Raw genomic sequence first — 112,333 nt, forward strand, 5'->3', positions numbered from 1 at the left:
GCCGCCCGGGTAGGGCCGCTCGGCGAACGTCGCGGCGATCTCGGCGGAGATCGCGACGCCGCCCAGCGGGACGTAGCCCGAGTTCACGCCCTTCGCGAAGGTCATCAGGTCGGGCACGACGCCGTAGAGGTCCGCCGCGAACCACGTACCGGTCCGCCCGAAGCCGGCCATGACCTCGTCGAGCACGAAGACGATCCCGTACTTGTCGCAGATCTCGCGGACCCCGGCCAGGTAACCGACGGGCGGCATCATGATGCCCGCCGTGCCCGGGATCGTCTCCAGGATGATCGCGGCGACGGTCCCCGGACCCTCGAAGGCGATCGTCGTCTCCAGGTGCTCCAGCGCCCGCGCGCACTCCTGCTCCTCGGTCTCGGCGTAGAAGCGCGAGCGGTAGAGGAAGGGCGCCCAGAAGTGCACGACACCTGCCGCGCCGCTGTCCGAGGCCCAGCGGCGCGGGTCGCCGGTGAGGTTGATCGCCTGCTGGGTGCCGCCGTGGTACGAGCGGTACGCCGACAGCACCTTCGGCCGCCCGGTGTGCAGCCGCGCCATGCGCACGGCGTGCTCCACGGCGTCCGCGCCGCCGTTGGTGAAGAAGATCTTGTCCAGGTCGCCGGGCGTCCGCTCGGCGATCAGCCGTGCCGCCTCCGAGCGCGCCTCGACGGCGAACGCGGGCGCGAAGGTCGTCATCCTCGCCGCCTGCTCCTGGATCGCGGCGACGACCTTCGGATGCTGGTAGCCGATGTTGGTGTAGACGAGTCCGCTGGCGAGGTCGAGGTAGCGCTTGCCTTCGTAGTCCCAGAAGTACGACCCCTCGGCGCCGGCGACGGCGAGCGGGTCGATGAGCTCCTGTGCGGACCAGGAGTGGAAGACGTGCGCGCGGTCCGCGGCCTTCACGGCGGCGCCGGCCTGGGGGTTGGGCTGAGGGGTCATGCGGCCGAGGGTAGATGTCCGCGATGCGGAAACGGAATCGGCGTCCTGTCTGCGGTCGGAGGCTTTCCACGACAGGTTGTCGACGCGGCGTCCACCGCGGACGACCCGCCTGTTACGGAACCGTAGAACCGGACCGGCTCACCGCGCGGCTGCCCCGCACTATCCTCGATCTGTTGCTCACGTGGGTTCACGTGCGGGGGAAGGCGGCGCGACATGGACAGGCTCGGGGGCGGGGACCCGATGGAGGTCCCCCCAGGCGTTCAGCACTGGGGGAGAATCGGCGATTACCGACTGCTGGGGCGGCTCGGGGCGGGCGGTATGGGCCACGTCTACCTGGCCCGCTCGAACCGCGGACGCACGGTCGCCGTCAAGCTGGTGCGCGAGGAGCTGGCCGCGCAGGAGGAGTTCCGGGAGCGGTTCCGGCAGGAGGTCGAGTCCGCGCGCCGGGTCGGCGGGTACTGGACGGCGCCCGTCGACCTGGACGGCGTGCCCGAGAGCATCGCCGACCTCGTACGCGACTGCCTGAAGAAGGACCCCGCCGCACGCCCCGCACTCGCCGAGGTCTTGGAGCGCACGGGCGCGCAGGACACGGTCGCGGACGGCCGCTCCCACGACCCCTGGCTGCCCAGCGCGCTGGTGGCGCAGCTGGGCCGGCACGCGGTGCGGCTGCTGGACACGGAGAACCCGGAGAACCCGGAGAACCCGGAGAACCCGGAGAACCCGGAGAACCCGGAGAACCGGGAGAACCGGGAGGCGGCAGGTGCGGTCGGGGCCGCCGCGGTGACCGCGCCGGAGCCGGACGCGCCGTCCCCGTCCCCGTCCTCGACCCCGTCCGCCTCCCCGTCGCCGTATCGGGAACCGGCCGCGGCGACGCCGGACGGTCCGCCGCCACCGCGCGAGCCGGGCAGCGGTGGCGCCCCGCTGGACCACCTCCCCACTCTGGTCGCGGGCCAAGGCCCGCCGACGCCCCCGCCCGCCTACGGCCAGCCCCAGGCCCAGCCCCAGCCTCAGCACCAGGCCCAGCCCCAGGCCCAGGCCCAGGCCCAGCCTCAGCCCCAGGCCCAGGCCCAGGCCCAGCCTCAGCCCCAGGCCCAGCCCCAGGCCCAGGCCCAGCCTCAGCACCAGGCCCAGCCCCAGGCCCAGCCCCAGCCCCCCGCCCACGGTTACGCCGCGGCCTACGGCGCGCCGCCCGGGTACCTCCCGTACGGCGGCGGTCTCGGCTCGACCCCGCCCTACGGGCCCCCGCCGTACGGCCCGCCGCAGGCTCCGCCCCGAAGAGGCCGCTCCACCGCCCTGCTGATCGTGGTCGCCCTGGTCGTCGCGCTGGGCGCCGGAGGCTCGGTCTACGCCCTGATGAGCGGGGACGACGGCGACAACCGGGCGGGCGACGACCCCACGAAGACCGCGACGGCCGGCGTACCCCGGGACCCGGCCCCCAGCACGGACGGCTCGGCTCCGACGCCCGAGGCGGGTCGGCCGACCACGTCCACGTCGTCGACGCCCCAGGACGGCGCGATCCCGACGGCGTACCTGGGCACGTGGGCCACGACCATCGACAACGCCTCGGGCGTCCACACGAGGCGGCTGACCATCCAGCAGGGCGACGTGGGCGACACGGTCCTGTCACTCGTCGCGGACGGCCCCGCTGGCAACGGCACCTACCACTGCGTCTTCGAGGCCGACCTCAGTGACGCCCCGGGCTCCGACGCCCCTCTGAACCTCGGTCCCTCCACGGTGACGGTGGGTCCCGCCGCCACCTGCACCCCCGGCGAACCCACCCAGGTCGCCCTCCTGCCGAACGGCACCCTGGAACGCACCACCACGAGCACCGGCGAAACGCTGACGTACCGACGCCAGTAGCGCGGCGGCGAAACGCCGGAGCAGTCACCGCGGCTCCGGCGGCCGCTGCCGAGGCATGTTCGGCCGAGCCCCGTTCGCCGGTGCCGAGAACCGGCCGGACACTCCCGGCGCACCCGCTTCGGACCGCGCCCCGCCCGCGGACACCGCCTGCAATCCCAGCGGCGCCGACCCGGTCCGGAAATCCACCATCCAGTCCGCCGTCTCCGTCCGCACCAGCTCCGTCACGTCCTCCGAGAACCGCCGCAGCACCAGCAGACAGCGCTCGGCCGCCTCGCTCGCCGTGCCGTCCGCCGGCCCCAGCACCTCCCGCACGCTCTCCGACGCCCAGTCGAACTGGAGCACCTGCAGCCGCCGCTGCACGGCCTGCGCCGTGGCAACGTCCCGCATCCACCCGGACGTGACCCCGAAGTACCGGTCCCCGGCCACGCACGCCACCCCGAACAGCAGCGCCAGGTACCCCCAGGGAGCGACTCCGCCCACCACCCCGGACATGTCCAGCAGCGGCAGCGCCGCCCCGGCGATCGCCCCCACCGCGGCCCCGCCCCGCAGCATCATGGCGCCCCGTCGCTTCCACATCCGGTCCGTCAGGTACCAGGCCGCCGTGTCCAGGGCGCCCCGCTCCACCCACCGGTACAGCTCGTCCAGGCGCTCCGCGGGCAGCGCCCAGTCCCCGAGCGGAAACGCCCGCCCGGTGAGGTCGCCCGGTCGCGGCCCGGCCGTCCCCTCACCGCCCCGCCCGTCGTGCGGCGGCCCCTCGGGCTGCATCTCCGGCTGACCCACCCGGCACTCCCTACTGCTCGCCGTCCGTGAAGACCTGAAGACCTCATGCGCCGGCACCCTTCCTACCGCCCAATGGGTGGCGGAGCCTGGGGTTCCGCCGCTTTTCCGCCCGGAAGGAGGTGTTGATCAGGTATAGGGCCCCCTCGGCATCACTCGAAAGAGTGCTGGAGCGAGGGCCGCGCGGACCACGTAGGCTCGTGCCGAACGGCAAAAACCCGCGGTGACCCCGCGGCGACAGCGGCGACAGGAGCTGAACGTGATCCCCGGTGGTGGCCAGCCCAACATGCAGCAGCTGCTTCAGCAGGCCCAGAAGATGCAGCAGGACCTCGCCCAGGCCCAGGAGGAACTGGCGAGGACCGAGGTCGACGGGCAGGCGGGCGGGGGCCTGGTGAAGGCCACCGTCACCGGCTCCGGCGAGCTGCGCGGCCTCGTGATCGACCCGAAGGCGGTGGACCCGGAGGACACCGAGACCCTCGCCGACCTGGTCGTGGCCGCGGTCCAGGCGGCCAACGAGAACGCGCAGGCCCTCCAGGAGCAGAAGCTCGGCCCGCTCGCCCAGGGCATGGGCGGCGGCAGCGGCATCCCCGGCCTGCCTTTCTGAGTTCGCCTTTCTCAGACCGGCCGAAGCCCTCTACCGTACGTAGTGCAGGACCCCAAGGAAGGACGGCAGTCCGTTGTACGAAGGCGTGGTCCAGGACCTCATCGACGAACTCGGGCGGCTGCCCGGCGTCGGTCCCAAGAGCGCGCAGCGGATCGCCTTCCACATCCTCCAGGCGGAACCGACCGACGTACGGCGGCTCGCCCAGGCCCTCATGGAAGTGAAGGCCAAAGTCCGCTTCTGCGCGACCTGCGGGAACGTCGCGCAGGAGGAGCAGTGCAACATCTGCCGCGACACCCGGCGCGACCCCTCCGTCATCTGCGTGGTGGAGGAACCGAAGGATGTCGTGGCCATCGAGCGCACCCGCGAGTTCCGGGGGCGCTACCACGTGCTCGGCGGCGCGATCAGCCCGATCGACGGGGTCGGCCCCGACGACCTCCGCATCCGTGAACTGCTCGCCCGCCTCGCGGACGGCACCGTCACGGAACTGATCCTGGCCACGGACCCGAATCTGGAGGGCGAGGCCACGGCCACGTACCTCGCCCGCATGATCAAGCCCATGGGCCTCAAGGTCACCCGCCTGGCCAGCGGCCTCCCGGTGGGCGGCGACCTGGAATACGCGGACGAGGTGACCCTCGGCCGCGCCTTCGAGGGGAGACGACTCCTAGATGTCTGACGCCACGCTGCACGCGACCAACCAGAACCCCGACGACTTCGCCGTCCAGATCGCCGATCAGATCGAGAGCTTCCTGGTCGCCGTCACCGAGGTGGCGAAGGGCGACGAGCCGGACTCCGCCGTCCCCTTCCTGCTCCTGGAGGTGTCCCAGCTCATGCTGGCCGGCGGCCGCCTGGGCGCCCACGAGGACATCGTCCCCGACGACCGCTACGAGCCCGACCCGGGCCCGGAACTCGACGTGGACGAACTCCGCGAGAACCTCGCCCGCCTCCTCGACCCGATCGACGTCTACTCCGAGGTCTTCGACCCCTACGAACCGCGCAAGGCCCCGGTCCCGGCCCGCATCTCCGACGACCTCACCGACGTCATCACCGACCTCCGCCACGGCATGGTCCACTACAAGGCCGGCCGCACCACGGAGGCCCTGTGGTGGTGGCAGTTCTCCTACTTCTCCAACTGGGGTTCCACGGCCTCGGCGACCCTGCGGGCGCTGCAGTCCGTGGTGGCGCACGTGCGGCTGAACCAGCCCCTGGAGGAGCTGGACGGCCTCGACACCGACCAGGGCCTCGGCGACGACACCCTGGAGACGGAGGCCGGCCGGGTCATGGTGGAGGAGATCGCGGGCCCGCTGGGCCTGCGTCCGGTCACGTGACGTGGGCCGCTTCAGCGGGCTGGGGGCGGGCGCTGTGCTGAAAAGCGTGAGCAGATGGACGTCGAGTGTCATTTCAGTGCTCGGATGAGCGCCGTAAGGACAGTGGGAGGCGGAGTGTTCACGCTTTTGAGGTGGAGGGGCCTCGGCAGCGACCCAGCCGGTACTCATGCGGCATCGCGTCCGAGCGCCGCGCGCAGGGCCTCGGCCATCCGTCCGTAGCGGCCCCGCTCTTCCTCGCCCCGCCACGCATGGCGCTCCCCGTCACGCATGGCGCTCCCCGTCACGCATGGCGCTCCGCGCAGGGCCATCTTCGTGGCCTCAGCGCCCCGGCCGAGCAGCAGCAGCACCGGTATCGACGCGACCGAAACAGGCGGCCCATTCGAGAGCCGTCCGTTGCTTCATGGCCCGGTCCTCGATGTCCGCCCCACGGTCGAGCAGCAGGGCGACAGTCGCGGTGTGGTTTCCGCTCGCCGCCACGACGAGTGGCGTGTACGGGATCCGGTCCTGCGCCGCCATGGACACCCCGGCGTCGAGCAGCTCCGCGACGGCGTCCCCGCTCCCGAACATCGCCGCGCTGGCGAGGGGGGTCAGGTCGTGGTACGGCCCGGCGTGCGCCGTCGTGTCCGCGCCGGCCCCGAGCAGCACCCGGACGACGTCGGCGCGGTTCTCCCGCGCCGCCAGGTCCAGCGCCGTCCGCGCGTCTTCACCGAGAGCGTCCACCGCCACGCCGGCGCCCAGCAGCCGGGCCACCGTCGCCACGTCCCCGTCCTTCGCGGCCCGTGTCAGTTCCCACGAACCCTCCATCGGCGCATCATTGCAGGGTGTCCCGCAGCCGGGCGGGGCAGACGTACGGCGCGGTCACCGTCGGCACGCTGTACCAGCGCAGCGGCCAGGTGTTCCCCTCCAGCGCGGGGGTTCCGATGTAGGTGACGGTGCGGGTGCCGCCGCCGTGCCGTTGTACACCGAGCGGCCAGTCGTGCGCGGCGACCTCCCCGGGGGCCAGCAGGAAGTACACCCACCGCCCACCGCCCGCCTCGCACACGATGGGCCCCGCGTCGTCGCCCGACGCCTCGACGAGCCACTCGGCGACCAGCTCCCCACGGATGCCGTCGATCCGTACGGCATCGAAGTGGACGCCTGCGAGGTGCAGTTGGTGGCCGGTGGCCGGGACCAACGCCGGGCGGTGAATCGTGTTCGTCATGGTCACACGCTGGCGCCTGCGGGGCTACGCTCGGTAGCGACTGACGTGATACACGCCGGGGTGTATCCATCGGAGGTGCGTGCTGTGTCCCAGTCGCCTGTCATGTGGCGCTTCAGTGGCAACCAGATGAAACGCTGGCGCACCAAGGCCAACATCAGCCGTGAGCAGCCGGCGGCCGCTTCGAACTACTCCCCGGACACCATCAAGGCGATGGAACAGGGAGCGCGCATGCCGACGCCCGAGTCCTCGACGTGGCAGACGAGTTGTGCCGCGCGGAGGGGTCGCTGAGCGCGGCGAAGGACTACTTGAGCCGGGAGAAGTTCCCGGCAAGGGCTCAGGAGTTCATGGAGCGGGAGAGGGAGGCGATCAGCCTCTGGTGGTACGAGGACACTCTGGTCCCGGGCTTGTTGCAGACGGAGAAGTACGCGCGCACCCTGATTGAGCACCGCAACCCACCGCTGGACGAGGAGACCATCGAGGAGCGGATCGCGGCTCGCATGGAGCGGCAGGCGATCCTGACGGAGCGCAGGCCGCCGGTCGGCTTGAGTTTCGTCCGTCCTGTACGAAGCGGTGCTGCGAAGCCCACTGGTGGACGACGAGCAACTGAACCGTCTCCTGGAGGCCTCGATGCTTCGGAACGTCGCGTTGCAGGTACTCACATTCGAGCGAGCCATTCCGGCCGGACTCCTGGGGTCCACAGTGCTACTGGAAACACGGGCGTACGAACGGTTCGCCTTCTCTGAAGGGCCCATCGCCAGCGAGCTGTCGGCCAATCCGGGGGTTGTCAACCGTGTGTCGGAGCGGCTTAGCATGATGCGCACCGAGGCTCTCAGCCCAGTTGAGTCGGCCCGCTTCATCAATGACATGGTGAATCAGCCGTGAGTGACCAGTTGAAGTGGGTCAAGTCCAGCTATAGCGACGACGAAGGCGGCGCCTGCGTAGAAGTCGCCCTCGCCCCCACCACCCACATCCGCGACTCCAAGACGGCGCCCGCCGGCCCCGAACTCCGCGTCTCCGCCCCGGCCTGGTCGGCGTTCATCGCCGCAGTTCAGCCCGGAGCTTGAGCCCCGGGACCCGAGCTCTTCCCTTGGTTTTCCGGTCTGGTTGAAATACCCAACCAACCAAGGGTGTACGTGAGTTGACGCGCCATACCCCGTAAGGATGACGATCCGTGATCAGCTTGCGTCGCTGTGTAAAGCCGCTCTAAGTTCGCGGCATATGACCGGCAAATGAGTCGGCCCCGGCGGTGCGCCAACACCAATCCGGGACCTCACCGACGCATCGAAGATCAGAGGTTCGATGGTGGCTTACGCCAACCCTAGTCCCGCCCTGCCCTCCCCGTCCCACCCCATGGCCAATCCGGGCTACGGAAAACGCCCCGCAGGTGACGAAGGCCCGAACGCGGACCCGGACTTCGCACACCTGAACCCGCGTGAGGCGGAGATCGCCGTCTTCGTCGACCACCTCGACGACGGCCACGCGATGGGCCACAAGGTGCTCGCGGCGCAGCACCCCCGCTACGGCCAGCAGGCGACGCGTACGTCTCTCAACCGCCTCGCCGAGGCCGGCCACCTGCGCCGGATCAGGGAACACATCACCGTCGAGGACAACACCATGCGGTGGGTCACGCGGACCTATTGGTCGCGTACGCGCAGGTCGGAAGCCTGGTGGGAGGATTTCGCGCGGGAGCGGGGCGGCCGGATCGTGCCCGGCGACCTCCGGCCCGGCCTGGCCCGCACCGACGAGCCCGAGCTGCCCGAACTGGAGCCCGACCCGCAGTCGGAGTCCACCCCGCAGCCCGAGGCCCGAACCTCGTACCGCACCCTCGCCGGAATCCGCGAGGCGGACCCACGTATGTCCCTGTCCGAGTCCGACTGCCGGTCCCTCGCGTCGCTGGCGGGGGAGTGGCTGTCGCGCGGGGCGACACCCCAGGACATCACCCGCGCGGTGACCGAGGGCCTTCCCGCGACCGTGAACAACCCGGGCGGCCTCGCCCGCAACCGACTGGAGAACAAGATGCCCCCGAAGAAGGCGAAGATCCGCCAGAAGGCCGCCCCGCGCCGCGCCCGCGTGACCCGCGCGGTGATCTGCTGCATGTCCTGCGACGCGGACGAACTGACGACGACGATCAAGGGCGGCATGTGCCCGGACTGCCGCGCCGAGTTCGAGGCGGCCGTGGCCGCCGAGGAGGCCGGGGAACTGGACGCCGGTTACGTGCCGGACACGTTCCTGGCCGACCCCGACGCCCACGCCGTGTACCAGTGGGTGGACGTCCCCCGCCGCGCGGCGGAGGTACGCGCGGCGGGCGGCCTGCGGCCGAGGACGGAGCGGGTGCTGTGAGCGTGCGGGCTGCCGGAGTCCGTGTGGCCGGCGTCCGTCCATGGACCCACCTCTCCGCCCCCGTCGGCACCACCCTCGACACCGAGCCTCTCAAGGAGCCGGCGGAGCGATCCCGGCCCGGGCGACCTCCCGGGCCGGGACTCGCCGCCGGTCAGGAGACCGCCGTGTGGTCCGGGTACGTGTCGAGGACGGTGTCGGCCTTCCGGGCGCCGAAGGGCGCGCGCCAGTTGCCGGTACCCGGGTAGTAGTACGTGTGGTCCGCGCCGTAGGCGTACAGGTCGGCACGGCCGTCGCGATTGGCGTCGCCGATGCCGACGGTGTACCGGTAGGCGTTCCAGCCGCCGCCGATCCGCGTGCGGGGGGCGAAGGTGCCGTCGCCCTTGCCGAGGTAGAGCCAGAGGACGCCGGCCTTGTCGCGGGCGACCAGGTCGCCGGTCGCGGCGCCGCCGATGTCCCCCGTGGCTGTCAGCTCGTTGTAGACGCCCCAGCCGCCGCCGACCCTGGTGCGCTTGCCGAAGGGCGCGCGCCAGTCGCCGGTGCCCTTGTAGAGCCACAGGACGCCGCTCTTGTCGGTGGCCAGGAGGTCGGCCCTGCCGTCGTTGGTGAGGTCGCTGCCGACGGTGATCCTGTCGTAGGTGCCCCAGCCGCCGCCGATCCGGCTGCGGGTGGCGAAGGTTCCGTCGCCCTTGCTCAGGTAGAGCCAGAGGACGCCCGCCTTGTCGCGCGCGACGAGGTCTCCGTGCGCGGCGCCGCCCAGGTTGCCGCCCGCCTCGATCCGGTCGTAGGTGTTCCACCCACCGCCGACGAGCTTGTTCTCCGCCCGGGTCAGGTTCTTGTCGTACGAGTAGAAGTGGGAGTCGGTGCGCCACAGGCGGCCCGACGGGTCCCGGGCCAGGAGATCCGGGCTGCCGTTGTCCGTGTAGTCGTGCGGAGCGGCCTCGCGGACCACCTCGAAGGTGCCGGACGAGGTCACGGTCGGGCCGATGCCGTTGCGCGGGCGGGCGGAGATCTCCCAGGTGTAGTCGCCGTTGGGCGCGCCGGCCGTTGCGTGGTCCACGTCGCCCCTCCACTCGAAGGTGAAGTTCGTCGTCTCGGGCCCGTAGAAGACTCCCTGCGCGGTCTTTCCGGTGCGCTTGTGACGCAGAGTCACCCACAGTTCCGCGTTGTCCCGCGACAGCGCCCAGCGCAGCTTGATCCGGCCGCCGTCGCGGTCGAGGTCGATCACCGCGGGGACGTTGTGGCCGACGAGGGTGAGTGCGGTGGGTTCGCCGGTGCTCGCGACCATGGTGGCGGCCGGGGTGCCGTCGGCGCCGGGGGCGATGCGGAAGAGCCCCTCGCCGTCGGCGACGGTGCCGCCGCGGACGTGGAGGACGCCGTCGGGGGAGGCCGCGGCGGACGTGAGGTGGTCCAGCAGCCTGGTGTCGGCCCCGGTCTTCAGGTTGTGGGCGGTCAGGGGGTGCATGGAACTCTTGTTGGTGGCGGTCAGACCACCGGGGTCGCCGTACACCAGGTGGTCGCCCTGGAGGCCCACCTCGATGTCGCGGGCTATCGCTCCGGCCACCAGTGCGATCCGCCGCGTCTCGCCCGTGGCGCGCGTGCGGACCACGATGCGGGGTCCCTGCGAGCGGTACTCGATCCACGCCACGTATTCCGGTGAGACGGCGATGTCGCCGTTGCCGCGCGACTCGTCCCGCAGGCCGGTCTCCGTCACGGCGCCGGTGGCGAGGTCGATCAGGCCCCAGTACTTCTTGTCGCCGCTGGTGTAGGTGACCAGGCCGTGCGCCGAGGTGCCGGCCGTGACCCGGCGGAGTGTCGCGTCGGCCGGGAGGCCGGTGACCGGGACACGCCCGCCGTCCTTGGTGTGCATGAGCAGGCCGGCGCCCGCCGACGCGCTCCTGTCCGTGATGAACAGGGCCCGGCCCGCAGCGCCGGCGTAGTCGAGTCCGGCGGCCGGCTGGGCGAAGACGTCGAAGACCTTGCGGCCGGTGGCCAGGTCCCGCAGTTCCGCGGTGTCGCGGCGGGGCAGTACGGCCACGAGGTCGCCGTATCCGGTGGCCTGCATGGGCAGACTGTCCACCAGATCGCTCACCGCGCCGTCCGAGGCCCGGACCCAGGCCCGGTCGCCCTTGGTGTTGTTCCAGGTCAGGTAGCCCGAAGCGGTCACCGCCAAGATCTTGTGGCCGACCGGGAAGGCGACCGTGGCCGCGTCGGCCGCCGACACCGGCACCGCCCCCTGCGTCGGCGGGGCGGCCACGGCCGGCCGGGCCACGACGGTGGCGCCGATGGTGGCGGCAAGGACGACGGTGGCGGTGACGGCCAGCCGTCGGCGCGCCGGACGTACGTGAGACAAGGCGGTGATCCTCCCCAGGGCGCGGCGCACCACGCGTCGCGGCGGAAGATCAGACTCACCGTCGTTCACGGAAGTTGTAGGCGAGGTGGCCTTGTGAACGTGTGACTCACGGCACTTTTCCGAGTGACCCGCGCCCTCCTGGGCATGAGCCAGCCTGAGCGAGTACCCGGGTCTCATCATGCGATACCGCAGTGGCGGAATCCGGACGCTCGGTAAAATGAGCCGACCGCAGTACATATACGTACGTGCGGAAAGAGACGGATTGAGCGAGGAGCGCACGTGGGCCTTGTCGTGCAGAAGTACGGAGGCTCCTCCGTAGCCGATGCCGAAGGCATCAAGCGCGTCGCCAAGCGGATCGTGGAAGCGAAGAAGAACGGCAACCAGGTGGTCGCCGTCGTTTCCGCGATGGGCGACACGACGGACGAGCTGATCGATCTCGCCGAGCAGGTGTCCCCGATCCCTGCCGGGCGGGAACTCGACATGCTGCTGACCGCCGGAGAGCGCATCTCCATGGCGCTGCTGGCCATGGCGATCAAAAACCTGGGCCACGAGGCCCAGTCGTTCACCGGCAGCCAGGCCGGAGTCATCACCGACTCGGTCCACAACAAGGCCCGGATCATCGACGTGACGCCGGGTCGCATCAAGACCTCGGTGGACGAGGGCAACGTCGCCATCGTGGCCGGCTTCCAGGGCGTCAGCCAGGACAGCAAGGACATCACCACGCTGGGGCGCGGCGGGTCCGACACCACGGCCGTCGCTCTCGCCGCCGCGCTCGACGCGGACGTCTGTGAGATCTACACCGACGTCGACGGCGTGTTCACCGCCGACCCGCGCGTGGTGAAGAAGGCGAAGAAGATCGACTGGATCTCCTTCGAGGACATGCTGGAGCTCGCGGCCTCCGGTTCCAAGGTGCTCCTCCACCGCTGTGTGGAGTACGCCCGCCGGTACAACATCCCGATCCACGTCCGGTCCAGCTTCAGCGGACTCCAGGGCACGTGGGTCAGCAGCGAGCCGATCAAGCAAGGGGAGAAGCAGGTGGAGCAGGCCCTCATCTCCGGTGTCGCGCACGACACCTCGGAGGCCAAGGTCACGGTCGTCGGTGTGCCGGACAAGCCGGGCGAGGCGGCCGCGATCTTCCGCGCGATCGCCGACGCCCAGGTCAACATCGACATGGTCGTGCAGAACGTGTCCGCCGCCTCCACGGGCCTGACGGACATCTCCTTCACCCTGCCGAAGACCGAGGGCCGCAAGGCCATCGACGCGCTGGAGAAGAGCCGGGCCGGCATCGGCTTCGACTCGCTGCGCTACGACGACCAGATCGGCAAGATCTCCCTGGTCGGCGCCGGCATGAAGAGCAACCCGGGCGTCACCGCCGACTTCTTCACCGCACTGTCCGACGCCGGGGTGAACATCGAGCTGATCTCGACCTCCGAGATCCGTATCTCGGTCGTCACCCGCAAGGACGACGTGAACGAGGCCGTCCGCGCCGTGCACACCGCCTTCGGGCTGGACTCCGACAGCGACGAGGCCGTCGTCTACGGAGGCACCGGGCGCTGATGGCCGACATCGCGGGTGCCGGGCGCACCGGGCGGCCGACCCTGGCCGTCGTCGGAGCGACCGGCGCCGTCGGTGCGGTCATGCTCCAGATCCTGTCCCAGCACGCGGACGTCTGGGGTGAGATCCGCCTGATCGCCTCGCCGCGCTCGGCCGGCCGCAAGCTGACCGTGCGGGGGGAGGAGGTCGAGGTGGTGGCGCTCACCGAGGAGGCCTTCGACGGGGTCGACGTCGCCATGTTCGACGTACCCGACGAGGTCTCCGCCCAGTGGGCGCCGGTCGCCGCCGCCAAGGGCGTGGTGGTGGTCGACAACTCCGGCGCGTTCCGGATGGACCCGGACGTGCCGCTCGTCGTGCCCGAGGTCAATCCGCACACGGTGCGGATGCGGCCGCGCGGGATCGTCGCCAACCCCAACTGCACGACGCTGTCCATGATCGTGGCGCTGGGCGCGCTGCACGCCGAGTCCGGACTGCGCGAGCTGGTCGTCTCCTCGTACCAGGCGGTGAGCGGGGCGGGGCGGGACGGCGTGGAGACGCTGCGCCGGCAGCTGTCCCTGGTGGCCGGGACCGAGCTGGGGACCAACCCGGGTGACGTGCGGCGGGCCGTCGGCGACGACACCGGGCCGTTCCCGGAGCCGGTCGCGCTGAACGTCGTGCCGTGGGCCGGGTCGCTGAAGGACGACGGCTGGTCGTCGGAGGAGATGAAGGTGCGGGACGAGTCCCGCAAGATCCTCGGGCTGCCGCAACTGCCGGTGGCGGTGACGTGTGTACGGGTTCCCGTGGTCACGACGCACTCGCTGACCGTGCACGCCCGTTTCGAGGGCGAGGTCACCGTCGAGGGGGCCCGGGAGATCCTGGCCACCGCGCCCGGCGTCGTCCTCTTCGACAACCCGGCCGCGGGGGAGTTCCCCACCCCCGCCGACGTGGTCGGCACCGACCCGACCTGGGTCGGCCGGGTGCGGCGGGCCCTGGACGACCCGACGGCGCTCGAACTCTTCGTCTGCGGGGACAACCTGCGCAAGGGGGCAGCCCTGAACACGGCGCAGATCGCGGAGCTGGTGGCGGCCGAGTTCGCCTGAACGGGAACAGGCGGACCAAAGCCCTGGCCATTGTGGGGTTTGTTCGTAGAGCTCATGAACGAGATGTGATCCGGAAGTTGGTCCGGACTACTTGTAACCGGCACCTGTGGCATCAGAGGATTTCCTCCCCGCCCTCCGCAACCGTGCGGAGGGCGGGGAGCGTCTTTGCGGTCACCCATTCAGGGCGCGGGGACGCGTGAGTCGGCGTGGGGACGCCGAGGGCGGGCGTGGGGACGCTCGTTCACATGGGACATAGGGGAAGAGCGGGACGATGAGGGCCTATGACGCACCGTCAGCCGGGTGGCTGCCCGTCAGACGCGGGAACGTGACGCCCGGCACGTACAACCCTCATGGGGGTCAGCGTGTCCAACTGGCGTGGCAGAGGTACTCGAATTCACCGCAGGAACGCGCGGCGCGGCTCTGCGCCCGCCCAGCCGGTCCGTCCGTCCCCGTGCGGCCGGTCCGGCCGGTGGCATGCCGGTGATCGCGCCGATGCCCGCAGCGCGGCCGGCCCGCATATCGAACCAGCGCGACGGCGCGGACGAGGACGCGGTGGCGGCGGGTACCACCGTCGACCACCTCACCGAGACCTACCGGGCGCACTACCGGTCGCTGCTCGGCCTCGCCGCCCTCCTTCTCGACGACACCGCCTCCTGCGAGGACGTCGTCCAGGAGGCCTTCATCCGCGTCCACTCGGCGCGCAAACGCGTCCGTGATCCGGAGAAGACCCTGGCGTACCTGCGCCAGACCGTCGTCAATCTCTCGCGTTCGGCGCTGCGCCGCCGCATCCTCGGCCTCAAGCTGCTCTCCAAGCCGATGCCGGACATGGCGAGCGCGGAGGAGGGCGCCTACGACCAGCTGGAGCGCGACTCCCTGATCAAGGCGATGAAGGGACTCCAGCGCCGCCAGCGCGAGGTCCTGGTCCTGCGCTACTTCGCCGACATGACCGAGGCGCAGGTCGCCGAGACGCTCGGCATATCCCTCGGCTCGGTCAAGGCGTACGGTTCGCGCGGCATCGCGGCGCTCAGGGTGGCCATGGAGGCACCGGCATGAGCGACGGCAACGACGCGCGGCGCGACGCCCGCGACGAGCACCTCCCCCGGGAGGGGGACGCGCCGACCGCGCCGACCGCGCCGACCGCGCCGACCGGACCGGCCGGGCCGCTCGGGCAAGAGCAGCCGAAGCACACGCACGCTGGGAACGGAACTGTGAACCACGGCCCCGCCGAACAGGGCCCCGCCGAACAGGGCCCCGACGCCGAGGGGCCCCGCGCCCAGGGACCCGACGGGCTCGACTCCGACGAGCTGGCCCTGCGCAGGATGCTGCACCACGCCGTCCAGGACGTGGAGCCGAGTGACGGCACCCTGGACCAGCTGCGCCGCGCGGTGCCCGCCCGGCGGGCCCGCAAGCGCCAGGCCGCCGTCGGCGTGGCGGCCGCCGCCCTCTTCCTCGGCACGGCGGTCCCGGCCCTCGTGCACGTCTCGGGTGCCACCGGCCCCGGGGCCGACCCGTCCGTCGCGGGCAACTCCTCGCAGGCCCAGGGCGGTGCCTCCCAGGGCGTTGACCCGGCCGGCGGCCAGAGCGGCGTCGCAGGCTCCGCGGGCACGGACGAGGGCAAGGGCAAGGCCGACCCGAAGGAGACGCCCGGCAAGGACGAGGAGAGCGGCGCCGCGACGGGCTCGTCCCCGGGCGCCGGCCCCTCCGCCAGTACCGCCGCCGACCTCCCCGTCTGTACGGCGAAGCAGCTCGGCCCGGCCGTCGCGAGCAGCGCCGCCCCCGACTCCACGGGTGTGGTCTACGGTTCCTTCCGCGTCACCAACGTCTCCTCGGACGGCTGCACCGTCGTCGGCCCCGGCAGCGTGGTCACCACCCCGCAGGGCGCGGCGGACGCCGCGAAGATCGGTACGGCACGGCACGCGGCCGGGGACGCCGCGGCCGGACTGCCCGACCCGTCCCTGGAGACCGCCGCGCTGACGCTGGCGGCCGGCTCCGCGTACGAGGTGCGGTTCGCCTGGGTGCCCTCGGAGACCTGCCCCACCACCGGCGGCACCACGGGGGGCGGCACCGGCGGCCCGTCACCCGATCCCTCACCCACCGAGGAGCCGACCGCCGAGGGCGGTGCCTCCATGAGCGGCGGCGGCGACGCCGGCGCCGCGCCCCAGCTGGCCACCGAGGACGGCCCGGCCGGCGGGAGCGTGACGGTGACGTACACCCCGGAGGGCGGCGCCGGTTCGGCGACGGCCACGGTGTCCGACGCGTGCGCGGGGACGGTGTACTGGACGGGCGTGCTGCCGGATACGGGAATGTGACCTGGCCGGCGGGTGCCCCCTGGGCGCTGCCGTCCGTCCGGTGTCAGACGCCGGACGGGGCGGGGTGCGGCTCCGGCTCGTCCGCCGGGACCAGGCCCAGCTCCGCGTCACGGGCGAGTTCGACCTCGCGGCGCAGCAGCCGGAACCACATGAAGATCACGAATCCCACGAAGGCGAACCACTCGGCGGTGTAGCCGAGGTTCTGGAACGCCTTGAGGTCCAGCCCGGTGTTCTGCGGAGCGCTCACGGGCACGGCGCGCATCCCGGAGTCGCCCTCGTTGAGCGTGACCCACGCGTCGTACACGTCGTACGGCACGAGGTTCAGCAGGGTCGCCGCGCTGATCGCGCCGGTCTGCCCGTCCGGCCATCCGGTGCGGCCGCTGACGCCGTTGGCGCCGACCGACTCGGCGGCCTGGAGCGCTCCGGTGACGGTGACCTCGCCGGCGGGCGGGGCCGGGGCCTTCGCCGGGTCGGGTGCGCCGGGCAGCCAGCCGCGTACGACGGGCAGTGCCTTGCCGGTGTCGGTGCGCAGCAGGGTGAGGACGTAGTAGCCCTCCCGGCCGTCCAGCTCCCGCTCCGGGACGAGCAGCTGGTCGTCGTACCGGCCGCGCACGCTGGTCTGGTCGCCGACCGTCGCCTTGTCCACGGGCAGCAGCTCCGCCAGCGGGCGGGCCGCCTCCCCGCGGGCCGACTCGTCCTGGGTGGTGGCCGTCTCGTGGTCCTGCACCCGGTCCTCGAACCGGCCGAGCTGCCAGGAACCCATGAAGATGCAGAAGGGGATGGCCAGGACGACGAAGACGTTGATCCCCCACCATCGGGGCGTCAGCAGAAACCGGTACACGCCCTCCACGGTACGGTGCGCGCCCCTGCGGCCCGTCCTCGGGGCTGTGGAAAAACACCGCGCGGAGCCGGGCCGGGCGGAGTTGTCCACAGGCTGGGGATCCGATCCGCGCTTTGTCCCCGGGACGGGGCAGTATGGGGCCATGACTGAGAGCAACGGGTCCGTGTCACCGGACCAGCGGCGACGACAGGGCAGCGCGGAGGAAGGCCGGCAGGCCGCGGAGGTGCCCGACTGGGAGAAGCGGTTCCGGGCACCGCGGGTGTCGCTGCCCGACTGGGCCGAGGACGCACCGGACCGCTCCCTGTTCGTGTCGAACGCCACGGGGACGTACGAGCTGTACGCCTGGGACCGGTCGACCGGCGAACAGCGCCAGGTCACCGACCGGCCCAACGGCACGACGGACGGAGTGCTCCCGCCGGACGGCGACTGGATCTGGTGGTTCGACGACAAGGACGGCGACGAGTTCGGCGTCTGGCGCCGCCAGCCCTTCCGGGGCGGCGAGGACGAACTCGCGGTACCGGGTCTCGACCCCTCCTACCCGGCGGGCCTCGCCCTCGGCCGGGACGGGCGTACGGCGGTGATCGGCCGCTCGACCGACGAGGACGGTACGACGATCCACCTCGCGTACGCGGGCGGGCCCCCGGCGGAGATCTACCGGCACCGCGAGTCCGCGGGCGTCGGCGACCTCTCCCACGACGGCACGCTGATCGCCATCGAACACACCGAGCACGGTGACGCCATGCACTCGGCGCTGCGCGTCCTGCGTCCCGACGGCTCGACGGTCGCCGAGCTGGACGACACGGAGGGCGGTGAGGAGGAGCTGGGCCTGGAGGTCCTCGGCTTCGCGCCGGTCGACGGCGACACCCGCCTGCTCATCGGCCACCAGCGCCGGGGCCGCTGGGAGCCCCTGGTGTGGGACGTGGCGACGGGCGAGCAGACGGACCTCGCCCTGGAGCTGCCCGGTGACGTCAGCGCCGAGTGGTACCCGGACGGCAGCGCCCTGCTGATCGTGCACGGTTTCGAGGCCCGCAGTGAGCTGTTCCGCTACGACTTCGCCGAGCGCGAGCTGGTCGAGATCGAGACCCCGGCGGGCACGGTCTCCGGGGCGACGGCCCGCCCGGACGGGAGCGTGGAGTACCTGTGGTCGTCGGCCGCCGAGCCGTCGGCGGTGCGCTCCACCACGGGCCGGGTCGTGCTCGACCCGCCCGGCATGAAGTCGCCGGGCTCGGTCCCGGTGGAGGACGTGTGGGTGGACGGGCCCGGCGGCCGCATCCACGCCCTGGTCCAGAAGCCGGCCGGCACCACCGGCCCGCTCCCGACGGTCTTCGACATCCACGGCGGCCCGACCTGGCACGACAGCGACGCCTTCGCCGCCGGCCCCGCCGCCTGGGTCGACCACGGGTACGCGGTGGTCCGCGTCAACTACCGCGGCTCCACCGGGTACGGCCGTGCCTGGACCGACGCCCTCAAGCACCGGGTCGGTCTCATCGAGCTGGAGGACATCGAGGCGGTACGCGAGTGGGCGGTCACCTCCGGTCTCGCGGACCCCGAGCGGCTGATCCTCACCGGCGGCTCCTGGGGCGGCTACCTCACCCTCCTCGGCATCGGCACCCGGCCCGAGGCGTGGACGCTGGGCATCGCCGCCGTCCCGGTCGCCGACTACGTCACCGCGTACCACGACGAGATGGAGGGACTGAAGGCCCTCGACCGCACCCTCCTCGGCGGCACCCCCGAAGAGGTCCCCGACCGCTTCGAGGCGTCCTCGCCGCTGACCTACGTCGACCAGGTCAAGGCCCCGGTCTACATCTCCGCCGGCGTCAACGACCCGCGCTGCCCGATCCGCCAGGTCGAGAACTACGTCGAGCGCCTGAAGGCGAGGGGCGCGGCCCACGAGGTGTACCGCTACGACGCGGGGCACGGGTCACTGGTCGTGGACGAGCGCATCAAGCAGGTCCGACTGGAACTGGACTTCGCGGAAAGGTACCTGCCGCGTAGCTAGCCGGGTGGTGGCTTGTCGACCGACCGAGTCGGGGTGGTGGTGGGTGGGCCCAAGGCCGGGGGCCCAGGGGGAGCAGAGCCCCTGGCGGGGCTGTAGGGGCGGCGTCCCTATGACCCCGCCCCTTGCCGCGTCCGCCGCCCCAGCAGCTCGGCCAGCCCCCGCCGCGTCGCCGCCAGCACCACCCGGTCCCCGCTCCGCAGGACATACGTGTCGGGCAGCTCCCACACCAACCTGGACTCCCGAGCCGCCTCCCCGTCGGCACCCGCGCCGGCGGGCCGTTCCGCGTCGGAGGTCTCCCCGTCGGGGACCTCCAGGGCCAGCACCCGCCACGCCCCCGCCCGGAACGCCTCGCCGACCGTCTTCCCCTCCAGCTGCGGATGCCCGGCCACCCTCACCGCCGCGAACAGCAGCACCCGCCGTTCGACGGGGATCGCCCCCAGGATCTGGCGGCCCATCATCGCCCCGGCGAACGCGGGCGCGGACAGGTGGGTCACGCTGCGGCTCCGGGTGAGCGCGCCCGGGTGCGCGGCGCGCAGGGTGCGGTACACGGCGGTCGCGAAGTCGTCGTCGTACAGGCGCAGCACCACCCGCAGGCGGGACCGTACGGAGCGGGCGTAGAGCACGGCCTCCAGGTTGGTCGTGTCCACGCTGGTCAGGGCGAGCAGCGAGTGCGCGCGGTGGATCTTGGCGGCCTCCAGGACGCCCTCCTGGGTGACGTCCCCGAGCACCACCGGCACCCGCAGCCGCCGTGCGGTCGCCATGCCGCGCGCCTCGGGGTCGGCCTCGACGCACACCACGGGGATGTCCATCTCCCGCAGCCGCGTCAGCACACGGGTGCCGATCTTGCCGAGACCGAGCAGGACGACGTGCCCGCCGAGCCCGCGCGGCGGCTTCCGTACCGTGGAGGCGTTGCGGAAGGTCCCGAGGGCTTCGAGTACGGCGGCCAGCAGCACCGGCAGCAGCAGCAGACCGACGAAGCCGGACAGCAGTTGCAGCACCTGCCGTCCCGCGTCGTCGTTGTGCGCGGGCTCGTTGATGGCGAACAGGTCGAGCAGCGTCACGTACGTGGCGTGCAGCGGATGGTCCCCGGTGACCACCATCAGCGCCACGGCGAGCGCGACCACGCAGGCCCCGAGGCCCGCCAGCGACCAGCGCAGCCGCCGCGAGAACAGCTCGCCGAACGGGGGCACTCCGGCGCGCCCGGCGGGCAGCGGCGGACCGGCGTAGGACACCTGCTCCAGGGCGACGGTGCCGCGTCCGGTGGCCGCCTCCACCGCCGCCGCGTCGGGCAGCAGTTGCGGCCCCTGGTCCCCGCTCCCCTCCGAACCGTCGGCGCCGGCCGGGTCGTTGCTCGTCGCGGAGAGCAGCGCGAGGGTGCACAGCCCGGGGTCGGCCACCTCGCCGGGGCGCGGCGGCTGCCGTTCCACCGCGCGCAGCAGCAGCCCGTCCGTCTCGACGACCTTGCTGGTGCCGACGAGGGCGGTCGCGGCCAGCGCGGGCGCGGCCGTGTCGGCGTCGGACAGTACGGTCGTGGAGGTACCGGCGCCGTCGAGGCCCGTGTCCCGTGGGTCGCCGCCGGTGACCAACGCGGCGGTCTGGTCGAGGAGGTCCTCGATGTGCCTGCCGAGTCGGCGGTTGTACAGCCGCAGGACCAGGCGCAGCCGGGGGTTGATCCGACGGGCGGTCAGGGCGGCGCGGATGTTGGTCTCGTCGTCGTCGTACACGAGGGCCAGCGCGGCCGCCCGGTCCACGCCCGCCTCCGCCAGCACCGCCTCGGTCGGCTCGGCGGCCTCCAGTTCGCGGCCGGCGCCGTTCGGTTCGCCGCCCGCCGAGTCGCCGCCGGCCGAGCGGTTGACGGCCGCGTTGACCATGCCCAGCAAGGCGGCCGAGGCCGCTCGGGCCCGCCCGACGACCGGCTGACGCACCCGGCGCCCGGAGGGCGGGACGACGAGAGTGACCTGCTCGCGGTAGACACCGCGCAGCTCGGCGGCCAGTCGGTGGGCCAGCCCGTCGTCGCCGCACACCACCATGTGCGCGTACGCGTCACCGCCCGGCGGAACCTGGTTCGGAACGCTCCCCGTTTGAGTCCCCATTTGAATCAGGACAGTACCGGCCGCGGGTGCGGTTCCAAGAGCGCCCGAAGAGAGGGAGGGCGGCATTAAAGGCGCGTAAAGATTGCCGGAACACGGCAGTGACCCGGTTCTCCCTCGCGTGTGAACATTCGTTTCACCGAAGCTCAGCGACGGGCGAGAGGGGGACGGCACGATGGCCTGGTTTCTCGGGCTGGGTATCACGGGGGTCGTGCTGCTCGCCCTGTCGCTGGTCTTCGACGGACTGCTGGAAGGCGCGTTCGGGGGAGCGCTGGACGGCGTCCTGGAGGGGTGGCTGTCGCTGCCGGTCGTCGCCGGGTTCACGGCGATGACCGGCTTCGGTGGCGCCATCGCCCTCGGCACCGGCCTGACCGGCCCCGCGGGCGCCGCCGGGGTCGGCGCGGTCGCCGGGATGGGGGCCGGCTGGCTGACGTACCGCTTCAGCCGTGCGCTGATGCGTGATCAGACCGGCGTCACACCGAGCACGGACGACCTCCTGGGCACGTCCGGCAAGGTCGTCACCGCCATTCCCGCGGACGGCTTCGGCGAGGTCCTGCTCCGGCTCGCGGGGCAGCCGCTGAAGTGCGCGGCGCGCAGCGCCGAGCCGGTGGCGCGGGGCGCCGAGGTCTGGGTCGAGGCGGTGCCGACGGGTACGTCGGTCGTGGTGCGCCCGGTCGAGCGCTGAGCCTTCTACTTTCCGCTTCCCTTCTTCTTTCCGCTTCTCCTTCTGTTCCTTCCTGATTCGGGGTCGTTGCCATGAGTCCTGTCGTTTTCGCGGTCCTGGGAGTCGTCGTACTCCTGGTGCTGCTCGCACTGGTGGTGGTCAGCCGCTACAAGGTGGCCGGGCCGAGCGAGGCGTTCATCGTCACCGGGCGGCGCGGCAAGAGCTCCACCGATCCGGAGACGGGCCGTGTGTTCACCGACAACAGCGGCCAGAAGGTCGTGGTCGGCGGCGGCGTGTTCGTCGTGCCCTTCGTGCAGCAGCGGTTCACGCTGGACCTCTCCTCGCGGCACATCCCGGTCGCCGTGCGCGGCGCGGTGACGCTGCGGGGCGTGAAGGCCAACCTGGAAGGCGTCGCGATCGTCAAGGTCGGCGGCACCGAGGACGCGATCCGCGCCGCCGCGCAGCGGTTCCTGATGCAGCAGGACGGCATCGTCGGCTTCACCCAGGAGGTGCTGTCGGGCGCGCTGCGCGCCATCGTCGGCCGGATGTCCGTGGAGGACGTCATCCGGGACCGGGCCGCGTTCGCCGGGCAGGTCGCCGAGGAGGCGGAGGCGAGCCTGTCCGGGCAGGGCCTGGTGCTGGACGCCTTCCAGATCCAGGACATCACCACGGAGGGTTCCTACCTGGAGGACCTCGGCCGGCCCGAGGCGGCCCGCGCCGCGCAGGAGGCCGACATCGCCGAGGCCGTGGCCCGGCGGGCCGCCGAGCAGGCGCGGCTGAAGGCCGAGGAGGAGATCGCGGTCGCGCAGCGGACCCTCTACCTGAAGCAGGCCGAGATCAAGGCCGAGACCGACCAGGCGTCGGCCCGCGCCAACGCCGCGGGACCCCTCGCGCAGGCCGCCCGGGAGCAGGACATCCTCGCCGAGCAGGAGAAGGTCGCCGAGCGGCAGGCCGCGCTGAAGGACCGCCAGCTCGACACCGAGGTCCGCAAGCCCGCCGACGCCCAGCGGTACGCGGCCGAGCAGGAGTCGGAGGCCCGCCGGGTGGCGCGGGTGAAGCAGGCGGAGGCCGAGCGGTCGGCCGAGATCGCCGCCGCCCAGGCCGAGGCCGAGCGGGCCCGGCTCACCGGTGAGGGCGAGAAGCAGCGGCGTGGCGCGCTGGCCGAGGCGCAGGCCGTCGAGGGCCTCAAGCAGGGTGAGGCCGAGCGTTCCCGGCGGGCGGCGATCGCCGAGGCCGTCCGGCTGGAGGGTGAGGCGGAGGCCGCCGCGATCGGCGCCAAGGGCTCGGCCGAGGCCGAGGCGATGCGGCAGAAGGCCGACGCGTTCGGACAGTACGGCGACGCCGCCGTGCTCCAGATGCTGGTCGAGGTGCTGCCGCAGGTGGTGGCCAAGGCGGCCGAGCCGCTCGCGGCCGTGGACAAGATGACGGTCATCTCGACGGACGGCGCGAGCCGGCTGTCGCGCACCGTGGCCGACAACGTGGCGCAGGGCATGGAACTGCTGGGCTCCACCACGGGCGTCGATCTGCCCGCGCTGCTGAAGAACATCACCGGGCAGGACGCGAAGACGGCGGACCGGCCGGAGCAGCCCAAGGAGCCCGGCCCGCAGCGCAACGGCAAGGTGGAGATCACGGGCTGACGACCGCCCCCACCCTCCGGGGCCGGCCCGCTCAGATCTCCTGGGCGGGCCAGCTCAGCAGCCGGGCCCCGATGACCGCGGTCTGCAGGGTGTAGCGGTGCACCGGGTCGGCGGGGTTGGCCCCGGTCAGCTGGTGGATGCGCTCCAGCCGGTAGGTGAGGGCCCGCACACTGAGGGCGAGGCGCCGGGCGGCTTCGGCCGCGGTGCAGCCGGCGTCGAAGTACACCTCCAGCGTCCGCAGCAGCGGCTCCACACCGCCGCGAGCTGCGCGCAGCGGGCCCAGCACACTCAGCACGAGGTCGGCCATGGCCTGCCGGTCGCGGGTGAGCACCGGGTAGACGAGCAGGTCGGCGGCGCGCAGCACGGGTTCGTCCAGCTCCAGCCGCTCGGCGAGTTCGAGGGTGCTCAGCGCCTCCTCGTAGCTGTGCACCACGCCGCCCGCGCCGGTCTGGGGGCGCCCGATGGCCACCCGGCTGCCGTCCGTGGCCGCGTACGCCTGCTTGGCGAAGAAGGCGAGGACCTCGTCCTGGTCGCCGGGCGCGATGCAGATCAACTGCCCGTTCTTGGTGGTGATCAGGATGCGCCGGTCGCCGAAGCGGGAGATGAGCGCCGTCTCCACGAGCCGGGTGACCGGTGCGGTGTCGTCGTACGCCTCGGGCCCCTCGGCCACCGCGACGGCGTGGGCGTGGGAGAGGACCAGGCCGAACCGCTCGGCCCGTTCGGCGAGCCGCCCCAGGTCGCTGCGCCCGTAGAGCAGGTCGTCGATGAACTCCCGCCGCGCGGCCTCCTCCTGCCGTACGGCGAGACGCTGGGCGCGTTCGTATCCCTCGGCGAAGGCGTCGACGGCCTGGGCGACGGCGGCGAGCACGGTGTCCGTGACGCCCGAGCCGGGGGCCGTCGAACCGCCGGGCCAGGAGGCGCGCGTGGCGTCCAGGTGCAGGCGTACGAGGCTGCGCAGACTGTGCCCCGCCTCCGCGGCCTGCTCACCCAGGCGCCGCCGGTGCTCCAGCTCGTCGCGGGTCAGCCTGCGCCCCGTGCCGGCCGCCCCGGCCAGGATCTCGGCGTACCCGGTCAGATACGTCTCCGACTGGCCCGCCCCCTGGTCCGCCCCCTGGCCCGCCCCCTGGTCCGCCCCGTGATCCGTCCGCTGGTCCGTCCGCTGGTCCGCCTGCCGGCCCGCCTGCTGGTCCGTCACCCCGCGCCTCCCCTGCCGTTCACGCCCGGTGCGCGGTGTCCGGCAACGTGAGGGTAGTCAAGGCTGCCGGAAACCGGCAATGCGGAGGGGCGTGGGTCATGGGCTGCCCCGCCGGGGCCCGGCGTTCGGTCGCCGAGATCACCGGCTGGAGGCCGAGCGGCTGGAGGCCGAGCGGCTGGAGTTCGCCCGTCTGCTCGTCAAGTACGTCGACGCCGTCGCCGACCTGCGGCAGCCCCCCGGGAACGGCTGAGGAGCGAGTTGAGCGTCACGGCCGCTGGTAGGGCTGCTGCTGCGGCTGCCCCTGCGCCTGGCCGCCTGAGCCGCCCCGGCCGCTCACGGCCTGCGTCTGGAGATGCTCCGCCTGCTCCTTCGACACCTGCTGCTCGGCACCGCAGAAGGTGCACTGTGTCAGGTACTTCGTGGAGAACGGGAACAGCGGCACGAAGAACAGCGTGAACTTCGTGACGCGCTTCCTGAGCGTGTGCGCGGAGGGGTTGCCGCACTGGCCGCACACCAGTGTCAGTATCGCGAGCTGGTAGAGGTATCCCTTGGTGCCGAAGATGATCACGGGGCGGTCCTTCCGGGTCGGTGCCCGCGGGCGCGCAGGGCACGCAGATCTTCTCCCAGATTGCCCCCGGGTGGGCCCCGGAAGCCAGCCGTGGCCGACGGCGGCCGGCGTCACCCGCCCGCGTCCGCGCCCTCCGCCTCCCAGCGCAGCAGGTCTCCCGGCTGGCACTCCAGTGCGACGCAGAGCGCGGCGAGCGTCGTGAAGCGCACCGCCTTGGCGCGGCCGTTCTTGAGCACGGCCAGGTTGGCGGGGGTGATCCCGACGCGCTCCGCCAGCTCGCCCACGGACATCTTGCGCTTCGCCAGCATCACGTCGATGTCGACGACGATCGGCATCAGATCACCTCTGCCAGCTCGTCCCGCATGCGCGCCGCCTCGATGTCGCGCGAGACGGCCTGGGCGAGCAGCATCCGCAGGACGAGCACGACCAGCGCCACGCCCAGGACCGCGACGGCGACCCCGCCCAGGATGAGGACGATGCCGGGCGCGACGGCCTCGCCCGGGGCCAGGACGACCCCGAGCGTGAACACCAGGAGGGCGGCCGCGACGAAGGCGCCGATCACGACATGGACGTACCGGAAGGCATCGAGGGAGAACACGGTGCCCCGCCGCACCATCGTCACCAGCCGCCAGACGCAGACCAGCACGACCTCGGCTGCCGCGGCACCCAGGACGACGATCAGGAAGACCGGCGTGCGTACGGACGTCAGGGCGGCGTCGGGATCACCCGAACCGGCCACCAGCAGCCGGACCAGCACGCCCTGGATGAACACCGAACCTGCGAGCAGCATGACGAGCACGCCTCGCAACGCGAGAACCGTCAGCTGTCCCACCACCCCTCCTTCGTTCGACGTCAATCGATCTACGATGGGAATCTATCGAGGAACGATAGATGGGGCAATGTCTGGCGCAGAAGGGTGAGTGTCATCCGTCCGGTTCGGGGGCATCCCGTAAGCACGGAGAGCCAGCGATCGGGAGCGGTCAGTCATGGCGGTGGCGCAGGAACCCGGAATCGCGGAGGCGGCGGAACCCGCCGTCTCGCCGGTCAGTTCCCACAACGAGTGGGACCCGCTGGAGGAGGTCGTCGTCGGCCGGCTGGAAGGCGCGACGATTCCCTCCGCCCACCCGGTAGTGACCTGCAACGTCCCGCCGTGGGCGGCCCGGTTCCAGGGACTGGCCGCCGGCCTCAGGTATCCGCGCGTCCTGGTCGAGCGGGCGCAGCGGGAGCTCGACGGGTTCGTCGCCCTTCTGCAGTCCCTCGGCGTCACGGTCACGCGTCCGGACGCGGTCGACCACCGGCAGCGCTTCAGCACCCCCGACTGGTCGTCACGCGGCTTCTGCAACACCTGCCCGCGCGACTGCCTGCTCGTGATCGGCGACGAGATCATCGAGACCCCGATGGCCTGGCCGTGCCGGTACTTCGAGACGCACTCCTACCGCCCGATCCTCAAGGACTACTTCCGGCGCGGCGCGCGCTGGACGGCCGCGCCGAAGCCCCAGCTCACCGACGAGCTGTTCGAGCCCGACTTCCGCGTCCCCGCGGCGGGTGAGCCGATGCGCCACATCCTCACCGAGTTCGAGCCGGTCTTCGACGCGGCGGACTTCGTGCGCGCGGGACGCGACCTCTTCGTCACCCGCAGCAACGTCACCAACCGCATGGGCATCGAATGGCTGCGCCGCCACCTCGGCCCCGGCTACCGCATCCACGAGATCGAGAGCCGCTGCCGCACGCCCATGCACATCGACACGACGTTCGTCCCCCTCGCGCCCGGCAGGGCACTGGTCAACCCGGAGTACGTCGATGTCGACCGCCTCCCGGACGCGCTGCGCTCCTGGGAGCTCCTGACCGCGCCCGAGCCCGACCCGATCCCCGACCGCATGCTCAAGATCGCCTCGATGTGCGGCAAGTGGCTCAGCATGAACGTCCTCGTCCTCGACGACAGGCGGGTCATCGCGGAACGGCACCACACCGGCATGCTGCGCGCGCTGGAGAGCTGGGGCTTCGAGCCGATCCCGTGCGACCTGCTGCACTACGCGCCGTTCGGCGGCTCGTTCCACTGCGCGACCCTCGATGTGCGGCGCCGCGGCACGCTCGAGTCGTACACCGACTGACGGTCCTGGCGGTCGTCAGCCGGCCGGCCCCTACACGTCTTGTGCGGTCGCTTCTGGGTTCCGTACCGGATGGTGCCGACGGCCCGAGGAGAGCGAAGCTGTAGCCGATCCAGCCCTTCCCGGACACAGTCCGGGGTGGGTCGGCCACGTATGCGCGGCTGCGCCACTTCGCCCTGGTGTGATCGTGACGTTCCCACCTCGCAAGGAGAGCAGATGGCCCGCCCGACCGACCGCGTCGCCTGCCCAGGGCCCCGCGCCGGGAGGAGGAGACCATGCCCGGGTCCGACGACCAGCGGCTCAGTGAGATCGAGTCCCGCCTGCACCGTGACGACCCCCGTTTCTCCCACGCCCTCGACGCCGGCCGCCCATGCCGGCCACGTGAGTACCGCCACCTCCGGGCCTGGCTGCTGCTCGCCGCCGCCCTGGCGGTGCTGGGCTCCGGGGTCGTCCTGGACCACGGGCTGCTCATCGCCTCCGGCCTGGTCCTCGCGGGCATGGCCGGGGAACTCTTCGACCCGCATCGACGCAGGCGCGCGAACCGTCACCCCCCGCCCCGCTTCTGGACCCGCTGACCGCGGGCCGGCCCTGTCCGACTCGGGGCGGGCCCGATGACCCTGCCCGAGCTGTACCTGACCCTGCTGATCGGCGGCACGGTGCTGCTGGCCAGCATCGCCGCCGCCCGCGCCGCCCACCGGGTGGGCCTGCCCAGCCTGTTGCTGTTCCTCGCCGTCGGTGTCGTCGCCGGAGAGGACGGGCTGGGCCTGGAGTTCGACGACGCCCAGCTGGCCCAGGCACTGGGCACCGCCGCCCTGGCCGTCATCCTCGTCGACGGCGGCCTGACCACCCGGTGGAGCGACGTCAGGCGCCTGCTCGCCCCCGCCGGCGTGCTCGCCACCGCGGGCGTGGCCGTATCCGTCGCGATGACCGCGGCGGGCGCGCACTGGCTGCTGGGCATGGAATGGCACCTGGCCCTGCTGCTCGGTGCGATCGTCTCCTCCACCGACGCCGCCGCGGTCTTCGCCGTACTGCGCTCACTACCGCTGCCGCAGAAGGTGACGGGCCTGGTGGAGGCGGAATCCGGCTTCAACGACGCCCCCACCATCATCCTGGTCCTGATCTTCTCCACCACCACCGCGGGCGACCTGCCCGGCCCCGCCCCGGTCGTGGGCAACCTGCTCTACCAGCTCGTGGTCGGCGGCACCCTCGGCGTGCTGATCGGCCGCCTGGGCGCCGCCGCGCTCCGGCACATCGCGCTCCCCGCGACCGGCCTGTACCCGCTCGCCACGGTCGGGTTCGGCATCGTCGCCTTCGCCGCGGCCGGGGCGGTCAACGCCAGCGGCATCATCGCCGCCTACCTGTCCGGCCTGGTCCTCGGCAACGCCGAGCTGCCCCACCGCGCCGCCACCCGCTCCTTCGCCGAAGGCGCCGGCTGGCTGGCCCAGATCGGCCTGTTCGTCATGCTCGGCCTGCTCGTCGACCCCAGCGAACTGCCCTCCGCGATCCTCCCGGCCCTCGCCGTCGGCCTGGTCCTGCTGCTGGCCGCCCGCCCCGTCTCCGTCCTCCTCTGCCTCCTCCCCTTCCGCATCCCCTGGCGCGAGCAGGCGTTCATCTCCTGGGCGGGCCTGCGCGGCGCGGTCCCCATCGTGCTCGCCACGTTCCCCATCGTCGCCGGGGTCGCCGGTGCCCGCGAGGTACTGAACATCGTCTTCGTCCTCGTCGTCCTCTTCACCCTCGTGCAGGGCCCCACCCTGCCCGCCGCCGCCCGCCTCCTGCGGCTGACCCGCTCCGACGCGCTGCGCGAGATCCAGGTCGAGACCGCCCCCCTCGACGTCCTGGACGCCGACCTGCTCACCGTGGCCATTCCGCGGGGCTCCCGCCTGCACGGCGTCGCCGTCTTCGAACTGCGCCTGCCGCCCCCGACCGTCCTCACCCTGATCGTGCGCGACGGCGTCACCGTCGTCCCCGACCGCGACACCGTGTTGCGCGCCGGTGACGAACTCCTGCTCATCACCACCCCGCACACCCGGGAGGTCACGGAACGCCGCCTGCGTGCCATCGGCCGGGGCGGCAGACTCGCCCGCTGGCTCGGCGAACACGGCGCCCCGGAACCGGAACCGGGACCACCGGCACGGACCACGGCACGAGCAGGTCAGTGGTAGGCGTGGACCACGGCGTGGCCCTTGCCGCGGCCGATCATCCACTTGTCGACCGGCGTGGTGATCACGAACGCCACGGCGAAGCCACCGAGGAGCGCCGCCCAGAACAGCCCGTCGGACAGGTGCGCGTCCATCGCTCCCGGCGTCAGCGCGATGATGCCGTTGTCGACCAGTTCCATCACCACGAGGGAGACGGTGTCGGCGGCCAGCGCGACCTTGACCGCGGCCTTCGGCGAAACCCCGGCGCGCACCACCGCGAAGAGGGTGAAGGAGTAGCCGAAGAGGAGGGCAAGGGTGATCGCGAGGACCATCGTCTGCACGTTGCCCCACATCAGGGCGGTGCCGACGACCATGGCGAGGATCTCGCCGATGGCACACCCGGTGAGGCAGTGCAGTGTCGCCTTCATCGCCGTCGCCCAGGTCGTGCCCTTGCTGTGGCCACCTGTGTGGGCGGCGTGGTCGTGCGCGGTACCGGAGTGATGCGTGCTGTGGTCCATGACCTCATCCCCATTCGGCTCGACGTCCCGCCAGGACCTCGGCGGCCCCACATGGAGGGAGGTGGGTCGGAGGTTGGACGGAGTGATGCCGGCGGGCGGGCCGGAGCGGAGCCGGTGCCGTCCGCGCCGGCTCCGCTCCGGGGTGATACCGGTCAGTCCTCGCCGAGCAGCTGATTCATCTGCTCGATCTCCGCGCTCTGCGAGGTGATGATCTCCCCGGCCATCTTCCTGGCCGGACCGTGGGCGCCGTCGGACTGCTCGGTCCTCGCCATCTCGACCGCGCCCTCGTGATGCTTGATCATCATCTCCATGAAGGCGGTGTCGAACGCCTTGCCCGAGGCGTCCTCGAGCCGGCTCATCTCCTCGGCCGTCATCATGCCGCCCATGCCGTGCGAGGAATGATCCATGGCGCCCTCGGCGGGCACCTCCTCGCCCCAGGCAGTCAGCCAGCCGGACAGCGTCTTGATCTCCGGGTCCTGGGCCTTCTTGATGTCCGCGGCGAGCTGCCTCACCTCGGCCGACCGCGCGCGGTCGGGCGCGAGGCCGGCCATCTCGACGGCCTGGCGGTGGTGGGGGATCATCCCCTTCGCGAAGGCGACGTCGGCGGCGTTGTGCTGCCCCTGCGACGCGGACGCGGACGCAGACGCAGACTCCGGCGAGGAAGCGGGCGCGTTGTGGTCGCCGTGTCCGGCCGAGCCGCCGTCGTCGCCACCACAGGCGGCCAGGACGAGTGCTGCCGCACCGGCGGCGGCGACGGCGGCACTACGGCGGACGAGCGAGTGCTTGCGGGTCATGGTCGTGCAACTCCTTCACGCGCGCTGTTCGCGGCGCGCGGTTCAAGCGGATGTGGGCGTGCGAAAGCACGGCACCCGTCAGCGGAGGACCGACTCCGGTCCGGTCTCCGGGGTGCCGTGCGGGCCGCTCTATATCCGCAGGAGTTGCAGCTCGGAAAGGTCGGGGGGCGCCCGGCCGTGCCGGGGCGCCCGCAGCGCCGCCGCGGTGGGCGAGGACGCGGTGGGCACGTCCAGCACGTCGCCGGCCAGTGCCGGCGGCGAGTAGGCGGAGCCGGTCCCGGCGGCGGCGCACGTCGCGTCGGCATGGTCGAGGTGACTCGACCCGCCCTCCTGGTGCGCGCATCCTCCGCCCGCGTGCGGAGCGCTGTCCGCCGAAGCCGCCGCCATCTCGTGGCCGGCGGGCGTCTGCGCCGCCGGCGCCACTTCGGGCAGGCCGTGCATGCCCAGCACTCCGGCCAGTACGGCCATCACCAGCAGCGCGAAGAGCCGCCCTGCCGGGCGGCTGCTCGGTCGGATGCTCCTGGCCACGCGCCCATCGTACGGCGCACCACAAAACAGACGAACGAACTCAGCGCCGGGGCTGCTCTGTGCCGGGGGGAGGTCGCAGGCGCAGCGGCCTTTGAGTACTGCCGCGGCAAGGGCCCGGGACCCGCACTGGCGGCCGGACGGCGGGCTGCGCACCACCGCGGTGCGCCGCGCAGCGTCCGCTCGGTCTCGCCGAGCCTTGTCAGCTCGGTGCCACCGACGGTGACCGAGCCGGACGTGGGACGGTCGAGGCCTGCGGCACACTGCAGCAGGGTGGACTTGCCGGACCCGGACGGGCCCATGACCGCGGTGAACGTCCCTCGGGGAAACGAGAGCGACACCTCGTCGAGAGCCGTCACGGCACTGCCGCCTGTCCCGTAACGCCTGCTGACGGAGGACAACTGGATCACGTCGTTGTTCATGAGCCCCCACTTGTTCGAAGCTGGTTCTCCCGCGGGCTGGACGGGAGGAGTTCGGGAGACGGCGCCGTGGACCATTGTCCGAGCGGTTCGCCCCACCGGCCGGGCGTGGTGTCTGGCATGCGGTTGCACTGGCGGCTCTCCGCGCTCGGTGCGCCGACATCAGCGCCGGATGGCAACAGGCTGCGGTGGCAGGACACCGCAGGCTTCCCAGCAGTCACAGGCCCGGGCCGAAACCCATCCCGTAGCCGACCAGCACGAAGGTCGGCGCCCACACCGCGCTGCTCACGAAGGACCAGGCCAGATAGGACCGCACCGACATTCCCGAGATCCCGCAGAGCGTCGGCACGAGGGTGCGCAGCCCGGCCGTGAACCGCCCCGCGAACACCGCCCGGCCGCCGTGCCGCTGGACGGCGGACAGGGCGCGGGCGGTGAGGTGGGGCCGCAGCATCCGGCGCGGGACGCGATCCAGGAGCCGGGTGTTCCAGCGCACCGGGCGCCGGCCGAGCCGGGGCTGCTGGCCTGGGGACGTACCCGGTTCCGTGAACCGGCGATGTGGCGGGAGCTCGGCTACACGCTGGTGTTCGCGAAGTGACGGGGAGGGTGGGCGGGCGGTTAGTTCTTTCCCCAATTCTTTGAGGAGGGCGGCGGCCCACCGGCACCTCGCGAACGAGGCGCCGGCGGACCCGGCGAACAGCCGCCGACCGAAGCCCCGTCGGCTCAGGAACGGCGGCGAGCGCCCTTGACCTCGCTTATGAACGCGGCCCACGAGCCGTCCCCGAAGGAGACGACGGGCCCACCCGAAACCTTGCTGTCACGAACGGGCACGACGCCCGTGAATCCGTCGGCGGCCTCCACGCAGTTGCCGCCTTCCTGATTGCTGTAACTGCTCTTGCGCCAGGCGACGCCGTTCGGATCGGGAAGGAACGTTCGCTTCACGGTAGTAGCCCTCCATCGCGGACCGGATCATGTCGAGCGACATGACTGTGGGCAGGGCATCCGCCCGGACCCGATCGTAAATCCCCGAGAAGTGTCTGACCTCGGCCGGTTCCTCGACGAGTTGGCCGTAGTGCGCACCTTCCGTGTAGGCCACCTCAGAGCCGTCCGGCAGCGTCAGAACCGTCAGCGAACCGCCCAGTGCGTCGTGCCCGCCCTGCTCGAACGGCAGCACCTGCACCCTGATGTGAGGCTCCGCCGCCACCTTCGCCAGCCGCTCCAACTGCGCCCGCATGACGGCGTCCCCGCCGATCGGCCGCTTGAGCACCGCCTCGTCGAGTGCCACCCACAGCTCCGGCCGCCCGGGGGCCGTGAGCCGCTCCTGCCGCCCCATGCGGGCGGCGACCCGCTCCTCCAACTGCTCTGCGCCGTCCAGCGTCATGCCCAGACTCAGCACGGCCCGCGCGTACCCCTCCGTCTGCAACAGGCCGGGCACCAGATGCGCCGCGTACTCCCGGACGGACACCGCCCGTTCCGAGTGGGCGATGAACGCGCGCGACCAGTCCGGAAACGCCTCCCGGTACACATACGGCCACAGCTCCACCAGCAGTTCCTCCGCGCCGAGAGCCGCGTCCAGCGCCCGCGCCAGCTCCAGCGTCGGCTTCGCTCCGGACGCCCGCTCGATCTGCGTGATCCGCGTGCTGACCACGTGCGTCAACTCGCCGAGTTCGGCCTGGGTCAGGCCCGCTGCCGTCCGGAGTCTGCGCACCCGGTTGCCGAACAGGGCGGCCATCGACGCGCTGGGATCAATTCCGTTGGCCAAGGCATCACTTCCGTTCCTTACGGCTTGAAAGGTAAGGCCGCGCCCCCTGTCGAGCCTATGACGATCGGTCGACTGTTGAGTACGGAACGTGACGACTTGGACCGAAGGGACGGACGCACGGTGCTCACAGAAACCGCCACGCCAGGAGACGAGCCGCAGCGAAGCGCTGAGCGGCACGCGGGACTCGACGGTGGTGAACCCGAACGCCGGCCGTTCACCGCGCAGTTCCCCTCGTCCCCGCGAGGCGCGCAGCTCGCCCGGCGTCACGCCGCCCGGTGGCTGGAAGACCGGGACCATCCACCGACGTCGGACGTGTCCTGCACCGCCGCCCTCGTCGTAGGAGAACTCGCGGCGAACGCCGTACAACACGGTCGAGTCCCCGGCCACGAGTTCGGTCTCCGGCTCACCCTCGACCGTGCCGCGGGCCTGCTACGGATCGAGGTCGACGACGCCGCCTCCGCGAAGCGGTTGCCCGCAGTCGCTCCCTCGTCACATCCCGAGGGCGAGTCCGGCCGAGGACTGCTCCTGGTGGACGTCCTGGCCGTGCGGTGGGGATCACTGCCGCGCCGCCCGGTCGGCAAGACGGTATGGGCCGAGCTGAGCGCAGGAGAGGAAGAGCGCCATGACGGAACACGACGAGTACGGCGACGGTAGCGGCAGGCACTGACGACGAGGGAAGAACCCCAGGAAACGAGTCAGGGACCCGACCCGCACTGCGGATCAGGCCCCTGGCCTGGTACTTCACTGTCGGGGTGGCGGGATTTGAACCCACGACCTCTTCGTCCCGAACGAAGCGCGCTACCAAGCTGCGCCACACCCCGATTGTCGCTGCTCGTCGCGGCGACGTCGTTTACTTTAGCCCACCGGCGGCCGGAGGCGAAATCCGGTTTACCAGCGGCGGCGGAGCGGGTTGGGGCGGATGTGGTCCAGGGCTACGAGGAGGACGCCCAGGGCGTAGAGGGCGAGGCCGAGGAGGAGAGTGTTGCCCAGGACACCCCTGTATCCGTGCTGGTCGACGTCGAGGAAGGGGTAGAGGTAGCGGCCCTGGGTGTCGGGGATGAGGAGCTCGCCGCGGGCCAGGGAGAAGGCCAGGTAGGCCAGGGGGCAGAGGAGCCACGCGGCGGCCTGGCGCAGGTGCAGGCGGCCGGGGGTGGTGAGCAGGAGCCAGTCCAGGGCAGCGGCGACGGGGACGGCCGTGTTCAGGAGGTGGGGCGCGACCGCGTGCCAGCCGGAGCCGGTGCCGTCCGTCACGGCGAAAGGACTGGTCGCGTTGGCCAGGAGCAGGTGGTGGACGAGCCCGGCGGCGACGACGTAGAGCAGGGCCGCGCCCGTGAGGGCCCCCGACAGCGGGCGGCGGGCGGACCAGGCGCGGCGGGCGGAGGCGATCAGGACCAGGACCAGCAGGATGCTGCTCTGCGTGGTGAAGTGGCTCAGGGGCCTGGTGACCGGCCCGGCCGTGAGGAGCTCGATGGTCACTCCCGTCACCGCCAGCAGCGCGGTGACGAGGCGGAAGACGGCGACCAGCGGGCGGCGCACGGGGGTCACGACGGCCGTGGCCGGGACGGGGGAGGGCAGCAGTCTGGGCGGGCCCGGGACCGCGGGGAGGTCCGGGATGTCCCTGGGTATCGGGGCTGTCATGGCCTCACGCTAGGCAGGCCGGACATACCGGGCTATACGGGTGGGCCATGTGGGCTACCCGCAGCCTGCGGGACCTGCGGGACCTGCGGGACCTGCGGGACCTGCGGACCTGGGACCTGGGACCTGCGGCACCTGCGGGACCTGCGGGACCTGGGACCTGCGAGACCTGCGGATCTCCGGGGATACGCGGCCTCCGGACCCCGTATCTCCCGACCCCGTTTCCCCGACCCTGGGCCCCCGACCCCGTTTCCCCGACCCTGGGCACCCGACCCTGGGCCCCCCGGCCCCGAGCCCCCCGGGCCCCGACCCCATGTCCCCCGGCCCACCCGAATGTGAGCCCCGCAGCCCCGCTACTCCCGCCCCACCAGCGTCAGCAGCGTCGCCTCCGGTGGGCAGGCGAAACGTACCGGGGTGTAGCGGTTCGTGCCGCAGCCCGCCGACACGTGGAGGTAGGCCGTACGGCCCTCGGCCGTGTGCGTCGACAGGCCCTTGACGCGCTCCGTGTCCAGGTCGCAGTTGGTGACCAGGGCGCCGTAGAAGGGGATGCACAGCTGGCCGCCGTGGGTGTGTCCGGCGAGGAGGAGGGGGTAGCCGTCCGCCGTGTAGGAGTCCAGGACGCGCAGGTACGGCGCGTGGACCACGCCCATCGAGAAGTCGGCCGTGCCGGAGGGGCCGCCGGCCACCTGCGCGTACCGGTCCCGCTTGATGTGCGGGTCGTCCAGGCCCGTCAGCTCGACGGACACGCCCTCGACCTTGAGCGTGCCGCGCGTGTTCGTGAGGTTCTGCCAGCCGGCGGCGTCGAAGCCGTCGCGGAGGTTCTCCCACGGGTTGTGGACGACGCCCTCGGCGGGCGCGTTTCCGTTCAGGCCGTGGCGGCCCTGGGCCTTCTCGATCAGGTACCGGGCGGGGTTGCGCAGCTTGGGACCGTAGTAGTCGTTGGAGCCGAAGACGTAGGCGCCCGGGAACTCCATCAGGGGGCCCAGGGCGTCCAGGACCTCCGGGACGCCCTCCGGGTCGGACAGGTTGTCGCCGGTGTTGATCACGAAGTCGGGGCGCAGGCCGGCCAGCGAGCGCAGCCAGCGCTGCTTCTTGCGCTGGCCGCCGACCATGTGGATGTCGGAGACCTGCAGCACGCGCAGGGGGCGCATCCCGGAGGGCAGGACGGGGACCGTCACCCGTCGCAGGCGGAACGAGCGGGCCTCGAAGCCCGCCGCGTAGACCAGACCGGCGGCGCCAACCGCCGTGATTCCCAGGGGTACTCCGTATCGCGCGCGCATACGTCCATCGTGTCAGAAGCGGCGGTGGGGGCCGACCGCATGTGGACAAGCCTGCAGGCCACTTCAATCAGCAGGCGCCCTTCCTCCCGCACCTGCGACAATCACTGCCATGACCACGCTCAAGTCGAAGCTGCAGGACGACCTCAACGCCGCGATCAAGGAGCGCGACGAGCTCCGCTCCTCCACGCTCCGGCTGACGCTCGCCGCGATCACCAAGGAGGAGGTCGCGGGGAAGGAGAAGCGGGAGCTCTCCGACGACGAGGTGCAGAAGGTGATCACCCGCGAGGCGAAGAAGCGCCGCGAGGCCGCGGACGCCTTCGCCCAGGGAGGCCGCCCCGAGAGCGCCGAGCGGGAGAAGGCGGAGGGCGAGGTACTCGCCGCCTACCTGCCGAAGCAGATGTCCGACGACGAGCTGAACGCGATCGTCGCGCAGGCCGTCGAGGAGGCGAAGGCGGCCGGTGCCGAGGGGCCGCGGGCCATGGGCGCCGTCATGAAGATCGTGAACCCGAAGGTAGCCGGGCAGGCCGAGGGCGGCCGGGTCGCCGCCGCGGTCAAGAAGCTGCTGGCGGGCTGAGCCGGCCCCACGCGGGCGACCGTACCGAGACGAAGACCGGCGGCCCCTTCCGGTGAGGAAGGGGCCGCCGGTCTTCGTCGTCGCTACGGGCCCTCAGCCGCGCCGGCCGCCGATGCCGTTGCCGCCATTGCCCTGTCCCTGGAAGAGGTTCCCCGGGAAGCCTCCGTCGGTGCCGCCGTTGTCCGTGCCGCCGTTGTCCGTGCCGCCGTCGCCGTTGTCCTCGTCACCGTTGCCGCCGTCGTCCCGGTCGCCGTCGTCGCCCCGGCCCTTGTCCTTCTCCCTGCTGTCCGGGATGTCGACGAGGTTGAACTCGGAGACCGGCTCGCCCTCCAGCGCGCCCGACATCATGTCGCCCCAGATCGGGCCGGGGACCGCGCCGCCGAAGACCTTGCCGTGCGGGACACCGCCGATGGAGATGTCGACCATCTTCCGCTCGTGCTTCGGGTCACCGACCCACACGGCGCCGGCGAGGTCCGGCGTGTAGCCCACGAACCACGCCGCGTAGCGCTCGTCCGTCGTACCGGTCTTACCGGCGCTCGGGCGGCTGTCGAGGCCGGCCTCCCGGCCCGTACCGTCCTCGACGACACCCTTGAGGAGCGTGTTGACGGTGTCGGCCGTGGTCTCGGACATGGCCCGGGAGCAGGTGGACTTCGGGACCTCGAGCGAATTGCTCTTGTTGCCGACCCGCTGGCTGATCGACTCGATGGCGACCGGCGTGCAGTACATGCCGCGCGAGGCGAAGGCCGCGTACGCGCTCGCCATGGTCAGCGGGGAGACCTCGGTGACGCCGAGGGCGATGGACGGCGTCTGCTCCAGCTTGTTGCCGTTGGCGCGCTGGACGCCCATCTTGTCCGCCATCTGCGTCACCGGGCAGATGCCGATGTCGCTGATCATCTGCACGTAGTAGGTGTTGACCGACTTGGCGGTCGCCTCCTTCATGTCGTACGGGCCGACCTCGGTCTCGTTCTCGTTCTCGAGCTCCGCGGGATTGTCCCGGTCGTTGAGCCACCGCTTGCCCTCACAGGCCGCGACCGGGCTCGGGTACTCCATCTCGTACGGCGAGGAGTACGACTTCGTCACCGGCATACCGCCCTCGAGGGCCGCCGCGGCCACGATCGGCTTGAACGTCGAACCGGGCTGGTAGCCCGCGCCGCCGCCCATGGCGTTGTCGACGGAGAGGTTGATCGTCGTCTCGCCCTGCTTGACGTCGATGCCGTACGGACGCGACTGGCCCATACCCACGATCTTGCCGGTGCCGGGCTCCACGATGGTGGCCGCGGTCGCCACGTCGTCGCTCGTGTAGACGTGGTCCTTGATCGACTGCTGTACCGACTTCTGGGCCTGCGGGTCGAGGGTCGTGCGGATCGTCAGACCGCCCTGGTTCCAGATCTTGGCCCGGTCCTCCTTGGTCTTGCCGAAGACCGGGTCGCTCAGGAACACCGCGCGGACGTAGTCGCAGAAGAAGCCCGCGCCCTTGACCGCGGTGATGCAGCCGTTCTTGGGCCGGCTGACCTTCAGCCCGAGCGGCGCATCCTTCGCCTTGTCGGCCTCCGCCTGGGAGATGTCGCCGACCTGCGCCATGCGCGTCAGGACCACGTTGCGCCGCTTGGTGGCCTCCGCCTCGTCGTTGACCGGGTCGTACCGGCTGGGCGACTGGACGATGCCGGCCAGGAGGGCGGACTCCTGGATGTTGAGGTCCTTTGCGGACTTGGAGAAGTAGCGCTGGGCGGCCGCCTCGACGCCGTAGGCCTGCTGGCCGAAGAACGTGATGTTCAGGTAGTTCTCGAGGATCTTCTTCTTGCCCAGCTCCTCCTCGACCTGGATCGCGAGCTTCAGCTCGCGGATCTTGCGGCCGATGGTCTGCTGGGTGGCCTGGGCGACCTTCGTCGGGTCGTCACCGGCCTCCTCCACGAAGACGTTCTTGACGTACTGCTGCGTGAGCGTGGACGCGCCCTCGGCGACCTCGCCGCTGCGCGCGTTCTTGTTGAGCGCGCGCAGTACGCCCTTCAGGTCGACCGCGCCGTGCTCGTAGAAGCGCGAGTCCTCGATCGCGACGATCGCCTTCTGCATGTACGGCGAGATGTCCTTGAGGGCCACCACCGTGCGGTCGCGTGAGTAGACCGTGGCGATGGTGCCGCCCTCGGCGTCGAGGATGGCGGTGCGCTGGCTCAGCGGGGGAGTCTTCAGGTTGGCCGGGAGAGCGTCGAAACTCTCCACCGACCCCTTGGCGGCCAGCCCCAGCGCGCCCACGGCGGGCAACGCGATGCCGGCCAGCACTGCTCCCGCGAGCACACTGACACCGAGGAACTTGGCGGCCTGCTGCGTTGGCGACAGACCACCGCCCGAGCGCTTCTTTGGCATGGAGGCAGCCTACGTTCTCATTCGCCGGACACGCGTATATGCCTTGGCCTAAGCTGCACTCAACGGTCACAGCAGTGAGGCCATGTATCAATACGTCCGGCGACCCCGAATCGTTCCGGATCTGCTCGACCTTTTTCTGAAGGGCCCCGCTGGGGGCGCGTTGGGGTGTACGGGCGCGTGCCACGGCGTGCGGGATGCGTGTCCGAATCCGCCTCGTGTGTCAATTGGTGTCCGTTGTGGCGCAATAGAGATGACCTGAATGCCGGGATCATCGCGAATGTCGCCGGCTCACTCCCCCGGGTGATCTGCCGCTTACCCATAGTCCGTTCGGGCCATTCAAGATTGGGCCCGAAGGGGGTGTTGCGCTGTGCCCACCTTCCGTAACGTCCTCAACTGGCGGCGGTGAATATGCCGCTGCCGCCGTGGGGGAGCCTCGATTCGGGAGAGGACGGCGCCGGTATGGGCTGGGTAACCGACTGGAGTGCGCAGGCTGCCTGCCGCACTACCGATCCGGACGAACTGTTCGTTCAGGGAGCAGCGCAGAACAGGGCCAAGGCGGTGTGCACCGGATGTCCGGTACGCACCGAGTGCCTGGCCGACGCGCTGGACAACCGCGTCGAGTTCGGCGTGTGGGGAGGCATGACGGAGCGGGAACGCCGCGCACTGCTGCGCCGGCGGCCCACCGTGACCTCCTGGCGCCGACTTCTGGAGACGGCGCGGACGGAGTACGAACGAGGGGCCGGCATCGTGTCCCTCGACGACGAGGAGATCTACGAGAACTACGCGGCCGTGGGCTGAGCCGGCCCGGGGACGGTTCCCCGGACCCGGACGTGCCGGGTCGTGGATGTGCCGGACGGATCAGAGGCCCGTCTCGGGCAGTTCGGGCCGGTCCGTCGCGAGACGGACGCCGATCTCCCGCAGCCCCGCGAGGTCGTGCACGTCGCCGGGCAGCGCGGCCACTTCGGTGACCGCCACCTCGGGGTGACGCGCGGTGAAGCGGTCACGCGTGCGCTGCTCGCGGGCGAGCAGATGCATCCGGTCCGCGTGCAGCCTCAGCAGGCCCGCGGTGAGCTGGTCGACGGAGCGCTCCGGTGTGCCGTCCGGCGGTGTGTCGTCCGGCGCGCCGCCCAGTGTGTCGTCCAGCGTGCCGTCCGTTGTGTCGGGAGCCTCCGGAGAGTGCTCGGGAGGGAACTCGGAAGAGGGCTCGGAAGAGTCTGAACTGCCGTACGGGTCGGGAGAGTTACGAACTCCTACTTTCCCGCCGTCCTGATCCACAATGCGGGGATCCTCAAGATTTTCCCCGGCAAGACTTTCCGCGGCGGCGAGCGCCCGCTCGGCCGACAGCCGGTCGGCGCCGCTGCCGTGGACCCGGTTGAGCACCAGGCCGGCGAGCGGCATGTCCTCGGCCGCCAGCCGCTCCACGAAGTACGCGGCCTCGCGCAGTGCGTCCCGCTCCGGGGCCGCGACCACCAGGAACGCCGTCCCCGGCGCCTGGAGCAGCTTGTACGTCGCGTCCGCGCGCGTACGGAAGCCGCCGAACATCGAGTCCATCGCGGCCACGAAGGTCTGCACGTCCTTCAGGAACTGCCCGCCCAGCACCTTCCCCAGGACGCCCGTCATCATCGACATGCCGACGTTCAGGAACTTCATGCCGGCCCGGCCGCCGACCTTCGCCGGGGCCAGCAGGACGCGGATCAGCTTGCCGTCCAGGAAGGAACCGAGACGCTTGGGGGCGTCCAGGAAGTCCAGCGCCGAGCGGGACGGCGGCGTGTCGACGACGATGAGATCCCACTCGTTCCGCGCCCTCAGCTGACCCAGCTTCTCCATCGCCATGTACTCCTGCGTGCCCGCGAAGCCCGCCGAGAGCGACTGGTAGAAGGGGTTGCCCAGGATCGCCGCCGCCCGCTCGGGATCCGCGTGCGCCTCGACGATCTCGTCGAAGGTGCGCTTCATGTCGAGCATCATGGCGTGCAGCTCACCGCCCGCCGAGTCGTCGACGCCCTTCACCCGGCGCGGGGTGTTGTCGAGCGAGTCGATGCCCATGGACTGGGCGAGCCGCCGGGCAGGGTCGATGGTGAGGACGACCACCTTGCGGCCCCGCTCGGCCGCACGCAGCCCCAGGGCCGCCGCGGTGGTCGTCTTGCCGACCCCGCCCGAGCCGCAGCACACCACGATGCGGGTCTTCGGGTCCTCCAGCAGCGGGTCGACGTCGAGCACGCGCGCGGGGGGGAGACGCCGCGCGCCCTCCTGGTGCCGGGCCGGGTCCGGACTCATGCGATCCCCTGCTTCCGCAGCTCGGTGGCCAGCTCGTACAGGCCCGCCAAATCCATGCCCTCGGCGAGCAGCGGGAGTTCGTGCAGCGGCAGGCCCAGCTCGCCGAGGACGCCCCGCTGCTCGGCCTCCAGCGCGTACCGCTCGGCGTACTCCTCGGCCTGCGCCAGCAGCGGATCCACCAGCCGCTCGGCGTGCCCGCCCCGCCGCGCCCCGCCGAGCCCGGCCCCCGACAGGGACCGGGCGAGTGCCGTACGCGGTGTGCTCCGTACGAGTTCCAGGCCGGCCGCGTCCAGCACCTCGGGCCGGACCATGTTGACCATGACCCGCCCCACCGGGAGCCGCGCGGACCGTAGCTCGGCGATGCCGTCCGCGGTCTCCTGGACCGGCATCTCCTCCAGCAGCGTCACCAGGTGCACGGCTGTCTCCCGCGACTTCAGCACCCTCATCACGGCCTGCGCCTGATTGTGTATCGGGCCGACCTTCGCGAGACCGGCCACCTCGTCGTTGACGTTGAGGAACCGCGTGATGCGGCCGGTGGGCGGGGCGTCCATGACGACGTAGTCGTACGCGAACCGTCCGCTCCTGTCCTTGCGCCGTACCGCCTCGCACGCCTTGCCGGTCAGCAGGACGTCCCTGACACCCGGCGCGATGGTGGTCGCGAAGTCGATCGCCCCGAGCTTCTTCAGCGCCCGCCCGGCGCTGCCCAGTTTGTAGAACATCTGGAGGTAGTCCAGAAGCGCCAGTTCGGGGTCGATGGCCAGGGCGTACACCTCCCCGCCCCCGGGAGCGACGGCGATCTTCCGCTCCTCATAAGGCAGCACTTCGGTTTCGAAGAGCTGCGCGATGCCCTGGCGACCCTCGACCTCGACGAGAAGCGCGCGCTTCCCCTCGGTGGCCAGGGCCAGCGCGAGGGCCGCGGCCACCGTGGTCTTGCCGGTTCCGCCCTTGCCGCTGACGACCTGGAGCCTGCTCACGTATTCGAGCGTAACCAGTCCGCGCGCCGAGTACGCCGGAGACTGTGGACAACGTGTGGAGAACGCCTCCCCGGGCGGCCGTCCGAAGGGGCCCGGGGCAACGGCTAGAGTCGGCCACATGACCAAGTGGGAATACGCAACCGTGCCGCTGCTCGTCCATGCCACGAAGCAGATTCTGGACACCTGGGGCGAGGACGGCTGGGAGCTCGTCCAGGTCGTGCCCGGGCCGAACAACCCCGAGCAGCTCGTGGCCTACCTGAAGCGGGAGAAGCAGGCATGAGCGCCGTCGAGGCGAAGCTGGCCGAGCTCGGCCTGACGCTGCCCGAGGTCGTCCCGCCGCTGGCCGCGTACCAGCCGGCCGTGCAGTCCGGCCCGTACGTCTACACCTCGGGCCAGCTGCCCATGGTGGAGGGCAAGCTTCCGGTCACCGGCAAAGTGGGCGCCGAGGTCACGCCGGAGGAGGCCAAGGAGCTGGCGCGCACCTGTGCGCTGAACGCCCTGGCCGCCGTGAAGTCCGTCGCCGGTGACCTCGACCGCATCGCGCGCGTGGTGAAGGTCGTGGGATTCGTCGCGTCCGCGTCCGACTTCACCGGCCAGCCGGCCGTGATCAACGGTGCCAGTGAACTCCTCGGTGAGGTGCTGGGCGACAAGGGCGTCCACGCCCGCAGCGCGGTCGGCGTGGCGGTACTGCCGCTGGACGCGCCGGTGGAGGTCGAGGTCCAGGTGGAGCTCGTCCAGGCGTAGGCAGGGGCGGCGCGAACGCGCGCAGGCGCGGTGCGGGGTGGGCGGGCGTTGCCGGCCCGGCAACAAACCTCGCCCTCGCCGCCTCCGCCCCGGCAGGATCGTCTCCGGTGCCGCGTGCGGGCGGGAGCCGGTCGATGGTTGCCGGCCGCGGTCCGTCCGGGCGCCGGACCGACCGTGTGCCCCAGGAGGAGCCGTGCCGCATCAGCCCGTGCCGCATCAGCCGCCCGTGACCGATCACCCGCCCGTGACCGATCACCCGCCCGTGGCCGATCAGCCGCCCGTGACCGATCGGCAGCCTGTGGCCGATCACCTGCCCGCGACCGATCGGCAGCTCGTGGCCGATCACCTGCCTGTGGCCGATCACCTGCCTGTGGCCGATCACCAGCCCGTGACCGATCACCAGCCCGTGACCGATCACCAGCCCGTGACCCATCACCGACCCGCGACCGACCGGCCCCCCGTGCACCGGCTGGTGCCCTCACCGGCCGGCCGGATCCATCTGGTGGAGCAGGGCAGCGGCCCGCTGGTCCTGCTCGTCCACGGCTTCCCCGAGTCCTGGTACTCCTGGCGCCGCCAGCTCCCCGCGCTGGCCGCCGCGGGCTTCCGCGCCGCCGCGATCGACGTGCGCGGCTACGGACGCTCCTCCAGGCCCGACGCGGTGGCGGCGTACCGGATGCTCGACCTGGTGGCGGACAACGTCGCCGTGGTGGAGGCGCTGGGCGAGCGGTCCGCCGTGATCGTCGGCCACGACTGGGGCGCGACCATCGCCGCGCACTCCGCGCTGCTGCGGCCCGACGTGTTCCGCGCGGTCGGCCTGCTGAGCGTGCCGTACACCCCGCCGGGCGGACCGAAGCCCAGCGAGGTCTTCGCCGGCATGAGTGACCCGGCCGGACCCTTCGCCGGGCAGGAGTTCTACGTCTCCTACTTCCAGGAGCCGGGCCGGGCCGAGGCGGAGATCGAGCCCGACGTACGCGGCTGGCTCGCCGGCTTCTACGCCGCCCTGTCCGCCGACACCATGCCCGCCCCGGAGGCGCCCGACCCGCACTTCGTCGCCCCCGGCGGCAGGCTGCGCGACCGGTTCCCGTCCGGCGGACGGCTGCCGTCCTGGCTGACCGAGGAGGAGCTGGACGTCTACGCCGGGGAGTTCGAGCGCACCGGTCTGACCGGCGCCCTCAACCGGTACCGGAACATGGACCGCGACTGGGCCGACCTCGCCGGCCACCGCGGCGCCCCGATCACCCAGCCGTCCCTGTTCCTCGGCGGCGGCCGGGACGCCTCCACCACCTGGCTGTCCGACGCGATCGAGGCGTATCCCACCACCCTGCCCGGCCTGAGCGCCTCGCACCTCCTCGACGGCTGCGGCCACTGGCTCCAGCAGGAGCGCCCCCAGGAGACGAACCGGCTGCTCACTGAGTGGCTGACCGCCCTGCCCTCCTGACGCCCGGCCGGCCCCGGGAGCCACTCGAACATCACCCCGTCACCGGATAGCCTCCGGCCATGGCGAACGGTCAGGCGAATGATCAGGCGGGCGGTCGGGCAGGCGGTCGGACGAATGGTCAGTGGTACCCGCCGGAGTGGCCGGACCGCATCCGCGCACTGGCGGCCGGCACCCTCACCCCCGTCACCCCGAAGCGCGCGGCCACCGTCATGCTCCTGAAGGACGCCGGTACCGGGCCCGCCGTGCACATGCTGCGGCGCCGGACCTCCATGGCGTTCGCCGGGGGCGCGTACGCCTATCCGGGCGGCGGGGTCGACCCGCGCGACGACGACCGTGACATCGGCTGGGCGGGCCCCACGCGCGCGTGGTGGGCGGACCGGCTCGGCGTCGACGAGGCGGGCGCCCAGGCGATCGTCTGCGCGGCCGTACGGGAGACGTACGAGGAGGCGGGCGTCCTGCTCGCCGGTCCGACCGGCGACTCCGTGGTCGGCGACACGACGGGCGCGGACTGGGAGGCGGACCGGGCCGCCCTGGTCGACCGTGAGCTGTCCTTCGCGGAGTTCCTGGACCGCAGGGGCCTCGTCCTGCGCTCCGACCTGCTGGGCGCCTGGGCCCGCTGGATCACCCCGGAGTTCGAGTCCCGGCGCTACGACACGTGGTTCTTCGTGGCCGCGCTCCCCGAGGGGCAGCGCACCCGCAACGCCTCCACGGAGGCCGACCGCACGGTGTGGATCACCCCGGGCGAGGCGGCGGCCGGGTACGACAAGGGCGAGCTGCTGATGATGCCGCCGACCATCGCGACCCTGCGCGGTCTCGCGGCGTGCGGTACGGCGGCGGAGGCGCTGGCGTCGGCTCCGGGCCGCGACATGACGCCCGTGCTGGCCCGGGCGCGGCTCGTCGGCGGCGAGATCGTGCTCTCCTGGCCGGGGCACGACGAGTTCACCAAGCACGTCCCGAGCACGGACACGGCCGCGCCTTCCGGTCCGGCGCCGGCGACACCTTCCGACCCGACCGGGGGAGCCCTCGAATGACGGACGCAGCAGCACTGCCCGGACAGCCGCGCGGCGGCGTCCTGTCGGGCCCGGCCACCGCGCGCGCGGTGAACGTCCTGGCACCCAACGCCTCCGCGATGACCCTGGACGGCACGAACACCTGGATCCTTGCCGAACCCGACTCCGACTTGGCCGTCGTGGTCGACCCGGGCCCCCTGGACGACGTCCACCTGCGGCATGTCGTCGACACGGCCGGGCGGGCGGGCAAGCGCGTCGCGCTGACGCTCCTGACGCACGGTCACCCGGACCACGCGGAGGGCGCCGCGCGTTTCGCCGAGCTGACGCGGACGAACGTGAGGGCCCTGGACCCGGCGCTGCGGCTGGGTGGCGAGGGGCTGGCCGCCGGTGACGTGATCGAGGTCGGCGGTCTGGAGCTGAGGGTTGTACCGACCCCCGGGCACACGGCCGACTCGCTGTGCTTCCATCTCCCGGCCGACCGGGCGGTCCTGACGGGCGACACGGTCCTGGGCCGGGGTACGACGGTGGTGGCCCACCCCGACGGCCGTCTCGGCGACTACCTGGACTCACTGCGCAGGCTCAGGTCGCTCACGGCCGACGACGGGGTGCAGACGGTGCTTCCGGGCCACGGCCCCGTCCTGGACGACGCACAGGGCGTCGTGGAGTACTACCTCGCCCACCGCGCCCATCGCCTCGCCCAGGTCGAGACGGCCGTGGAGGACGGCTACCGGACGCCGGGCGAGGTCGTCGCCCACGTGTACGCGGACGTCGACCGCTCACTGTGGCCGGCGGCGGAACTGTCGGTGCGGGCGCAGCTGGAGTACCTGGGCGAGCACGGGCTCATCCAGCTGCCCGATTGACGGCTGCCCTGCTGAGGCCTCCGACCGGGGCCTACGCGACCGGGGCCTACTCGACCGGGGCCGTCCGATCGAGCCGTGTCAGCGGGAGCGCTTGGCCAGCCGCTCCACGTCCAGCAGGATCACCGCGCGGGCCTCCAGGCGGAGCCAGCCGCGCTGGGCGAAGTCCGCGAGCGCCTTGTTGACCGTCTCGCGGGACGCGCCGACCAGCTGGGCCAGCTCCTCCTGCGTCAGGTCGTGCACGACGTGGATGCCCTCCTCGGACTGCACGCCGAAGCGGCGGGACAGGTCCAGCAGGGCCCGGGCGACACGGCCGGGGACGTCCGAGAAGACGAGGTCGGACATGGCGTCGTTGGTCTTGCGCAGGCGGCGCGCGACGGCGCGCAGCAGTGCGGTGGCCACCTCGGGGCGGACGTTCAGCCAGGGCTGGAGGTCGCCGTGCCCCAGGGCGAGCAGCTTGACCTCGGTCAAAGCGGTGCCGGTCGCCGTGCGCGGGCCCGGGTCGAACAGCGACAGTTCGCCGATCAGCTCGCTGGGGCCGACGACGGCCAGCATGTTCTCGCGTCCGTCGGGGGACGTGCGGTGAAGCTTGACCTTGCCCTCGGTGACCACATAGAGGCGGTCTCCGGGGTCCCCCTCGTGGAACAGTGTGTCGCCGCGGGCGAGGGTCACCTCACTCATGGAGGCGCGGAGCTCCGCGGATTGCTCGTCGTCGAGCGCCGCGAAGAGCGGGTTGCGCCGCAGAACGTCGTCCACGAGTTCTCTCCTTGTCGACCGGCTCAGAGGATCATGTTCCCCCGGTGTACCAGGGGTCCGTGGTGCCCATTTTGCCGGACAGTCCAAACAGTGTGATCTGTCACAAGGATGCCGCACTGGTGTCCTGGGGTACGCGGCAGGGGTCCAATTGGGCGCCGATCTTCGGGGCCCGGGGCGGATGTCGGTGCCGGGCCGTACGCTGGCCGAGTGTCCAAATCGCCGGTGAGAGCACAGGCCGAGGGGGCTGCGCGGGTGGGTGTACGTCGCGATTCCGCTGTGGGCGAACAGGGCCCCGATGGCGGTAGGAAAACGGCGAAAGCGACAAAGAAGGCGGCCCCTGCCAAGAGGGTGACTGCGCAGGAGGGTGCCGTGAAGAAGAAGGCCGAGAAGAGCATCAGGAAGCAGGCGCCCGCCAAGAAGCCCGCCGTCGCCCCGAAGAAGGCCGCGGCCGCCGTCAAGGGCGTCGCCGCGGCGAAGACCGTCGCCCCGAGTGCGCCGCGCGGCGAGTCGCGCACCGCGCTGGTGCGCCGCGCCCGCCGTATCAACCGCGAACTCGCGGAGGTCTTCCCGTACGCGCACCCGGAGCTGGACTTCGAGAACCCGTTCCAGCTGGTCGTGGCCACGGTGCTGTCCGCCCAGACCACCGACCTGCGCGTCAACCAGACGACGCCCGGCCTCTTCGCCAAGTACCCCACCCCTGAGGACCTGGCCGCCGCCGACCCCGAGGAGGTCGAGGAGATCCTGCGCCCGACCGGCTTCTTCCGGGCCAAGACCAAGTCGGTCATAGGGCTGTCCAAAGCCCTGGTGGAGGACTTCGGCGGCGAGGTCCCCGGGCGCCTCGAAGACCTCGTGAAGCTGCCCGGTGTCGGCCGCAAGACCGCCTTCGTCGTCCTCGGCAACGCGTTCGGGCGGCCCGGCATCACCGTGGACACGCACTTCCAGCGCCTGGTGCGCCGGTGGCAGTGGACCGCCGAGTCCGACCCGGACAAGATCGAGGCCGCCGTCGGCGCGCTCTTCCCCAAGAGCGACTGGACGGACCTCTCCCACCACGTGATCTGGCACGGCCGCCGGATCTGCCACGCCCGCAAACCCGCCTGCGGCGCCTGCCCCATCGCCCCGCTCTGCCCGGCGTACGGCGAGGGCGAGACGGACCCGGAGAAGGCGGAGAAGTTGCTGAAGTACGAGAAGGGCGGCTTCCCCGGTCAGCGTCTGAACCCTCCGCAGGCCTATCTGGACGCGGGCGGGAAACCGGCGCCGCCGCTGGGGGCGGCCGGGTGACGGAACGATCTCGGTGGCCTCGGGCGTTGGAATCGGCAGGACGGGGGTGGCTATGACGCGGGCGAGCGACACACAGGGGCACACCCGGGGCGGGATCCTCAGCAAGGAGGGTCTGCCGGGCTGGCTGGATCCGGTGGTGCGGGCCGTCGAGACGGTACGCCCCGACCAGCTGAGCCGCTTTCTGCCGCCGGAGGACGGAGCCGGGCGCCAGTCCGCCGTCCTGATCCTCTTCGGCGAGGGCGCGGCCGGTGCCGGCCCCGAGCTGCTGCTCATGGAGCGGGCCGGCTCCCTGCGCTCACACCCCGGCCAGCCGGCCTTCCCGGGCGGCGCCCTCGACCCCGACGACGGCGATCCGCAGGGCGACGGGCCGTTGCGGGCCGCCCTGCGCGAGGCCGAGGAGGAGACCGGGCTCGACCCGGCCGGCGTGCAGCTCTTCGGCGTCCTGCCCAAGCTCTACATCCCGGTCAGCGGCTTCGTCGTCTCGCCGGTCCTGGCCTGGTGGCGCGAGCCCACCCCGGTGGGCGTCGTCGATCCGAACGAGACGGCGCGCGTCTTCACCGTCCCCGTGGCGGATCTCACGGACCCCGCGAACAGGGTCACCACGATTCATCCGAGTGGTCACCGAGGCCCGGCATTCCTGGTCGAATCGGCGCTCGTGTGGGGCTTCACCGCGGGCATCATCGACCGGTTGCTGCACTTCGCGGGCTGGGAGCGGCCCTGGGACAGGGAGAAGCAGGTCCCGCTGGACTGGCGGTCATGACAGGGTGACCGGTGTGAGCGTAGGACGACAAGGCGGGGCTTGAATCAGTGAACGTGCTGGACATCCTGTTGCTGCTGGCCGCCGTCTGGTTCGCGATCGTCGGATACCGCCAGGGCTTCGTCGTCGGCATCCTGTCGGTGACCGGTTTCCTCGGCGGCGGTCTCGTCGCCGTCTATCTGCTGCCGGTGCTCTGGGACGCCCTGACGGACAACGCGGAGGTGAGTACGACCGCCGCCGTCGTCGCGGTCGTCGTCGTCATCGTCTGCGCCTCCGTCGGCCAGGCCCTGACCACCCACCTCGGCAACAAGCTGCGCCGGTACATCACCTGGTCCCCGGCCCGCGCCCTGGACGCCACCGGCGGCGCCCTGGTCAACATCGTGGCGATGCTCCTGGTCGCCTGGCTGATCGGCTCCGCCCTCGCGGGCACCACGCTGCCGACGCTCGGCAAGGAGGTCCGCAGCTCCACCGTGCTGCAGGGTGTCTCCAGGGCGCTGCCCGCACGGGCCGACACCTGGTTCGCGGACTTCTCCTCCGTCCTCGCGCAGAACGGCTTCCCGCAGGTCTTCAGCCCGTTCTCCAACGAGCAGATCCCCGAAGTCCAGCCGCCCGACCCGGCGCTGGCGAACAGCCCGGTCGCCACCCGTGCCAAGCGCTCCATCGTCAAGGTCATGGGCACCGCCGCCGACTGCGGCAAGGTCCTGGAGGGCACCGGCTTCGTCTTCGCCGACCGCCGCGTCATGACCAACGCCCATGTCGTGGGCGGCGTCGACGAGCCCACGGTGCAGATAGGCGGCGAGGGCAGGAAGTACGACGCGACGGTCGTCCTCTACGACTGGCGGCGCGACATCGCCGTACTGGACGTGCCGGAACTGAACGCTCCCGCGCTGCGGTTCACCGACGAGGACGCCGCCCGCGACGACGGCGCGATCGTCGCGGGCTTCCCGGAGAACGGGGCGTACGACGTCCGGGCCGCGCGCGTGCGCGGGCGCATCACGGCCAACGGTCCGGACATCTACCACCGCGACACCGTCCGCCGCGACGTCTACTCGCTGTTCGCGACCGTCCGTCAGGGCAACTCCGGGGGACCGCTGCTGACGCCCGGGGGCGAGGTCTACGGCGTGGTCTTCGCCAAGTCCCTGGACGACGCCGAGACCGGCTACGCGCTCACCGTGGACGAGATCCGCGAGGACATCGCCGAGGGCCGCACCGCGAACCAGCAGGTGGACAGCGACAGCTGCGCCCTCTAGGCCGACAGGGCCTGGGAACGGGAACCCGGCGGCGCGAGTCGCGCGGGCGCCGGCCCGGTCAGCTCACGCCGCGTGGATGGCGCAGGCGCACGGAGACCCAGCGGGCCCGGCGGCGCAGGATGCGCGGAATGCCCACCCGTGGGTCCGCCCCCGCCAGTTGCGGGGTGCCTCCTCGTCGGTGGGTGCTGCTCGCGCCGCTCGTGGAGCGGCCGTCGCGTGCTACGTCACTGTAGTCGTGCGTCCAGCCCATACCCGGACGTGTGCCCCCACCCCAAGGTCGATAACCGTTCTCGGTGCCCCCAATTGGCCTATGCGTCGGGCAAGTGGCCGCTCATAGGACAAGCGTTCCGGTTCGGATACCGGGAGCGTTCGTTCGGTCACCGATCGGGTTCGGGATCCTTCAGCCAATTGATCAGTTCGGTGGAGAACGCGACCGGATCCTCTTCGTGCGGGAAGTGCCCGAGACCGTCGAACAGCCGCCAGCGGTAGGGCGCTTCGACGTACTGCCCGGACCCTGCCGCGCTCCGCGTCCGCATCACGGGGTCCAGCGAACCGTGCAGATGCAGGGTCGGCACGCGCACCGGCCGCTTCATACGGCGGTAGAACTGGATGCCGTCCGGACGCGCCAGGGAGCGCACCATCCAGCGGTACGGCTCGACGGAGCAATGGGCCGTGGAGGGGATGCACATGGCCCGGCGGTAGATCTCCACCGCCTCGTCGTCCAAGGGGCGCGGCCCCGACCAGTCGTGGATCAGCCGCCCTACCAGCGCGCCGTCGTCCGCGGTCAGTTGGCGCTCCGGGACCCAGGGGCGCTGGAAGCCCCAGATGTAGGACCCCGCCCGGGTCTGACGGACGTCCCCGAGCATGGCCGAGCGCCAGCGCCGGGGATGCGGCATGGACGAGACCGCGAGCCGCCGTACGAGCTTGGGCCGCATCGCGGCGGCCGTCCAGGCCAGGTAGCCGCCCAGGTCGTGGCCGACCAGCGCGGCGTCCGGCTCGCCGAGCGAGCGGACCACGCCGGTGATGTCGAGGGCGAGGCCGGCGGGGTCGTAACCGCGTGGGGTGCGGTCGCTGCCGCCGACGCCGCGCAGGTCCATGGCGACGGCGCGGAAACCGGCGTCCGCGAGGGCCACCAGTTGGTGCCGCCAGGTCCACCAGAACTGGGGGAAGCCGTGCAGCAGGAGCACCAGCGGCCCGTCACCCAGTTCGGCGATGTGGAAGCGGGCGCCGTTGGCGGCGACGTCCCGGTGGGTCACCTCGTGCCCGCCCGGGACGTCGTGCCGTACGACCGAGGTGGGTTGTTGCGCCGAAGGGGGTTGTCCCGAGGGGGGTTGTCCCGAGGGGGACTGTCCCGAAGGGATGGAGGAGCCCGTCATGAGGACGAGCGTGCCACAGCCTCGATGGTTTCGGGGGACCGGTCCGCGGGCAGTTCCGGCCGCGGGTGCGGCTTGGCGTTCTGCAGGACGCCCGCCGACTGCTTCACGGACGCGGCGACCTTCTGCGGGCCGCGGCCCTTCTTGGCCTTCTTCGCGAAGACGATGCCGATCAGTGCGAGGAGCGCGGCGAGGAGGACGTTCGCCGCGAAGGACAGCAGGAAGCAGACCGCCAGGTTCCAGTCGCTCCAGGTCCGGATGGCGTAGGCCAGCGCGAAGCTCAGCATCGGCAGCGAGAACAGGAGGACCGCACCGGCCAGCGAGAACGCGCCGCCGCTGGTCGCCCCGCGCTTGACGTCCTGCCTCAGCTGCGCCTTGGCCAACGCGATCTCGTCGTGCACGAGCGCCGACAAGTCGGTGGTCGCCGAGGCGAACAGCTGACCGATGCTGCGTTCGGTGCCGACCGGGCTGCCGTCGGGTGCGCTCATCGCGGTCTCCCTCTTCTGCTGGCTCATCTGCGTACGGTTCCGTGGCTGTCGTGTGCTGCCCGCCTGCTGCGGCCCGACCGCGTACGGTCCGTCTCTCGTACCGTCTCGTCAGATCATGCCGGACGGTCGCCCTCATCGCCTGCCCCGCCGGGCACTTCGGCAAGCCCGTGGCGTTCCTGGGTCTTCTCGCGGGCGAGCCGGCGGTGCTCGGCGGCCTTCTTGTCGTGGATGGCGGCCATGCGCAGGTGGTACGCCGGGTCGTCCTCCTCGTAGACGTCCGGGATGCCGCTGAGGTCCTCGTCGCGCTCCTCGGCCTCGGTCATGCGCCGGTACTTGGCGTTGCGCACCTTCAGCAGCACCGTGGCCAGGAGCGCCGCCATCAGGGAGCCGACCAGGACGGCGGCCTTGACCTGGCCGGTCATCGCCGCGTCGTCCTCGAAGGCCAGCTCGCCGATGAGCAGTGAGACGGTGAACCCGATGCCGGCCAGGGTCGACACCGCGAACACGTCGGCCCATTCCAGGTCGTCGCTGAGCGAGGCCTTGGTGAAGCGTGCCGTCAGCCAGGTGCCGCCGAAGATGCCCAGCGTCTTGCCGACCACGAGCCCGAGCACGACACCGAGGGTTTCCGGCTTGGTGAACACGTCGGCGAGCGCGCCGCCCGAGAGCGCGACGCCCGCACTGAACAGCGCGAACAGCGGCACGGCCAGGCCCGCCGACAGGGGCCGCACGAGGTGCTCGATGTGCTCGCCCGGGGAGTGCCGCTCACCTTCGCGGGTGTGGCAGCGCAGCATCAGCCCCATCGCGACGCCGGCGATGGTGGCGTGGATGCCGCTGTTGTACATCAGCCCCCAGATCACCAGGCCGAGCGGGACGTACACGTACCAGCCGCGTACGCCCTTGCGGAGCAGCAGCCAGAAGACGCCGAGACCGACGACCGCGCCGCCGAGCGCGGCGAAGTTGAGCGACTCGGTGAAGAAGACGGCGATGATCAGGATCGCGAACAGGTCGTCGACGACGGCGAGCGTCAGCAGGAAGGCGCGCAGGGCGCTCGGCAGGGACGTGCCGATGACGGCGAGTACGGCGAGCGCGAACGCGATGTCGGTGGCGGTGGGCACGGCCCAGCCGGCCAGGGAGCCGCCGCCCGCGGAGCTGGTGACCGTGTAGACGATCGCGGGTATGGCCATGCCGCACAGCGCCGCCACCACAGGGAGCGCGGCGGCCTTCGGGTCCTTGAGGTCACCGGCGACCAGCTCGCGCTTGAGCTCGATGCCGGCGACGAAGAAGAAGATGGCGAGCAGTCCGTCGGCGGCCCAGTGGGCGACCGACAGGTCCAGGCCGAGGGCCGCGGGGCCGAAGTGGAAGTCGCTGACGCTCTCGTAGCTGTCGCCCAGCGCCGGTATGTTCGCCCACACCAGCGCGGCGACCGCGGCGACGAGCAGCAGCACACCGCCGACCGTCTCGGTGCGCAGCGCTTCCGCGACGTAGTTCCGCTCTGGGAGGGACAGGCGTCCGAAGGCCTTGCGGGGGGTGTGGGGCGCGGTCACAGGGAGAACCTCCGGTTGGTGGGCAGCACGAAACGCTTGCCGACCAGACTTCCCGGCACACCATGAGGATCTTCGAGGGGCCTTCGAGGATCTTGACTTCGAGGATCTTGTTGACTCTCTTACGCTTTCATTACCCTACCTAAACTGCGGCGAGGGTGCCGGGTGATCTCCGTGACGGTGCGTAACGGGGCACTCCATGCGAAAAGGGCACCCGGTGCGGTTCTCGCCGGGTGCCCTCGGAGCGGGCGGTTCAGTCCTCGCTGGACGCCGCCGGGAGCTTCGTCTGGATGAGATCCATGACGGTGGAGTCGGTCAGGGTGGTGACATCCCCGAGCTGCCGGTTCTCCGCCACGTCGCGCAGCAGGCGCCGCATGATCTTGCCGGAGCGGGTCTTGGGCAGCTCGGCCACCGGCAGGATCCGCTTGGGCTTGGCGATCGGGCCGAGGGCGGCGCCGACGTGGTTGCGCAGCTCGCCGACCAGGGTCTCGGTCTCCGCGGCCGTGCCGCGCAGGATCACGAAGGCCACGATGGCCTGCCCGGTCGTTTCGTCCGCCGCGCCGACCACGGCCGCCTCGGCGACCGACGGGTGGGAGACGAGGGCCGACTCGACCTCGGTGGTGGAGATGTTGTGCCCGGAGACGAGCATCACGTCGTCCACGCGGCCCAGCAGCCAGATGTCGCCGTCGTCGTCCTTCTTGGCGCCGTCACCCGCGAAGTACTTGCCTTCGAAGCGCGACCAGTACGTGTCGATGAACCGCTGGTCGTCGCCCCAGATGGTGCGCAGCATCGACGGCCACGGTTCGGTGAGGACCAGGTAGCCGCCACCGCCGTTCGGCACCTCGTTGGCCTCGTCGTCGATGACGGTGGCGGAGATACCGGGCAGCGCGCGCTGGGCGGAGCCCGGCTTGGCCTCCGTGACGCCCGGCAGCGGCGTGATCATCATCGCGCCGGTCTCGGTCTGCCACCAGGTGTCGACGACCGGGGTGGCGTCGGCGCCGATGTTCTTGCGGTACCAGATCCACGCCTCGGGGTTGATCGGCTCGCCGACCGATCCGAGGACGCGCAGGGACGACAGGTCGAACTTCGCGGGGATGTCGTCGCCCCACTTCATGAACGTCCGGATCGCGGTGGGCGCGGTGTAGAGGATGGAGACCTTGTACTTCTGCACGATCTCCCAGAAGCGGCCCTGGTGCGGGGTGTCCGGGGTGCCCTCGTACATGACCTGCGTCGCGCCGTTGGCGAGCGGGCCGTAGACGATGTACGAGTGGCCGGTGACCCAGCCGACGTCGGCGGTGCACCAGTAGACGTCGGTCTCCGGCTTGAGGTCGAAGATCGCCCAGTGCGTGTACGCCGTCTGCGTGAGGTAGCCGCCGGAGGTGTGCAGGATGCCCTTGGGCTTACCCGTCGTACCGGACGTGTACAGGATGAACAGCGGGTGCTCCGCCTCGAACGCCTCCGGCGTGTGCTCGGCGGACTGCCCCTCGACGGTCTCGTGCCACCACTTGTCGCGGGAGTCGTCCCAGGCGACCTCCTGGCCGGTGCGGCGGACGACGAGCACGTGCTCGACGATGCCCGCGCGCTCGACGGCCTCGTCGACGGCCGGCTTGAGCGCGGACGGCTTGCCGCGCCGGTAGCCGCCGTCGGCGGTGATGACGACGCGGGCGTCGGCGTCCTGGATGCGGGTGGCGAGGGCGTCCGCGGAGAAGCCGCCGAAGACCACCGAGTGGGCGGCGCCGATCCGGGCGCAGGCCAGCATCGCGATCGCCGTCTCCGGGATCATCGGCATGTAGACGGCGACCCGGTCGCCCTTCTGCACGCCCAGCTCCAGCAGGGCGTTGGCCGCCTTGGAGACCTCGTCCTTGAGCTGGGCGTAGGTGATGGCGCGGCTGTCGCCGGGCTCGCCCTCGAAGTGGATGGCGACCCGGTCGCCGTTCCCGGCCTCCACGTGCCGGTCCACGCAGTTGTGGGCGACGTTGAGCTTGCCGTCCTTGAACCACTTGGCGAACGGCGGGTTCGACCAGTCCAGGGTCTCGGTCGGCTCCTCGGCCCAGCTCAGCCGGCGGGCCTGCTCGGCCCAGAAGCCGAGCCGGTCGGCCTTGGCCTGTTCGTACGCCTCCGCCGTGACGTTGGCGTTCGCGGCCAGGTCGGCGGGGGGCGCGAACCTGCGCTCTTCCTTGAGCAGGTTGGAGAGGGAGGAATTCTCGCTCACTGTCCCATCTCCTCCCTCAGCAGGTTGGCCAAGGATTCGTTGCTCACGACATCTCCCATTCTCAGGGTTGTCCGTTGTGTCCCAGGCCACAGCTCATCAGACCCGGGGGGCCGGTGACAAGGGTCGACGGGCAATTGGTTTAGACCTGTCTGGCGCTCGTCTGCCTTCGTGGCCAGTGGTCACCCGTACCCACGGACGCCGACGGCGCGGGGTTCAGGGTCTGTAAGACCGCTCACACTCCCCGCGCCTCGGCCCGCCGTGTAGCTCAGGCGGTCAGGTCGGTCTCCAGCACCAGCTCGAACACTCCGGCCCCGGAGTCCTCGGAGAGCAGGTACGCCTGGGCCTCGCCCACGTGGAAGTACATGCCGTGCAGCTCCAGGTCGCCCGCGCCCAGTGCCCGGGACACCGCGTCGTGGGCGCGCAGGTGCTCCAACTGCTGGACCACGTTGGCCAGGCAGAGCTGCTCGGCCGCGTCGGCGGACCGGCGTCCGGCCAGACGGGGCCGGGACGTCTCGTCCTCCGCCATGCGTTCCAGGCTCGGCAGCGCGTGCCGCAGCCACCGCTTGAGCGGGGTCTGCGCGCCCCCGGGCTCGGCGCTGAGCAGCGCCTGCATGGCCCCGCAACCGGAGTGCCCGCACACCGTGATGGACCGCACCTTCAGGATGTCCACCGCGTACTCGATCGCGGCGGCCACCGAGTCGTCGCCGCTCTCCTCGCAGGGCAGCGGCACGAGATTGCCCACGTTGCGCACGACGAAGAGGTCACCGGGGCCGCTGGAGGTGATCATCGATGTGACCACCCGCGAGTCGGCGCAGGTCAGGAACAGCTGAGAGGGCTGCTGCCCCTCGCGAGCCAGCCGGGCCAGCTCACCGCGCACCAGCGGGGCGGTGTTGCGCTGGAACGCGCTGATGCCGCGGGCCAGTTCCCGTCCGCTGGGCCCGTTGGGGCTGTTCGGTCTGTTGGGCGCGTCGAGCCTGCCGGTTGTGCCCTTTCTGCCGGTCTTGCCGCTCGTCCCGGGCGCGTCGGGCCGTCCGGCTGATCCGTTGGCTCCGTTGGCTCCGTTGGGCCCGCTCGGACCGGTCGCCGCGTCGGCGTTCTCTCCGGTGGCGTCCTGCCGGTCCGTGCCGGGCGGGGGCGCCGACTGCGGGGGTGCCGGCCGCTGGGGTTCGCACTGGTGATTGCGCCAGGGCGTCCAGGGGCGGCAGCGGCAGCCGTCCAGGTCGGCCGGTTCGGAGATACGGGTGCCGGGCCGGCGGCCGGTGATGTCGACGGAGCCGCCCTGCGCGGTGTGCGTCCTCTGCCAGTCCTGCAGTGTCTCGTACGCCGCGTGGTCCATGAACGAGCCGTCCAACTCCACTACGGCATGCGCACCCTGGGGGACGTGGTGCAGGACCCGGCTGAGCCTCGGCACCGCGAGGAACGTCAACTGGCCTCGGACATGTACGTGATGGACTCCTTCCGACTCGTCGTGCGTGATCCGGGTGCGGGTCAGGCGGTGCAGGGCGACGCCGACGGCCACGGCGATGCCCAGCGCGACGCCCTCCAGGACACCGAAGAACACCACGCCGCAGGTGGTGACCGCGTAGACCAGAACCTCACGGTGGCGGGTCACCGTGCGGATGTGGTTCAACGAGACCATCTTGAGGCCGACGGCCATGACCAGGGAGGCCAGCGCGGCGAGCGGGATGAGCTCCAGGGCCGGGACCAGCAGCAGTGCGGCGATCACTACGAGAACGCCGTGCAGCATCGTGGAGTTCCGGCTGACGGCGCCCGCGGCCACATTGGCGGAACTGCGCACGGCCACACCGGCGATGGGCAGTCCGCCGAGCGACCCGGAGACGATGTTGGCGGCGCCCTGTCCGAGCAGCTCGCGGTCGAGGTCGGAGCGCTTGACGCGGCCGGTCGGGCCGGGCCGGGCGGCGACCAGCTTGTCCACGGCGACCGCGCCGAGCAGGGACTGCACACTGCACACCAGCGTGGTCGTGAGGACGGCCGCGACGAGTCCCAGCACCGGGCCCTCGGGCAGCGTGGCCAAGGCGTGGCTGCTCCAGGACGGCAGGTCGACCTTGGGCAGGCGGAGCCCGGCGAGGGCCGCGACCACGGTGGCTCCGGCGACGGCGATCAGGGCGGCGGGGAGCTTGCCCAGGAGCCGGCCGGCCCGCCCGGGTACCCGCGGCCAGAGCAGCAGCAGGGACAGGGTCAGCACGCTCACCGCGAGGTCGGCCGGTCTGGGGCTCGCCAGCTGGGCGGGCAGGGCCCGCAGGTTGTCGGGCACGGAACTCTGCGGGGTGCCGCCGAGGACGATGTGCAACTGGGCGACGGCGATGGTGACGCCGATGCCGGCGAGCATGCCGTGCACGATGGCGGGGCTGACGGCGAGCGCGGAACGCGCCACGCGCAGACAGCCGAGACCCAGCTGGGCGAGGCCGGCGAACACGGTGATGGCGCAGGTGGTGCGCCATCCGTAGCGCACGATGAGGTCGGCGGTGACCACGGTGAGTCCGGCGGCCGGGCCGCTGACCTGGAGCGGGCAGCCGCCGAGCCAGCCGACGACGATCCCGCCCACGGCGGCGGCGACGAGGCCGGCCTGGAGGGGGGCGCCGGTGGCGAGGGCGATGCCGAGAGAGAGGGGCAGGGCGATCAGGAAGACGGCGATCGAGGCCGACAGGTCGGCACCCGCGACACGGAAGCGCCGAGGGCCGCCGGGCGGCGGGCTGTGCGGTGGATGGACGTGTTCGGTAGGGGCCGAATCGGCACGGGCGGGGACGCAGGCAGACATGTTTTCCCGTCTCCTCCGGGGCTGCGCGGTCGCGGTCATGGTCGGTCCCCCGCTGGACGGGGGCGGTTCGCGGCCGTGGGTCACGGCGTACAGCGGCGGGATGCCCGAGCGCTCGCTTGTTGCGCTCTGTAAACAGATCGTAATTCAGGGTAAAGAAGAGGCATAGACTTTTCCCGCAAATGGCGTAATAGGCCGCTCAAGCAGGTGAATCAGTCTTTTCTTCGGCTTGTCGTACTAATTCCTTCTCGCATGCGTGCCACCTTGACGGCGCTGACGGCACGTCCCGGCTCAGCACCCGACATCGCCCTCGTCGGCGTTGGCCCGAGAGAAGGAAGAAGGTGGGCGGAACATGGCCGCCACCCAGAGGATCGCCGCGCGCACCGCGATCGCCGCCGCGGTCTGCGCCGCGTCGCTCGCCGGTTGCGCGATCGGCAGCAGTAACGGTTCCGGTGAAGGGACGAACGGTCCGCAGAAGGAGAAGGAGAAGGGGAAAGCGGCACCGGCGCCCAAGAACGCGGTCCGGCTCATCGGCGACGGTTCCACCGCGTACACCGGAGCCCAGCCGCACCTGCCCCGCCCCGAACGCCTCAAGCCAGGCCAGAAGCCCCCGCAGTTCGTGGTGTTCTCCTGGGACGGCGCGGGCGAGGACGGTCAGAAGCTGTTCTCCCACTTCCGTGAAGTGGCCAAGGAGAACAACACGACGATGACGTACTTCCTGAGCGGCGTGTACATGCTGCCGAAGGAGAAGCGGGACCTGTACCGGCCGCCGCAGCACTCCCCGGGCCGCTCCGACATCGGCTTCAACGACGAGCAGGGCATCGCCGACACCGTCAAGCAACTGCGGCTGGCGTGGCTGGAGGGCAACGAGATCGGCACCCACTTCAACGGCCACTTCTGCGGCCCCGGCGGTGGGGTCGGCGAGTGGTCCGTCGAGGAGTGGAAGGACGAGATCGACCAGGCCAAGCAGTTCGTCAAGACCTGGAAGACCAACACCGGGGCGAAGAACGCGGCACCCCTGCCCTTCGACTACGACAAGGAGCTGATCGGCGCACGCACCCCGTGCCTGGAGGGCCAGAAGAACTTCGTGCGGGCCGCCGCTGAGATGGGCTTCCGCTACGACAGCAGCGGCGTGAACAACCAGGTCTGGCCGAAGAAGAAGCAGGAGCTGTGGGACCTGTCGATGCAGCTCGTGCCGTTCCCCGGGCACACCTTCGAGCAGCTCACCATGGACTACAACTTCATGGTCAACCAGTCGGGCACCACCACCCAGGGCGACCCGGCCAAGCACGAGTTCTGGGGCGACCAGATGCGCGACGGCCTGCTCCAGGGCTTCCGGCGGGCCTACGACGGCAACCGCGCACCTCTGATCATCGGCAACCACTTCGAGTCCTGGAACGGCGGCACCTACATGCGTGCCATCGAGGAGGTCATCGAGGGGGTGTGCACCAAGGGCGAGGTGCGCTGCGTCTCCTTCCGGCAGCTCGTGGACTGGCTGGACGCCCAGGACCCGAAGGTCCTGAAGAAGCTGCGCACCCTGGATGTCGGTGAGGCCCCGAAGAAGGGCTGGGCGTCATTCCTCTCGGCCGCCCCCGCGCCGGCGCCGAAGGGCGTGCCCGGCGCGCCGGCCGCCAGGCAGTAGCCGAGACGGCCGGAACGGTCAGGGCGCCGTCACGCCGGGGTGACGACGCCCTCGCCCAGCACGAACCCGGGGTCGACCTGCGCCACCAGGTCGGCCCCGGTGCGTTCGTTGCCCCAGCTGCGGGCGTTCTTCACGTGGAAGTGGACCATCTGGCGCGTGTAGCGCTCCTGGTCCCGCAGCTCGTACGTCGCGTCGGCGGCCGTGTGCAGGTCGCTGAGCGCACGGCGGTTGGCGTCCTCCAGAAGCTCGAACAGAGGCGGCCGGCCCTTCTCCATGGCGCGCACCCAGTCCGAGTGCCCGACGGTCACCAGCAGGTCGTCGCCGACCTGTTCACGGAGGAAGTCGAGGTCGTCCGGCCCCTGCACCTTGTTGCCGACGACCTTCAGGGCGACGCCGAAGTCGCGGGCGTACTCCTTGTACTGGCGGTAGACGGAGACCCCCTTCCGCGTCGGCTCGGCGACGAGGAACGTGATGTCGAAGCGGGTGAACATGCCGGAGGCGAACGAGTCCGAGCCGGCGGTCATGTCGACCACGACGTACTCGTCACGGCCGTCGACCAGGTGGTTCAGGCACAGCTCCACCGCTCCCGTCTTGGAGTGATAGCAGGCGACACCCAGGTCGGCGTCCGTGAAGGGCCCGGTGACCATCAAGCGGACGGTCTCGCCGTCCAGTTCCACCGGCCGGGCGCAGGCGTCGTAGACCGGGTTGTCCTCGCGTACCCGCAGCAGGCGCGATCCCTCGCCGGGCGGGGTGGTTTTGATCATCTTTTCGGCGGAGGCGATGCGCCGGTTGGTGCCGCGCAGGTGGTCCTTGATCAGCGGGAGGTGCTCGCCCATCGCGGGCAGAGCGGCCGCCTCCGCCTCGTCGAGCCCCAGCGCGGCCCCCAGGTGCTGGTTGATGTCGGCGTCGATGGCGACGACGGGTGCCCCGGTGGCGGCGAGATGGCGGACGAACAGGGAGGACAGGGTGGTCTTGCCGCTGCCGCCCTTCCCGACGAAAGCAATTTTCATGTTCACCAAGCGTAGTTGGGTGATAGCCATCGGTGGCACGGGAGGCCGCAGCCACGTGAAGAAGACCACTCGTTCGTGGGGTGTGGCGCGAGGATGCGTAGGGTCGTACTCATGAGTACGACAGGCGCGACCGCCGATCCGCTCGCGGCCCTGGGCGCACTGCCCGGCGTGGCCGAGTCCGTGGAGTCCGTACGCAAGGCCGTGGACCGGGTCTACGGCCACCGGATCATGCGGCGCCGCAGCAACGAGATCACCTCCGAGGCGGCCCTGCGCGCCGCCCGGGGCTCGGCGGCGCTGTCCGGGGCGGACTGGGCCCTGGAGGAGGTGCGCAGGCGGACCGACTTCAGTGGTGACGAGGCGCGTGCGGTGGGTGCGGCCCTGCGGCTGACCGCCGAGGCGGGGCAGTTGCTGTCCATCTGGCGGCAGTCCCCGCTGCGGGTCCTGGCCCGGCTGCACCTGGTGGCGGCCGCGGACAAGGCCGACCAGGTGGGACGGCCCCGCCAGGAGGGTGAGGCGGTCGACGAACCGCTCGTGGAGCTGCCGCTGCCCGGCGCCGAGGAGGCGCACGGCCGTCTGGACGGCCTGGCCGCGCTGGTCATGGCGGGCGGGTCCGCGCCTGCTCTGGTGACGGCGGCCGTAGTGCACGGCGAGCTCCTGGCACTGCGTCCCTTCACGACGCACAACGGCCTGGTCGCGCGCGCGGCCGAGCGCATCGTTCTGATCAACAGCGGTCTGGACCCGAAGTCGGCCTGTCCGGCCGAGGTCGGCCATGCCGAGCTGGGCCGCGCGGCCTACTTGGCGGCGCTCGACGGCTACGTCTCCGGGACCCCGCAGGGCATGGCCGCCTGGATCGCCCACTGCGGCCGGGCGGTCGAACTGGGCGCGCGCGAGTCGACCGCGGTGTGCGAGGCGCTCCAGCGCGGGGCGGCGTAGGAGGACGGCGGGAGAGGCGCCCGAAAGTCACACGCGAGGCGTACGAGAGGCGCTCCGAACGGAGAAATGCGGCGGTACGAGTGCTCGTACCGCCGCTGGCATGACCATCGGGTTACCAGGCGTCCTCGATGTGTTGCCCATCAGGTCGGGAACTTTGCCCGTCACCTGGTGCGGCTGGCCCGTAATCGACGGGTCGACGTCGCGTGGGTGCCCGATGTTCATGCTCGGTCCGTGGGGCCAAATGCGTCCTTGAGGTGATCCTTTCGGATGTCCCTGGTCTCGCGGGCCGTTGATTCCTTTGTACTCCTGCCCCGGAGCAAGCGGAAGTGCCGACCGCACTTCTTTACTTTTGCGCTCATACGCGGGTGAAAGGGCGCATCCGGGTCGGCGGTTCAGGCCGCCGCCGCGGACCGCCGTCGGCTCGCGTACCAGACGAGGCCCGCGGTGGCCGCCGCGGCGCCTATCGCGGCAGCGGCGACGAGCGCCGGACGCGGCGGTACGTAGAAACCGCGGATACGCCGCTTGAGGCGTACCGGACGGTGGAAATCGAGAATCGGCCACTCGCGCGCGAGTGCCTCGCGGCGCAGGGCACGGTCCGGGTTCACCGCGTGCGGATGTCCGACGGACTCCAGCATCGGCAGGTCGGTCGCCGAGTCGCTGTAGGCGTAGCAGCGGGTCAGGTCGTACCCCTCGGACTTGGCCAGCTCCTGGATCGCCTCGGCCTTGGTCGGGCCGTACGCGTAGTACTCCACCTCTCCGGTGAAGCAGCCGTCGTCACCCACGATCATGCGGGTCGCCACCACCCGGTCCGCGCCGAGCAGCTCCCCGATCGGCTCGACGACCTCGGCGCCCGACGTGGAGACGATCACGACGTCGCGGCCGGCGGTGTGGTGCTCCTCGATCAGGGAGGCGGCCTCGTCGTAGATGATCGGGTCGATCAGGTCGTGCAGGGTCTCGGCGACGAGTTCCTTGACCAGCTGGACGTTCCAGCCGCGGCACAGCGCGGAGAGGTACTCGCGCATCCGCTCCATCTGGTCGTGGTCGGCTCCGCCCGCCAGGAAGACGAACTGGGCATATGCGGTACGCAAGACCGCCCTGCGGTTGATCAGCCCGCCTTGGTAGAACGACTTGCTGAACGTGAGTGTGCTCGACTTCGCAATGACCGTCTTGTCCAGGTCAAAGAAGGCGGCTGTGCGGGGCATGGAGTGCGGCAAGGAGTGGTTTTCCACGTCCCCGAGCATAGGCGCAGCCCATTCGGCGTAAGGTGTGGCGCGTGGGTTTGCCTGAGATGGCTCTCGGGTACACCATGGAAGTCACGGATCGTTCGCGACCGTGCTAACCCGGTCCGACTCCTCCCCCCCCGAGTCGGCCGTGGAGACGACCCCCGCTCTCCCCCCCGGCGGGGGTCGTCGCATGTCCGGATGGGTTTTTCCTCTCCCCCCGCCCCCGTTTTCGGGTTGTGGCGGCGCCGACCCGCGATGGTATGTCATGTGCATGATTCACTACGCAGTGTAGTCGCCGGACTGCTCTGCGGGAGTCGTACGCGGGATGGAGTGGCGCACCTTCGAACTCACCGGTTTGAGTGACGCGATATTCACAATCGTTGAGTTGTCCACAGTTTTTGCCCAAGATCCACACGATTTTCCGGATCCCTGCACCGTGATTCCCATGCGTCCGGGCCGCGCCGACTTCCACGGTCGGTTCCGTTTGCCGGATGCGAATGGCCGGGGCCGGCCGACGTTCAAGCCGATGCACAAGTCGGTGGCCGAGTCGGGCGTTCACGTCGGCCGTTCAAGTGGGGACCGATTGCCGGTTCTCCACACGGTTGGGAAACGCGGAGCCGCAAGGGCTGCGCGAGGACACAGAAGTCGGGCGCGACCGCGGGAGCCGCGGCGAAGGGGGACACAAGCCATGACCGGAACCATCACTCATGATCCGCCGCCCGCCGCCGGAGGGCGGCAGAGCGGACCACTGATCGTCACCGAGGACACCGAACTCCTCGACGACCTGCTGCGCCTGTGCGCGGCGGCCGGCGCCACGCCGGAGGTACACCACTCGGTGCCCTCGGCGGCCTCTGCCTCCCGACCGCGGGGCGGCTGGGAAGCCGCACCGCTCGTCCTCGTCGGCGACGACGCCGCGCGACGTGCAGGCGGGGCCGCCGTGCGGAGACGAGGCGTGGTCCTCGTGGGCCGTGACCAGGACGATTCAGGCGTCTGGCAGCGGGCCGTCGAGATCGGCGCCGACCACGTCCTGATGCTGCCCGACGGCGAACAGTGGCTGGTCGACCGCATCGCCGACGTCGCCGAGGGCGTCGGCCGGCCCGCACTCACCGTCGGCGTCATCGGCGGCCGAGGCGGCGCCGGAGCGTCCACGCTGGCCTGCGCACTCGCCGTCAGCTCCGCACGAGAGGGGCTGCGCAGCCTCCTGGTGGACGCCGACCCGCTGGGCGGCGGCCTCGACGTACTCCTCGGCGGGGAGACGGCCGAGGGGCTCAGGTGGCCCGCGTTCGCGGCCTCGCGGGGGCGGGTCGGCGGCGGCGCCCTGGAGGAGTCGCTGCCCGAACTGCACTCGCTGCGGGTGCTCAGCTGGGACCGGGGCGACTGCGTCACGGTGCCTCCCCAGGCCGTACGGGCGGTGCTGGCGGCGGCCAGGCGCCGGGGCGGCACGGTCGTCGTCGACCTGCCGCGCCGGATCGACGACGGCGTCGCCGAGGCCCTCGCCCAGCTCGACGTCGGACTCCTCGTCGTCCCCGCCGAACTGCGGGCCGTCGCGGCGGCAGGCCGGGTGGCCGCCGCGGTCGGCATGGTCCTGCGCGACCTCCGGGTCGCGGTACGCGGGCCGTACGCCTCCGGACTCGACGACCGCGAGGTGGCCCGGCTGCTCGGACTGCCCCTGGCCGGCGAGGTGCCCGTCGAGTCCGGCCTCCTGCGCGCCACCGAGGCCAGGCGCCCCCCGGGCGCGTCCGCACGCGGGCCGCTCGCGCGCTTCTGCAGGGAGTTCTGGGAGCGGGCGCTGGTGGAGACGGGAGGGGACGCATGAGGGCGCTGACGGGGCCTGAGAGGGCGGCTGGTGGCGGGCGGGCCGGCGCGGTGAGGGCTGAGAGGCGGGTAGAGGTGGGTGCGGGGGTGCCTGGCGGGACTCCGGGCGCGGGGTTCACGGGAATGACCCTCGGTGTGCCTGCGGGGATGACCCTCCGGGGGGCTGCCGGTCCGGCCGTTGGCCGGCTGTCGGGGGCGGCTTCCGGGCGGACGTCGACGGCTCCTTCCGGAAGGGGGCCGGGCCCGGCCGCCGGGATGCTCGACGGTGTCCGGCGGTGGCTTGCCGAGAGCGGGGCCGAACCGACGCCCGCGCGGGTGGCACAGGCCCTGCGGGAGCAGGGGCGGGTGCTCGGGGACGCAGAGATCCTCGGTGCCGCCGATCAGCTCAGGTCGGAACTGGTCGGCAGCGGGCCACTGGAACCGCTGCTCGCCGACCCGTCGGTGACCGACGTACTGGTGTCCGCCCCGGACCGGGTCTGGGTGGACCGGGGCGGCGGCCTTGAGCTGACGCCGGTCTCCTTCCCGGACGCCGGTGCGGTACGCCGGCTCGCGCAGCGCCTCGCCACTGTCGCCGGGCGCCGACTGGACGACGCCCGGCCGTGGGTGGACGCCCGGCTGCCCGACGGCACCCGGCTGCACGCGGTACTGCCTCCGGTCGCCGTCGGCTGCACATGCCTGTCGCTACGGGTGGTACGGCCGCGCGCGTTCACCCTCGACGAACTCGCGGCGGCCGGCACCGTGCCGCCCGGCGGTGACCGGGTACTGCGCGCGCTGCTGGGAGCACGGCTGTCCTTCCTCGTCAGCGGCGGCACCGGCAGCGGCAAGACGACGCTGCTGAGCGCGCTGCTCGGGCTCGTCGGACCGGACGAGCGCATCGTGCTCGCCGAGGACTCGGCGGAGCTGCGGCCGGACCATCCGCACGTGGTCCGCCTGGAGACCAGACCCGCCAACCAGGAGGCCGCGGGCCTGGTGACCCTGGAGGACCTGGTGCGGCAGGCGCTGCGCATGCGACCGGACCGGCTGGTCGTCGGCGAGGTGCGCGGGCCCGAAGTGGTCCATCTGCTCGCGGCGTTGAACACCGGCCACGAGGGCGGCTGCGGAACGGTGCACGCCAACGCCGCCGCCGACGTACCGGCCCGGCTGGAGGCGCTCGGTACGGCCGCGGGCCTCGACCGGGCGGCCCTGCACAGCCAGCTCGCGGCGGCCCTTTCGGTGGTCCTGCACTTGGTACGGGACAGGGCCGGACGACGCCGGATCGCCGAGGTGCACGTACTGGAGCGCGACCCGTCGGGGCTGGTGCGGACGGTGCCGGCGCTGCGGTGGGGAGCGGAGGCCTTCGTGGCCGAGCGCGGGTGGGAGCGGCTGCGGGAGCTGCTCCGCGGTGACGGGCTGGACATGCGAGCCGTTGGACGGGAGGCGCACAGGTGACGGGGACGGTTGAGCTGTCGACGGGCGTGGCGCTGGTGTGTCTGGGGGCGGCGGCGTGGCCGGCCGGGAGTGGGTGGCACTCCGGGGTACGGCGTGCACGCCTGGTGCTCGGCGACGGCGTGGCGGCCGGCACCGGGCCGCCCGCACTGCGCCGGTTGACGGACGGGCTGCGGCGTGTCCGTGGCCGGCTGCGGCCCGAGTGGTGGTCGTTCGCGGCGGGGCTGCTGCTGGCGGTGCTGGGCAGTTCGGTGCTGCCGGTCGTCGCGGGGGCGGCCGGGGTGCCGATGCTGCGGCGGGCACGGCTGGCCGGCCGGGCGAGGCGGGCCCGGGAGCACCGGCAGGGCGGGGTGATCGCGCTGTGCGGGGCGCTCGCCGGGGAGGTGCGCGCGGGGCGGCAGCCGGGCGAGGCGCTGCTGTGCGCCGCCCACGACTCCGGAGGGCTCGGTGAAGCGCAGGCCGCGGTGCTGGCGGCGGCCCGGTTCGGCGGGGACGTCCCGGGGGCGCTCGCGGCGGCGGCCCGGCAGCCGGGTGCCGAGGGACTGCGGGGGCTCGCGGCGTGCTGGCGGGTCGCCGTGGACCAGGGCGCCGGGCTGGCGGCCGGGCTCGATCGGCTGGAGGGCGCACTGCGTGCCGAGCGGGACCAGCGCTCCGACCTGCGAGCCCAGCTGGCGGGCGCTCGCGCCACGGCGGTGATGCTCGCCGGCCTGCCGGTCCTGGGCCTCCTGCTCGGCTTCGCCCTTGGGGCCGATCCGCTGCACGTACTGCTGCACACCGGACCCGGGCTGGGTTGTCTGCTGGTCGGCGGGGTTCTGGAGGGCCTGGGCGTGTGGTGGGTGACGCGGATCGTGCGGTCGGCGGGGGCGGAGTCGTGAACGGGGACGTTGTCCACAGGCTGGGGGCAGTGGTGGGGACGGTACTGGTAGCCGGGTGGCTGGCGCGCGCGGTGGGGGCCGCGCGGCGGGAGCGGACGGTACGCAGGCGGCTCACCGCGCTGCTGACCCCGCGACCGGCCCGCACCGTCCCACGAAGCGCCCAGGTGCTGGGCGCCGTGCGCGGATGGCTGCCGCTGGTGGGAACGGTGGGGGCCGGCTGGGCCCTGGTCGGGGGCGGTGCCGGAGTCGTGGTGGGCCTGCTGGGCGCGGCAGCGTTGTGGCGTTGGTGCTCCCGACGGGCGGCCTCCGGTACGGCCGCGGCGGAGACCGTTGCCGCGGAAGCCGCCCGCCAGATGCCGTTGGCGGCCGATCTGCTGGCCGCCTGCATCGCGGCGGGCGCCGGACCGGTGGCCGCGGCCCAGGCGGTGGGCGACGCCCTCGGCGGACCCGTCGGAGACGCGTTGGGGCGCGGCGCCGCCGAGGTCCGGCTGGGCGGCGAACCGGGCGGTTCCTGGCGCGGCCTGGCCGCGCTTCCGGGCGCCGGGCCGCTGGCGCGGCTGCTGGAACGGGCCGACGTGTCCGGCCTGCCCGCGGCCGGCCCGGTCGCCGGGCTCGCCGCCCAGGCCCGTGCCGACTGGGGCCGCGCCACGGCCGCCCGGGCCCGCCGGGCGGCCGTCATGGTCACCGCGCCGGTGGGGCTGTGCTTCCTGCCCGCGTTCATCGCGGTGGGCGTACTGCCGGTGGTGTTCGGGCTCGCGGGCGAGGCGCTGGGAGACGGAGGTGGCGGCTGACGGAACGGAGAGGGCGGGCGGGCGCCGGGCCCGCGAGTGAGTGACCGACGACGGACGAGCAAGTGACAACGGGAACGGACCTTACGGGGGTTGCGATGTATGAGGCGGTACGGGCACGGCTGAGTGCCCTGGTGCGCGGAGCAGTACGGATGGCGCGGCGGGACGCGGGGATGGTCACTTCGGAGTACGCGATGGGGATCGTCGCGGCGGTGGCGTTCGCCGTGGTCCTCTACAAGGTGGTGACGAGCGGCGCGGTCAGCGCGGAGCTGCAGGGAATCGTGAAGCAGGCACTCGATGCGCGGATGTGAGCGGGCAGCGAGGGCGGGAGCCCGCGCAGGCTTCGTCGGCCGCTCCGACAAGGGGTTCGTGACGGCGGAGACGGCCGTGGTGCTGCCGGTGCTGGTGGTGTTCGCGATGGCGCTGGTCTACGGGCTGCTCGTGGTGGCCGCTCAGATCCAGTGCGTGGACGCGGCCCGGACGGGCGCCCGCGCGGCGGCTCGTCAGGATCCGGCCGACGCGGTCGCCGAGGTCACGAAAGGGGCGGCACCGCGCGGGGCACGGGTCACGGTCAGCCGGGAGGCGGGCCAGGTCCGCGTGACCGTGGTGGCCGAACCACCGGCGTTGCACGGGCTGCCCTTCGAGGTCCGGGAGGAGGCCGTGGCTTCGGTGGAGCGGACGGTGGGGGCGGGGCCATGAGGGGCGGTGTCCTGCTCCGGCCGGCGGCCGGCCGGTGCGCGGGCGCGGGCGCGGGCTTGGGGGCTGGCTCGGGCTCCGGTCCCGGTCCCGGCTCGGGCTCGGGCTCCGGCTCCGGCTTGGGCTCCGGCTTGGGCTCGGGCTCTGCCTCCGGTTCCGGCTCGGGCTCCGGTTCTGCCTCGGGCGCTGGGTCCGGCTCGGACACTGGCTCTTGCTGCGGCACCGGTTCCGGCTTCGGAGGCGGATCCGACACAGGGTCCGCAACGGTCTGGAGCGTAGGCGCCGTCGCCGTTCTGTGCCTGGTGTTCGGCATCGTGCTGGCCCTGGGGCAGGCCGTCGTGGCCCGGCATCGCGCGGCCGGCGGCGCCGATCTGGCGGCGCTCGCGGCGGCGGACCACTGGGCACGGGGCGGCACCGCCGCGTGTGCCAGGGCGGACCGGGTCGCGCGAGCCCAGGGGGCGCGGCTGGTGCGGTGCGTCCTCACCGGCCAGGTCTCGGACGTGACGGCGGCGTCGGGCCGAGGGCCGTTCGCGGCGGAGGTCCGGGCGAGAGCGGGTCCGGCGACGGACGTACCGGGGACCGGCGCCCCGCTGGGGGCTGTCCCGAGGGAGGGCATCTCGCTGGGTGGTGACGGCAAGTGGTGACGACTCGGGGAAGGGAGCCCTGGGGATGAGTGTTCCGCTGGGTGGGATCACGGAGACGGGGGTCCTGCTGGGGGTGTCCCGGTGGAGGTCGTCCCGCAGACGGGTGTCCCGCAGGCTGGGGCCCCGCGGCCGGTGTCCTGCCGGCTGGCCTCCCGGCGCCCGGCGTCCCCGCGGCCGGTGTCCTGCCGGCTGGCCTCCCGGCGCCCGGCGTCCCCGCGGCCGGTGTCCCGCCGGCTGGCCTCCCGGCGACCGGCGCCCCGACGAGAGGGCTCACGGCAGACGTTCCGCCTACCCGGCCTCCGTACCGGCCGCCTCCGTACCGGTGGCGGGTCCCACCTCCGAATCTGGGCCCGTCCCCGGATCTGGGCCCGTCCCCCGATCCGGGCCCGCCCCTGGATCTGGGCGCGTCCCTGGATCTGGACCCGTCCCCGGATCCGGGCCCGTCCCCGGACCTGGGCCCGTCCCCGGACCTGGGCCCGTCCCCGCATCCGCCCTCGCTCCCGCGCCTCGGCCAGCCTCCCCCTCCGCAGCGCCCCGCAACAGCACCGTGAGCAGCCGTACGGCCCCCCGCTTGTGCAGTGGCTCGTTGCCGTTGCCGCACTTGGGGGACTGGATGCAGGACGGGCAGCCGGCGTCGCACTCGCAGGAGGCGATGGCCTCCCGGGTGGCGGTGAGCCACTCGCGGGCCGTGTGGAAGGCGCGCTCGGCGAAGCCCGCGCCGCCCGGGTGGCCGTCGTAGACGAAGACCGTCGGGAGGAGCGTGTCGGGGTGCAGGGGGACCGACACGCCGCCGATGTCCCAGCGGTCACAGGTCGCGAACAGGGGCAGCATGCCGATCGAGGCGTGTTCGGCGGCGTGCAGGGCTCCGCCGAGGATCTCCGGGTTGATCCGGGCCGCGTCCAGCTGGTCCTCGGTGACCGTCCACCACACCGCGCGGGTGCGCAGCGTCCGCGGAGGGAGGTCGAGCTTCGTCTCACCCAGGACCTCGCCGGTGATGAGGCGCCGGCGCAGGAAGGAGACCACTTGGTTGGTGACCTCGACGGAGCCGTAGCACAGGCGCCCGTCGCCCCAGGGGACCTCGATGTCGGTCTCCAGGACCGAGATCGCCGTCGTGTCGCGGGCGATCGTCGAGTAGGCGGGTGTGGCCTCCTCGACCAGCGCGACGGAGTCCTCCAGGTCGAGGGAGCGGACGAGATACGTGCGGCCCTGGTGGAGGTGTACGGCGCTTTCGTGGACCGTCGTGTGGGCGGCTCCGGCGTCCACCGTGCCCAGCAGCCGGCCCGTCCCGGCCTCGACGACCTGGACCGGCCGGCCGCCCTCTCCGCGGATGTCGGTCAGGTCGGCGGCCCTCTCCCGGCGCGTCCAGTGCCAGGCCCGCGTCCGGCGGCGCAGCAGCCTGGCCGCCTCCAGCTGGGGAAGCAACTCCTCGCAGGCGGGGCCGAACAACGTCAGGTCGTCGTCGGTCAGGGGCAGCTCGGCCGCCGCCGCGCACAGGTGGGGGGCGAGGACGTACGGGTTGTCGGGGTCGAGGACCGTGGACTCCACGGGCTGGTCGAACAGGGCCTCGGGGTGGTGGACGAGGAAGGTGTCCAGCGGATCGTCGCGGGCCACCAGCACCGCGAGGGCGCCCTGCCCGGACCGCCCCGCCCGGCCCGCCTGCTGCCACAGCGACGCCCGGGTGCCCGGGTAGCCGGCGATCACCACGGCGTCCAGGCCGGAGATGTCGAGGCCGAGTTCGAGGGCGTTCGTCGCCGCGAGGCCGAGGAGCTCACCGGAGTGCAGGGCACGTTCCAGGGCGCGGCGTTCCTCGGGGAGGTAGCCGCCCCGGTACGCCGCCACGCGCCGGGGCAGCGAGCGGTCGACCTCGGCCAGACGTTCCTTGGCGATCACCGAGATCAGCTCGGCGCCACGCCGGGAGCGTACGAAGGTGATCGAGCGCATCCCCTGCACGGTGAGGTCGGTGAGCAGGTCGGCGGCCTCGGCGGTGGCCGTGCGGCGGACCGGCGCACCCTTCTCGCCCTCCAGCTCGGTCAGCGGCGGCTCCCAGAGGGCGAACACCAGTTCACCGCGAGGTGAGGCGTCGTCGGCGACCTCGACCACCGGCAGCCCGGTGAGCCGGCCGGCCGCGACCGAGGGCTCGGCGGAGGTGGCGGAGGCGAGCAGGAACACGGGCGACGCGCCGTAGCGCGCACACAGTCGGCGCAATCTGCGAAGCACCTGGGCGACATGGGAGCCGAAGACCCCCCGGTAGGTGTGGCACTCGTCGATGACGACGTACTTCAGCGACTTCAGGAAGGAGGACCAGCGGGCGTGGGACGGCAGGATGCCCCGGTGCAGCATGTCCGGGTTGGTCAGCACGTAGGTGCCGTACTGGCGGATCCACTCGCGTTCCTCGAACGGCGTGTCGCCGTCGTAGACCGCGGTCCGCACGGATGTGCCCAGAGGGTGTGAAAGTTCCTTCACGGACCGGCACTGGTCGGCGGCCAGCGCCTTGGTCGGAGCCAGGTAGAGGGCGGTGGCGCCACGCCCGTTGGGGGCCTCGGATCCGTCCAGCAGCGTCGACAGCACCGGCACCAGATACGCCAGGGACTTGCCGGACGCGGTGCCCGTGGCGACGACCACCGAGTCGCCGTCCAGGGCGTGCTCCGCCACGCGTGCCTGGTGGGCCCAGGGGTGTTCGATGCCCGCGGCCCGCACCGCCGCGAGGACCTCCGGTCGAATCCGGTCCGGCCAGACGGCATGACGGCCCGCACGCGGGGGCAAGTGCTCCGTATGAGTGATGCGCGCAGCCCGGCTCGGTCCCGCGGCGAGCCGGTCCAGGAGCATGCCCGGTTCCGGCCTGGAGCCGGGCTCCGCCGGGGGTCGATCGGGTCGGTGATTCTTGGCCATCGGCACCGAGTCTGTCACCGGCGTGACGGACAATGGGACCAAGGCGTCGTGCACGCCTGCCGGTAAGTGATTGAATGCCATCGCGGCTGGCGAACCGTCCTGGGGGCTTCAAGCCGAGGTGTCCCGAAGGGCGACCCGCTCGATAGCAAGGTGCTGGAGGATCCGTGGACCTGTCCCTGTCGACCCGTACCGTCGGCGATCGTACGGTCGTCGAGGTCGGTGGCGAAATTGACGTATACACCGCGCCCAAGCTGCGAGAGCAGCTGGTCGAGCTCGTGAACGACGGGAGTTTCCACCTCGTCGTCGACATGGAGGGCGTGGACTTCCTCGACTCCACCGGGCTCGGCGTGCTGGTCGGCGGACTGAAGCGGGTGCGTGCCCATGAGGGCTCGCTGCGCCTGGTCTGCAACCAGGAGCGCATTCTCAAGATCTTCCGTATCACCGGCCTCACCAAGGTGTTCCCCATTCACACCTCGGTCGAGGAAGCGGTGGCGGCCACCGACTGACGACCGGCTCCGGGCTTTGAGCCCGGGGCGGCAAGAGAACAAGGGGGGTCCGGGCTGTCCGCAGCCCGGACCCTCGAAAGCACGCCCGTAGTTCCGAGGGGGATGCATGGCCACCGTTGAACTCCGTTTCAGCGCGCTGCCCGAGCATGTCCGCACCGCCCGTCTGGTGGCGGCGGCGGTGGCACGCAGGGCCGGAGTGGACGAGGCCGTCCTCGACGAGGTCAGGCTCGCCGTCGGCGAGGCCTGCACCCGGGCTGTGGGCCTGCATCAGCACGTCGGCATCACGGCGCCGGTCAAGGTGTCGCTGATCGAGGAGGAGAAGCAGTTCTCCATCGAGGTCGGCGACGAGGCGCCGCACGCGGTACCCGGGGCCGGAAACCCGGGCACCGCCGCCGACGCACTGGAGGCCGAGGAGGACGAGATGGGTCTCGCGGTCATCAGCGGACTCGTCGACGACGTGGAGGTCACGGCCGGCGAGGACGGCGGACTGATCCGCATGACCTGGCCGACCGCGCCGGCGGTGCTGCCGCCGCTCTGACACCCACTTCCGTCACCCGAAGCCACCCGCCTCACCCGTTTCACCCGTTTCACCCGAAGGGCCCTACCTCGTAGGGCCCTTCGTCATGTGCGGAAGCCGAGATCCACCCATACAGTGGTGCCGAGCGGGCGTTAAGTGAATTCATTCACGAGCAGTCGCGCGATCAATCGTGCGAGCAATCGCGCGGGAAAAGGATCACAGTGTTAATGCCGGAAGGGCATTACTGCTTCTGGGTCCCTTGTGGTTGACAGGCCAATTCTTTTTGTCGTGCACTGTTTTGATCAGGTTCCGGTACCTACAATCCCGTCCACATCTTGAGCTCAGCCCAAGCGTCAAGGAGGACGAATGGCGGAGCTTTCCACCCCTCATCAGTTGGGCGATACCTCGACCATCGCAGCCGCTGTGCTGACCGACTCGAACCGCGCTCTGGTCGCGGTCATCGCGGTCGTCGCGCTGGCCGCGCTGGTGCTCGCGGGTGTCCTGGTGCGCCAGGTACTCGCGGCGGGCGAGGGAACCGACAGCATGAAGAAGATCGCGGCGGCCATCCAGGAAGGCGCGAACGCCTATCTGGCCAGGCAGCTTCGAACGCTCGGCGTATTCGCCGGCGTCGTGTTCTTTCTGCTCATGCTGCTGCCCGCGGACGACTGGAATCAACGGGCCGGACGTTCGATCTTCTTCCTGATCGGCGCGGCGTTCTCGGCGGCCACCGGCTACATCGGCATGTGGCTCGCCGTACGCAGCAATGTGCGCGTCGCCGCGGCGGCGCGGGAAGCGACACCGGCCCCCGGCGAACCGGAAAAGGATCTCACCCTCGTCTCGCACAAAGCTACGAAGATCGCATTTCGCACGGGCGGCGTGGTCGGCATGTTCACGGTGGGGCTCGGCCTGCTGGGCGCCTGCTGCGTGGTGCTGGTGTACGCGGCCGACGCGCCGAAGGTGCTGGAGGGCTTCGGCCTCGGTGCCGCGCTGATCGCGATGTTCATGCGAGTCGGCGGCGGCATCTTCACCAAGGCCGCCGACGTCGGCGCCGACCTGGTCGGCAAGGTCGAGAAGGGCATCCCGGAGGACGATCCGCGCAATGCCGCGACCATCGCCGACAACGTGGGCGACAACGTCGGCGACTGCGCGGGCATGGCGGCCGACCTCTTCGAGTCGTACGCCGTGACCCTGGTGGCCGCGCTGATCCTCGGCAAGGTGGCCTTCGGCGACGCGGGGCTGGCGTTCCCGCTGCTGGTCCCGGCGATCGGCGTGGTCACGGCCATGATCGGCATCTTCGCGGTGGCGCCCAGGCGGTCCGACCGCAGCGGCATGAGCGCGATCAACCGGGGCTTCTTCATCTCCGCGGTGATCTCGCTGGTGCTGGTGGCGGTGGCCGTCTTCGTCTACCTGCCCGGGAAGTACTCGGAGCTGGACGGCGTCACCGACGCGGCGATCGCCGGCCGGGACGGCGACCCGCGGATCCTCGCGCTCGTCGCGGTGGCGATCGGCATCGTGCTCGCCGCCCTGATCCAGCAGCTCACCGGCTACTTCACCGAGACCACGCGGCGCCCCGTCAAGGACATCGGCAAGAGCTCGCTCACGGGGCCCGCCACCGTCATCCTCGCCGGTATCTCCCTCGGTCTCGAATCCGCCGTCTACACCGCCCTGTTGATCGGCCTCGGCGTCTACGGGGCCTTCCTGCTCGGCGGTACGTCGATCATGCTGGCGCTGTTCGCGGTGGCGCTGGCCGGCACCGGCCTGCTCACCACGGTCGGTGTGATCGTCGCCATGGACACCTTCGGGCCGGTCTCCGACAACGCGCAGGGCATCGCCGAGATGTCCGGCGACGTGGAGGGCGCCGGCGCCCAGGTGCTCACCGACCTGGACGCGGTCGGCAACACCACCAAGGCCATCACCAAGGGCATCGCCATCGCCACCGCCGTCCTCGCGGCGGCGGCCCTGTTCGGGTCGTACCGCGACGCCATCACCACCGGCGCGGCGGACGTGGGCGAGAAACTCAGCGGCGAGGGAGCGCCGATGAGCCTGATGATGGACATCTCGCAGCCCAACAACCTGGTCGGGCTCATCGCGGGCGCGGCGGTCGTCTTCCTCTTCTCGGGGCTGGCGATCAACGCGGTGTCGCGGTCGGCGGGCGCGGTGGTCTACGAGGTGCGACGGCAGTTCCGGGAGCGTCCCGGAATCATGGACTACACCGAGAAACCGGAGTACGGCAAGGTCGTCGACATCTGCACCAGGGACGCCCTGCGGGAACTCGCCACGCCCGGGCTGCTGGCCGTCATGGCGCCCATCTTCATCGGGTTCACGCTCGGTGTGGGAGCGCTCGGAGCGTTCCTGGCAGGCGCGATCGGCGCGGGCACGCTGATGGCGGTGTTCCTCGCCAACTCCGGTGGTTCCTGGGACAACGCCAAGAAACTCGTCGAGGACGGCCACCACGGCGGCAAGGGCAGCGAGGCGCACGCCGCCACCGTCATCGGGGACACCGTCGGCGACCCGTTCAAGGACACCGCGGGCCCGGCGATCAACCCCCTGCTGAAGGTCATGAACCTGGTGGCGCTGCTCATCGCACCGGCGGTCATCAAGTTCTCCTACGGCGCCGACAAGAGCATCGGCGTACGGGTCGCGGTCGCCGTCCTCGCGTTCGCCGTCATCGCCGCGGCGGTCTACGTGTCCAAGCGGCGCGGAATCGCCATGGGTGACGAGGACGACACCGACCAGGAACCCAAGTCGGCCGATCCGGCGGTGGTTTCGTAGGTCTCAGCCGAGAGCCCCGCCACAGGCGCGGGTCAAGGAGTGGGCGGACGGCGCGTGTTGACGCGTCGCCCGCCCGCGTCGTGCGTGCGTGCGCCCGTCACCGTGAGCCTTATCTCTCTTGGTGCAAATGGCTGCAATACGGTCTTAATGGATGTTCGTCCTGCGAGTGTCCCCCATCCGGCGTGTATGTTCCGGGGCCGAGAGCCATGGAAGGGACCAATCCGGTGAACAAGAAGCTCGCGGCCGCACTGTCCGGCGGTGCGGTACTGGTACTGGCGCTGACGGGATGCAGCAGCAGCGACGACAACGACAAGCTGGACTCCTGGGCCAAGGAGGTCTGCGACGCCGTGCAGCCGCAGGCCAGGAAGATCGAGGCGGCCAACGCGGCGATCCAGAAGGAGACCTCGGACAACAGCACGCCGGCAGAGGTCCAGAAGACCGACGCGAAGGCGTTCCAGGACATGTCCGACGCCTACAAGGCGATGGGCGGCGCCGTCCAGAAGGCCGGGGCTCCGGACGTCGACGAGGGCGAGAAGAAGCAGAAGGACGCGGTCACCGAGCTGAACGGCCTCTCCTCGTCGTACGCCTCTCTGCGCAAGCAGGTGGAGGACCTCGACACCAAGGACCAGGCGAAGTTCGCCGACGGCCTCAAGGACATCGCCACCGAGCTGAACAAGCTCAGCAAGAGCGGCAACGACGCGCTGAAGACCCTGGAGGAGGGCGACGTCGGCCAGGCGATGGCCAAGCAGGAGAGCTGCAAGTCGGCCTCGGTGACGCCGTCGGCCGCGGCCGGCTGACCTCTGCCGCACGGGGGCGGGGCGGGGGACGCGGGGCCACAATGGGGGTGTGAGTAACCCCAGCCTGTCCCCCCTGCCCTCCGCCGACCGCCCCGACGTCACCGCCCGGTTGCGGGACGCCCTGCTCGGGGCCTCCTTCACCGCCGACGGACTGCTGGAGCTGCTCGGCGCCCCCGCCTACGCGGCGCTGTCGCGCAGCGAGACCGTGCCCGCGCTGCGGGCCACCCGTGGCGACACGCCGCTCGAACTGCTCGTACGGCTGTTCCTGCTCCAGCAGCCGGTGCTCCACGCGCGCGTGTCCGGCGTCCTGCCCGTCGACGCCTGCCTGGAGAGCGGGTGGCTCGTCCGCGCGGGCGACGGCGAAGTGGCGGCCACCGTGGACGTACGGCCGTACGGCGGGCCCGGCGGCGGGGACTGGTTCATCGTCTCCGACCTGGGCTGCGCGGTCGGTGGCGCCGGTGGCATCGGCAACCGCGCCGAGGGCGTCGTCCTCGGCGTCGGCGGCGCCTCCATGACGCTGGCCGGCCTCACCGTCCGTACGCCCGTCTCCGCCGCCCTCGACCTCGGCACCGGCTCCGGCATCCAGGCCCTGCACGCCGCCCGGCACGCCACGCGTGTGACGGCGACCGACCTCAACCCGCGCGCGCTGCACATCACCGCGCTCACGCTCGCCCTGTCCGGCGCCCCGGCTGCCGATCTGCGCGAGGGCTCGCTCTACGAGTCGATCGAGGACGACGAGACGTACGACCTGATCGTCTCCAACCCGCCGTTCGTGATCTCGCCGGGCGCCCGCCTCACCTACCGCGACGGCGGGATGGGCGGGGACGATCTGTGCCGCTCGCTCGTTCAGCAGACGGGGGAGCGCCTGAACGAGGGCGGGTTCGCGCACTTCCTCGCCAACTGGCAGCACGTGGAGGGGGAGGACTGGACGGACCGGCTGCGCTCCTGGGTGCCGCGCGGCTGCGACGCCTGGATCGTGCAGCGCGAGGTGCAGGACGTCACGCAGTACGCCGAGCTGTGGCTCAGGGACGCGGGCGACCACCGTGCCGACGCGGCCGAGTACCAGGCGCGGTACGACGCGTGGCTGGACGAGTTCGAGACGCGCAAGGTCAAAGCCGTCGGCTTCGGCTGGATCGCCCTGCGCCGGACCGGGGCCGCCGAGCCCTCGATCACCACCGAGGAGTGGCCGCACCCGATCGAGCAGCCGCTCGGCGAGACGGTGCGCGCGCACTTCGACCGTGTCGACTACCTGCGCGCCCACGACGACGCCGCCCTCCTCGAGGCGCATTTCACACTGGCCGGCGAGGTCGTCCAGGAGCAGGTCGGGCTGCCCGGCGCCGAGGACCCGGAGCACGTCGTCCTGCGCCAGAACCGCGGCATGCGCCGGGCCACCCGGGTCGACACGGTCGGCGCCGGTTTCGCGGGCGTCTGCGACGGCACCATGAGCGCGGGCCGCATCCTTGACGCCATCGCCCAGCTGGTGGGCGAGGACCCGGTGGCGCTGCGCGACCGCACGCCCGCCCAGATCCGGCTGCTGGTGGAGCAGGGGTTCCTCGAACCGGCGTAGAGACGCGGCGGCGGAGGCTGCCGTACGGGAGAAACGAGCCACGGGCCGGGGCACAGCGAGTCCGTCGGCTCCCCGTTCACCTGGGGTTCGCCTGCCCGCCGCCCGTGCGTGACAGCCTCCCGGAGGCTGGACACTCGCGGGTTGGAGAAAAGGGGGCACGGGGACCATGGAGAGCGGGCCGGCGATCTTCGCGGGAATGGTGTTCGCCCTGTTCGGGGCCGGTCTGCTGATGTGGACCGCGACGCGGGTCCGGCACGGTCGGCCCGTCGCGCACGGTGTGAACCCCGTCGCATCGGCGACCGTCGCGAGCGTGGCCGCCGTGGTCGCGCTGGTCCTCGGGGCATGGTGCCTGACGCACGTGTGAGAGGCCGGTTCCGGCCCCCGGCCGCACCCCCGCCCGAGTAATCGGGGGATCGCGCTCCGGATACCCGCATCAGGGCCGGTGAACACTCCGGGCGGCAGGAACGGGGTTCGTCGGGTTACCGTTCGAGTGGCCGTTGCGGGCTTTTCCCGTTTGACACGGGGGCGGGAGGTACCGTCACACTCCGCAGCGTCACGACCGAAGCGCAGCACGACCCGACCCCGGGAGCACTGCCTGGGGACGCCCCAGCGTCGACCGGAGAGAAGAGCGAAGTTGTCCCCGACCAGCGAGACCGCGAACGGCGGCCGCCGACTCGTCATCGTCGAGTCGCCTGCCAAGGCGAAGACGATCAAGGGCTATCTCGGCCCTGGCTACGTCGTCGAGGCGAGCGTCGGGCACATCCGCGACCTTCCCAGCGGCGCCGCGGAGGTGCCCGAGAAGTACACCGGCGAGGTCCGCCGTCTCGGTGTGGACGTCGAACACGACTTCCAGCCGATCTATGTGGTCAACGCTGACAAGAAGGCGCAGGTCAAAAAGCTCAAGGACCTGCTGAAGGACTCCGACGAGCTCTTCCTCGCCACCGATGAGGACCGCGAGGGCGAGGCCATCGCCTGGCACCTCCAGGAAGTCCTCAAGCCGAAGATCCCCGTCAAGCGCATGGTGTTCCACGAGATCACCAAGGACGCGATCCGCGCCGCCGTCGCCAACCCGCGCGAGCTCAACCAGAAACTCGTCGACGCCCAGGAGACCCGCCGCATCCTCGACCGCCTCTACGGCTACGAGGTCTCGCCGGTCCTGTGGAAGAAGGTCATGCCGAAGCTGTCGGCGGGCCGTGTCCAGTCCGTCGCCACTCGCCTCGTCGTCGAGCGGGAACGCGAGCGCATGGCGTTCCGTTCCGCCGAGTACTGGGACCTGACGGGCACCTTCGCGACCGGCCGCGCGGGAGACGCCTCCGACCCGTCGTCGCTGGTCGCCCGCCTCCAGACCGTCGACGGACGGCGCGTCGCGCAGGGCCGCGACTTCGACTCCCTGGGGCAGATCAAGAGCGCGAACACCCTCCACCTCGACGAGGTGAACGCCCGCGCGCTCGCCGCCGCCCTGGAGAACACGCGCTTCGCCGTCCGCTCCGTCGAGTCCAAGCCGTACCGCCGCTCGCCGTACGCCCCGTTCCGTACGACGACGCTGCAGCAGGAAGCTTCGCGGAAGCTCGGCTTCGGCGCGAAGTCGACCATGCAGGTTGCCCAGAAGCTGTACGAGAACGGCTACATCACCTACATGCGTACGGACTCGACGACCCTGAGCGACACGGCGGTCTCCGCCGCCCGCGCCCAGGTCACGCAGCTGTACGGCGCCGACTACCTCCCCGCCCAGCCGCGGACGTACGCCGGCAAGGTCAAGAACGCGCAGGAGGCGCACGAGGCGATCCGCCCCTCCGGCGACCGTTTCCGTACGCCCGCCGAGACCGGCCTGACCGGCGACCAGTTCAAGCTCTACGAGCTGATCTGGAAGCGGACCGTCGCCTCCCAGATGAAGGATGCGACCGGCAACAGCGTCACCGTCAAGATCGGCGGCGCGGCCTCCGACGGCCGGGACGTCGAGTTCAGCGCCTCCGGCAAGACGATCACCTTCCACGGCTTCCTGAAGGCCTACGTGGAGGGCGCCGACGACCCGAACGCCGAGCTGGACGACCGCGAGCGCCGGCTGCCGCAGGTCGCCCAGGGCGACGCGCTGACGGCCGACGAGATCACGGTCGACGGCCACGCCACCAAGCCTCCGGCCCGTTACACCGAGGCGTCGCTGGTCAAGGAGCTGGAAGAGCGCGAGATCGGACGCCCGTCGACCTACGCGTCGATCATCGGCACGATCCTGGACCGCGGCTACGTCTTCAAGAAGGGCACGGCCCTCGTCCCGTCCTTCCTCTCCTTCGCCGTGGTCAACCTCCTGGAGAAGCACTTCGGACGGCTCGTCGACTACGACTTCACCGCCAAGATGGAGGACGACCTCGACGCCATCGCCCGCGGCGAGGCGCAGGCGGTGCCGTGGCTGCGGCGCTTCTACTTCGGCGAAGGCGTGAGCAACGGCGGCGCCGCCGACGCCGGCAACGGCGACGGGGACCACCTCGGCGGCCTCAAGGAGCTGGTGACCGACCTCGGCGCGATCGACGCGCGCGAGGTGTCGTCCTTCCCCGTCGGCAACGACATCGTGCTGCGCGTCGGGCGCTACGGCCCGTACATCGAGCGCGGCGAGAAGGACTCCGAGAACCACCAGCGCGCCGACGTGCCCGAGGACATGGCGCCGGACGAGCTGTCCGTCGAGCTGGCGGAGGAACTGCTCGCCAAGCCGAGCGGCGACTTCGAGCTGGGCACCGACCCGGCCACCGGCCACGCCATCATCGCCAAGGACGGCCGCTACGGCCCCTACGTCACCGAGGTGCTCCCCGAGGGCACCCCGAAGACCGGCAAGAACGCCGTGAAGCCCCGTACAACCTCGCTGTTCAAGTCGATGGCGCTGGACACGGTCACCCTGGACGACGCCCTGAAGCTCATGTCGCTGCCGCGTGTCGTCGGCGCCGACGCCGAGGGTGTCGAGATCACCGCGCAGAACGGCCGCTACGGCCCGTACCTGAAGAAGGGCACGGACTCGCGGTCCCTCACCTCCGAGGAGCAGCTCTTCACGATCACGCTGGAGGAGGCGCTGGCGATCTACGCCCAGCCCAAGCAGCGTGGCCGGGCCGCGGCCAAGCCGCCGCTGAAGGAGCTGGGCACCGACCCGGTCAGCGAGAAGCCGGTCGTGGTCAAGGACGGCCGCTTCGGCGCGTACGTCACCGACGGTGAGACCAACGCGACCCTGCGCTCCGGCGACAGCGTCGAGGAGATCACGCCGGAGCGCGGTTACGAGCTGCTCGCCGAGAAGCGCGCCAAGGGGCCCGCCAAGAAGACGGCGAAGAAGTCCGCCGCGAAGAAGGCCCCGGCCAAGAAGACGGCGGCGAAGAAGACCGCGGCCAAGAAGACGGCGGCGGCCAAGACGACGGCCGCGAAGAAGACCACGGCCAAGACCGCCACCAAGAAGACCGCCACCACGAAGACGGCCACCACGAAGACGGCAGCCAAGAAGGCGACCGCGTCGAAGACTTCGGAGGACTGACCTCCGCTCCTCGGCGCTTCGCGGACTCTTCCCCGGAGTCTCCCGCAGTGTTCCGCGCTCTTCGCGAAACGAACGCCCCGGCATCATTTCGGTGTCGGGGCGTGCGTACGTTCGGCCGGGCGCGCCGGACTGTCGGTGCCGACCGATAGGCTGAACGCATGACGCGAGCCGAGCAGCCAACGGCCCCTCACCCCGCCCCGGACGACGCCCTGGTCGCGGACTCCCGCGAGCGCGCCGTCCGCGCCCTGCTGCGCCGCCCGCAGCTGAGGCGGTTGTGGAGCGCACAGCTCGTGGGGGGTGTCGGCGACATCCTCGCCCTCCTGGTGCTGGTCCTCCTCGCCGTCCAGGCCGCCATCGGCGCGGGTTCGTTCGGCGGCGGCTACCGGGGCGTGGCATTCGCAGTGGCGACCGTTTTCGGTGTACGCATCCTGGCGACGCTGCTCTTCGGTGCCGTACTTCTGGGGCCCCTCACCTCACTCACCTCGCACGACGGCCCGCTCGACCGCCGCTGGACCATGGTCGGCGCCGACGGGTTGCGGGTCGCGCTGCTGATCGTCGCGCCCCTGTGGATCGACTGGACGCCGGACGACGCGCTCGCCGTCCTCCTGGTGACCGTCTTCGTCACCGGCGTCGCCGAGCGCTTCTGGACGGTGTGCAGGGAGAGCGCGGCGCCCGCTCTGCTGCCCGCCCCGCCCCCGGAGGGCGCGACGGTACGACCGCTGCCCGACCACATGGACGCGCTGCGCCGCCTGTCGCTGCGTACGGGTTTCGTGGCGGTGCCGCTGGCCGGTGCCGTGCTGGTCGTCGCGGGGCTGTTCAACAACCTGCTGGGCGCCGGTGTCGACTGGTTCGCCGAGCACCAGGCGGCGCTCGGTTCGTATGTCGCGGCCGGGCTGTTCGCCGCCTCCCTGTCCGTGGTGACCTTCCTGGAGTTGCCCGGCGTCCGCACCCCGCGCGCGCGGTCGCCGCTGGAGGGCATGCGCCGTCCGAAGAGTGACTCGGGTGTCGACAGGGGCCGCACCGGCGCCCTCCCGCTGCTGGTGCTCGCCTGTGCGGCGGTCGCCGCTGTGGTGGCCGCAGCGGTCGCCGTGGCGGTGCTGCACGCCAAGGACCTCGGCGGCGGTCCCGTGCTGTACGGACTGATGGTGGGCGCGCTGACCGGTGGCGTCGTCGTCGGCATCCGCACGGCCCCCGCCCTGCTGCCCTCCCTGTCCCGTCGGCGGCTGCTGGCCCTGGCGATCGCCTTCGCCGGCGTCGCCCTGCTGGCCGCCGGCCTCGTGCCGGACGACACCACCGTGCTGCTGCTCCTCGCGCTGGCCGGCGTCGGCGCGGGCGTCGCGGCCAACACCGGGCACACGCTGCTCGACCAGGAGGCCGAGGACCACCGACGGACGCGCACGACCGAGCACCTGCACGCGGTCGTCCGGGTCTACGTGGCGCTCGGCGCGGTCGTCGCGCCCGTGGTGGCGGCGGCGATCGGACCGCACCGCCTGGAGAACGGCAAGTTCGTCTTCGCGCACGGCGGCGCCGCGTTCGTCCTGATGCTGGTCGGCGCGCTGCTGCTGCCGGTGGCCGCGCTGGTGCTGGCCAAGGTCGACGACCGTTCCGGCGTGCCGCTGCGGCACGACCTCCGGGATGCGCTGCTGGGCGGCGACGACCCGGTGCCGGCGCCTGCGACCAGCGGCTTCTTCATCGCCCTGGAGGGTGGCGACGGCGCGGGAAAGTCCACCCAGGCCGAGGCGCTCGCCGAGTGGATCAGGAGCAAGGGGCACGAGGTCGTGCTGACGCGCGAGCCGGGGGCGACCCCGGTGGGCAAGCGCCTGCGGTCCATCCTGCTGGACGTCTCCAGCGCCGGTCTGTCGCACCGCGCGGAGGCGCTGCTGTACGCCGCCGACCGCGCGGAGCACGTCGACACCGTGGTCCGGCCCGCGCTGGAGCGCGGTGCCGTGGTCATCTCCGACCGGTACATCGACTCCTCGGTGGCCTACCAGGGCGCCGGCCGCGACCTGTCACCGACCGAGATCGCCCGCATCAACCGCTGGGCGACCGACGGGCTCGTTCCGCACCTGACCGTCCTGCTGGACGTCGCGCCGGAGGCCGCCCGTGAGCGGTTCACCGAGGCGCCGGACCGGCTGGAGTCGGAGCCCGCCGAGTTCCACGCGCGCGTGCGCTCCGGTTTCCTGACCCTGGCCGCGGCCGACCCCGGGCGCTACCTCGTCGTGGACGCGGGCCAGGAGCCCGAGGCCGTCACCACCGTCGTACGCCACCGGCTCGACCAGGTGCTGCCGCTCTCCGAGGCCGAGATCAAGGCTCAGGAGGAGGCACGCCGCAAGGCCGAGGAGGAAGCGCGCCGCAAGGCCGAGGAAGAGGCCGCGCGCAAGGCCGAGGAGGAGCGCCTGGAGCGCGAGCGCCTCGAACAGCTGGAGCGGCTGCGCGCCGAGGAGGAGGAGCGCAAGCGCCGAGAGTTGGAGGAGGCGCAGCGGCGCGAGGCCGAACGGCAGGCCGAGGAGGCCCGGCAGCGGGCCGAGGAAGCGCGCCGGAAGGCCGAGGAGGAGCGGGCGCGGCTCCTCGCGGAGGAGAAGGCACGGGCCGAGGAGGAGGCGCGGCGCCGGGCCGAGGAGGAGCGGCGCCGCAAGCAGGCCGAGGAGGAGGAGCGGCTGCGGGCCGAGGCCGAGGCCCGGCGCCTGGAGAAGCAGCGCAAGGCCGAGGAGGCCCTGATGCGAGCCGAGGAGGCACGCCGGGCGGCGGAGCAGGCGGCGGCAGCGGCCGCGGCGGGCCCGAGGCCGGCGGCGCCTCCCGCGGCGGACGGGCCCCGGCCGAGGCCGGCCGCACCGGCGCCGTCGGACGCGGTGACCGTGCCGACGCCGGTCGTGACCCCGACGAACGCCTCCGGCGGGCCGGTGGAAGACACGGCGGTACTGCGGCCGGTGCGGGACTCGGCCGATGCCGGGGACGCTGCCGTCTCGCGGGACGACCGGGGTGGCGCCGAGGACGACACCCGGGGTGGGCGCGGCGACGACGGCCGGGCGTCCGGAGCATCCGAGGCGTCCGCACCCGAGTCCGAGTCCGAGGTGACGACAGAACTGCCCATGCCGCCGGTGCCGCCCGGCGCGGCGGACGAGACGGCGGTGCTGCCGGCGGTGGACCCGCGGGCCGCGGACGAGACGGCGGTGCTGCCCCCCGTCGCGCCGGGAGCCGCGGACGATACCGCGGTGCTGCCCCCCGTACGCGGGGACGACCCCGCCGACCGGGTTCCGCCGGGCTATTTCCGGGAGGAGGGTCCGGCCGCTCGCTCCGACCGGCCCGAGGAATCCCGGGACCGCACGCGCGAGCTGCCTCAGGTCGACCCCGACCAGGCACCGCCCCGCAGGCGCCGCTCGGACTGGGCCGAGGAGACACCGCTGGACGACCTGCCGACGCTGGCGGACGAGCTGCTCGGCCCGCGTGACGGCGACCGCGGCGGAGACGGCCGGGGTGACGGCGGCCGAGGAGACGGTAGGCGAAGCGACGGCCGTGACGGCGATGAGGGCCGTCGGGGGAAGGGACAGGGCCGACGCTGACCGGCGGGCTTCCGGGCTTCCGGGCTTCCGGGCTTCCGGGCTTCCGGGTTTCCGGCCTCTCGGGTTCCCGGGCTTCCGGCCTCCCGGGTTTCCGGCCTCCCGGGCCTCCGGGTTCCCGGGCTTCCGGCCTCCCGGGTTCCCGGCCTCCCGGGCCTCCGGGTTCCCGGGCGCCCTCCGCCCGCCGTCAGCTGCTCACCGCCCGCCGCCCCCGGGAGTCCCCGGCCCCCGTTGTCAGTGCGGCCCCGCACAATGGAGGACGCGACGCGGAGTGCGGAGCAGCGCGGCGGAGTATGACGGAACATGACGGAAGGGCGGCGTGACCCATGACCGTGTGGGACGACCTCGTCGGACAGGAGAAGGTGAGCGAACCGCTCGCCGCCGCTGCCCGGGACGCCGACGCCTTCGTCACCGCCGCCGCGGCCGACGGCCCGCTCCCCGAGACGTCGAGCATGACGCACGCCTGGCTGTTCACCGGCCCGCCCGGCGCGGGGGTGGCGCAGACGGCGCGGGCCTTCGCCGCCGCGCTGCAGTGCGTGAGCCCCGACCGCGCACTCGGCGGTGTCCCAGGCTGCGGCTTCTGCGACGGATGCCACACGGCGCTCGTCGGCACCCACGCGGACGTCAGCACGGTGGTCGCCATGGGAGCGGAGATCCGCGTCCCGGACATGCGGGACACCGTCCGCAAGTCGTTCACCTCGCCCGCGAACGGACGCTGGCAGATCATCCTCGTCGAGGAGGCCGAGCGGCTGAACGAGAAATCCGCCAACGCCGTCCTCAAGGCCGTGGAGGAACCCGCTCCGCGTACGGTCTGGCTGCTGTGCGCCCCGTCCGTCGAGGATGTCCTCCCCACGATCCGCTCCCGCTGCCGCCACCTGAACCTGCGCACCCCGTCGGTCGACGCCGTCGCCGACATGCTCGTACGGCGCGAGGGCGTCGAGCCGGACGTCGCCGCCGCGGCGGCCCGCGCCACCCAGGGCCACATCGACCGCGCCCGCCGCCTGGCCACGGACCCGGCCGCCCGGAGCCGCCGGGCCGCCGTGCTGAAGCTGCCGCTGCGGGTCGAGGACGTCGGCGGTGCCCTCAAGGCGGCCCAGGAACTGGTCGACGCCGCGGCGGAGGACGCCAAGCAGCTCGCCGAGGAGATGGACACCAAGGAGACCGAGGAGCTGAAGGCCGCCCTGGGCGCGGCACAGGGCGGCCGGCTGCCGCGCGGCACGGCGAGCGTGATGAAGGACCTGGAGGAGAACCAGAAGCGCCGCAGAACGCGCACCCAACGCAACAGCCTCGACCTCGCCCTGGCCGACCTCACCGCCTTCTACCGCGACGTCCTCGCCCTCCAGCTCGGCTCCCGTGTGGCGATCGCCAACGCCGACGCCGAGGAAGCCCTGGATCGTCTCGCCCGCGGCAGCTCACCGGAGTCCACGCTGCGCCGCATCGAGGCGGTCGCCGCCTGTGGGGAGGCCCTCGACCGCAATGTGCCGCCGCTGCTCGCGGTCGAGGCGATGGCGATGGCACTCAGAGCGGGCTGACCCGGAGACCTTGGTCGACGACGTAGTCGTACGAGGCACGTCACTCGTACGAGGCACGTCGAGCACGCTCGGCATCGATGTCGTCGCGGAGAGTTACGCTCGCTGAATGCACACAAGGCGCACTCACCGCAGGACCCGCACCGGCAGGACCCGTACCGGAGCCACGCTTCTCGCCGCCACGCTGCTCGCCACCGCCTGCTCGGCCGGGGGCGCGTCGACGTCCGCCGGTTCGGCGGCTGCCGAGGCGGCCGGATCGACGGAGGCGGCGAAGGCGACGCTGGCCGCGCTGCCGCAGGCCACGCCCTCCGCGCTGGCGCCGTACTACGAGCAGAAGCTGAGCTGGCGCGACTGCGGTGTCCCCGGCTTCCAGTGCGCCACCATGAAGGCCCCGCTCGACTACGCGAAACCGACCGGGGGAGACGTCCGGCTCGCCGTGGCCCGCAAGAAGGCCACCGGCCCGGGCAAGCGGCTCGGCTCGCTGCTGGTGAACCCCGGCGGACCGGGTGGTTCGGCGATCGGCTACCTCCAGCAGTACGCGGGCATCGGCTACCCCGAGGAGGTCCGCGCCCAGTACGACATGGTGGCGGTCGACCCGCGGGGCGTGGCCCGCAGCGAGCCCATCGAGTGCCTCGACGGCCGAGAGATGGACGCGTACACGCGAACGGACGTCACTCCGGACGACGAGGGTGAGGCGTCCGAGCTGGTCGACGCCTACCAGAAGTTCGCCGAGGGCTGCGGAGCGGACGCGCCGAAACTGCTGCGGCACGTGTCGACCGTCGAGGCGGCCCGTGACATGGACGTCCTGCGGGCCGTGCTGGGTGACGAGAAGCTGACCTACGTGGGCGCGTCGTACGGCACCTTCCTCGGGGCGACGTACGCCGGCCTGTTCCCGGACCGGGCGGGCCGCCTCGTGCTGGACGGTGCGATGGACCCGTCGCTGCCCGCGCGCAGACTGAACATGGAGCAGACGGCGGGCTTCGAGACGGCGTTCCAGTCCTTCGCGAAGGACTGCGTACGGCAGCCCGACTGCCCCCTAGGTGATCAGGGCACCACCCCCGACCAGGTCGGCAAGAACCTGAAGGCCTTCTTCGAGGACCTGGACGCCAAGCCCATCCCCACCGGCGACGCGGACGGCCGCAAGCTCACCGAGTCACTGGCCACCACCGGCGTGATCGCGGCGATGTACGACGAGGGCGCCTGGCAGCAGCTGCGGGAGTCGCTGACCTCGGCGGTGAAGGAGAACGACGGCGCAGGCCTGCTGGTCCTGTCCGACAGCTACTACGAGCGCGAGGCCGACGGCGGCTACAGCAACCTGATGTTCGCCAACGCCGCCGTGAACTGCCTGGACCTCCCCGCGGCCTTCTCCTCCCCGGACGAGGTGCGAGAAGCGCTCCCCGACTTCGAGAAGGCGTCCCCGGTCTTCGGCGAGGGCCTCGCCTGGTCCTCCCTGAACTGCGCGTACTGGCCGGTGAAACCCACGGGTGAACCGCACCGCATCGAGGCCGCCGGCGCCACCCCCATCGTCGTGGTCGGCACCACCCGCGACCCGGCCACGCCGTACCGCTGGGCCGAGGCCCTGGCCGACCAGCTCTCCTCCGGCCGCCTCCTCACCTACGAGGGCGACGGCCACACCGCCTACGGCCGCGGCAGCACCTGCATCGACTCCGCGATCAACACCTACCTGCTGCGCGGCATCGCGCCGGAAGACGGAAGACGCTGCTCGTAGCCACCCGGCAACCGTCCCCTCCGCCCCGGAGCCCCAGCCTCCGGGGCGGGGACGAAGCACCCTCGGAAACTGTGTAGACTTACCGACGTTGCTGATCGCACCATGGTGCACAGCGCACGCCGCCTTAGCTCAGATGGCCAGAGCAACGCACTCGTAATGCGTAGGTCTCGGGTTCGAATCCCGAAGGCGGCTCTGTAGAAGCCCTAGGACTCACTCGCCGTGACCTGGGGCTTTTGCTTTTTTCGCCCCTTGCGTAGGCCGACACAGCCTCCCCTGTTCGTGCCCCTAAATCCAAGGGGTGCGCGAGGGGAGCGCATGAGCGCGGAGCTTGTGCAGAGGGGTGCGCGCGGGAGGGCGCGCCACCGTCATGGAACGGTCCGGTCACATCACTTGGCGATTACGCCAGTTTTGTGGAAAGGCTCCAACGCCCGCTTCTAGGCTGGGGGCTGTGGCAGAGCTGATGGACCTGGTGCCGTTCAAGACCCTCGTGACCCAGACGAGCGCAGTACTGCTGACCCGTGGCGTCGAGGTGGAGTCGACATCGGTTCAGGGTGTCGCGGCCTATCTCGTCGAGACCATGGCGCGGCAGACAAGAATGGATCTTGATGAAGCGGTCCACCTGGTGACCCCGGAAGCCGCTGCCGAGATCATCATGAAGGCGGCGGTGGAAGACGATCAGGGAGCCGCCGGACCTCACGCGGTACGGCCGGTACGGATTGACGACCGCACGGTCAGCGCGGCCGTCGAGTCGCTGGGGCATCTGGTCACGGCCGCCGCGCAGGCCGGGAAGTACGCGAGCCTCAACGACGACGGCGCGGCAGCAGCTCATCTCCTGGACCTCGCTACGGAGATCGGCGCCGCGCTCGTGAAGCGTCATGCCGGCGGGGCGGCGGAGATTCCGGTGGGGGTGCTCGACGAGCTGGCGGTGTTGGTGGACGGCGTGGCCGACCGCGTGGAGGAGGAAGGCTGGAGCATCTGTCCGTGCGGGGAGGAGCACGGCCAGGGCGAGGTGGATTTTGGCACAGTCGCGGTCATGCGACGCCATGCCGCGCTCGCGCGCGGTCTGCGCGAGTAGGCCGCCGGATGATCTCGAAGATCAAGGCGACTGCTGGCCCGGAGCAAGGCGACGTGGAGCACGTGTGCCAGTGTGGCCGCGAGACATCGACCGACTCTCGGTTCTGCCGGTTCTGTGGCCGTGACCTGCGCGGGAAGTCGCTCTGCCGCACCTTGAGCCTGTGCTCCGAGTACACCTTCGGGCGGCTGTCCCACGGCCATCGGAAAGGCCAGGCACCCGGCGAGGTGGGGCTCACCGAACATCATCTGACGACCATCAGCATGGAGCACGCGGACCGCGTGGCGGTCCGCTGGTTCCCGGGCCCCGTGGAGGCCGTGAACGGTGCGGACTGGGAATGGTGGTTCTACGCCGGTGGCATCGGCTTCGGCATGCGGGTCCAAGCCAAGCGCGAGGAGTGGAACGGTAGTTACAAGCTTCGGTACCGGCCCAGCAACGGGAGCCTGCAAAGCGACCTCCTGATCGAGGACGCTGTCGCCTCGGGGTGCTTTCCCGCCTACGTGTTCTACAACCGTCGGAGCTGGCAGTCAGACCTCCTGCCGGGGGCGCTGGCGGGCTGCGGCCACGGCCCCGTTGGCGAACGACAGTTTGGGTGCACCATCGCCTCTGCTCTCGTCGTGCAGCGGACCTTGCTCCTCAGCCGGGCCAGCACTTCGTACGTGAAGGACCGGAGCCTGCCGTGGCACCGTCTTCTGTGCGATGAGAACGAGTCCGAGGGGCAGAGGGCGGAGGCGCCGTATCGGCGAGTGAGGGACCTTCACCGGGCAGCGGTCAAGGAACTTCAGGTCGCCTTGAACGAGGAGTCTGGTCCCCTCACGGTGAGGCCTGACGTGCCGTCGCGGCCCGCTAGACCCAGAGCCAGTGGGCCAGTTCAGCCCACTGAGGCAGAGGATGTTCGGCGAATGGAACGGGACGCCCTCGACCAGGGACTCGGCTTGGCGGGGGCCGCTGGCGAGCAGCCTCGCGACTTGAGGCAATGGCCGCTGTACCGGCGCATGCGGGAGATCGCGGAGCGCCCGCCATTCGAGCTGCCGAACCGCGTGCGAGGCATGATCCTTGGAGATGATGCCATCGCTCCGGATGAGCGAGCTGCTGGTGCTGTTCTCGTGAACCTTGCAGAGGGTGACTGAGGGAGCCCTCCGGGGAGGGAGAGCCCACTGGATGAGTCCAGACACCCCGAGCTATGAGGTGTGTGCTCCATCCTGAGCAGCACCGCAGGTGCACTCGCACGTGCAGAGGGGCGAGGCCCCGATGGCGGGTGCGCGCCGGGCCGCACGCTGTTCGATCACCGAACGGATCGCGCGGGGCGCGCGAGGCACGAGCTTCACGACCGCCTCCGCCGCCGCCCGTGCGAGGTCGTCAAGGACGGACTGGTAGATGTCGCGGGTGATACGGCTGTCGCTGTGGCCCAGCGTCTCCGAGACCACCTTGATGTCGACGCCGGCGGCGAGCATGAGGGTCGCGGCGCCGTGACGCAGGTCGTGCAGGCGGATCGGCGGCAGCCCGGCTTCTGCGACGAGTCGCTCGAAGAGGTCGGAGATCTTGCCCGGGTGGAGGAGGGAGCCGTCCTCCTCGGTGAAGATGCGGCCCGTGTCCTTCCACGCGTCACCCCACTTGCGCTTCTCCTCCTGCTGGAGGAGCTTGCGTCGCTCCAGCGCGTCCACCGTCTCCTCGTCGAGGGCGACGGACCGGATGCCGCTGTTGGTCTTCGGGAGACCTTCGAGGACCTCCCAGCCGTCCTGGACGAGCTGGGTGGCGATTTCCAGGGAGCGCGTCCTCTTGGAGAAGTCCATCCAGCGAGGGCTGCATCCTTCGCCTCGACGCAGGCCGCGGAAAGCGACCAGACGCCACATGGCATCCAGACGGTCACCCTCGACGTGGTCCAGGAACTGGCCGGTCTGCTCTGGAGTCCAGACCATCACCGGACTGGGCTTCTCGCCCGTAGCCAGCCAGTGGGCCACCCGCTCCTCGGTCCAGACGAGAGCCTTGGGCTTGGTCCCGGGCTTCATTTCGACGTGCTCGGCCGCGTTGTAGTTCGGGACGATCCGCTGCGAGATGGCGGTGTTGAGTGCGGCGCGAAGCGTGGCCCTGATGTGGTGCTGGGTGTTGATGCTGGTCACCCGACGGAAGGGCGGCATCTGGTCGATGGCGGCCTTGATCCACTTACGGCGGGCGCGGTTCTCGGCGCCCTTCCAGGAGGGGATGGCTTTGAGCTCGTCGAGAGCCGCACGCCTCTGGGTGTTCTGTTCCTGGATCTCGATGTTCGCCTCGTTGATGGCGTCGAACATCCGGTCCAGGTGAGGGACGTTGAGTTTGTCGAGTCGTACATCCCCGAGATGGGGCTTCAGGTGGACCCGGATGTCGCTCTCGTACCGCTTGTGGCCGCCCACGCGGAGGCGCTTCTTGCCGCCCAACCAGAGGTCGAGCCATTCGGACACCGACATCCTGGGGTTGAGGGCCTGCCCGGCGGCGAGCCGCCGACGCGTCTCGTCGTAGTCCGGCAGCGGCTCCTTGCTCGTGGAGCAGGTTTCCAGCATGTCGCTGATCGCGATATGGCCGGCTGGATCGTCCTCTTCGGGTATGGCGAGCAGCGCACGGACCTTGTTCAGTTCCTTGGTCGCCTCAGCCGAGGATTCGAAACCGCTGCGACGGAACTCCCGGCGGGTGCCGTCGGACCGGTTGGTCAGCTCGTGGCGTATCGCCCAGGTGCCGTGACGTCGGTTGGCGAGTTTGGGGCACGACTTGCCGTAGTTCTTGCCGGTTTCCGGGTTGCGGCACGAGCAGCGCCGGGTGGTTGTGCCGCCGGAGGAGGTGGTGCTGGTCACGCTAGTCCTGGGGGTCGGGTTCGTCGACGAACGAGAGATCGGCGGGGAGGGCGGGCGGAACCAGCCCGCGTTCCCGCATCGCCTGGCGGAACTCCCTCAACTCTCTGCAGTCGTCAAAGGAGAGTTGCTCGTAGGAGGCAGCGGCTTCCAGGAGAGTCTCGCGCCGACCGGAGTCGAGCGTGATGCTGGCCTTCCGCCGTCGTTCCTTCGCAAGGCGCGTGGATGCAACAGCCGTGGCCACGGCGTCGCTGTGGGTGCGGAATGTGTCCAGCATCTCTCGGGCGGAACCTGGCGGCGCGGGCTTGGTCAACGGTGTCTCGCCGGTGAACCACGCGACTGCTTCCCAGGTCGGGACCTCCCGGTCCGGGAGCACGGCGACGGAGGCTTCCACGCCCAAGGGGAACAGCAGGCTGATCGGCGGGACCTTGTAGACCTCGGCGAGTACGAGGAACTCCGCCAGGTCGATCGAGGTACGTCGCCCGGTCTCCAGATTCGTGATTGTCGTCTTGGGGACCGCGAGGCCCAGCTCCACGCACGCCTGTGCGGCCTCTGCCACGGTGAGGCCGGCGGCCTTGCGGGCCTGGCGCATCTGCTCGGCGACGCGGGCGGTGAAGCTCGGCGACCAGTCTGCATTCGTCATGGCTACAACTGACGTCGCGAAAATGAGTGGCTGCAACATCAGTGGTACTGATTCTGCTGTCACTGCACAAATTGGCGATCGGAATGCATCATGGCGACATCGAAGGCTGGTCGAGGGATGACACGCGACGAACTGCTTGCTCTGCCTGTTGCCGTAGACCTCGATACGGCCAACAAGGCGCTGACCATCGGCCGCAGCACGGGATACGCCCTGGCGAAGAGGGGCGAGTACCCGGTCTCCGTCCTCAAGCTGGGCAACGCCTATCGCGTGGTCACGGCGGAGCTGCACCGGATTCTCGGCGTAGGTCCGGAGCAGGAGGCTGAGCGCGGGCAGCTGTGTGCCTAGCTGAGCGCGCTCCAACGGGGAGTCGACGGACGGGGCGGCAGCGGAGCCGGATGCCGTCGCTGGCCCCGCTGCCGTATGGAACGTTAACTCGGTGAAGTCACGGGAGCCCCCGGGGCTTTGGGCAGCTCGTCGGCAAGAGGAGAGTCAGGCCACAGGCGGTGGGCGAGAGCGTTCGCCGCAGTGATCATCTGGGCGTGGGTGGGCTGGTCGGTCTGTGGGTCCAGGACGGTGGGTGGGTGTGGGCTGAGCCCGGGGCCGTGGGCGATTGGCCGGTTGGCGGGGAAGCGCCCGAGAACGGGTGCCCCGTAGCGGGCGAGCTCGTTCTCGACGGCCATGTCGAAGTCGTCGGGCTGTACGTCGAGGGTGGCAGGGTTGACGAGCAGCATCCCGGTCAGGGGGCGCTTCGAGGTCCAACGCCCCAGTTCCTGCTGGCGCCACTGCATGGCTGATTCGGCAGGCGTCAGCATCACGGATTCGGCGGCCTGCCCTGATTCGGCGGGGAGTGGGATACGCCGCTCGTACGGTTCTGCCCGATGCACGAGGATCCGCACGTCGGTGAGCTGGCCAGAGGAGTGTTCTTCCCAGGGCCAGTCGTCGTTCCTTTTGATCAGAAAGACGCGGTCGAAGCGGCGTCGGGCGTCCGCCAGTGCGCCGGCGACTACTTCGGCATCGTCGGAGACTTTCAGCGACCAGAGTTCTCCGGGTGGCGGGGCGATGCGAAGCCGCCGCCACCCCTCGACTGTGCCTGGGACCGGGGCCGTGGCCCATGTCGGCTGCCCAGGGTCACGGAAGCCGATCCAGTCGTCCCGGTCCCGGGCCAGCATGATGGCGGTGACCAGGCCCTGCGTCGTCCATACGGCCGCGATCTGCTCCGCTACCCAGGACAGATCGTCCCGATGCATGCCGCCGGTGCGTGGCACCCCTGTGAGCTGGATGATGACACCGTCGTGCTCCTGGACGCCGCGATCTGGGCCGTCGAGGTTGGTGACCGGACGGCTGACGCTGAGGCGATCACCGATCGCGGTTAGGGGCCGCGGACCGGGCACCTGAACGTGTGGCTGTGACGCGGCCTTATGGCTGCGTACGGTGAGCACACCCCTCCAGTCCCACGTCCCGGGCCGCGGGGCCAGCCGTACTGTGCACTCTTCGGCGCCGCAGGCGTGGTCCAGGATTCGTAGGCCGCAGCCGACGATGCGGTCCGTCAGCACTTCGATGAGCCGAGCGTCGTCGAACTGCGGTCCGGCCACTTGGCGGTCCAAGACCCAGTCGAGTCCGTAGTCGGTCATCTGGATGGCCATCCGCACCCCGGCGTAGCCCGCCAGGCTGTCCCACAGGCGCGGTCGCCGCAGAAGGGCACTGCCCATCGCGGAGGAGGCGCTGAGCTGGCGCACCAGACTGCGCGCTGCCGGTTCTCTCCGCCGAGGCCCAGGTTCCGGATGCTGAGGATCCCACGGTGTTCTGTGCCCAGCCGCCCGGATCCGCTCTTCGTGGGCGGCCATCAGCGCGGGTAGGTCCACCCCGTGTGGTCCGGTCACCCACACCGCTGGCTCGGAAGCCCGCCACGACTGCTCGTACACCCAGGTACGGAATCCGAACCGCAGCCGCTTGGCGTCGGTCTGGACGACCAGTCCGCGCACCCCGCCCCACGGCCCCCTCTTCGGCTGGTATGGCAGCAGCTCAAGTAGGGCTTGCACATCCTCAGGTCGTTCCACGCGGAGCACCAGACCCTCGTTGACGGGCTTGGCCTCCCGCACTCCGAACGGCCGGCTCTGCCCAGTCACGGAGCTCAGTGCGGAGACGAGCACGGACTCCAACAGGGCCTGTCCCGCCCAAGCGGCAGGGATCAACTGGTCGAAACGTTGAAGTGCGCCGAGGCGCTGCCGCGCGCCTTCCAGAGACTCACCGGTGAGCTGGGCGGCGGCGTTACTGATTTGGTCGAGGTTGTACATGACGCGATCCCTCCGCAGAAGCCGCCCCCCGACCTGGGCAGCGAAGGCGCGTGTCAACACAACGACAGCAGATAGAAAGCGAGATGAGGGTCAAGCGACGTAGGTTCTCCGGGCAATGCCCTCTGAGGTCGGGGCAGGCATCCAGAACTGGCCGCGTCCGAGGCCAGGCGAGAGCAAAGTAGCCCATCTGCCCGTCGGGCTCCAGCTGCATGACGCGCTGATCACTCGATTGGCGGGCGGGGCCAGGGTGCTGCCGGTCTCCAACACCTGCCGGACCGCTTCGTACAGGCATCGAAGGCCCGTCAGGGAAGCTGAGTGAAGGCCATCGGTACGTCGCTCGGCATGGCGGCCCTGATCTCGGAGAACCACCGACTGCTCACCGCGCACGAAATTCGACGTGTCCGAGGGTCCCAGCGATGGCAAGGCGCGCACCGCGTGCTTCGACTACGAGAACGCCCTCCGTGCACTGTCGGCGGACGGAGTGTCGACGACGGAGGACGACGCTGAAATTGCAGTCGTGATTCGAGAGGATGGCGCCTGATACAAGGGCTCGCAGGGTATGGGTACCGCGAAGGACTCCCGAGTACTGCACTGGCCTGTGGGCAGCGGCTCAGTCGCTGATTTGTATGGCAACTAGCCGAAACCGTCAAGTACCTTGCCGGGCTTTGCCTACGGACAGACTGTCCTCACACGGCACTTGTCGGATGGAAGGCTTCCGTTCACTGAGGTCGCTACCAAGGTGAGGTGTCGTCATGGAGCGTTGCAATCCCGAACGTCCGATGTACGAATTCACGGTCGCGGCTGCTGTCGAGGTCGTCCCGTCCGCGCGTCGCCAAGTCGCTGTACTGGTCGGGACATTGGGCCTCTCTATCTCGGACGAGACGCCGGAGACCGTTGAGTTGTTGGCGAGCGAGGTGATCGCCAACGCCGTCCTGTACTCAGCTGCTCCGTGCGACGTTGCTGTGACGCGGACCGACGAACGGCTTCGTGTCGAAGTCACGGACACCGACCCGTCGCTGCCGAGCGCTGTTGAAGCTGGGCCGAACGACGAGCGCGGCCGGGGCCTCCTGCTCGTTGATGCTTTGGCGGATGCCTGGGGAGTGCAGCCGGACTCCCCAGGCAAGACGACGTGGTTCGAGATCGCGCCACAGTCTTCGACCGAGAGCCTGGGTTACGACTCCACGCGTGCTCAGTCCTCGGGCGTGGCTGCCGTGCGGTGGACTGATCGAGAGGACGGTATCGAACCGCAGGCCAAGTCGCGGGCACCTTCCGTCGCGGCAGGTGCTGGGGAACGGCAGCGAGCCGCCTGAGGCGGTGAACCCCAACGACCGACCCCACTACGGCTTGGAAGCAGCGTCGGCAAACCCGCCGACCGCGAGCGGGGTGGCCGACCGTCGGTAGGACACGGTCGGGGGCGGAACTAGCCGTGGACGTTGCCTGCACGCACATCTGATCGCGGCGGGGACGGCGCGCCGTACATTGCTCTCCACGGTGATGTTGTGTTGCGGCCCGAGGTCGGCCTGCCTGGCTCAGGGGCTGAGAGTGGAGAGGTCTGCGTGTCGTCACGTGCTTCGGAAACGCCTTCCAGCGATCCGGTACGAGAGCATCGTGGCGGTCGAAGGGTGCTCACGGCGGAACTGGTGCGTGACGCCCGGCGGCAGGTGCGAAACGGGGCCTCGGTAGAGCACCTCGCACGCCTGATCGGCGTGAGCAGCAGGGCGCTCTCGAAGGCGGTCTACGGCGTGACCTGGCGTCGGGTGGACGATCCACCGCCGATCGGTCGGCCCCAGCCAGCTGATCCGGATCAGCCCAGCCCCACCGTTCTGAACGAAGATCATGTGCGCAGGCTGAGGCGAGAGCACGCCGGCGGCGCTTCAGTGCGCTACCTCGCGACGAGGTGCGGCCTCCCCTACAACACTGTTCATGACGCTATTCGCGGAGTTACCTGGGCGCATGTCGATGATCAGGCGGCCGAGGAGTGCGCCGGGGAGCTTCGCCGCCCAGGCGTGCTCCTGACCGCTGCGGTGGTGGGCGAGATGCGGCGTGCGCATGCCGGCGGCGCTTCCTTGCGATCACTCGCCGACAAGTTCCATCTGGAGTACGCGACGGTGCGAGCCGCCGTACAAGGGGCGACGTGGCGTCATCTCACCGATCCGCCCCCTGTGCCGGCCACCGGACGAGGCGGACGGAACGCGCTTACCAGCGAACAGGAGGGCGGTCTCGTACGGATGCGGGAGCAGACTGGGGCCACGTACGCCCAACTCGGCGTCGCGTTCGGAGTCAGCGAGGCCACGGCCTGGCACGTCTGCAATCGAGGCCGCTCGGCTCAGGGCTGACGCACACCGCTCTGGAGAGGTCTTGTGGCGCACGGGATCCCTGGGTGGGAGCGGCGGGACGCTCCGGCATGTGCGGTCGAGCAGCCCTCCGCAATCGGTAGGCTTGCGCCCATGTCTACAGCCTCCACGTGCGTGCGTTTCGCCCCGTCCCCGACTGGAATGTTCCATGTTGGCGGGGCCCGGTCGGCTCTCTACAACTGGGCCGTCGCACGACAGTCGGGGGGCAAGTTCGTCCTGCGTATCGAGGACACCGACGCGGCTCGCAACAAGCCGGAGTGGATCGACGGCATCATCAGCGCGCTCGCGGCCATCGGGATCCACAAGGACGATCCCGCCTTCGAGGGTCCGTACTTCCAGTCGCAGAACGCCGACCGTCACACCGAGGCCGCACAGCAGCTCTACGCGCAGGGCCGCGCGTACTACTGCGACTGCACCCGTGAGCAGCTCCAGGAGCGGAGCGGTTCGCAGCACCTCGGCTACGACGGCTTCTGCCGGGACCGGGGGCTGGAGTACGTCGAGGGCCGGGCGCTGCGGTTCCGTACGCCCACCGAGGGCGAGACGGTCGTCGTGGACCTCATCCGAGGTGAGCCGTCCTTCCCGAACTCGGCGATCGAGGACTTCGTCATCGCCCGCGGCGACGGCTCCCCGGTATTCCTGATCGCCAACGTGGTCGACGACCTCGACGAGGGCATCACCCTGGTCATCCGTGGTGACGAGCACCTGTCGAACACGCCCAAGCAGCAGCTCCTGTGGGAGGCGCTCGGCGCGAATGCCCCGGTGTGGGCGCACCTGCCGGTGATCGTGAACGAGAAGCGGCAGAAGCTGTCCAAGCGCCGGGACAAGGTCGCTCTTGAGGACTACCTCGCCGAGGGCTTCCTGCCGGAGGCGATGACCAACTACCTGATGCTGCTCGGCTGGGGTCCCGGGGACGACGTCGAGATCCTTCCGTACGAGGAACTGGAGCAGAAGTTCCGCGTCGAGGACGTGAACACCTCGCCGGCCTTCTTCGACATCAAGAAGCTGACCGCCTTCAACGGCGAGTACATCCGAGCCCTGCCGCTGGAGACGTTCGTCGCGGCCTGCGAGCCGTGGCTGCGTGCCCCGTACGCCAACTGGGCGCCGGAGGACTTCGACCAGGCCGCGTGGGAGGCGATCGCCCCCCACGCCCAGACCCGTGTGGCCGTCCTCTCGGACATCACGGCCAACGTCGACTTCCTGTTCCTGAAGGAGCCGGTGGAGGACGAGGCGTCCTGGGACAAGGCGATGAAAGGCGACCCGGCGGCTCTCCTCACCACGGCCCGCGCCAAGCTGGAGACGGCCGACTGGGCCAGCCCCGAGTCCCTGAAGGAGGCGGTCCTGGCCGCAGGCGAGGAGCACGGCCTGAAGCTGGGTAAGGCCCAGGCCCCGGTGCGCGTCGCGGTCACGGGCCGCACGGTCGGTCTGCCCCTCTTCGAGTCACTGGAGGTCCTCGGCAAGGACCGCACGCTCGCCCGGATCGACGTGGCGCTCGCGAAGCTCGCCGGCTGATCACTTCGTGATCATGGTCCCGTCACCTCTGAGAGGAGACGGGACCAGGCGTCGCCGAAGTACGTCGTATCGAAGCGGGCCAGAGTCTCGTACACGGTCTTCGACTCGGCAGGCGCCGCGCCCGCCCGCTCCCGTATCTGCTGGGCCAGCCGACGCGCATCCGGGTGTGGCTGCTCGGTCAGACGCGCGAGGTCGCCGAGTCCGGCGATCGGCTGGATGAGGCAGGGCATGCCCAGGAGCAGAGCCTCCGCGGCGCAGCGGCTCCACCCTTCCTGCATACGGGGAGTGAAGACTCCGACGTCGCAGGCCCGTAGCAGTTCGAGGTACCGGGGACGGGGCAGGTCGAAGTGGTGACCCGGGGAGCCGATGGTGTTGCTTCCGGTGGTCACGAGACGGAGCCCGGGTTCGACCTCGATGGCCCTGGCGACCGTCTCGATGCCCTTCCAGTGCACGGCCTTGCCCGCGTACACCGTGATCTCGTCCTGAGGGAGACCGAGGCGGTCCTTGCATTCGGCCGGGTCCATGCCGCGGACTCTGTCGATCTCGGCGAGGTCGAAGGCGTTGTAGATCACCTGGACGTTGTCCACCCCGCGCTCCCGCAGGAACGCCGCCCAGGACGGGGCGACACACACGACCGCGCGGCACTGGGGCAGAACCGCGAACAGCCTGCGCCACAGCAGCGGTTCGAGGGGCCAGGAGTCGAACTGCAGCGGCTCGTAGTGGTGGAAGACGAAGACGGTCCGGGCCCGCATCTCCGGGGTGAAGAACAGGATGCTGAGGTCGTCCCAGAGGAACGCGCCCGGCTCGTCTCTGAGTTCGCGGATACGAGGCGCTAGGCGGGCGAGATGGCGCACCTTCCGTCCTCGGCGGACGGTGTAGGCGCGTTTGTAGTCCGGCACCGTGCGCCATTCGATCGAGTCGGCTGTGGCCTCGTGGATCATGCGGAGGTAGACGCGACCTCCGGTGCGACCCTGCGGCGACATGGAGTGGACGACCGGGGTCACGTGCCCGCCTCCGCCTGCTGTCGGTACTCGGCATGGAGCACCTCGTACGCGGCTCGCAGTGGTGCACTCACCTCGCGGGACTCCTCGGCGAGCGGCAGGTAGGTGCTGGTCAGGCTGTCGAGGAAGCGCGCCCGACGGTCCGGGTCTGGCGAGTGCCGCAGGTCGCGCAGATTGTCGATACGGTCGGCGAGTCGGACGAGCAGTTCCTCCGGACCGAGGCACCTGATCTTGTTGGGCCAGATGTCCGAGTCCCACGGCTGCTTCCGGCGCTGCTCCAGCCGATGGTCGGGGGTCATGGAACGCAGGCGCTGGGTGAGGGCTGGGCCCAGCTGGGACGCGATGAGGCGCTCAGCAGTCGGCGCGATCTCCAGCGCGTCGTGCAGCAAGCCGAGGATGAGCAGTTCGGGATCGGTGACGCCGAGTTCGTCCCTCAGGATGGCCACGACGCGCACCGGATGGCTGATGTAGGGCGTGCCCTGGTCTCGGACGTGACCGGCGTAGATCGTCGTGGCGAGGGTCGCGGCGAGCCGGCCTCGCGCTCGTTCCGGCTCCGGCCAGTCCTTGAAGCCGAGTTCGTCCGCCATGGCGGGGATGCTGGTCATGCGCGGTCCGTTCCGCCGGGGGCCGTCAGGGCCGTGTCGAGCCGCACGTGCGGGGCGAGGACCAACGTGTCCTCGACGACCACGGCGTCGAGACCGAGTTCGACCGCGGCGGCGACGGCCTCTTCGGCGGTGCGGAGGATGGGCGTTCCCTTGAAGTTCAGGGAGGTGTTCAGCAGGACGGGTACGCCGGTGAGCCGATGGAACTCCTCCAGGAGCGGGCGGACGCCGGAGTGCCCTCGGCTCACGGTCTGGAGACGGGCGGTCCCGTCGTGGTGGACAACCGCGGGCATTCGGTCGGACTTGCAGTGCCGGGCGCGTACGACGCGGTTCATGAACGGATCGCCGTCGCCGAAAAACCACGCGTCGGCTTCCTCGGCGAGTGCCAGGGGCGCCAACGGGCGGTAGTCGGCCCGCTGTTTGAGCGCGTTCAGGCGGGTCTTGGTCGCCGCCTCGCCGGGGTGGGCGAGGATCGAGCGGTGGCCGAGGGACCTGGGCCCGAACTCCATGCCGCCGCGCACCCAGCCGACGACGTGGTGGTCCGCGAGGAGCGTGGCCACGGTGGGGATCAGCCGCTCACCTAGGTCGGAGACGGTGCGGTAGCCGCCCGCGAGCGCTCCGTCGGGCAGAGCGCCGGGGAGCGGGCCCCAGTCGGCGTCCTCGGGCGTCGGCAGGAGGGGCTGTCCGAGGACGTAGTTCCAGGCGTAGAGCGCCGCGCCGACCGCGGTGCCGGCGTCGTGCGGCGCCGGGGCGACGAACAGGTTCTCGAAACCGGACTGCTCGGCGAGCGTGCCGTTGAGATGGGAATTCAGAGCGCAGCCGCCGGAGAAGACGAGCGTGCGTGCGGCCGTGAGATGACGCAGGTGACGGGCCACGTGGACGACCGCCTCGGCGAAGACCCGCTGGGCTGCCGCGGCCAGGTCGGCGCGGGCGTCCAGGGGCTTCGAGTCGGCGGACCGCGCGGTCCAGAGTGCGCCTTCGATCCCGAGCGGAGTGTCGGCGTCGTACGAGCCCCATGGCGCTGCGATGTGTACGTGCCCGTGCTCACCGAGATGGACGAGGTCGCGGAGTTCCTTGTAGTAGCGGTCCGGGTCGCCGAAGGCGGCCAGGGCCATCATGCTGCCCTCGACCTCGTTGCCCGGCGGAATCACCCGCAGCGCTAGGTTGCGGTAGAAGTGGCCGAGGGACGGGTGGGTGCGCACGGGCCCGGACGGGCCGGGGGCGATGGCCGGTGTGACCTGGTGGATCCGGTCGATGCTGTCCGGCGTCAGGTCGTAGCCGGTGATCCGTTCGCGTCCCGACGCGATGTCCGTGCCGAGCGCGGACCCGCCCGCGTCGATGACCAGGCCGGCGGCGTGTTCCTCGCCGGAGAGCAGATAGCCGGACAGGACGTGCGCGGTGTGGTGCGAGATGAGCTTCAGCCGCTGCCCGAGCACCCCGGGGAGTAGGGCGGCGAGTTCGCCCTGCTCGGTGGATACCCACGATCCGTGCCGAGGGCTGGGACGCATGGACGGGGTCCACACGTGGTCGATGTCCTCGATGGTGATGCCGGCGGACCGCAGGCACCAGTCGAGGGCGTGGGTGGGGGCGGTGAGGACGCCCTTGCGTGTGGTGCGGTTGTGCTTGATGCCGCTCCACCGCTCCTCCTCGGCCGCGTAGATGCGGCCGTCGACGACGAGGCAGGCGGAGGTGTCGTGGTGGAAGTTCAGACCGAGCGCTGCGGACATGGGGACCTCCGGAAAGGTGGTGGTCAGACGGAAGCCGTGCGGCGGGCGAGAGGGGAGGGGACGACCTGGAGACCCGAGTCCCTGTACTCGTGGCACTTCAGGCAGAAGTCGTAGTGCTCACGGCGCGGCGCGAAGACCTTGGTGGCGAAGTCGTCGTCCCAGACCGTGAACTCGCTGTCGTTCTTGGCCATGGCGTTGAAGCACCGGTAGCAGTCGCCGTCGACCTCGATCATGAGGTGCTGGTCGACGTTGCGGTCACAGAGTCCGCCGAGATCGTTGGCTGGCTGGCCGACGTCGATGTGGTGGACGTGGTTGGTGACGTGGATGGCGCCGTACTCGTCGCACAGAGCGGCCAGTTGACCGAGACGGTCCGGGGCGATGGCCTCCAGCACGCTGTTGATGACGACGGTCTTTCCGGCCTCCCGGAGTACGGGGACGACGGCGCCGACCTCGTCGTAGTTGTCGTGCTCCTCGTCGCAGCCGATCAGGACCTGGTCGTAGTGCGCGAGGGTCGCCTGGAGGAGACGCTCGTTGCGGGCCAGGGTGATCGCGTTGGAGCCGAGCACCATCACCTGGTCCGGGAAACGGTCACGGGCCAGACCGCTGAACTCGCCGAAGTCGCGGTGGACGGTTGGTTCTCCGCCGTTGATGTGCAGTTGCCGGAACGGGATCTGTCCGAGGCGATCGAGGACCTGCCTGAACGTATCCAGCGGCATGTTCTCGCCTTGGCCGCCTTCGGCGAAGATGCAGAAGTCGCAGTGGCGGTTGCACTTGGTCGTGATCTTGATTTTCGCGGTCTTGAGGGTCCTGGGCGCGCCGGAGAGCACGGAGGACGTCATGGAAAGCCCCTTTGGTCACGCGGAGTTGGCGGAGAGGAAGTCTTCGACGACGGAACGGTGACGACTCCACTGGGCGAGGAGGTCGCGAAGGGTGCCCGCCGTGGTCGGGCCTGGTGGCAGCAGCTCCGTCATGGCCTTCACGAGCGACGCGTCGGCGCCGGAAGTTCGGTCGGCCAGGCGGGTCAAGGTGTTCCGGGCGGAACGGAGTTCCTTCTCCTCGCGAGCGATCAGGTAGCCGGTCTCGGTTTCCGGCGGAGGATCCAGGTAGTAGATCCAGCGTGCGACGCGCACGCGGAGCATGCCGGCGGTCGTGGTCCACGCTGCTGCCTCCGCCTCCGATGCCTCCGGCAGCGGCCTCGGGCGCGGTGTGCGGCGCAGTACGGCGTCCACGGTTACGTGGGCCGAGCGCAGTAGGTCCGCGGGAGAAGGGTCCGGATCAGAGGAGGTGGACAGGCGGAGGAACTCCTTGGCGAGGACTTCGAGCTCGCCGGGGTGCCACTGGTCGAGGGCCGCCGTCTTCCCGGGGCAGCGGGTGCGCGTGGCGAGGGCCGCCGACGCGAACCAGCACGGCGCCACGTAGTGCCAGACGATGCAGTGCCTTCGGTAGCCGTCGAGGTCGTGGTGGACGTTGTCGGTGCTGTCCTTGTCGAGTTGGTAGCGACCTCCGATCCGTGCGTCGAGGATCCCTCGGTAGAACCTCTCGTCCGCGCGGCTCCACGGCATCGTCCGCGCACGGGACTGCCACCGCCCGAGCCTGGCCGCGTTCCCCGTGACCAGGCTCCAGGTGGAGATCTCGGCCGGTGACACCTGGTTCCGTTCGAGCTCGCCGGCGGTGAACGCGAACCCGGGCGGATGTTCGAGCAGCCGGCTGTGGGCCGGGTCCAGGAGCACCGCCCGGTGATGGGCGGCGGCCAGTTGCTCGTTCCACTCCCACCACGAGTCGGGGGCCTGGTCGAGGATCACGCGGATGTCGATGTCCGAGTGCGGTGCGATGAGATCGCCGGCCTGCCACTTGTGCGTGAGCATGCTCGCGGTGACGCCCTGGGTGGCCAACTGCTCGGCGTAGATGGCACCGAGCCGCGTGTACGACGTGGTGGAACGGACCGTGGTCACTCGGACTCACCGCCGGGCCGGCGAAGCGAGCAGCCCCCACCCGTACCGCTGGCCACAGGCAGCAGGGGAAGCACGGGCACGCCTTCCGGCCGCTCCATGCGGTCCCAGCGCAGGTCGTAGTCGACGTAGTGGAAGCCCTGCCAGGCCTCGTTGCTGTCCCGTTCGAGCATGGCGTTGAAGAGGTGGGCGTAGGCGTCGGCCATGGTGCCGTCCGCGAGGTGCTGCTTCAGGGCGATGTCGCGGTTGTGCAGGATGCAGGGCCGGGCGATACCGGTGGGCGTGACCTTGATGCGGTTGGCGTCGGAGCAGGTGGCGCAGGAGGAGTTGGAGATGAACCCGATGGAGCCTGCCCAGCCGGGCGGCCGCAGGTACTGGCCCGGGCTTCGCACTCCCAACTCGGTTCGGGAGATCTCGCCGGCCTTCTCGAACCAGGCGTGGAGGCGTTCGCGGACCTCCGCCTCAGGCACGAACTCCGTGGGGAACAGCGCCTCCGCCGGTCCGATGCGCTGCAGTTCGATCAGCCGTACGGCGATGGGGAGTCGCTTGGCGAGTTCGGCGACACCGAAGGCGTCGTCCAGGTACGACCGCTGGAGCACACAGTTGATCTTGACTTTGAGGCCGAGTTCGAGTGCCCGGTCGATCGTTGCGCGGGAGACTCGCGGGTCGCCGCCGCCCATGATCTCGGTAGACCGTGCGGGATCGAGGCTGTGCAGGCTGATGTTCAGGTACGTGAGCCCGGCATCGTGCAGAGCGTCCACGGTCAGGCCGCGGCGCAGGTTGCCGTGGCTGGTCATGCCGACGGTCGCCTCGTCGCCGAGTCCGTCGGAGAGCGCTCCGATGATGTCGAGGATGTCGGCACGCAGCGTCGGCTCCCCGCCTGAGCAGTGCGCCTTGCGGATGCCCCAGAGCCCAGCCTCGTTCGCGATGCCCGCGTAGTCGGAGACCGTGAGCGTCTTGTCCTTGTGCCCGTAGTCGGGCATGCACCGGGGCTTGCAGAAGACGCAGTCGAGGTTGCAGATGGAGTTGAGCGTGAACGCCAGGTAGGGGTGGTTCCGACCCGACTCGGCGAACCGCCGCAACAGGTCGGTCCTGGACGACTGCTGGTCAGTAAGGGTCATGTGTCCCTCCGTGGGTTGGGGTGACAGCACCGTTGAGGGGCTGGCCGGCAAGGAAACGCCGGAGGTTGTCGACGAAGAAGGCGACCGCCTGGTCCATGTAGGCGTGGCTGAAGACGGCGGTCTTCGGCGTGAGCACGATCCGCGGGTGGTGGCGGAGCGGATCGTCGAGCGCGGGCGGCTTACGCGGCTGTACGTCGAGGGCGGCGCCGGCCAGTGGGCCCTGTTCGAGGGCGGCGAGGAGCGCGTCGTGGTCGACGGTGCTGGCCCGCCCGAGGTTGATGAAGACCGTCCCGGGGCGGCACGCTTTGAAGGTGCTCTCGTCGAAGAAGCCCTGCGTCTCGTCGGTCGCGGGAAGCAGGTTGACGACGGCGCGCGAGCGTGGAAGTGCTTCACGAACACGGTGCGTCGGCACCCATTCGATCCCACCGGGTTCAGGGCGAGGGGGGCTACGCCGTACGCCTATGACGTGCATTCCGACGGCCTGCGCCACCTCGGCGAGGCGGAGGCCGACGGAGCCGCAGCCGACGATCGTGAGCGTCTCGCCGTACAGGTCGAAGAAGCTGCTGGCGAGGTCGTCCTTCCACCAGACGGACCGGGTCTGAAGCCGTGTACTCGTGAACAGGCCCCGAGAGAAGCCGAGAAGCAGGCCGATCGCGTGCTCGGCCATCGGCCTCCCGTGATAGCCGTACCCGCGGGAGAGCGTGACGCCCGCGGCATTGAGCGCGGTTACCGGCCAGTGATCGATGCCTGCGGACGGAGTGGCCGTCCAGCGGAGCCGTGGGGAGGCGCTGAGCCACTCAGCGTCGAAGGACCAGCCGAAATAGACGTCAGCGGTGCGGATCTCGGCAGGTACGTCGTGCTCCTGGACGAGCAGGAACCGGACGTCCGGAAAGGCGGACTGTAACTGTCCGGCATGCCGATCGGATAACTGCCAGAAGGGATAAGGAGAGTTGAGGGCGACCAATGCGGCGGTGGTCACGCTCCACTCCTCATGGAAGTGCTGAGCGTCATCGCCCAAGGGACGTACTGGCGCAGGTAGGAGCCGATCGTGGCCTCGTAGTCGTGCCGGGCCATGAGCAGTGCCCTTCCGCGCCCTCGCATTTGCTCGCGCTCTCGGGCGCTGATGTGAAGCGCCCGCCTGATCGCGTGGGCGAGGTCCATGGGGTCACGGGCTTCCGCCGTGAACCCGGTCAACCCGTCGACGACGGTCTCCGTGAGCCCGCCCGCCCGAGTCGCGATCACCGGAGCGGCCCCCGAGGCGAAAGCTTCGAGGGGGATCCTCCCGAAGGGTTCGGCTCGGGAAGGCACCACCACTCCCCGGAGGGCCGGGCTCCGCAGCCACGAGCGGTACTGAGAGGAGAACCGAGGCAGAAACGTCGCGTCGATCGCGTAGTCGCGGACCATCGCCTGGAGCCGCCGCTGGTAGCCGGTCAAGGTCTCCGTGTGCGTTGTGGGCGCGAGCAGGAGGTGTGGCACGTGCTCGTCCCACGTACCGAGGATGCGGACGGCTTCCAGCAGGTCCTCGAAGCCCTTGCTCTCCACCGCCCGGCCCATGGCCAACAGGAACCCCGCTTCGGCCTTCGGCGGCAGCGGAGCCGGGGTCACGTCCTCGTGGTCGCTCAGGAGCAGGCCGTTGGGGAGGTCGACCACCGCGTGCCGCAGGACGCCGTAGACCTGCTCAAGATGGCCGCGCATGTGGTGCGAGATGGCGGCGACGCGCGCACCGCCACGCACAGCGGCTGCCAGCCTCTTGTGCTCCCAGCGGATGCGTCGCCGGTCCTCCGGTGAGGCGAGTTCGCTCGTCGACCGGGGCAGGAGAAGAAGGCTGAACGGATCGTCGGCGCGTTGATGGAGTCCGAGCCCGAGGAAGGGGATGTCCAGGCCGATCAGCTGGGCCATCGGCGTATCGGCAAGGCGCGCCCGGGCGGTTTCCGCGATCCGCTCGCACAGTGCTTCGCAGCCCGCGAGGGCGGTAGTCGCAGCTCGGCCACCCGGAACCGGAATGACCTCGGCCCCGGACAGTCGCAGCATTTCCTCTGCCTCGGCCACCCACGTGGGGTCGTAACTGGGGTCGGAGCGTGAGATGTGAAGGGGCATGACCAGGAGGCGGCCTCGGGGCAGTGTCCGCGCGAGTACCTCAAGGAAGGCCCTGTTGCTGAAGCCGGTGCCCGATGTGCACCCGTAGTAGCCGTCATGCAGCGTGACAGCGACCATCGGCGAGATCGCGCTTGTGGCCGGCTCGACGGTTCCCTCCGCACCTCTCTGACGCTGGAGGGGGACCGCTGTGCCGGTCGGAACGGAGGTCACGCCCTCTGAACTGCGTGTACGGGCTGCCATGGGAAGACTCCTCCAGTGCGGGATAGGCGGGGGAGAGCGGTGGCTCGGGCAGAGAGCCGCCTGGGTCGGGTATTGGGTGGTGCGGTCCGTCGGGATTCGTGCAACGGAGCATGAAGAGACGATTCCACTACGCGAGTGCGACGAGCGGACAAAGTGTCCGCAGGAATTCGCCGCTAACCCCTTGACAGCAACAGGCTTCATTTGCGGGGGAGTTGGGAGATCTCCCGAGTGTCGATGGCGGATGATTCGCTCGTCGCCGACAGGGAACCGTCAGCAAACCTGCTGTGCTGATCTCCACACCCTTCGAGTGACCTTGTTCGGTCCCTTCGCGTGATCTTCTCCGGCGTGTCGAGTTGGCCTGGGGAGTTCGGTGGGAGGCCTGCGTGAGCCATGAGTTCGCGTGGGAGGAGGACGTGGATGCTCACGCTCGGCGTCGCCAGGGACGAGGACGAGGTGCGACGGGCTGCGGCCGTGGCCGGGGACAAGGACCGGGGCGGTGGTCGGCCCGACCCGTCACTCGGCCAGGAGACCTTCGGCGAATACGAGAACCGTTGGTACGAGGCCCAGGACCTGGCCGCCTCGACCATGCAGAACTACAAGCGCCACATCGAGGAGCACCTGCTCCCCGACTTCGAGGACAAGGCGCTCGCCGGCATCCTGCGCACGGACATCGACCTGTGGGAGAAGAAGGAGAAGGCCGTCTACTCGGCCTCCAGCGTCAGGACCTGGCGCGCGACTCTCCACGTGATCTTCGAAGACGCGGTTTACGACGGCCTGATCACGACCAACCCGGCCGCCAGACGGCGTGGGCGCGGCAAGCGCGCCGGCCGCTCCCGCAACCGTGGCCCCGAGAAGGTCGTCACTGACCCGCTGGGCATCCTGCTGACCGCCGAACGAGCCGCCCTGCTCTCAGGCCGCGACGACGAGTTCGTCGCCGTCGTCCTCAAGGGGTACACCGGCATGCGCTGGGGCGAAATCGTCGGGTTGGAAACGGAGTTCGCCCGCCCCGGGGCCGTCCGCGTCGAATGGCAGCTGTACGAACTCGACACCGGCGAGCTGGTGCGGTGCCCACCCAAGGACGACAGCTACCGCACCATCGACGCGATGGACTGGCTATCGGCCCTGGTCGCCAACCACGTCGCCCGCACGAAGCCGAAACCCTGCCCGTGCCACGGCAAGATCTATGTCTTCCGAGGGCAGGGCGCGACTCGTGCCAGCGGCCACCAGGGCGCGAAGCTCGTCGACGTCGCGCGCCATGCCGAAGTCTCCACGGGCACGGTGTCCAACGTCCTCAACCATCCGGACCGTGTTGCCGAAGCCAAGCGGATGAGGGTGGAGCAGGCCATCGCGGACCTAGGGTGCGTTTCAGAAGTGGATCTTGATGTGTCAAGATCCACTTCGTGGCGAGGCACGAATTGACGAATGCGCAGTGGGCGAAACTGGAGCCGCTGCTCCCGGTCGGGAAGAAGCCCGGGCGTCCGCCGGTGCACACCAAGCGGCAGCTGATAGACGGCATACGCTGGCGCACTCGCGCTGGTGCTCCGTGGCGGGACGTGCCCGAGAGGTACGGCCCGTGGGAGACGGTCTATGGCTTGTTCCGGCGTTGGCAGCGGGACGGCACCTGGCACCGCATCTTCGAGCAACTTCAGGCCCAGGCCGACGCCGAGGGACTCATCACCTGGGACGTCTCGGTGGACTCGACCATCGCCCGCGCCCACCAGCATGCGGCGGGTGCCCGCAAAAGGGGGATCTGCAGGTCGAGCCGCCGGGTGGTGTCTTCGCCGAGCCCGACGATCACGGGCTCGGACGTTCCCGGGGCGGCCTGACGACCAAGCTCCACCTGGCGGTCGAGCAGGCTCAGAAGCCGATGTCACTGGTGATCACGGCCGGGCAGCGCGGTGACTCCCCGCAGTTCCAGGTGGTCCTGGGCCGTATCCGGGTGCCCAGGCTCGGGCCGGGCCGCCCGCGCACCCGGCCGGACAAGGTTCGAGCCGACAAGGCGTACGGCTCCCGCGCGAACCGCGCCTACCTGCGCAAGCGCGGTATCCGCTGCACGATTCCCGAGAAGCGCGACCAGATCGCCAACCGAAAGAAGCGTGGCTCGCACGGTGGCCGGCCGCCGAAGTTCGACAAGGACGACTACAAAGAGCGCCATGCGGTCGAGTGCGGAATCAACCGCCTCAAGCGCCACCGCGCGGTCGCCACGAGATACGACAAACTCGCCGTCCGCTACGAGGCGACCGTGCTGGTCGCAGCCATCAACGAGTGGCTGTGACGAGCACTTTCGAAACGCACCCTAGAGCATGGTCGGATGCTGTGTGCCCTCAGCATGATCGAGACGGACTCTGTAGTGATGCGCCGCAAATTGGCGGCTACCCGTGCCGATCGGAGTAACCCGATCAAGCAGTTCAATGTGCTCTGGCTAGCCGAGGAGGCCGAACACGGTCGGGCTCTGAGCGCAGCAGCTGAACGCCTCGGGGTTCGCCTGCGCTCTCCGGAGAAGCGGCCAATGCTCCGGGATCTGCGGTCAGTGACTACGTGGCCAGCCTTGTACGTGTCAGGCGCTTTGATCCCGTACCTTGATGCTGCCTACTGTGTGCTCGGATCCCTCCAAGAGTATATTGCCCTTACGACATACCGACGCATCGCTGTCAGGGTTGGCGATGAGGCCCTCTACGGCCTTCTCCATGACATTGCTCGCCAGGAAGGCCGGCATATGCGCTTTTATGCCGAGTCTGCGAAGGTCCTTCTTTCGGAACCGTCCGCGCGGTGGGTGACAGTCACGCTCATTAATCATTTGTGGCGACCCCCCGGTGTTGATCTTCTGGGGCTGGAAAAGTGGTTGAATGTATTTCGCCCACTATTTGATGACCATGAGTACGTGTCAAATTTGCTGCGGGTCGATCAGATACTCGGCAAGTTGACGCACTATGCTGAGGTTCGCCCGATGAGGCGATTCATAGAGGCGGCAATGCCGGAAAAACTGCAATCTGGTAGGGAATTGTGAAGAGCTTCACATCGGACGGTCTGGATTTCCCGGTTCTGGACTTTGGCCCGGAGGATGGGCAGGTAGTCGTGCTATTGCACGGCTTTCCTGCTGACGCGCACAGTTGGGACGCCACTGCTGAAGCTCTTTCCGTCGCAGGGCTGCGTGTCCTCGTCCCTTTTCAGCGTGGCTATGTCGCCACTGCCCGGCCTCGGAAGGTATCCGCCTATCGCCTGAAAAAGTTGGCGGCAGACATCATAGAACTATTGAATTCTCTAAAATGTGAGCGCGCGCATATCGTCGGGCATGATTGGGGAGGTGGAGTAAGTTGGTTC

General features: G+C 70.9%; 101 protein-coding genes, 2 tRNA genes and 3 pseudogenes (2 of these 106 only partly in view). 61 read left to right on the forward strand and 45 right to left on the reverse strand.

The annotated features are described in order from the left end of the window. Positions 1-930, reverse strand: the 5' portion of a protein-coding gene (locus tag ACIQ1J_RS05795; RefSeq protein ID WP_403554390.1) for an aspartate aminotransferase family protein. The gene continues 426 nt to the left of window position 1, outside the view; only the first 930 of its 1,356 coding nucleotides appear in the window; the start codon lies at positions 928-930; its stop codon lies off the left edge, out of view. Between the two features lie 213 nt (positions 931-1,143). On the opposite strand from ACIQ1J_RS05795, the gene ACIQ1J_RS05800 reads away from it, so the two are divergent. Then, the gene (locus tag ACIQ1J_RS05800; RefSeq protein ID WP_403554392.1) at positions 1,144-2,790 is read left to right on the forward strand and encodes a hypothetical protein; all 1,647 of its coding nucleotides are present in this window, start codon (positions 1,144-1,146) and stop codon (positions 2,788-2,790) included. Between the two features lie 24 nt (positions 2,791-2,814). Here ACIQ1J_RS05800 and ACIQ1J_RS05805 read toward each other — a convergent pair whose 3' ends face one another. Then, complete coding sequence (locus ACIQ1J_RS05805) at positions 2,815-3,570, reverse strand: SLATT domain-containing protein (protein WP_403554394.1); 756 nt, start codon at positions 3,568-3,570, stop codon at positions 2,815-2,817. Positions 3,571-3,826: 256 nt separating this feature from the next. Between ACIQ1J_RS05805 and ACIQ1J_RS05810 the strand changes: the two genes are divergently transcribed. The 3 genes from ACIQ1J_RS05810 to ACIQ1J_RS05820 all read left to right on the forward strand — a co-directional run bounded on the left by ACIQ1J_RS05810 (position 3,827) and on the right by ACIQ1J_RS05820 (position 5,496). Beyond that, positions 3,827-4,171, forward strand: coding sequence for a YbaB/EbfC family nucleoid-associated protein (locus ACIQ1J_RS05810; protein ID WP_210963179.1), 345 nt, complete (start codon positions 3,827-3,829; stop codon positions 4,169-4,171). 73 nt (positions 4,172-4,244) lie between these two features. Next, positions 4,245-4,844 carry a recombination mediator RecR gene (gene recR, locus ACIQ1J_RS05815; protein WP_007451877.1) on the forward strand — a complete coding sequence of 200 codons (600 nt, stop codon included), beginning with the start codon at positions 4,245-4,247 and terminating at the stop codon, positions 4,842-4,844. Then, positions 4,837-5,496, forward strand: coding sequence for a DUF5063 domain-containing protein (locus tag ACIQ1J_RS05820; protein ID WP_210963180.1), 660 nt, complete (start codon positions 4,837-4,839; stop codon positions 5,494-5,496). The genes recR and ACIQ1J_RS05820 overlap by 8 nt, the downstream gene beginning before the upstream one ends. 318 nt (positions 5,497-5,814) lie before the next feature. On the opposite strand, the gene ACIQ1J_RS05825 is transcribed toward ACIQ1J_RS05820, so the two are convergent. Both ACIQ1J_RS05825 and ACIQ1J_RS05830 read right to left on the reverse strand, forming a co-directional pair. Next, positions 5,815-6,300 carry an ankyrin repeat domain-containing protein gene (locus tag ACIQ1J_RS05825; protein ID WP_403554397.1) on the reverse strand — a complete coding sequence of 162 codons (486 nt, stop codon included), beginning with the start codon at positions 6,298-6,300 and terminating at the stop codon, positions 5,815-5,817. 7 nt (positions 6,301-6,307) lie between these two features. Further along, entirely contained in the window at positions 6,308-6,697 is a 390-nt protein-coding gene (locus ACIQ1J_RS05830; RefSeq protein ID WP_403554399.1) for a hypothetical protein, read from the reverse strand. An 84-nt stretch (positions 6,698-6,781) separates the two neighbouring features. On the opposite strand from ACIQ1J_RS05830, the gene ACIQ1J_RS05835 reads away from it, so the two are divergent. From ACIQ1J_RS05835 to ACIQ1J_RS05855, 5 genes and pseudogenes are all read left to right on the forward strand, one after another. Further along, a complete protein-coding gene (locus ACIQ1J_RS05835) occupies positions 6,782-6,985 on the forward strand; it encodes a helix-turn-helix domain-containing protein (protein ID WP_403554401.1) in 204 nt (67 codons plus the stop codon). 56 nt (positions 6,986-7,041) lie between these two features. Beyond that, a pseudogene (locus ACIQ1J_RS05840) lies at positions 7,042-7,173 on the forward strand (Scr1 family TA system antitoxin-like transcriptional regulator); the annotation flags it as partial. An 82-nt stretch (positions 7,174-7,255) separates the two neighbouring features. Then, the gene (locus ACIQ1J_RS05845) at positions 7,256-7,579 is read left to right on the forward strand and encodes a Scr1 family TA system antitoxin-like transcriptional regulator (protein ID WP_403554814.1); all 324 of its coding nucleotides are present in this window, start codon (positions 7,256-7,258) and stop codon (positions 7,577-7,579) included. Further along, on the forward strand, positions 7,576-7,761 hold the full coding sequence (locus ACIQ1J_RS05850) for a DUF397 domain-containing protein (RefSeq protein ID WP_403554403.1): 186 nt from the start codon (positions 7,576-7,578) through the stop codon (positions 7,759-7,761). The genes ACIQ1J_RS05845 and ACIQ1J_RS05850 overlap by 4 nt, the downstream gene beginning before the upstream one ends. 235 nt (positions 7,762-7,996) lie before the next feature. Continuing rightward, positions 7,997-9,037 carry a hypothetical protein gene (locus ACIQ1J_RS05855; RefSeq protein WP_403554405.1) on the forward strand — a complete coding sequence of 347 codons (1,041 nt, stop codon included), beginning with the start codon at positions 7,997-7,999 and terminating at the stop codon, positions 9,035-9,037. 151 nt (positions 9,038-9,188) lie between these two features. On the opposite strand, the gene ACIQ1J_RS05860 is transcribed toward ACIQ1J_RS05855, so the two are convergent. After that, positions 9,189-11,387 (reverse strand): FG-GAP-like repeat-containing protein, encoded by a 2,199-nt coding sequence (locus tag ACIQ1J_RS05860; RefSeq protein ID WP_403554407.1) that lies wholly within the window; start codon positions 11,385-11,387, stop codon positions 9,189-9,191. Positions 11,388-11,666: 279 nt separating this feature from the next. Here ACIQ1J_RS05860 and ACIQ1J_RS05865 point away from each other — a divergent pair, with 279 nt between their 5' ends. From ACIQ1J_RS05865 to ACIQ1J_RS05880, 4 genes are all read left to right on the forward strand, one after another. Then, the gene (locus ACIQ1J_RS05865) at positions 11,667-12,944 is read left to right on the forward strand and encodes an aspartate kinase (protein ID WP_121748211.1); all 1,278 of its coding nucleotides are present in this window, start codon (positions 11,667-11,669) and stop codon (positions 12,942-12,944) included. Beyond that, positions 12,944-14,020 (forward strand): aspartate-semialdehyde dehydrogenase, encoded by a 1,077-nt coding sequence (locus ACIQ1J_RS05870; RefSeq protein ID WP_403554410.1) that lies wholly within the window; start codon positions 12,944-12,946, stop codon positions 14,018-14,020. The genes ACIQ1J_RS05865 and ACIQ1J_RS05870 overlap by 1 nt, the downstream gene beginning before the upstream one ends. A gap of 474 nt (positions 14,021-14,494) precedes the next feature. Further along, on the forward strand, positions 14,495-15,073 hold the full coding sequence (locus tag ACIQ1J_RS05875) for a SigE family RNA polymerase sigma factor (RefSeq protein WP_121748213.1): 579 nt from the start codon (positions 14,495-14,497) through the stop codon (positions 15,071-15,073). Further along, on the forward strand, positions 15,070-16,329 hold the full coding sequence (locus ACIQ1J_RS05880) for a hypothetical protein (protein ID WP_403554412.1): 1,260 nt from the start codon (positions 15,070-15,072) through the stop codon (positions 16,327-16,329). The genes ACIQ1J_RS05875 and ACIQ1J_RS05880 overlap by 4 nt, the downstream gene beginning before the upstream one ends. A gap of 43 nt (positions 16,330-16,372) precedes the next feature. Here ACIQ1J_RS05880 and ACIQ1J_RS05885 read toward each other — a convergent pair whose 3' ends face one another. Beyond that, entirely contained in the window at positions 16,373-17,179 is an 807-nt protein-coding gene (locus ACIQ1J_RS05885) for an SURF1 family protein (protein WP_403554414.1), read from the reverse strand. A 133-nt stretch (positions 17,180-17,312) separates the two neighbouring features. On the opposite strand from ACIQ1J_RS05885, the gene ACIQ1J_RS05890 reads away from it, so the two are divergent. Then, complete coding sequence (locus ACIQ1J_RS05890; RefSeq protein ID WP_403554416.1) at positions 17,313-19,169, forward strand: S9 family peptidase; 1,857 nt, start codon at positions 17,313-17,315, stop codon at positions 19,167-19,169. A 107-nt stretch (positions 19,170-19,276) separates the two neighbouring features. Here the strand turns inward: ACIQ1J_RS05890 and ACIQ1J_RS05895 are convergent, their stop codons facing one another. Further along, on the reverse strand, positions 19,277-21,199 hold the full coding sequence (locus ACIQ1J_RS05895; protein WP_403554816.1) for an NAD-binding protein: 1,923 nt from the start codon (positions 21,197-21,199) through the stop codon (positions 19,277-19,279). A 235-nt stretch (positions 21,200-21,434) separates the two neighbouring features. Here ACIQ1J_RS05895 and ACIQ1J_RS05900 point away from each other — a divergent pair, with 235 nt between their 5' ends. Beyond that, positions 21,435-21,944, forward strand: a complete 510-nt coding sequence (locus ACIQ1J_RS05900; protein ID WP_403554418.1) for a hypothetical protein — start codon at positions 21,435-21,437, stop codon at positions 21,942-21,944. Positions 21,945-22,015: 71 nt separating this feature from the next. Beyond that, on the forward strand, positions 22,016-23,560 hold the full coding sequence (locus ACIQ1J_RS05905) for a flotillin family protein (protein WP_403554420.1): 1,545 nt from the start codon (positions 22,016-22,018) through the stop codon (positions 23,558-23,560). A 31-nt stretch (positions 23,561-23,591) separates the two neighbouring features. Here ACIQ1J_RS05905 and ACIQ1J_RS05910 read toward each other — a convergent pair whose 3' ends face one another. After that, on the reverse strand, positions 23,592-24,635 hold the full coding sequence (locus ACIQ1J_RS05910; protein ID WP_210963210.1) for a CdaR family transcriptional regulator: 1,044 nt from the start codon (positions 24,633-24,635) through the stop codon (positions 23,592-23,594). A gap of 211 nt (positions 24,636-24,846) precedes the next feature. Here ACIQ1J_RS05910 and ACIQ1J_RS05915 point away from each other — a divergent pair, with 211 nt between their 5' ends. After that, positions 24,847-25,005: a hypothetical protein gene (locus ACIQ1J_RS05915; protein ID WP_403554422.1), complete on the forward strand. Its 159-nt coding sequence runs from the start codon at positions 24,847-24,849 to the stop codon at positions 25,003-25,005. Between the two features lie 15 nt (positions 25,006-25,020). Here the strand turns inward: ACIQ1J_RS05915 and ACIQ1J_RS05920 are convergent, their stop codons facing one another. The 3 genes from ACIQ1J_RS05920 to ACIQ1J_RS05930 all read right to left on the reverse strand — a co-directional run bounded on the left by ACIQ1J_RS05920 (position 25,021) and on the right by ACIQ1J_RS05930 (position 26,155). After that, positions 25,021-25,323, reverse strand: a complete 303-nt coding sequence (locus ACIQ1J_RS05920) for a zinc-ribbon domain-containing protein (protein ID WP_403554424.1) — start codon at positions 25,321-25,323, stop codon at positions 25,021-25,023. Positions 25,324-25,433: 110 nt separating this feature from the next. After that, on the reverse strand, positions 25,434-25,658 hold the full coding sequence (locus tag ACIQ1J_RS05925; RefSeq protein ID WP_210963188.1) for a helix-turn-helix transcriptional regulator: 225 nt from the start codon (positions 25,656-25,658) through the stop codon (positions 25,434-25,436). Continuing rightward, on the reverse strand, positions 25,658-26,155 hold the full coding sequence (locus ACIQ1J_RS05930) for a DUF2975 domain-containing protein (RefSeq protein WP_403554426.1): 498 nt from the start codon (positions 26,153-26,155) through the stop codon (positions 25,658-25,660). Before ACIQ1J_RS05930 ends, ACIQ1J_RS05925 begins: the two co-directional genes overlap by 1 nt. A 154-nt stretch (positions 26,156-26,309) precedes the next feature. On the opposite strand from ACIQ1J_RS05930, the gene ACIQ1J_RS05935 reads away from it, so the two are divergent. The 3 genes from ACIQ1J_RS05935 to ACIQ1J_RS05945 all read left to right on the forward strand — a co-directional run bounded on the left by ACIQ1J_RS05935 (position 26,310) and on the right by ACIQ1J_RS05945 (position 29,593). Further along, the gene (locus ACIQ1J_RS05935; protein ID WP_403554428.1) at positions 26,310-27,434 is read left to right on the forward strand and encodes an amidinotransferase; all 1,125 of its coding nucleotides are present in this window, start codon (positions 26,310-26,312) and stop codon (positions 27,432-27,434) included. Between the two features lie 272 nt (positions 27,435-27,706). Further along, the gene (locus tag ACIQ1J_RS05940; protein WP_403554430.1) at positions 27,707-28,006 is read left to right on the forward strand and encodes a DUF3040 domain-containing protein; all 300 of its coding nucleotides are present in this window, start codon (positions 27,707-27,709) and stop codon (positions 28,004-28,006) included. Positions 28,007-28,042: 36 nt separating this feature from the next. Beyond that, positions 28,043-29,593 (forward strand): potassium/proton antiporter, encoded by a 1,551-nt coding sequence (locus tag ACIQ1J_RS05945; protein ID WP_403554432.1) that lies wholly within the window; start codon positions 28,043-28,045, stop codon positions 29,591-29,593. Here the strand turns inward: ACIQ1J_RS05945 and ACIQ1J_RS05950 are convergent. The 7 genes and pseudogenes from ACIQ1J_RS05950 to ACIQ1J_RS05980 all read right to left on the reverse strand — a co-directional run bounded on the left by ACIQ1J_RS05950 (position 29,584) and on the right by ACIQ1J_RS05980 (position 33,554). Then, on the reverse strand, positions 29,584-30,087 hold the full coding sequence (locus ACIQ1J_RS05950) for a DUF4396 domain-containing protein (RefSeq protein WP_403554434.1): 504 nt from the start codon (positions 30,085-30,087) through the stop codon (positions 29,584-29,586). The genes ACIQ1J_RS05945 and ACIQ1J_RS05950 overlap by 10 nt on opposite strands. Positions 30,088-30,239: 152 nt before the next feature. After that, entirely contained in the window at positions 30,240-30,881 is a 642-nt protein-coding gene (locus tag ACIQ1J_RS05955; RefSeq protein WP_403554436.1) for a DUF305 domain-containing protein, read from the reverse strand. A 129-nt stretch (positions 30,882-31,010) separates the two neighbouring features. Then, positions 31,011-31,409: a DUF6153 family protein gene (locus ACIQ1J_RS05960; RefSeq protein WP_403554438.1), complete on the reverse strand. Its 399-nt coding sequence runs from the start codon at positions 31,407-31,409 to the stop codon at positions 31,011-31,013. 170 nt (positions 31,410-31,579) lie between these two features. Then, a pseudogene (locus tag ACIQ1J_RS05965) lies at positions 31,580-31,828 on the reverse strand (ATP-binding cassette domain-containing protein); the annotation flags it as partial. Between the two features lie 214 nt (positions 31,829-32,042). Further along, a complete protein-coding gene (locus ACIQ1J_RS05970) occupies positions 32,043-32,318 on the reverse strand; it encodes a DedA family protein (RefSeq protein ID WP_403554440.1) in 276 nt (91 codons plus the stop codon). A gap of 227 nt (positions 32,319-32,545) precedes the next feature. After that, positions 32,546-32,683, reverse strand: coding sequence for a DUF397 domain-containing protein (locus tag ACIQ1J_RS05975; RefSeq protein ID WP_403554442.1), 138 nt, complete (start codon positions 32,681-32,683; stop codon positions 32,546-32,548). Continuing rightward, the gene (locus ACIQ1J_RS05980; RefSeq protein WP_403554444.1) at positions 32,640-33,554 is read right to left on the reverse strand and encodes a Scr1 family TA system antitoxin-like transcriptional regulator; all 915 of its coding nucleotides are present in this window, start codon (positions 33,552-33,554) and stop codon (positions 32,640-32,642) included. Before ACIQ1J_RS05980 ends, ACIQ1J_RS05975 begins: the two co-directional genes overlap by 44 nt. Positions 33,555-33,704: 150 nt before the next feature. Here ACIQ1J_RS05980 and ACIQ1J_RS05985 point away from each other — a divergent pair, with 150 nt between their 5' ends. Next, the gene (locus ACIQ1J_RS05985; protein WP_403554446.1) at positions 33,705-34,238 is read left to right on the forward strand and encodes an ATP-binding protein; all 534 of its coding nucleotides are present in this window, start codon (positions 33,705-33,707) and stop codon (positions 34,236-34,238) included. Positions 34,239-34,331: 93 nt separating this feature from the next. Here the strand turns inward: ACIQ1J_RS05985 and ACIQ1J_RS05990 are convergent. From ACIQ1J_RS05990 to ACIQ1J_RS06000, 3 genes are all read right to left on the reverse strand, one after another. Continuing rightward, positions 34,332-34,405, reverse strand: a tRNA-Pro gene (locus ACIQ1J_RS05990). Positions 34,406-34,472: 67 nt separating this feature from the next. Continuing rightward, a complete protein-coding gene (locus tag ACIQ1J_RS05995) occupies positions 34,473-35,222 on the reverse strand; it encodes a Pr6Pr family membrane protein (protein ID WP_403554448.1) in 750 nt (249 codons plus the stop codon). A 350-nt stretch (positions 35,223-35,572) separates the two neighbouring features. Then, positions 35,573-36,499, reverse strand: a complete 927-nt coding sequence (locus ACIQ1J_RS06000; RefSeq protein WP_403554450.1) for a metallophosphoesterase — start codon at positions 36,497-36,499, stop codon at positions 35,573-35,575. A gap of 109 nt (positions 36,500-36,608) precedes the next feature. Between ACIQ1J_RS06000 and ACIQ1J_RS06005 the strand changes: the two genes are divergently transcribed. Continuing rightward, on the forward strand, positions 36,609-37,073 hold the full coding sequence (locus ACIQ1J_RS06005; RefSeq protein WP_121748291.1) for a GatB/YqeY domain-containing protein: 465 nt from the start codon (positions 36,609-36,611) through the stop codon (positions 37,071-37,073). Between the two features lie 93 nt (positions 37,074-37,166). On the opposite strand, the gene ACIQ1J_RS06010 is transcribed toward ACIQ1J_RS06005, so the two are convergent. Next, positions 37,167-39,434, reverse strand: coding sequence for a transglycosylase domain-containing protein (locus ACIQ1J_RS06010; protein ID WP_403554452.1), 2,268 nt, complete (start codon positions 39,432-39,434; stop codon positions 37,167-37,169). 459 nt (positions 39,435-39,893) lie between these two features. Between ACIQ1J_RS06010 and wblA the strand changes: the two genes are divergently transcribed. Next, the gene (gene wblA / locus ACIQ1J_RS06015) at positions 39,894-40,232 is read left to right on the forward strand and encodes a transcriptional regulator WblA (protein ID WP_210964072.1); all 339 of its coding nucleotides are present in this window, start codon (positions 39,894-39,896) and stop codon (positions 40,230-40,232) included. Between the two features lie 60 nt (positions 40,233-40,292). Here wblA and ACIQ1J_RS06020 read toward each other — a convergent pair whose 3' ends face one another. Together ACIQ1J_RS06020 and ACIQ1J_RS06025 are read right to left on the reverse strand one after the other, a co-directional pair. Next, positions 40,293-41,708 (reverse strand): ArsA family ATPase, encoded by a 1,416-nt coding sequence (locus ACIQ1J_RS06020; protein ID WP_403554455.1) that lies wholly within the window; start codon positions 41,706-41,708, stop codon positions 40,293-40,295. After that, complete coding sequence (locus ACIQ1J_RS06025; RefSeq protein ID WP_403554457.1) at positions 41,705-42,682, reverse strand: ArsA-related P-loop ATPase; 978 nt, start codon at positions 42,680-42,682, stop codon at positions 41,705-41,707. The genes ACIQ1J_RS06020 and ACIQ1J_RS06025 overlap by 4 nt, the downstream gene beginning before the upstream one ends. 118 nt (positions 42,683-42,800) lie before the next feature. Here ACIQ1J_RS06025 and ACIQ1J_RS06030 point away from each other — a divergent pair, with 118 nt between their 5' ends. The 5 genes from ACIQ1J_RS06030 (at position 42,801) to ACIQ1J_RS06050 (ending at position 46,734) form a co-directional block, all read left to right on the forward strand. Beyond that, positions 42,801-42,962: a DUF4177 domain-containing protein gene (locus ACIQ1J_RS06030; protein WP_003975360.1), complete on the forward strand. Its 162-nt coding sequence runs from the start codon at positions 42,801-42,803 to the stop codon at positions 42,960-42,962. Next, positions 42,959-43,426 carry a RidA family protein gene (locus ACIQ1J_RS06035; RefSeq protein ID WP_210964067.1) on the forward strand — a complete coding sequence of 156 codons (468 nt, stop codon included), beginning with the start codon at positions 42,959-42,961 and terminating at the stop codon, positions 43,424-43,426. Before ACIQ1J_RS06030 ends, ACIQ1J_RS06035 begins: the two co-directional genes overlap by 4 nt. 424 nt (positions 43,427-43,850) lie before the next feature. Continuing rightward, entirely contained in the window at positions 43,851-44,864 is a 1,014-nt protein-coding gene (locus tag ACIQ1J_RS06040) for an alpha/beta hydrolase (protein WP_307852260.1), read from the forward strand. A 59-nt stretch (positions 44,865-44,923) separates the two neighbouring features. Then, positions 44,924-45,895 (forward strand): NUDIX hydrolase, encoded by a 972-nt coding sequence (locus ACIQ1J_RS06045; protein WP_403554460.1) that lies wholly within the window; start codon positions 44,924-44,926, stop codon positions 45,893-45,895. Then, positions 45,892-46,734, forward strand: a complete 843-nt coding sequence (locus ACIQ1J_RS06050; RefSeq protein WP_403554462.1) for an MBL fold metallo-hydrolase — start codon at positions 45,892-45,894, stop codon at positions 46,732-46,734. Before ACIQ1J_RS06045 ends, ACIQ1J_RS06050 begins: the two co-directional genes overlap by 4 nt. 78 nt (positions 46,735-46,812) lie before the next feature. Here the strand turns inward: ACIQ1J_RS06050 and ACIQ1J_RS06055 are convergent, their stop codons facing one another. Beyond that, the gene (locus ACIQ1J_RS06055; protein WP_003975365.1) at positions 46,813-47,487 is read right to left on the reverse strand and encodes a Crp/Fnr family transcriptional regulator; all 675 of its coding nucleotides are present in this window, start codon (positions 47,485-47,487) and stop codon (positions 46,813-46,815) included. Between the two features lie 276 nt (positions 47,488-47,763). Between ACIQ1J_RS06055 and nth the strand changes: the two genes are divergently transcribed. From nth to ACIQ1J_RS06070, 3 genes are read left to right on the forward strand one after another with little or no spacing between them, the layout of a single operon-like run. Then, complete coding sequence (gene nth / locus ACIQ1J_RS06060) at positions 47,764-48,765, forward strand: endonuclease III (RefSeq protein WP_403554464.1); 1,002 nt, start codon at positions 47,764-47,766, stop codon at positions 48,763-48,765. A 52-nt stretch (positions 48,766-48,817) separates the two neighbouring features. Next, entirely contained in the window at positions 48,818-49,525 is a 708-nt protein-coding gene (locus tag ACIQ1J_RS06065; RefSeq protein WP_403554466.1) for an NUDIX hydrolase, read from the forward strand. 47 nt (positions 49,526-49,572) lie between these two features. Then, complete coding sequence (locus tag ACIQ1J_RS06070) at positions 49,573-50,772, forward strand: MarP family serine protease (protein ID WP_403554468.1); 1,200 nt, start codon at positions 49,573-49,575, stop codon at positions 50,770-50,772. Between the two features lie 58 nt (positions 50,773-50,830). On the opposite strand, the gene ACIQ1J_RS06075 is transcribed toward ACIQ1J_RS06070, so the two are convergent. The 6 genes from ACIQ1J_RS06075 to ACIQ1J_RS06100 form a co-directional block, all read right to left on the reverse strand. Then, positions 50,831-51,022, reverse strand: a complete 192-nt coding sequence (locus tag ACIQ1J_RS06075; protein WP_247697331.1) for a hypothetical protein — start codon at positions 51,020-51,022, stop codon at positions 50,831-50,833. Between the two features lie 127 nt (positions 51,023-51,149). Further along, positions 51,150-52,148 carry an alpha/beta fold hydrolase gene (locus tag ACIQ1J_RS06080; protein WP_403554470.1) on the reverse strand — a complete coding sequence of 333 codons (999 nt, stop codon included), beginning with the start codon at positions 52,146-52,148 and terminating at the stop codon, positions 51,150-51,152. Further along, complete coding sequence (locus tag ACIQ1J_RS06085) at positions 52,145-52,633, reverse strand: phage holin family protein (RefSeq protein WP_403554819.1); 489 nt, start codon at positions 52,631-52,633, stop codon at positions 52,145-52,147. Before ACIQ1J_RS06085 ends, ACIQ1J_RS06080 begins: the two co-directional genes overlap by 4 nt. A 113-nt stretch (positions 52,634-52,746) precedes the next feature. Further along, entirely contained in the window at positions 52,747-54,177 is a 1,431-nt protein-coding gene (gene nhaA, locus ACIQ1J_RS06090; protein WP_403554472.1) for a Na+/H+ antiporter NhaA, read from the reverse strand. Between the two features lie 250 nt (positions 54,178-54,427). Further along, on the reverse strand, positions 54,428-56,386 hold the full coding sequence (gene acs, locus ACIQ1J_RS06095) for an acetate--CoA ligase (RefSeq protein ID WP_403554479.1): 1,959 nt from the start codon (positions 56,384-56,386) through the stop codon (positions 54,428-54,430). Between the two features lie 265 nt (positions 56,387-56,651). Beyond that, positions 56,652-59,165, reverse strand: a complete 2,514-nt coding sequence (locus tag ACIQ1J_RS06100) for a SulP family inorganic anion transporter (RefSeq protein WP_403554481.1) — start codon at positions 59,163-59,165, stop codon at positions 56,652-56,654. Positions 59,166-59,514: 349 nt separating this feature from the next. Between ACIQ1J_RS06100 and ACIQ1J_RS06105 the strand changes: the two genes are divergently transcribed. Next, positions 59,515-60,804, forward strand: a complete 1,290-nt coding sequence (locus ACIQ1J_RS06105) for a hypothetical protein (RefSeq protein ID WP_403554483.1) — start codon at positions 59,515-59,517, stop codon at positions 60,802-60,804. A gap of 29 nt (positions 60,805-60,833) precedes the next feature. Here the strand turns inward: ACIQ1J_RS06105 and ACIQ1J_RS06110 are convergent, their stop codons facing one another. Continuing rightward, positions 60,834-61,814: an ATP-binding protein gene (locus ACIQ1J_RS06110; protein ID WP_403554485.1), complete on the reverse strand. Its 981-nt coding sequence runs from the start codon at positions 61,812-61,814 to the stop codon at positions 60,834-60,836. 111 nt (positions 61,815-61,925) lie between these two features. Between ACIQ1J_RS06110 and ACIQ1J_RS06115 the strand changes: the two genes are divergently transcribed. Beyond that, a complete protein-coding gene (locus ACIQ1J_RS06115; RefSeq protein WP_403554487.1) occupies positions 61,926-62,747 on the forward strand; it encodes an oxidoreductase in 822 nt (273 codons plus the stop codon). Positions 62,748-63,139: 392 nt separating this feature from the next. Here ACIQ1J_RS06115 and ACIQ1J_RS06120 read toward each other — a convergent pair whose 3' ends face one another. Continuing rightward, on the reverse strand, positions 63,140-63,988 hold the full coding sequence (locus ACIQ1J_RS06120) for an HAD family hydrolase (protein ID WP_403554489.1): 849 nt from the start codon (positions 63,986-63,988) through the stop codon (positions 63,140-63,142). Between the two features lie 670 nt (positions 63,989-64,658). Here ACIQ1J_RS06120 and ssd point away from each other — a divergent pair. The 7 genes from ssd to ACIQ1J_RS06155 all read left to right on the forward strand — a co-directional run bounded on the left by ssd (position 64,659) and on the right by ACIQ1J_RS06155 (position 70,213). Further along, positions 64,659-65,786, forward strand: a complete 1,128-nt coding sequence (ssd, locus tag ACIQ1J_RS06125) for a septum site-determining protein Ssd (RefSeq protein ID WP_403554491.1) — start codon at positions 64,659-64,661, stop codon at positions 65,784-65,786. A gap of 254 nt (positions 65,787-66,040) precedes the next feature. Next, positions 66,041-67,213, forward strand: coding sequence for a TadA family conjugal transfer-associated ATPase (locus tag ACIQ1J_RS06130; RefSeq protein ID WP_210964052.1), 1,173 nt, complete (start codon positions 66,041-66,043; stop codon positions 67,211-67,213). Then, complete coding sequence (locus ACIQ1J_RS06135; protein ID WP_403554493.1) at positions 67,210-68,085, forward strand: type II secretion system F family protein; 876 nt, start codon at positions 67,210-67,212, stop codon at positions 68,083-68,085. Before ACIQ1J_RS06130 ends, ACIQ1J_RS06135 begins: the two co-directional genes overlap by 4 nt. Then, positions 68,082-68,876 carry a type II secretion system F family protein gene (locus ACIQ1J_RS06140; RefSeq protein WP_403554495.1) on the forward strand — a complete coding sequence of 265 codons (795 nt, stop codon included), beginning with the start codon at positions 68,082-68,084 and terminating at the stop codon, positions 68,874-68,876. The genes ACIQ1J_RS06135 and ACIQ1J_RS06140 overlap by 4 nt, the downstream gene beginning before the upstream one ends. 95 nt (positions 68,877-68,971) lie before the next feature. Continuing rightward, positions 68,972-69,184: a DUF4244 domain-containing protein gene (locus ACIQ1J_RS06145; RefSeq protein ID WP_210964049.1), complete on the forward strand. Its 213-nt coding sequence runs from the start codon at positions 68,972-68,974 to the stop codon at positions 69,182-69,184. Continuing rightward, positions 69,171-69,572, forward strand: coding sequence for a TadE family type IV pilus minor pilin (locus ACIQ1J_RS06150; RefSeq protein ID WP_403554497.1), 402 nt, complete (start codon positions 69,171-69,173; stop codon positions 69,570-69,572). The genes ACIQ1J_RS06145 and ACIQ1J_RS06150 overlap by 14 nt, the downstream gene beginning before the upstream one ends. A 128-nt stretch (positions 69,573-69,700) precedes the next feature. Continuing rightward, entirely contained in the window at positions 69,701-70,213 is a 513-nt protein-coding gene (locus tag ACIQ1J_RS06155) for an Rv3654c family TadE-like protein (protein ID WP_403554498.1), read from the forward strand. Between the two features lie 288 nt (positions 70,214-70,501). On the opposite strand, the gene ACIQ1J_RS06160 is transcribed toward ACIQ1J_RS06155, so the two are convergent. After that, positions 70,502-73,183 (reverse strand): DEAD/DEAH box helicase, encoded by a 2,682-nt coding sequence (locus tag ACIQ1J_RS06160; protein ID WP_403554500.1) that lies wholly within the window; start codon positions 73,181-73,183, stop codon positions 70,502-70,504. 83 nt (positions 73,184-73,266) lie between these two features. On the opposite strand from ACIQ1J_RS06160, the gene bldG reads away from it, so the two are divergent. From bldG to ACIQ1J_RS06225, 13 genes are all read left to right on the forward strand, one after another. Beyond that, on the forward strand, positions 73,267-73,608 hold the full coding sequence (gene bldG / locus ACIQ1J_RS06165; RefSeq protein WP_003975386.1) for an anti-sigma factor antagonist BldG: 342 nt from the start codon (positions 73,267-73,269) through the stop codon (positions 73,606-73,608). 106 nt (positions 73,609-73,714) lie between these two features. Next, on the forward strand, positions 73,715-74,146 hold the full coding sequence (locus ACIQ1J_RS06170; protein ID WP_121748316.1) for an ATP-binding protein: 432 nt from the start codon (positions 73,715-73,717) through the stop codon (positions 74,144-74,146). A 345-nt stretch (positions 74,147-74,491) separates the two neighbouring features. Beyond that, positions 74,492-76,897 carry a sodium-translocating pyrophosphatase gene (locus ACIQ1J_RS06175; RefSeq protein ID WP_403554503.1) on the forward strand — a complete coding sequence of 802 codons (2,406 nt, stop codon included), beginning with the start codon at positions 74,492-74,494 and terminating at the stop codon, positions 76,895-76,897. Positions 76,898-77,103: 206 nt separating this feature from the next. Continuing rightward, positions 77,104-77,694 (forward strand): small secreted protein, encoded by a 591-nt coding sequence (locus ACIQ1J_RS06180; RefSeq protein ID WP_210964045.1) that lies wholly within the window; start codon positions 77,104-77,106, stop codon positions 77,692-77,694. Positions 77,695-77,743: 49 nt separating this feature from the next. Next, positions 77,744-79,261 carry a methyltransferase gene (locus ACIQ1J_RS06185; protein WP_403554505.1) on the forward strand — a complete coding sequence of 506 codons (1,518 nt, stop codon included), beginning with the start codon at positions 77,744-77,746 and terminating at the stop codon, positions 79,259-79,261. A gap of 166 nt (positions 79,262-79,427) precedes the next feature. After that, positions 79,428-79,625 carry a hypothetical protein gene (locus ACIQ1J_RS06190; protein WP_403554507.1) on the forward strand — a complete coding sequence of 66 codons (198 nt, stop codon included), beginning with the start codon at positions 79,428-79,430 and terminating at the stop codon, positions 79,623-79,625. A gap of 270 nt (positions 79,626-79,895) precedes the next feature. Beyond that, complete coding sequence (topA, locus tag ACIQ1J_RS06195) at positions 79,896-82,766, forward strand: type I DNA topoisomerase (RefSeq protein ID WP_403554509.1); 2,871 nt, start codon at positions 79,896-79,898, stop codon at positions 82,764-82,766. Between the two features lie 158 nt (positions 82,767-82,924). Beyond that, positions 82,925-86,326, forward strand: coding sequence for a dTMP kinase (gene tmk / locus ACIQ1J_RS06200; RefSeq protein WP_403554511.1), 3,402 nt, complete (start codon positions 82,925-82,927; stop codon positions 86,324-86,326). A 323-nt stretch (positions 86,327-86,649) separates the two neighbouring features. Beyond that, the gene (locus ACIQ1J_RS06205) at positions 86,650-87,855 is read left to right on the forward strand and encodes a DNA polymerase III subunit delta' (RefSeq protein WP_403554513.1); all 1,206 of its coding nucleotides are present in this window, start codon (positions 86,650-86,652) and stop codon (positions 87,853-87,855) included. A 106-nt stretch (positions 87,856-87,961) separates the two neighbouring features. Continuing rightward, a complete protein-coding gene (locus tag ACIQ1J_RS06210; RefSeq protein ID WP_403554515.1) occupies positions 87,962-89,581 on the forward strand; it encodes an alpha/beta hydrolase in 1,620 nt (539 codons plus the stop codon). Between the two features lie 118 nt (positions 89,582-89,699). Next, positions 89,700-89,773 (forward strand) — tRNA-Thr (locus ACIQ1J_RS06215). Between the two features lie 256 nt (positions 89,774-90,029). Next, on the forward strand, positions 90,030-90,656 hold the full coding sequence (locus tag ACIQ1J_RS06220) for a hypothetical protein (protein ID WP_403554517.1): 627 nt from the start codon (positions 90,030-90,032) through the stop codon (positions 90,654-90,656). Positions 90,657-90,664: 8 nt separating this feature from the next. Continuing rightward, on the forward strand, positions 90,665-91,783 hold the full coding sequence (locus tag ACIQ1J_RS06225) for a DUF6615 family protein (protein WP_403554519.1): 1,119 nt from the start codon (positions 90,665-90,667) through the stop codon (positions 91,781-91,783). 51 nt (positions 91,784-91,834) lie between these two features. Here ACIQ1J_RS06225 and ACIQ1J_RS06230 read toward each other — a convergent pair whose 3' ends face one another. Then, a complete protein-coding gene (locus ACIQ1J_RS06230) occupies positions 91,835-93,478 on the reverse strand; it encodes a tyrosine-type recombinase/integrase (protein WP_403554521.1) in 1,644 nt (547 codons plus the stop codon). 1 nt (position 93,479) lies between these two features. Further along, positions 93,480-94,118: a helix-turn-helix transcriptional regulator gene (locus tag ACIQ1J_RS06235; RefSeq protein ID WP_403554523.1), complete on the reverse strand. Its 639-nt coding sequence runs from the start codon at positions 94,116-94,118 to the stop codon at positions 93,480-93,482. A 117-nt stretch (positions 94,119-94,235) separates the two neighbouring features. Here ACIQ1J_RS06235 and ACIQ1J_RS06240 point away from each other — a divergent pair, with 117 nt between their 5' ends. Then, a complete protein-coding gene (locus ACIQ1J_RS06240) occupies positions 94,236-94,463 on the forward strand; it encodes an integrase (RefSeq protein WP_387181956.1) in 228 nt (75 codons plus the stop codon). Between the two features lie 83 nt (positions 94,464-94,546). On the opposite strand, the gene ACIQ1J_RS06245 is transcribed toward ACIQ1J_RS06240, so the two are convergent. Then, positions 94,547-96,412, reverse strand: coding sequence for a hypothetical protein (locus tag ACIQ1J_RS06245; protein ID WP_403554525.1), 1,866 nt, complete (start codon positions 96,410-96,412; stop codon positions 94,547-94,549). 752 nt (positions 96,413-97,164) lie between these two features. On the opposite strand from ACIQ1J_RS06245, the gene ACIQ1J_RS06250 reads away from it, so the two are divergent. From ACIQ1J_RS06250 to gltX, 3 genes are all read left to right on the forward strand, one after another. Continuing rightward, a complete protein-coding gene (locus ACIQ1J_RS06250; protein ID WP_403554527.1) occupies positions 97,165-97,722 on the forward strand; it encodes an ATP-binding protein in 558 nt (185 codons plus the stop codon). A 312-nt stretch (positions 97,723-98,034) separates the two neighbouring features. Continuing rightward, a complete protein-coding gene (locus tag ACIQ1J_RS06255) occupies positions 98,035-98,748 on the forward strand; it encodes a hypothetical protein (RefSeq protein WP_403554529.1) in 714 nt (237 codons plus the stop codon). Positions 98,749-98,907: 159 nt separating this feature from the next. After that, on the forward strand, positions 98,908-100,275 hold the full coding sequence (gene gltX, locus ACIQ1J_RS06260) for a glutamate--tRNA ligase (protein WP_403554821.1): 1,368 nt from the start codon (positions 98,908-98,910) through the stop codon (positions 100,273-100,275). An 11-nt stretch (positions 100,276-100,286) separates the two neighbouring features. Here the strand turns inward: gltX and ACIQ1J_RS06265 are convergent, their stop codons facing one another. Genes ACIQ1J_RS06265 through ACIQ1J_RS06300 form a run of 8 tightly spaced genes read right to left on the reverse strand, consistent with a single transcriptional unit; the run spans position 100,287 to position 108,574 of the window. Next, positions 100,287-101,279 (reverse strand): glycosyltransferase, encoded by a 993-nt coding sequence (locus ACIQ1J_RS06265; protein ID WP_403554531.1) that lies wholly within the window; start codon positions 101,277-101,279, stop codon positions 100,287-100,289. Continuing rightward, positions 101,276-101,881 (reverse strand): HD domain-containing protein, encoded by a 606-nt coding sequence (locus ACIQ1J_RS06270; protein WP_403554533.1) that lies wholly within the window; start codon positions 101,879-101,881, stop codon positions 101,276-101,278. The genes ACIQ1J_RS06265 and ACIQ1J_RS06270 overlap by 4 nt, the downstream gene beginning before the upstream one ends. Continuing rightward, positions 101,878-103,605: a carbamoyltransferase C-terminal domain-containing protein gene (locus ACIQ1J_RS06275; RefSeq protein WP_403554535.1), complete on the reverse strand. Its 1,728-nt coding sequence runs from the start codon at positions 103,603-103,605 to the stop codon at positions 101,878-101,880. The genes ACIQ1J_RS06270 and ACIQ1J_RS06275 overlap by 4 nt, the downstream gene beginning before the upstream one ends. Positions 103,606-103,628: 23 nt before the next feature. Beyond that, complete coding sequence (locus ACIQ1J_RS06280) at positions 103,629-104,444, reverse strand: radical SAM protein (RefSeq protein WP_403554537.1); 816 nt, start codon at positions 104,442-104,444, stop codon at positions 103,629-103,631. 15 nt (positions 104,445-104,459) lie between these two features. Beyond that, positions 104,460-105,557 (reverse strand): hypothetical protein, encoded by a 1,098-nt coding sequence (locus ACIQ1J_RS06285; RefSeq protein ID WP_403554539.1) that lies wholly within the window; start codon positions 105,555-105,557, stop codon positions 104,460-104,462. Continuing rightward, positions 105,554-106,675: a radical SAM protein gene (locus ACIQ1J_RS06290; protein WP_280877611.1), complete on the reverse strand. Its 1,122-nt coding sequence runs from the start codon at positions 106,673-106,675 to the stop codon at positions 105,554-105,556. The genes ACIQ1J_RS06285 and ACIQ1J_RS06290 overlap by 4 nt, the downstream gene beginning before the upstream one ends. Beyond that, positions 106,662-107,654, reverse strand: a complete 993-nt coding sequence (locus ACIQ1J_RS06295) for a D-2-hydroxyacid dehydrogenase (protein WP_280877610.1) — start codon at positions 107,652-107,654, stop codon at positions 106,662-106,664. The genes ACIQ1J_RS06290 and ACIQ1J_RS06295 overlap by 14 nt, the downstream gene beginning before the upstream one ends. After that, on the reverse strand, positions 107,651-108,574 hold the full coding sequence (locus ACIQ1J_RS06300; protein WP_403554542.1) for a glycosyltransferase family 4 protein: 924 nt from the start codon (positions 108,572-108,574) through the stop codon (positions 107,651-107,653). Before ACIQ1J_RS06300 ends, ACIQ1J_RS06295 begins: the two co-directional genes overlap by 4 nt. A gap of 888 nt (positions 108,575-109,462) precedes the next feature. Between ACIQ1J_RS06300 and ACIQ1J_RS06305 the strand changes: the two are divergent. The 4 genes and pseudogenes from ACIQ1J_RS06305 to ACIQ1J_RS06320 all read left to right on the forward strand — a co-directional run. Continuing rightward, positions 109,463-110,377 (forward strand): annotated as a pseudogene (locus tag ACIQ1J_RS06305) (LacI family DNA-binding transcriptional regulator); the annotation flags it as partial. A gap of 35 nt (positions 110,378-110,412) precedes the next feature. Next, positions 110,413-111,287 (forward strand): IS5 family transposase gene (locus ACIQ1J_RS06310; RefSeq protein WP_403554544.1). Its coding sequence is split into 2 segments (ribosomal slippage): positions 110,413-110,794 and positions 110,794-111,287, totalling 876 coding nucleotides; the frame shifts between segments, so codons are not numbered across the junction. A 54-nt stretch (positions 111,288-111,341) separates the two neighbouring features. Then, positions 111,342-112,019, forward strand: coding sequence for a ferritin-like domain-containing protein (locus tag ACIQ1J_RS06315; RefSeq protein WP_403554546.1), 678 nt, complete (start codon positions 111,342-111,344; stop codon positions 112,017-112,019). 68 nt (positions 112,020-112,087) lie between these two features. Beyond that, a protein-coding gene (locus ACIQ1J_RS06320) for an alpha/beta fold hydrolase (RefSeq protein WP_403554823.1) crosses the window boundary here: on the forward strand, positions 112,088-112,333 show its 5' portion. It continues 195 nt past the right edge of the window; the window shows 246 of its 441 coding nt (coding positions 1-246); it begins with the start codon at positions 112,088-112,090; its stop codon lies beyond the right edge, outside the window.

The organism is Streptomyces sp. NPDC097107 (assembly GCF_044762405.1).
GTDB lineage: Bacteria > Actinomycetota > Actinomycetes > Streptomycetales > Streptomycetaceae > Streptomyces > Streptomyces thinghirensis.

Excerpts from the sequence above, each read along its gene's own strand:
- ACIQ1J_RS05800 (WP_403554392.1), top strand. The coding sequence starts at position 1,144 with ATGGACAGGCTCGGGGGCGGGGACCCGATGGAGGTCCCCCCAGGCGTT.
- ACIQ1J_RS05820 (WP_210963180.1), top strand. The coding sequence starts at position 4,837 with ATGTCTGACGCCACGCTGCACGCGACCAACCAGAACCCCGACGACTTC.
- ACIQ1J_RS05825 (WP_403554397.1), bottom strand. The coding sequence starts at position 6,300 with ATGGAGGGTTCGTGGGAACTGACACGGGCCGCGAAGGACGGGGACGTG.
- ACIQ1J_RS05830 (WP_403554399.1), bottom strand. The coding sequence starts at position 6,697 with ATGACGAACACGATTCACCGCCCGGCGTTGGTCCCGGCCACCGGCCAC.
- ACIQ1J_RS05855 (WP_403554405.1), top strand. The coding sequence starts at position 7,997 with ATGGTGGCTTACGCCAACCCTAGTCCCGCCCTGCCCTCCCCGTCCCAC.
- ACIQ1J_RS05870 (WP_403554410.1), top strand. The coding sequence starts at position 12,944 with ATGGCCGACATCGCGGGTGCCGGGCGCACCGGGCGGCCGACCCTGGCC.
- ACIQ1J_RS05875 (WP_121748213.1), top strand. The coding sequence starts at position 14,495 with ATGCCGGTGATCGCGCCGATGCCCGCAGCGCGGCCGGCCCGCATATCG.
- ACIQ1J_RS05880 (WP_403554412.1), top strand. The coding sequence starts at position 15,070 with ATGAGCGACGGCAACGACGCGCGGCGCGACGCCCGCGACGAGCACCTC.
- ACIQ1J_RS05890 (WP_403554416.1), top strand. The coding sequence starts at position 17,313 with ATGACTGAGAGCAACGGGTCCGTGTCACCGGACCAGCGGCGACGACAG.
- ACIQ1J_RS05895 (WP_403554816.1), bottom strand. The coding sequence starts at position 21,199 with ATGGTGGTGTGCGGCGACGACGGGCTGGCCCACCGACTGGCCGCCGAG.
- ACIQ1J_RS05900 (WP_403554418.1), top strand. The coding sequence starts at position 21,435 with ATGGCCTGGTTTCTCGGGCTGGGTATCACGGGGGTCGTGCTGCTCGCC.
- ACIQ1J_RS05905 (WP_403554420.1), top strand. The coding sequence starts at position 22,016 with ATGAGTCCTGTCGTTTTCGCGGTCCTGGGAGTCGTCGTACTCCTGGTG.
- ACIQ1J_RS05925 (WP_210963188.1), bottom strand. The coding sequence starts at position 25,658 with ATGCCGATCGTCGTCGACATCGACGTGATGCTGGCGAAGCGCAAGATG.
- ACIQ1J_RS05935 (WP_403554428.1), top strand. The coding sequence starts at position 26,310 with ATGGCGGTGGCGCAGGAACCCGGAATCGCGGAGGCGGCGGAACCCGCC.
- ACIQ1J_RS05940 (WP_403554430.1), top strand. The coding sequence starts at position 27,707 with ATGCCCGGGTCCGACGACCAGCGGCTCAGTGAGATCGAGTCCCGCCTG.
- ACIQ1J_RS05945 (WP_403554432.1), top strand. The coding sequence starts at position 28,043 with ATGACCCTGCCCGAGCTGTACCTGACCCTGCTGATCGGCGGCACGGTG.
- ACIQ1J_RS05950 (WP_403554434.1), bottom strand. The coding sequence starts at position 30,087 with ATGGACCACAGCACGCATCACTCCGGTACCGCGCACGACCACGCCGCC.
- ACIQ1J_RS05955 (WP_403554436.1), bottom strand. The coding sequence starts at position 30,881 with ATGACCCGCAAGCACTCGCTCGTCCGCCGTAGTGCCGCCGTCGCCGCC.
- ACIQ1J_RS05980 (WP_403554444.1), bottom strand. The coding sequence starts at position 33,554 with ATGGCCGCCCTGTTCGGCAACCGGGTGCGCAGACTCCGGACGGCAGCG.
- ACIQ1J_RS05995 (WP_403554448.1), bottom strand. The coding sequence starts at position 35,222 with ATGACAGCCCCGATACCCAGGGACATCCCGGACCTCCCCGCGGTCCCG.
- ACIQ1J_RS06000 (WP_403554450.1), bottom strand. The coding sequence starts at position 36,499 with ATGCGCGCGCGATACGGAGTACCCCTGGGAATCACGGCGGTTGGCGCC.
- ACIQ1J_RS06005 (WP_121748291.1), top strand. The coding sequence starts at position 36,609 with ATGACCACGCTCAAGTCGAAGCTGCAGGACGACCTCAACGCCGCGATC.
- ACIQ1J_RS06010 (WP_403554452.1), bottom strand. The coding sequence starts at position 39,434 with ATGCCAAAGAAGCGCTCGGGCGGTGGTCTGTCGCCAACGCAGCAGGCC.
- wblA (WP_210964072.1), top strand. The coding sequence starts at position 39,894 with ATGGGCTGGGTAACCGACTGGAGTGCGCAGGCTGCCTGCCGCACTACC.
- ACIQ1J_RS06020 (WP_403554455.1), bottom strand. The coding sequence starts at position 41,708 with ATGAGTCCGGACCCGGCCCGGCACCAGGAGGGCGCGCGGCGTCTCCCC.
- ACIQ1J_RS06030 (WP_003975360.1), top strand. The coding sequence starts at position 42,801 with ATGACCAAGTGGGAATACGCAACCGTGCCGCTGCTCGTCCATGCCACG.
- ACIQ1J_RS06035 (WP_210964067.1), top strand. The coding sequence starts at position 42,959 with ATGAGCGCCGTCGAGGCGAAGCTGGCCGAGCTCGGCCTGACGCTGCCC.
- ACIQ1J_RS06045 (WP_403554460.1), top strand. The coding sequence starts at position 44,924 with ATGGCGAACGGTCAGGCGAATGATCAGGCGGGCGGTCGGGCAGGCGGT.
- ACIQ1J_RS06050 (WP_403554462.1), top strand. The coding sequence starts at position 45,892 with ATGACGGACGCAGCAGCACTGCCCGGACAGCCGCGCGGCGGCGTCCTG.
- ACIQ1J_RS06065 (WP_403554466.1), top strand. The coding sequence starts at position 48,818 with ATGACGCGGGCGAGCGACACACAGGGGCACACCCGGGGCGGGATCCTC.
- ACIQ1J_RS06075 (WP_247697331.1), bottom strand. The coding sequence starts at position 51,022 with ATGGGCTGGACGCACGACTACAGTGACGTAGCACGCGACGGCCGCTCC.
- ACIQ1J_RS06080 (WP_403554470.1), bottom strand. The coding sequence starts at position 52,148 with ATGACGGGCTCCTCCATCCCTTCGGGACAGTCCCCCTCGGGACAACCC.
- ACIQ1J_RS06085 (WP_403554819.1), bottom strand. The coding sequence starts at position 52,633 with ATGAGCGCACCCGACGGCAGCCCGGTCGGCACCGAACGCAGCATCGGT.
- ACIQ1J_RS06100 (WP_403554481.1), bottom strand. The coding sequence starts at position 59,165 with ATGTCTGCCTGCGTCCCCGCCCGTGCCGATTCGGCCCCTACCGAACAC.
- ACIQ1J_RS06105 (WP_403554483.1), top strand. The coding sequence starts at position 59,515 with ATGGCCGCCACCCAGAGGATCGCCGCGCGCACCGCGATCGCCGCCGCG.
- ACIQ1J_RS06110 (WP_403554485.1), bottom strand. The coding sequence starts at position 61,814 with ATGAAAATTGCTTTCGTCGGGAAGGGCGGCAGCGGCAAGACCACCCTG.
- ACIQ1J_RS06115 (WP_403554487.1), top strand. The coding sequence starts at position 61,926 with ATGAGTACGACAGGCGCGACCGCCGATCCGCTCGCGGCCCTGGGCGCA.
- ACIQ1J_RS06120 (WP_403554489.1), bottom strand. The coding sequence starts at position 63,988 with ATGCTCGGGGACGTGGAAAACCACTCCTTGCCGCACTCCATGCCCCGC.
- ssd (WP_403554491.1), top strand. The coding sequence starts at position 64,659 with ATGACCGGAACCATCACTCATGATCCGCCGCCCGCCGCCGGAGGGCGG.
- ACIQ1J_RS06130 (WP_210964052.1), top strand. The coding sequence starts at position 66,041 with ATGCTCGACGGTGTCCGGCGGTGGCTTGCCGAGAGCGGGGCCGAACCG.
- ACIQ1J_RS06145 (WP_210964049.1), top strand. The coding sequence starts at position 68,972 with ATGTATGAGGCGGTACGGGCACGGCTGAGTGCCCTGGTGCGCGGAGCA.
- ACIQ1J_RS06150 (WP_403554497.1), top strand. The coding sequence starts at position 69,171 with ATGCGCGGATGTGAGCGGGCAGCGAGGGCGGGAGCCCGCGCAGGCTTC.
- ACIQ1J_RS06160 (WP_403554500.1), bottom strand. The coding sequence starts at position 73,183 with ATGGCATTCAATCACTTACCGGCAGGCGTGCACGACGCCTTGGTCCCA.
- ACIQ1J_RS06170 (WP_121748316.1), top strand. The coding sequence starts at position 73,715 with ATGGCCACCGTTGAACTCCGTTTCAGCGCGCTGCCCGAGCATGTCCGC.
- ACIQ1J_RS06175 (WP_403554503.1), top strand. The coding sequence starts at position 74,492 with ATGGCGGAGCTTTCCACCCCTCATCAGTTGGGCGATACCTCGACCATC.
- ACIQ1J_RS06180 (WP_210964045.1), top strand. The coding sequence starts at position 77,104 with ATGGAAGGGACCAATCCGGTGAACAAGAAGCTCGCGGCCGCACTGTCC.
- ACIQ1J_RS06190 (WP_403554507.1), top strand. The coding sequence starts at position 79,428 with ATGGAGAGCGGGCCGGCGATCTTCGCGGGAATGGTGTTCGCCCTGTTC.
- tmk (WP_403554511.1), top strand. The coding sequence starts at position 82,925 with ATGACGCGAGCCGAGCAGCCAACGGCCCCTCACCCCGCCCCGGACGAC.
- ACIQ1J_RS06205 (WP_403554513.1), top strand. The coding sequence starts at position 86,650 with ATGACCGTGTGGGACGACCTCGTCGGACAGGAGAAGGTGAGCGAACCG.
- ACIQ1J_RS06210 (WP_403554515.1), top strand. The coding sequence starts at position 87,962 with ATGCACACAAGGCGCACTCACCGCAGGACCCGCACCGGCAGGACCCGT.
- ACIQ1J_RS06225 (WP_403554519.1), top strand. The coding sequence starts at position 90,665 with ATGATCTCGAAGATCAAGGCGACTGCTGGCCCGGAGCAAGGCGACGTG.
- ACIQ1J_RS06235 (WP_403554523.1), bottom strand. The coding sequence starts at position 94,118 with ATGACGAATGCAGACTGGTCGCCGAGCTTCACCGCCCGCGTCGCCGAG.
- ACIQ1J_RS06240 (WP_387181956.1), top strand. The coding sequence starts at position 94,236 with ATGACACGCGACGAACTGCTTGCTCTGCCTGTTGCCGTAGACCTCGAT.
- ACIQ1J_RS06245 (WP_403554525.1), bottom strand. The coding sequence starts at position 96,412 with ATGTACAACCTCGACCAAATCAGTAACGCCGCCGCCCAGCTCACCGGT.
- ACIQ1J_RS06250 (WP_403554527.1), top strand. The coding sequence starts at position 97,165 with ATGGAGCGTTGCAATCCCGAACGTCCGATGTACGAATTCACGGTCGCG.
- gltX (WP_403554821.1), top strand. The coding sequence starts at position 98,908 with ATGTTCCATGTTGGCGGGGCCCGGTCGGCTCTCTACAACTGGGCCGTC.
- ACIQ1J_RS06270 (WP_403554533.1), bottom strand. The coding sequence starts at position 101,881 with ATGACCAGCATCCCCGCCATGGCGGACGAACTCGGCTTCAAGGACTGG.
- ACIQ1J_RS06275 (WP_403554535.1), bottom strand. The coding sequence starts at position 103,605 with ATGTCCGCAGCGCTCGGTCTGAACTTCCACCACGACACCTCCGCCTGC.
- ACIQ1J_RS06280 (WP_403554537.1), bottom strand. The coding sequence starts at position 104,444 with ATGACGTCCTCCGTGCTCTCCGGCGCGCCCAGGACCCTCAAGACCGCG.
- ACIQ1J_RS06290 (WP_280877611.1), bottom strand. The coding sequence starts at position 106,675 with ATGACCCTTACTGACCAGCAGTCGTCCAGGACCGACCTGTTGCGGCGG.
- ACIQ1J_RS06300 (WP_403554542.1), bottom strand. The coding sequence starts at position 108,574 with ATGGCCCAGCTGATCGGCCTGGACATCCCCTTCCTCGGGCTCGGACTC.
- ACIQ1J_RS06315 (WP_403554546.1), top strand. The coding sequence starts at position 111,342 with ATGATCGAGACGGACTCTGTAGTGATGCGCCGCAAATTGGCGGCTACC.